The sequence below is a fragment of the Paenibacillus brevis genome (genome assembly GCF_018919145.1).
Lineage (GTDB): Bacteria > Bacillota > Bacilli > Paenibacillales > Paenibacillaceae > Fontibacillus > Fontibacillus brevis.
In genome coordinates this window covers 56658-167998 of record NZ_JAHLQJ010000013.1, presented here as the reverse complement: position 1 = coordinate 167998, position 111341 = coordinate 56658, and the positions used below count along the sequence as shown (strand labels likewise).

Annotated in this window: 125 protein-coding genes, 1 pseudogene, 1 CRISPR repeat array and 1 other annotated feature (1 of these 128 only partly in view); of the genes and pseudogenes, 17 read left to right on the top strand and 109 right to left on the bottom strand. The window is 48.6% G+C overall.

The features are described 5' to 3' along the window. Positions 1–226 precede the first annotated feature (226 nt). A complete protein-coding gene (gene trpS / locus KQJ23_RS16010) occupies positions 227–1210 on the bottom strand; it encodes a tryptophan--tRNA ligase (protein ID WP_216479897.1) in 984 nt (327 codons plus the stop codon). A 64-nt stretch (positions 1211–1274) separates the two neighbouring features. Next, positions 1275–1528 (bottom strand) — a binding site (T-box leader). 139 nt (positions 1529–1667) lie between these two features. Between trpS and KQJ23_RS16005 the strand changes: the two genes are divergently transcribed. Both KQJ23_RS16005 and KQJ23_RS16000 read left to right on the top strand, forming a co-directional pair. Next, the gene (locus KQJ23_RS16005; RefSeq protein ID WP_216479894.1) at positions 1668–2645 is read left to right on the top strand and encodes an aldose 1-epimerase; all 978 of its coding nucleotides are present in this window, start codon (positions 1668–1670) and stop codon (positions 2643–2645) included. 234 nt (positions 2646–2879) lie between these two features. After that, positions 2880–3101 (top strand): alpha/beta-type small acid-soluble spore protein, encoded by a 222-nt coding sequence (locus KQJ23_RS16000; RefSeq protein WP_044481923.1) that lies wholly within the window; start codon positions 2880–2882, stop codon positions 3099–3101. Positions 3102–3170: 69 nt separating this feature from the next. On the opposite strand, the gene KQJ23_RS15995 is transcribed toward KQJ23_RS16000, so the two are convergent. Both KQJ23_RS15995 and KQJ23_RS15990 read right to left on the bottom strand, forming a co-directional pair. Continuing rightward, a complete protein-coding gene (locus tag KQJ23_RS15995) occupies positions 3171–3587 on the bottom strand; it encodes an O-methyltransferase (protein ID WP_216479892.1) in 417 nt (138 codons plus the stop codon). 472 nt (positions 3588–4059) lie between these two features. Beyond that, positions 4060–5865 carry a M3 family oligoendopeptidase gene (locus tag KQJ23_RS15990; RefSeq protein ID WP_216479890.1) on the bottom strand — a complete coding sequence of 602 codons (1806 nt, stop codon included), beginning with the start codon at positions 5863–5865 and terminating at the stop codon, positions 4060–4062. 104 nt (positions 5866–5969) lie between these two features. Between KQJ23_RS15990 and KQJ23_RS15985 the strand changes: the two genes are divergently transcribed. Beyond that, positions 5970–6143: a YycC family protein gene (locus KQJ23_RS15985; protein WP_216479888.1), complete on the top strand. Its 174-nt coding sequence runs from the start codon at positions 5970–5972 to the stop codon at positions 6141–6143. Beyond that, a complete protein-coding gene (locus KQJ23_RS15980; protein ID WP_216479886.1) occupies positions 6140–6370 on the top strand; it encodes a hypothetical protein in 231 nt (76 codons plus the stop codon). The genes KQJ23_RS15985 and KQJ23_RS15980 overlap by 4 nt, the downstream gene beginning before the upstream one ends. Before the next feature lie 51 nt (positions 6371–6421). Here the strand turns inward: KQJ23_RS15980 and KQJ23_RS15975 are convergent, their stop codons facing one another. Both KQJ23_RS15975 and KQJ23_RS15970 read right to left on the bottom strand, forming a co-directional pair. Beyond that, entirely contained in the window at positions 6422–7120 is a 699-nt protein-coding gene (locus KQJ23_RS15975; RefSeq protein WP_216479884.1) for a DUF2225 domain-containing protein, read from the bottom strand. A 39-nt stretch (positions 7121–7159) separates the two neighbouring features. Next, positions 7160–7543, bottom strand: a complete 384-nt coding sequence (locus tag KQJ23_RS15970; protein WP_216479883.1) for a globin domain-containing protein — start codon at positions 7541–7543, stop codon at positions 7160–7162. 477 nt (positions 7544–8020) lie between these two features. Between KQJ23_RS15970 and ylbJ the strand changes: the two genes are divergently transcribed. From ylbJ to KQJ23_RS15955, 3 genes are all read left to right on the top strand, one after another. Beyond that, positions 8021–9205, top strand: a complete 1185-nt coding sequence (gene ylbJ / locus KQJ23_RS15965) for a sporulation integral membrane protein YlbJ (protein ID WP_249529823.1) — start codon at positions 8021–8023, stop codon at positions 9203–9205. An 87-nt stretch (positions 9206–9292) separates the two neighbouring features. Continuing rightward, positions 9293–10096, top strand: coding sequence for an NAD kinase (locus tag KQJ23_RS15960; RefSeq protein WP_216479879.1), 804 nt, complete (start codon positions 9293–9295; stop codon positions 10094–10096). A 23-nt stretch (positions 10097–10119) separates the two neighbouring features. After that, positions 10120–11589, top strand: coding sequence for a S41 family peptidase (locus tag KQJ23_RS15955; protein ID WP_249529811.1), 1470 nt, complete (start codon positions 10120–10122; stop codon positions 11587–11589). A 73-nt stretch (positions 11590–11662) separates the two neighbouring features. On the opposite strand, the gene nrdG is transcribed toward KQJ23_RS15955, so the two are convergent. From nrdG to KQJ23_RS15930, 5 genes are all read right to left on the bottom strand, one after another. Then, positions 11663–12166, bottom strand: a complete 504-nt coding sequence (gene nrdG / locus KQJ23_RS15950) for an anaerobic ribonucleoside-triphosphate reductase activating protein (RefSeq protein WP_216479876.1) — start codon at positions 12164–12166, stop codon at positions 11663–11665. Positions 12167–12171: 5 nt separating this feature from the next. Then, positions 12172–14352, bottom strand: coding sequence for an anaerobic ribonucleoside-triphosphate reductase (gene nrdD, locus KQJ23_RS15945; RefSeq protein WP_216479874.1), 2181 nt, complete (start codon positions 14350–14352; stop codon positions 12172–12174). Positions 14353–14667: 315 nt separating this feature from the next. Further along, positions 14668–15399 (bottom strand): class I SAM-dependent methyltransferase, encoded by a 732-nt coding sequence (locus KQJ23_RS15940; protein ID WP_216479873.1) that lies wholly within the window; start codon positions 15397–15399, stop codon positions 14668–14670. Between the two features lie 171 nt (positions 15400–15570). After that, entirely contained in the window at positions 15571–16077 is a 507-nt protein-coding gene (locus KQJ23_RS23800; protein WP_249529810.1) for a YutD family protein, read from the bottom strand. Further along, positions 16074–16220 (bottom strand): hypothetical protein, encoded by a 147-nt coding sequence (locus tag KQJ23_RS15930; protein ID WP_216479910.1) that lies wholly within the window; start codon positions 16218–16220, stop codon positions 16074–16076. Before KQJ23_RS15930 ends, KQJ23_RS23800 begins: the two co-directional genes overlap by 4 nt. Before the next feature lie 222 nt (positions 16221–16442). Here KQJ23_RS15930 and KQJ23_RS15925 point away from each other — a divergent pair, with 222 nt between their 5' ends. Then, on the top strand, positions 16443–17468 hold the full coding sequence (locus tag KQJ23_RS15925) for a M23 family metallopeptidase (RefSeq protein WP_216479906.1): 1026 nt from the start codon (positions 16443–16445) through the stop codon (positions 17466–17468). A gap of 174 nt (positions 17469–17642) precedes the next feature. Here the strand turns inward: KQJ23_RS15925 and yunB are convergent, their stop codons facing one another. The 11 genes from yunB to KQJ23_RS15870 form a co-directional block, all read right to left on the bottom strand. Next, positions 17643–18653: a sporulation protein YunB gene (yunB, locus tag KQJ23_RS15920; RefSeq protein WP_346779412.1), complete on the bottom strand. Its 1011-nt coding sequence runs from the start codon at positions 18651–18653 to the stop codon at positions 17643–17645. Between the two features lie 115 nt (positions 18654–18768). Then, positions 18769–19587, bottom strand: coding sequence for an NAD(+) synthase (nadE, locus tag KQJ23_RS15915; RefSeq protein ID WP_216479871.1), 819 nt, complete (start codon positions 19585–19587; stop codon positions 18769–18771). A gap of 2 nt (positions 19588–19589) precedes the next feature. Then, entirely contained in the window at positions 19590–20171 is a 582-nt protein-coding gene (locus tag KQJ23_RS15910) for a cysteine hydrolase family protein (protein WP_216479867.1), read from the bottom strand. Beyond that, complete coding sequence (locus tag KQJ23_RS15905) at positions 20140–20319, bottom strand: hypothetical protein (protein ID WP_216479866.1); 180 nt, start codon at positions 20317–20319, stop codon at positions 20140–20142. Before KQJ23_RS15905 ends, KQJ23_RS15910 begins: the two co-directional genes overlap by 32 nt. 16 nt (positions 20320–20335) lie before the next feature. Further along, positions 20336–21436: a GerAB/ArcD/ProY family transporter gene (locus KQJ23_RS15900; protein WP_212940496.1), complete on the bottom strand. Its 1101-nt coding sequence runs from the start codon at positions 21434–21436 to the stop codon at positions 20336–20338. A gap of 2 nt (positions 21437–21438) precedes the next feature. Next, a complete protein-coding gene (locus tag KQJ23_RS15895; protein WP_212940497.1) occupies positions 21439–22632 on the bottom strand; it encodes a Ger(x)C family spore germination protein in 1194 nt (397 codons plus the stop codon). A gap of 21 nt (positions 22633–22653) precedes the next feature. Beyond that, positions 22654–24213 carry a spore germination protein gene (locus tag KQJ23_RS15890; protein WP_212940498.1) on the bottom strand — a complete coding sequence of 520 codons (1560 nt, stop codon included), beginning with the start codon at positions 24211–24213 and terminating at the stop codon, positions 22654–22656. Positions 24214–24386: 173 nt separating this feature from the next. Beyond that, positions 24387–26198 (bottom strand): FAD-dependent oxidoreductase, encoded by a 1812-nt coding sequence (locus KQJ23_RS15885; RefSeq protein WP_216479864.1) that lies wholly within the window; start codon positions 26196–26198, stop codon positions 24387–24389. 151 nt (positions 26199–26349) lie between these two features. Beyond that, entirely contained in the window at positions 26350–27714 is a 1365-nt protein-coding gene (locus KQJ23_RS15880) for a MerR family transcriptional regulator (protein WP_216479863.1), read from the bottom strand. A gap of 147 nt (positions 27715–27861) precedes the next feature. Then, positions 27862–28662 carry a TrmH family RNA methyltransferase gene (locus KQJ23_RS15875; RefSeq protein WP_216479862.1) on the bottom strand — a complete coding sequence of 267 codons (801 nt, stop codon included), beginning with the start codon at positions 28660–28662 and terminating at the stop codon, positions 27862–27864. A 29-nt stretch (positions 28663–28691) separates the two neighbouring features. Continuing rightward, positions 28692–29366 carry a potassium channel family protein gene (locus tag KQJ23_RS15870; protein WP_216479861.1) on the bottom strand — a complete coding sequence of 225 codons (675 nt, stop codon included), beginning with the start codon at positions 29364–29366 and terminating at the stop codon, positions 28692–28694. Between the two features lie 168 nt (positions 29367–29534). On the opposite strand from KQJ23_RS15870, the gene sspI reads away from it, so the two are divergent. Beyond that, the gene (sspI, locus tag KQJ23_RS15865; protein ID WP_216479860.1) at positions 29535–29768 is read left to right on the top strand and encodes a small acid-soluble spore protein SspI; all 234 of its coding nucleotides are present in this window, start codon (positions 29535–29537) and stop codon (positions 29766–29768) included. Between the two features lie 165 nt (positions 29769–29933). Here sspI and KQJ23_RS15860 read toward each other — a convergent pair whose 3' ends face one another. Both KQJ23_RS15860 and msrA read right to left on the bottom strand, forming a co-directional pair. Further along, positions 29934–31514, bottom strand: coding sequence for a peptide chain release factor 3 (locus tag KQJ23_RS15860; RefSeq protein WP_216479859.1), 1581 nt, complete (start codon positions 31512–31514; stop codon positions 29934–29936). A 78-nt stretch (positions 31515–31592) separates the two neighbouring features. Further along, the gene (gene msrA, locus KQJ23_RS15855; RefSeq protein WP_216479904.1) at positions 31593–32108 is read right to left on the bottom strand and encodes a peptide-methionine (S)-S-oxide reductase MsrA; all 516 of its coding nucleotides are present in this window, start codon (positions 32106–32108) and stop codon (positions 31593–31595) included. 251 nt (positions 32109–32359) lie between these two features. On the opposite strand from msrA, the gene KQJ23_RS15850 reads away from it, so the two are divergent. From KQJ23_RS15850 to KQJ23_RS15835, 4 genes are all read left to right on the top strand, one after another. Beyond that, positions 32360–32980, top strand: a complete 621-nt coding sequence (locus KQJ23_RS15850) for a deoxynucleoside kinase (protein WP_216479858.1) — start codon at positions 32360–32362, stop codon at positions 32978–32980. A gap of 3 nt (positions 32981–32983) precedes the next feature. Beyond that, complete coding sequence (locus KQJ23_RS15845; protein ID WP_216479857.1) at positions 32984–33646, top strand: deoxynucleoside kinase; 663 nt, start codon at positions 32984–32986, stop codon at positions 33644–33646. Positions 33647–33852: 206 nt separating this feature from the next. After that, complete coding sequence (locus KQJ23_RS15840) at positions 33853–34416, top strand: RNA polymerase sigma factor (protein ID WP_249529820.1); 564 nt, start codon at positions 33853–33855, stop codon at positions 34414–34416. Further along, a complete protein-coding gene (locus KQJ23_RS15835) occupies positions 34388–35764 on the top strand; it encodes a DUF4179 domain-containing protein (RefSeq protein ID WP_216479854.1) in 1377 nt (458 codons plus the stop codon). The genes KQJ23_RS15840 and KQJ23_RS15835 overlap by 29 nt, the downstream gene beginning before the upstream one ends. A gap of 107 nt (positions 35765–35871) precedes the next feature. Here KQJ23_RS15835 and KQJ23_RS15830 read toward each other — a convergent pair whose 3' ends face one another. From KQJ23_RS15830 to KQJ23_RS15750, 17 genes and pseudogenes are all read right to left on the bottom strand, one after another. Continuing rightward, entirely contained in the window at positions 35872–42768 is a 6897-nt protein-coding gene (locus KQJ23_RS15830; RefSeq protein WP_216479852.1) for an Ig-like domain-containing protein, read from the bottom strand. A gap of 1087 nt (positions 42769–43855) precedes the next feature. Beyond that, entirely contained in the window at positions 43856–44146 is a 291-nt protein-coding gene (gene cas2, locus KQJ23_RS15825) for a CRISPR-associated endonuclease Cas2 (protein ID WP_071784238.1), read from the bottom strand. Between the two features lie 11 nt (positions 44147–44157). Beyond that, positions 44158–44938, bottom strand: a pseudogene (gene cas1, locus KQJ23_RS15820) (CRISPR-associated endonuclease Cas1); the annotation flags it as partial. Then, positions 44939–46239: a CRISPR direct-repeat array (repeat unit 32 nt; unit sequence ATTTCAATCCACACTCCCGTACGGGGAGTGAC). Between the two features lie 185 nt (positions 46240–46424). Beyond that, a complete protein-coding gene (cas2, locus tag KQJ23_RS15815) occupies positions 46425–46715 on the bottom strand; it encodes a CRISPR-associated endonuclease Cas2 (RefSeq protein ID WP_216479850.1) in 291 nt (96 codons plus the stop codon). Between the two features lie 21 nt (positions 46716–46736). After that, entirely contained in the window at positions 46737–47765 is a 1029-nt protein-coding gene (gene cas1c / locus KQJ23_RS15810; RefSeq protein ID WP_216479849.1) for a type I-C CRISPR-associated endonuclease Cas1c, read from the bottom strand. Further along, entirely contained in the window at positions 47762–48448 is a 687-nt protein-coding gene (gene cas4 / locus KQJ23_RS15805; RefSeq protein ID WP_346779411.1) for a CRISPR-associated protein Cas4, read from the bottom strand. Before cas4 ends, cas1c begins: the two co-directional genes overlap by 4 nt. Continuing rightward, a complete protein-coding gene (gene cas7c / locus KQJ23_RS15800) occupies positions 48445–49314 on the bottom strand; it encodes a type I-C CRISPR-associated protein Cas7/Csd2 (protein ID WP_216479845.1) in 870 nt (289 codons plus the stop codon). The genes cas4 and cas7c overlap by 4 nt, the downstream gene beginning before the upstream one ends. Further along, complete coding sequence (gene cas8c / locus KQJ23_RS15795) at positions 49298–51220, bottom strand: type I-C CRISPR-associated protein Cas8c/Csd1 (protein ID WP_216479839.1); 1923 nt, start codon at positions 51218–51220, stop codon at positions 49298–49300. Before cas8c ends, cas7c begins: the two co-directional genes overlap by 17 nt. Continuing rightward, a complete protein-coding gene (gene cas5c, locus KQJ23_RS15790) occupies positions 51217–51876 on the bottom strand; it encodes a type I-C CRISPR-associated protein Cas5c (protein WP_346779410.1) in 660 nt (219 codons plus the stop codon). The genes cas8c and cas5c overlap by 4 nt, the downstream gene beginning before the upstream one ends. 31 nt (positions 51877–51907) lie before the next feature. Further along, complete coding sequence (gene cas3 / locus KQJ23_RS15785) at positions 51908–54184, bottom strand: CRISPR-associated helicase Cas3' (RefSeq protein WP_216479836.1); 2277 nt, start codon at positions 54182–54184, stop codon at positions 51908–51910. Positions 54185–54708: 524 nt separating this feature from the next. Continuing rightward, the gene (locus KQJ23_RS15780) at positions 54709–55374 is read right to left on the bottom strand and encodes a hypothetical protein (protein ID WP_249529808.1); all 666 of its coding nucleotides are present in this window, start codon (positions 55372–55374) and stop codon (positions 54709–54711) included. Positions 55375–55447: 73 nt separating this feature from the next. Next, a complete protein-coding gene (locus KQJ23_RS15775) occupies positions 55448–56509 on the bottom strand; it encodes an ABC transporter ATP-binding protein (RefSeq protein ID WP_216479834.1) in 1062 nt (353 codons plus the stop codon). 274 nt (positions 56510–56783) lie between these two features. Further along, positions 56784–57626 carry a DUF6544 family protein gene (locus tag KQJ23_RS15770; protein ID WP_216479832.1) on the bottom strand — a complete coding sequence of 281 codons (843 nt, stop codon included), beginning with the start codon at positions 57624–57626 and terminating at the stop codon, positions 56784–56786. 204 nt (positions 57627–57830) lie between these two features. Next, a complete protein-coding gene (gene zwf, locus KQJ23_RS15765; protein WP_044481956.1) occupies positions 57831–59381 on the bottom strand; it encodes a glucose-6-phosphate dehydrogenase in 1551 nt (516 codons plus the stop codon). 198 nt (positions 59382–59579) lie between these two features. Beyond that, positions 59580–60374 carry a YwmB family TATA-box binding protein gene (locus KQJ23_RS15760; RefSeq protein WP_216479830.1) on the bottom strand — a complete coding sequence of 265 codons (795 nt, stop codon included), beginning with the start codon at positions 60372–60374 and terminating at the stop codon, positions 59580–59582. 265 nt (positions 60375–60639) lie between these two features. After that, entirely contained in the window at positions 60640–60831 is a 192-nt protein-coding gene (locus KQJ23_RS15755; RefSeq protein ID WP_216479829.1) for a hypothetical protein, read from the bottom strand. Between the two features lie 82 nt (positions 60832–60913). Further along, complete coding sequence (locus KQJ23_RS15750) at positions 60914–61318, bottom strand: YhjD family protein (RefSeq protein WP_488175240.1); 405 nt, start codon at positions 61316–61318, stop codon at positions 60914–60916. A 170-nt stretch (positions 61319–61488) separates the two neighbouring features. On the opposite strand from KQJ23_RS15750, the gene KQJ23_RS15745 reads away from it, so the two are divergent. Next, the gene (locus KQJ23_RS15745) at positions 61489–62301 is read left to right on the top strand and encodes a hypothetical protein (protein ID WP_216479825.1); all 813 of its coding nucleotides are present in this window, start codon (positions 61489–61491) and stop codon (positions 62299–62301) included. A gap of 298 nt (positions 62302–62599) precedes the next feature. Here the strand turns inward: KQJ23_RS15745 and KQJ23_RS15740 are convergent, their stop codons facing one another. The 8 genes from KQJ23_RS15740 to KQJ23_RS15705 form a co-directional block, all read right to left on the bottom strand. After that, a complete protein-coding gene (locus KQJ23_RS15740; RefSeq protein WP_216479823.1) occupies positions 62600–62905 on the bottom strand; it encodes an STAS-like domain-containing protein in 306 nt (101 codons plus the stop codon). After that, positions 62899–63792 (bottom strand): ATP-binding protein, encoded by an 894-nt coding sequence (locus KQJ23_RS15735; protein ID WP_216479822.1) that lies wholly within the window; start codon positions 63790–63792, stop codon positions 62899–62901. The genes KQJ23_RS15740 and KQJ23_RS15735 overlap by 7 nt, the downstream gene beginning before the upstream one ends. A 162-nt stretch (positions 63793–63954) precedes the next feature. Continuing rightward, the gene (locus tag KQJ23_RS15730; RefSeq protein WP_216479902.1) at positions 63955–64215 is read right to left on the bottom strand and encodes a holin; all 261 of its coding nucleotides are present in this window, start codon (positions 64213–64215) and stop codon (positions 63955–63957) included. Between the two features lie 33 nt (positions 64216–64248). Next, positions 64249–65175 carry a peptidoglycan recognition protein family protein gene (locus tag KQJ23_RS15725; RefSeq protein WP_249529807.1) on the bottom strand — a complete coding sequence of 309 codons (927 nt, stop codon included), beginning with the start codon at positions 65173–65175 and terminating at the stop codon, positions 64249–64251. Then, positions 65162–65545 (bottom strand): hypothetical protein, encoded by a 384-nt coding sequence (locus tag KQJ23_RS15720; protein ID WP_216479818.1) that lies wholly within the window; start codon positions 65543–65545, stop codon positions 65162–65164. The genes KQJ23_RS15725 and KQJ23_RS15720 overlap by 14 nt, the downstream gene beginning before the upstream one ends. Continuing rightward, on the bottom strand, positions 65532–65729 hold the full coding sequence (locus KQJ23_RS15715) for a hypothetical protein (protein WP_216479817.1): 198 nt from the start codon (positions 65727–65729) through the stop codon (positions 65532–65534). Before KQJ23_RS15715 ends, KQJ23_RS15720 begins: the two co-directional genes overlap by 14 nt. 2 nt (positions 65730–65731) lie before the next feature. Continuing rightward, a complete protein-coding gene (locus tag KQJ23_RS15710; protein ID WP_216479815.1) occupies positions 65732–66007 on the bottom strand; it encodes a hypothetical protein in 276 nt (91 codons plus the stop codon). A gap of 18 nt (positions 66008–66025) precedes the next feature. Continuing rightward, a complete protein-coding gene (locus KQJ23_RS15705) occupies positions 66026–66256 on the bottom strand; it encodes a hypothetical protein (protein WP_216479814.1) in 231 nt (76 codons plus the stop codon). A gap of 132 nt (positions 66257–66388) precedes the next feature. Between KQJ23_RS15705 and KQJ23_RS15700 the strand changes: the two genes are divergently transcribed. Continuing rightward, on the top strand, positions 66389–66778 hold the full coding sequence (locus tag KQJ23_RS15700; protein ID WP_216479812.1) for a DUF2513 domain-containing protein: 390 nt from the start codon (positions 66389–66391) through the stop codon (positions 66776–66778). On the opposite strand, the gene KQJ23_RS15695 is transcribed toward KQJ23_RS15700, so the two are convergent. The 31 genes from KQJ23_RS15695 to KQJ23_RS15545 form a co-directional block, all read right to left on the bottom strand. Then, the gene (locus KQJ23_RS15695) at positions 66771–67106 is read right to left on the bottom strand and encodes a DUF2513 domain-containing protein (RefSeq protein ID WP_216479810.1); all 336 of its coding nucleotides are present in this window, start codon (positions 67104–67106) and stop codon (positions 66771–66773) included. The genes KQJ23_RS15700 and KQJ23_RS15695 overlap by 8 nt on opposite strands. A gap of 55 nt (positions 67107–67161) precedes the next feature. Further along, positions 67162–67743 (bottom strand): copper amine oxidase N-terminal domain-containing protein, encoded by a 582-nt coding sequence (locus KQJ23_RS15690; protein WP_216479809.1) that lies wholly within the window; start codon positions 67741–67743, stop codon positions 67162–67164. A gap of 40 nt (positions 67744–67783) precedes the next feature. Continuing rightward, positions 67784–69946 (bottom strand): phage tail protein, encoded by a 2163-nt coding sequence (locus KQJ23_RS15685; RefSeq protein ID WP_216479808.1) that lies wholly within the window; start codon positions 69944–69946, stop codon positions 67784–67786. Positions 69947–69957: 11 nt separating this feature from the next. Continuing rightward, on the bottom strand, positions 69958–70491 hold the full coding sequence (locus KQJ23_RS15680) for a phage distal tail protein (RefSeq protein WP_216479807.1): 534 nt from the start codon (positions 70489–70491) through the stop codon (positions 69958–69960). A 41-nt stretch (positions 70492–70532) separates the two neighbouring features. Further along, complete coding sequence (locus tag KQJ23_RS15675; protein WP_216479806.1) at positions 70533–70676, bottom strand: XkdX family protein; 144 nt, start codon at positions 70674–70676, stop codon at positions 70533–70535. Beyond that, positions 70669–71382 (bottom strand): hypothetical protein, encoded by a 714-nt coding sequence (locus KQJ23_RS15670; protein WP_216479805.1) that lies wholly within the window; start codon positions 71380–71382, stop codon positions 70669–70671. The genes KQJ23_RS15675 and KQJ23_RS15670 overlap by 8 nt, the downstream gene beginning before the upstream one ends. A gap of 14 nt (positions 71383–71396) precedes the next feature. Further along, positions 71397–73649, bottom strand: a complete 2253-nt coding sequence (locus KQJ23_RS15665) for a hypothetical protein (protein ID WP_216479804.1) — start codon at positions 73647–73649, stop codon at positions 71397–71399. Positions 73650–73655: 6 nt separating this feature from the next. Further along, entirely contained in the window at positions 73656–74069 is a 414-nt protein-coding gene (locus tag KQJ23_RS15660; protein ID WP_216479803.1) for a phage tail fiber protein, read from the bottom strand. Positions 74070–74080: 11 nt separating this feature from the next. Continuing rightward, complete coding sequence (locus KQJ23_RS15655; RefSeq protein WP_216479802.1) at positions 74081–74626, bottom strand: phage tail domain-containing protein; 546 nt, start codon at positions 74624–74626, stop codon at positions 74081–74083. After that, positions 74626–78897 carry a hypothetical protein gene (locus tag KQJ23_RS15650; RefSeq protein WP_216479801.1) on the bottom strand — a complete coding sequence of 1424 codons (4272 nt, stop codon included), beginning with the start codon at positions 78895–78897 and terminating at the stop codon, positions 74626–74628. The genes KQJ23_RS15655 and KQJ23_RS15650 overlap by 1 nt, the downstream gene beginning before the upstream one ends. Before the next feature lie 4 nt (positions 78898–78901). Next, the gene (locus KQJ23_RS15645) at positions 78902–79165 is read right to left on the bottom strand and encodes a hypothetical protein (RefSeq protein WP_216479800.1); all 264 of its coding nucleotides are present in this window, start codon (positions 79163–79165) and stop codon (positions 78902–78904) included. A 32-nt stretch (positions 79166–79197) separates the two neighbouring features. Next, positions 79198–79605 carry a hypothetical protein gene (locus tag KQJ23_RS15640; protein ID WP_216479799.1) on the bottom strand — a complete coding sequence of 136 codons (408 nt, stop codon included), beginning with the start codon at positions 79603–79605 and terminating at the stop codon, positions 79198–79200. A 73-nt stretch (positions 79606–79678) separates the two neighbouring features. Beyond that, positions 79679–80230: a hypothetical protein gene (locus KQJ23_RS15635; protein WP_216479798.1), complete on the bottom strand. Its 552-nt coding sequence runs from the start codon at positions 80228–80230 to the stop codon at positions 79679–79681. Further along, on the bottom strand, positions 80227–80637 hold the full coding sequence (locus KQJ23_RS15630; protein ID WP_216479797.1) for a minor capsid protein: 411 nt from the start codon (positions 80635–80637) through the stop codon (positions 80227–80229). Before KQJ23_RS15630 ends, KQJ23_RS15635 begins: the two co-directional genes overlap by 4 nt. Before the next feature lie 3 nt (positions 80638–80640). Further along, positions 80641–81090 carry an HK97-gp10 family putative phage morphogenesis protein gene (locus KQJ23_RS15625; protein WP_216479796.1) on the bottom strand — a complete coding sequence of 150 codons (450 nt, stop codon included), beginning with the start codon at positions 81088–81090 and terminating at the stop codon, positions 80641–80643. After that, a complete protein-coding gene (locus tag KQJ23_RS15620) occupies positions 81068–81400 on the bottom strand; it encodes a hypothetical protein (RefSeq protein ID WP_216479795.1) in 333 nt (110 codons plus the stop codon). Before KQJ23_RS15620 ends, KQJ23_RS15625 begins: the two co-directional genes overlap by 23 nt. Beyond that, positions 81397–81789 carry a hypothetical protein gene (locus KQJ23_RS15615; protein ID WP_216479794.1) on the bottom strand — a complete coding sequence of 131 codons (393 nt, stop codon included), beginning with the start codon at positions 81787–81789 and terminating at the stop codon, positions 81397–81399. Before KQJ23_RS15615 ends, KQJ23_RS15620 begins: the two co-directional genes overlap by 4 nt. Before the next feature lie 9 nt (positions 81790–81798). Beyond that, positions 81799–82149 carry a DUF7210 family protein gene (locus KQJ23_RS15610; RefSeq protein ID WP_216479793.1) on the bottom strand — a complete coding sequence of 117 codons (351 nt, stop codon included), beginning with the start codon at positions 82147–82149 and terminating at the stop codon, positions 81799–81801. 60 nt (positions 82150–82209) lie between these two features. Further along, positions 82210–83349: a major capsid protein gene (locus KQJ23_RS15605; protein WP_216479792.1), complete on the bottom strand. Its 1140-nt coding sequence runs from the start codon at positions 83347–83349 to the stop codon at positions 82210–82212. Positions 83350–83384: 35 nt separating this feature from the next. Beyond that, entirely contained in the window at positions 83385–83759 is a 375-nt protein-coding gene (locus tag KQJ23_RS15600) for a head decoration protein (RefSeq protein ID WP_216479791.1), read from the bottom strand. Between the two features lie 15 nt (positions 83760–83774). After that, complete coding sequence (locus KQJ23_RS15595) at positions 83775–84470, bottom strand: scaffolding protein (protein WP_216479790.1); 696 nt, start codon at positions 84468–84470, stop codon at positions 83775–83777. A gap of 124 nt (positions 84471–84594) precedes the next feature. Next, a complete protein-coding gene (locus tag KQJ23_RS15590) occupies positions 84595–84825 on the bottom strand; it encodes a hypothetical protein (RefSeq protein WP_216479908.1) in 231 nt (76 codons plus the stop codon). Between the two features lie 13 nt (positions 84826–84838). After that, on the bottom strand, positions 84839–85066 hold the full coding sequence (locus tag KQJ23_RS15585) for a hypothetical protein (RefSeq protein WP_216479789.1): 228 nt from the start codon (positions 85064–85066) through the stop codon (positions 84839–84841). A gap of 50 nt (positions 85067–85116) precedes the next feature. Then, positions 85117–85290 (bottom strand): hypothetical protein, encoded by a 174-nt coding sequence (locus KQJ23_RS15580; protein ID WP_216479788.1) that lies wholly within the window; start codon positions 85288–85290, stop codon positions 85117–85119. Beyond that, complete coding sequence (locus KQJ23_RS15575; protein WP_216479787.1) at positions 85277–86680, bottom strand: phage minor capsid protein; 1404 nt, start codon at positions 86678–86680, stop codon at positions 85277–85279. The genes KQJ23_RS15580 and KQJ23_RS15575 overlap by 14 nt, the downstream gene beginning before the upstream one ends. Beyond that, positions 86680–88122, bottom strand: coding sequence for a phage portal protein (locus KQJ23_RS15570; RefSeq protein ID WP_249529806.1), 1443 nt, complete (start codon positions 88120–88122; stop codon positions 86680–86682). Before KQJ23_RS15570 ends, KQJ23_RS15575 begins: the two co-directional genes overlap by 1 nt. Positions 88123–88241: 119 nt before the next feature. Beyond that, positions 88242–88655, bottom strand: a complete 414-nt coding sequence (locus KQJ23_RS15565; protein ID WP_216479785.1) for a hypothetical protein — start codon at positions 88653–88655, stop codon at positions 88242–88244. A gap of 32 nt (positions 88656–88687) precedes the next feature. Further along, entirely contained in the window at positions 88688–90115 is a 1428-nt protein-coding gene (locus tag KQJ23_RS15560; protein ID WP_216479784.1) for an AAA family ATPase, read from the bottom strand. Then, on the bottom strand, positions 90108–91001 hold the full coding sequence (terS, locus tag KQJ23_RS15555; RefSeq protein WP_346779409.1) for a phage terminase small subunit: 894 nt from the start codon (positions 90999–91001) through the stop codon (positions 90108–90110). Before terS ends, KQJ23_RS15560 begins: the two co-directional genes overlap by 8 nt. 227 nt (positions 91002–91228) lie before the next feature. After that, positions 91229–91351, bottom strand: coding sequence for a ParB N-terminal domain-containing protein (locus KQJ23_RS23985; RefSeq protein ID WP_283571194.1), 123 nt, complete (start codon positions 91349–91351; stop codon positions 91229–91231). 28 nt (positions 91352–91379) lie between these two features. Next, positions 91380–92057: a hypothetical protein gene (locus tag KQJ23_RS15545; protein WP_216479783.1), complete on the bottom strand. Its 678-nt coding sequence runs from the start codon at positions 92055–92057 to the stop codon at positions 91380–91382. Positions 92058–92450: 393 nt separating this feature from the next. Between KQJ23_RS15545 and KQJ23_RS23980 the strand changes: the two genes are divergently transcribed. Next, complete coding sequence (locus tag KQJ23_RS23980) at positions 92451–92576, top strand: hypothetical protein (protein ID WP_283571193.1); 126 nt, start codon at positions 92451–92453, stop codon at positions 92574–92576. 120 nt (positions 92577–92696) lie between these two features. Here KQJ23_RS23980 and KQJ23_RS15540 read toward each other — a convergent pair whose 3' ends face one another. The 3 genes from KQJ23_RS15540 to KQJ23_RS15530 all read right to left on the bottom strand — a co-directional run bounded on the left by KQJ23_RS15540 (position 92697) and on the right by KQJ23_RS15530 (position 94705). Beyond that, positions 92697–93251 (bottom strand): hypothetical protein, encoded by a 555-nt coding sequence (locus KQJ23_RS15540; protein ID WP_216479782.1) that lies wholly within the window; start codon positions 93249–93251, stop codon positions 92697–92699. A 478-nt stretch (positions 93252–93729) separates the two neighbouring features. Then, entirely contained in the window at positions 93730–94002 is a 273-nt protein-coding gene (locus KQJ23_RS15535) for a hypothetical protein (protein WP_216479781.1), read from the bottom strand. A gap of 208 nt (positions 94003–94210) precedes the next feature. After that, positions 94211–94705, bottom strand: coding sequence for a hypothetical protein (locus tag KQJ23_RS15530; RefSeq protein ID WP_249529805.1), 495 nt, complete (start codon positions 94703–94705; stop codon positions 94211–94213). A gap of 678 nt (positions 94706–95383) precedes the next feature. Between KQJ23_RS15530 and KQJ23_RS15525 the strand changes: the two genes are divergently transcribed. Beyond that, positions 95384–95545: a glycine zipper domain-containing protein gene (locus tag KQJ23_RS15525; protein WP_216479779.1), complete on the top strand. Its 162-nt coding sequence runs from the start codon at positions 95384–95386 to the stop codon at positions 95543–95545. Positions 95546–95562: 17 nt separating this feature from the next. Here the strand turns inward: KQJ23_RS15525 and KQJ23_RS15520 are convergent, their stop codons facing one another. The 27 genes from KQJ23_RS15520 to KQJ23_RS15390 form a co-directional block, all read right to left on the bottom strand. Continuing rightward, positions 95563–96033, bottom strand: coding sequence for an ASCH domain-containing protein (locus KQJ23_RS15520; RefSeq protein WP_216479778.1), 471 nt, complete (start codon positions 96031–96033; stop codon positions 95563–95565). After that, positions 96030–96395 (bottom strand): LexA family protein, encoded by a 366-nt coding sequence (locus KQJ23_RS15515; protein WP_216479777.1) that lies wholly within the window; start codon positions 96393–96395, stop codon positions 96030–96032. Before KQJ23_RS15515 ends, KQJ23_RS15520 begins: the two co-directional genes overlap by 4 nt. A 10-nt stretch (positions 96396–96405) precedes the next feature. Then, positions 96406–96657 (bottom strand): hypothetical protein, encoded by a 252-nt coding sequence (locus tag KQJ23_RS15510; protein ID WP_216479776.1) that lies wholly within the window; start codon positions 96655–96657, stop codon positions 96406–96408. Then, positions 96654–96836 carry a hypothetical protein gene (locus KQJ23_RS15505; protein WP_216479775.1) on the bottom strand — a complete coding sequence of 61 codons (183 nt, stop codon included), beginning with the start codon at positions 96834–96836 and terminating at the stop codon, positions 96654–96656. The genes KQJ23_RS15510 and KQJ23_RS15505 overlap by 4 nt, the downstream gene beginning before the upstream one ends. Positions 96837–96850: 14 nt before the next feature. After that, the gene (locus KQJ23_RS15500) at positions 96851–97861 is read right to left on the bottom strand and encodes a hypothetical protein (RefSeq protein WP_216479774.1); all 1011 of its coding nucleotides are present in this window, start codon (positions 97859–97861) and stop codon (positions 96851–96853) included. A gap of 31 nt (positions 97862–97892) precedes the next feature. Continuing rightward, on the bottom strand, positions 97893–98204 hold the full coding sequence (locus KQJ23_RS15495; RefSeq protein ID WP_216479773.1) for a hypothetical protein: 312 nt from the start codon (positions 98202–98204) through the stop codon (positions 97893–97895). Positions 98205–98271: 67 nt separating this feature from the next. After that, positions 98272–99057: a hypothetical protein gene (locus KQJ23_RS15490; RefSeq protein WP_216479772.1), complete on the bottom strand. Its 786-nt coding sequence runs from the start codon at positions 99055–99057 to the stop codon at positions 98272–98274. A gap of 3 nt (positions 99058–99060) precedes the next feature. Further along, the gene (locus KQJ23_RS15485; protein ID WP_216479771.1) at positions 99061–99594 is read right to left on the bottom strand and encodes a crossover junction endodeoxyribonuclease RuvC; all 534 of its coding nucleotides are present in this window, start codon (positions 99592–99594) and stop codon (positions 99061–99063) included. Between the two features lie 129 nt (positions 99595–99723). Further along, positions 99724–101154: a replicative DNA helicase gene (gene dnaB, locus KQJ23_RS15480; RefSeq protein WP_216479770.1), complete on the bottom strand. Its 1431-nt coding sequence runs from the start codon at positions 101152–101154 to the stop codon at positions 99724–99726. Further along, entirely contained in the window at positions 101132–101467 is a 336-nt protein-coding gene (locus tag KQJ23_RS15475; protein WP_216479769.1) for a replicative helicase loader/inhibitor, read from the bottom strand. The genes dnaB and KQJ23_RS15475 overlap by 23 nt, the downstream gene beginning before the upstream one ends. After that, positions 101445–102386: a hypothetical protein gene (locus tag KQJ23_RS15470; RefSeq protein ID WP_216479768.1), complete on the bottom strand. Its 942-nt coding sequence runs from the start codon at positions 102384–102386 to the stop codon at positions 101445–101447. Before KQJ23_RS15470 ends, KQJ23_RS15475 begins: the two co-directional genes overlap by 23 nt. A gap of 16 nt (positions 102387–102402) precedes the next feature. Further along, positions 102403–102681, bottom strand: coding sequence for a hypothetical protein (locus KQJ23_RS15465; RefSeq protein ID WP_216479767.1), 279 nt, complete (start codon positions 102679–102681; stop codon positions 102403–102405). Then, positions 102678–102878 (bottom strand): hypothetical protein, encoded by a 201-nt coding sequence (locus tag KQJ23_RS15460; protein WP_216479766.1) that lies wholly within the window; start codon positions 102876–102878, stop codon positions 102678–102680. Before KQJ23_RS15460 ends, KQJ23_RS15465 begins: the two co-directional genes overlap by 4 nt. 187 nt (positions 102879–103065) lie before the next feature. After that, positions 103066–105600, bottom strand: coding sequence for an AAA family ATPase (locus KQJ23_RS15455; protein WP_216479765.1), 2535 nt, complete (start codon positions 105598–105600; stop codon positions 103066–103068). Then, positions 105597–105836: a hypothetical protein gene (locus KQJ23_RS15450; protein ID WP_216479764.1), complete on the bottom strand. Its 240-nt coding sequence runs from the start codon at positions 105834–105836 to the stop codon at positions 105597–105599. Before KQJ23_RS15450 ends, KQJ23_RS15455 begins: the two co-directional genes overlap by 4 nt. Next, positions 105833–107002, bottom strand: coding sequence for a metallophosphoesterase family protein (locus tag KQJ23_RS15445; RefSeq protein WP_216479763.1), 1170 nt, complete (start codon positions 107000–107002; stop codon positions 105833–105835). Before KQJ23_RS15445 ends, KQJ23_RS15450 begins: the two co-directional genes overlap by 4 nt. Then, positions 106999–108036: a hypothetical protein gene (locus KQJ23_RS15440; protein ID WP_216479762.1), complete on the bottom strand. Its 1038-nt coding sequence runs from the start codon at positions 108034–108036 to the stop codon at positions 106999–107001. The genes KQJ23_RS15445 and KQJ23_RS15440 overlap by 4 nt, the downstream gene beginning before the upstream one ends. Continuing rightward, positions 108037–108366: a hypothetical protein gene (locus KQJ23_RS15435; RefSeq protein WP_216479761.1), complete on the bottom strand. Its 330-nt coding sequence runs from the start codon at positions 108364–108366 to the stop codon at positions 108037–108039. It abuts the gene before it with no gap. 209 nt (positions 108367–108575) lie between these two features. Then, on the bottom strand, positions 108576–108758 hold the full coding sequence (locus KQJ23_RS15430; protein ID WP_216479760.1) for a hypothetical protein: 183 nt from the start codon (positions 108756–108758) through the stop codon (positions 108576–108578). Then, positions 108728–108988, bottom strand: coding sequence for a hypothetical protein (locus tag KQJ23_RS15425; RefSeq protein WP_216479759.1), 261 nt, complete (start codon positions 108986–108988; stop codon positions 108728–108730). The genes KQJ23_RS15430 and KQJ23_RS15425 overlap by 31 nt, the downstream gene beginning before the upstream one ends. Positions 108989–109349: 361 nt before the next feature. Beyond that, positions 109350–109610, bottom strand: coding sequence for a hypothetical protein (locus KQJ23_RS15420; RefSeq protein ID WP_216479758.1), 261 nt, complete (start codon positions 109608–109610; stop codon positions 109350–109352). A 31-nt stretch (positions 109611–109641) separates the two neighbouring features. Then, positions 109642–110073 (bottom strand): hypothetical protein, encoded by a 432-nt coding sequence (locus KQJ23_RS15415; RefSeq protein WP_216479757.1) that lies wholly within the window; start codon positions 110071–110073, stop codon positions 109642–109644. Next, positions 110066–110365, bottom strand: coding sequence for a hypothetical protein (locus KQJ23_RS15410; RefSeq protein WP_216479756.1), 300 nt, complete (start codon positions 110363–110365; stop codon positions 110066–110068). Before KQJ23_RS15410 ends, KQJ23_RS15415 begins: the two co-directional genes overlap by 8 nt. Then, positions 110365–110640 (bottom strand): hypothetical protein, encoded by a 276-nt coding sequence (locus tag KQJ23_RS15405; RefSeq protein ID WP_216479755.1) that lies wholly within the window; start codon positions 110638–110640, stop codon positions 110365–110367. Before KQJ23_RS15405 ends, KQJ23_RS15410 begins: the two co-directional genes overlap by 1 nt. Before the next feature lie 5 nt (positions 110641–110645). Further along, positions 110646–110894 (bottom strand): helix-turn-helix domain-containing protein, encoded by a 249-nt coding sequence (locus KQJ23_RS15400; RefSeq protein ID WP_216479754.1) that lies wholly within the window; start codon positions 110892–110894, stop codon positions 110646–110648. Positions 110895–110983: 89 nt separating this feature from the next. Next, positions 110984–111232, bottom strand: coding sequence for a hypothetical protein (locus KQJ23_RS15395; protein ID WP_216479753.1), 249 nt, complete (start codon positions 111230–111232; stop codon positions 110984–110986). Then, positions 111229–111341 carry the final stretch of a DNA-binding protein gene (locus KQJ23_RS15390; RefSeq protein ID WP_216479752.1) on the bottom strand. It continues 211 nt past the right edge of the window, so the window shows 113 of its 324 coding nt (coding positions 212–324); the start codon falls outside the window, past its right edge; it ends in the stop codon at positions 111229–111231. The genes KQJ23_RS15395 and KQJ23_RS15390 overlap by 4 nt, the downstream gene beginning before the upstream one ends.

Sequence of the window (111341 nt, the reverse complement as noted above, 5' to 3'; positions counted from 1 at the left end):
CCGCGAACAACAGCGATCGTAGCAACCCTTCACACGTTGCCCCTCTGACGCGCCTTCTTATGTTTTGCACATTTTCCTGCAAACTTGCAACATCATTGGGTAGATGCCCGAATCTCATTAAGCCTTCGTCTGCCAGGAAATTCACTGCCGTACCAGCCACTTATCAAAAAAGGGGCCTCCCGCCAGATCTAATCTGTTCGGAAAGCCCCTGTGTGAGTCCTTACATTCAATAAGGAAGAAAACCCATAAGCTGCTGTACATCCGTCAGCGTCTTCTCAGCCATTTCAGAGGCTTTCTCAGCGCCTTGACGCAAGATGCTGCGGATCTCTCCAGACTCCCGGATATCGTGATAACGCTGTTGCAGCGGCTCAAGTTGGCTTACGACCACTTCGGCCAGATCCTTTTTGAACGGTCCATACATTTGTCCATCATACCGCGCTTCGACCTCGGCAACAGACAACCCGGAGCATTGGCTGTAAATGGTGATCAGATTGCTTACCTCCGGCTTATTCGCAGGATCGAACTTCACTTCCCGTCCGGAATCCGTCGTTGCACGGCTGATCTTCTTCCGAATCTCATCCGGAGAGTCCAGCAAGGCAATCCTACTGCCTGGATTCGGATTGCTCTTGCTCATCTTCTTAGAGGCATCGTCCAAGGACATAATTCTTGCCCCAACCTTCGGAATATAGGGCTCAGGCATTTTGAAATAGTCACCATAGCGGCTGTTGAACCGCCCGGCAAGATCCCGCGTCAGCTCCAAATGCTGCTTCTGATCCTCGCCTACCGGTACCAGATCAGCATTATAGATCAGAATATCAGCGGCCATCAATGCAGGATAGACGAACAGCCCGGCTCCTACGGATTCTTTACCGGCAGACTTATCTTTGAACTGAGTCATGCGTTCCAATTCGCCCATTGAAGTTAGAGTCGTAAGCATCCATCCCAACTGAGCGTGCTGACGAACATGGGACTGCATATAAACATTGGCTTTGGCAGGGTCGATTCCAGCTGCCACGAACAGGGCTGCCACAGACTCGGACTGTTCTCTCAAATCAGCAGGATTCTGCGGAACCGTAATGGCATGAAGATCAACAACCATGAAGTTGCAGACATGATCATGCTGAAGCGTAACGAAGTTTTTTAGAGCACCAATATAATTGCCAAGCGTCAACTTTCCGCTAGGCTGGATGCCGGACAATACTCTTTTCATAACCTATTCCTCCATTTCATATACCGGGCTGCACTCAAAAGTAAATACAAAAAAACCCACATCCGCAAGGGACGTGAGACCGTGGTGCCACCCTATTTTACCGAGCATCTGAATCTGACAATACCTGCTTCAAGCTGCCCAGCCTTTGGAACTCCGTAACGCGGAGTCAAGCGGCCGACATAATGAGAAGCGGTTCATCTTCCGTTCTGTACGGCACTCAAGGGTCCATTCGGCCAGAGGCTTCCACCGGTTCACAGCAACCACCGGCTTTCTGAAGGAGAGGCTTCCATGCTTACTTATCCCTGTCAACGTATTTACAATATTCACTGATTTGTCTATGATCATCATAAATGGCCTAAATAGTCATGTCAAATCCATTTTTCGTCCCGCGCAAAAAGTGTTATTATAGTTTAAAGCTTATAGAAACCGATTATGATGTGGGAAAAGGAGCAAAGATATGAAGAAAGTGACCAAAGGGCGATGGAATGGGTACGATACGTACATCCTGCATAGCCGCGAACTTGAAGTCACACTGCTACCCCGTCTTGGCAACAACGTCATTCGTATTTGGGACCATGTTCATGAGCGCGATATCCTTCGTCATCCGGAGGAGCAAGAACTGGATTTCTACCTACAGAAGCCGTATCATTTCGGGATCCCGGTGCTGATTCCGCCCGGGCGGATCCGCCGCGGACAATTCACTTATGCCGGCCAGTCCTATCAATTTGACCGCAATACCGCTAATGACAATCATATTCATGGCTTACACCGGACTCAGGCCTGGTGTGTAAGCGACATCGACGAGGACGAGGACGGATGTGCGATCACGACCGAATTCCTGACCTCTGATGATCCAAATTGGATACGCCAATATCCGGAACCTTTAAAGCTGGAGATGACGATTCGGCTTCAAGGAACATCCCTGACGCAAACCTACAGAGTTAGCCATCTAGGCTCTTCCCCTGCTCCCTTTGGATTGGGACTTCACACCTGGTTCCTGATCGACGGCGCTCCGGAAGCCTGGACACTGAAGGTTCCCGTATCCGGAATTTACTTGTCTGATGAAGAGATCATTACGACAGGCCAGACAGTCCCGCTGGGAGAGCTGGAAGCGCTCAATGAAGGATTGAATTTGAAAGGTACAAATTTTGACACGATGTTGAAAATTGGCGATCTTCCTGTCAAAGCAGAGCTTTTACGTGACGATGGCTACGGGTTGATCTACTCTGCGGATCCTGCCTACTTTAAGCATTGGGTATTATACTCCAAGGGAGAGGCTGATCAATTCATATGCGTGGAGCCTTATACCTGGCTGCCGGATGCTCCTAACTTGGGTCTTCCAAATGAGGAGACCGGACTGATCGATCTCCAACCAGGCCAGAAATTAGATCTGACGGTGAAGCTGGATATCATTCATCCTAATGGAGGAGCTTAGCCTTAGAAACAAGTTTACGTCTACATTTCTATTGTCCATTAAATATTGCTTTTGTCAGGGCCGCTCGTCCAGCAATTCTGCTGTGCGGGCGGCTTTTTGGTATGCCCGCTAATATGATTACGCTCTACTCTTCAAAGATGCAATAATTACCACTACTTTTGTATGACAGAGAACCGAATATTTTGCTCTCGAAAAACCATACTAACATCACAAAGGACGAAGGAGGTGACAAACATGGCAGGACAAAGCCGCTCCAACAACCTTGTAGTTCCTCAAGCAACTGCTGCATTGCAACAGTTGAAAATGGAAGCAGCACAGGAACTTGGTGTAACCATCCCACAAGATGGATACTATGGGAACTATACTTCCCGCGAAACCGGATCCCTCGGGGGTTACATCACAAAACGTCTGGTACAATTGGCAGAACAGCAATTGTCGGGTCGTTCGAACCTGTAATCGGAATTTCCCTAAGTATTAAAATAGGAGGAAAGGCGCTCTGCAGTGAATGCAGGTCGCCTTTCTTTCTTATGCACTGGATGATTCCTTGTATGTATGTACGGAAGAACGGTTAGGATAGCGCTGAATCAGTAGGTTAGCCATGTTATAATTCGATTCCAGCGTGGCATCCATCATCAACTTGTCTTTCTTTACTGTAAAATCAAAGCTAATCTCGCCGTGCGTCCAATATCTTTTGAATCTCAACGATTCCAACGCCATGGTCCGCAGGGTGTCCAGCTGTTCAGAATCCAGTCCATCGCCTTCTTCCTTCAAGCAGCCGTCACGCCCCGCAATGGGATTGTGCCGAACGCCAAACTTGCCGATAACGTTATTGCGGATTTGTACGAATACAGTCCCGGAGTTCATCGAGCCAAGCTCAACCTCCAGTTCTTTAAATACAATATCCATTTGTCTTGCCAGAGAGAGATTGTCCGTGTTTATCATCATCATACCTCCTTCCTCAAAATTTTCCCTTTTAAGGGTTCATCATCCATTATAGAGCAATAAATTACATCTTTCAACAATAATAAACATATTTTAGGAGGTTTAAATGACAAATATAGAGACATCTCAAAAGCTAATCTTGGCACGAAGCCTCAGGATCTTCAGGAATTCCAGAACTTGAGAAACTTCAATAACTTCATGCTAAGATCGCACTTTAGCTGATGGAGAGAAGTGTTTTTATGCGGCTTTTCGTAAAGTTCCCCTACCTAAAACACCTCTGTGCGATTTTAGTGCTTTTTTGCACTTATTTTGTAGCGTTTATATTTGTAGCGTTTATATATTTTCAAACGAAAAGGACTCCCCCTTTAAGGAAACGAATTTCCTTTTGGGACAGCCCCTTAAAGTCTGGAACTCAAATTTGTTACTTTGTCTTGTTACTCTGTCTTAATTTCTGCTTATTACCCCAATTTGGTTACTCTGCTGTCAATTCAAGGAATTGCTTCACATCGTCTACCACCAGAGCCATAGCTCCTTCCCAGAAATCCGGCTGGGTCAGATCAACGCTCAGATGCTTGGACGCAAGCTCCTCTACTGTCATCTTTCCGGTATCCTGAAGCAGCGCATCATATTTATCCGCAAAGCCTTGTCCTTCCTTGACGGCCAGCGCATAAATCCCTGTGCTGAACATGTAGCCGAAGGTATAAGGGAAGTTGTAGAACGGATACCCTGTGATATAAAAATGCAGCTTCGAGGCCCAGAAGTGCGGGTGGTACACATCCAGCGCCCCACAGAATGCTTCTTCCTGAGCTTCCTTCATTAAATTACACAATTGCTCCGCATCCAGCATGCCCGACTTCCGCTGTTCGTAGAACCGGGTCTCAAACAGGAATCTGGCATGAATGTTCATAAAGAAGGCTACGCCGCGTTGAATCTTATCTGCCAATAGCGCAATCTTCTCTTCTTTAGAGGAAGCATTCTGCATTAAGGCATCCGATACAATCATCTCTGCAAAGGTAGAGGCCGTTTCCGCCACATTCATGCCATAGTTTTGATTGAAGATCTCTTCATCATTCATCACATGCTGATGATAGGCGTGGCCAAGCTCATGCGCCAAGGTGGACAGATTGGAGATCGTTCCTCCATAGGTCATGAAAATCCGGGTCTGCTTGCTGCCTTGCAGCGAGGTGCAGAATCCGCCGGGACGCTTGCCGGGACGGTCCTCAGCTTCGATCCAACGCTTATTAAATGCATCAGCAGCAAAATCGGCCATTTTCGGATTAAACTTATGGAATTGCTTCACAATTTCTTTCGCAGCATCCTCATAAGCGACTTTACCGGTAGCTTCACCAATTGGAGCATCCACATCAGCCCAGGTCAATTTCTCTACTCCGAGCAGCTTAGCCTTGCGCTCCAGGTACTGCACAAATAACGGCTTATGCTTGATAATCACTTCCCACATCATGTCGAGCGTAGCCTGGGACATCCGGTTAATTGCCAGAGGCTCCTTCAGCACATCCTCCCAGCCGCGCTTTTCATACAGCTTCAGCCGGAATCCTGCCAAGCGATTCAGCGTATCCGCCGCATAATCCGCTACCTCACCCCAAGCACGCTCCCACTTTGGAAAGAGTTCCTCGCGAAGCTCTCTGTCCGGATCATCCAGCTTATTTGCCGCCTGCCCAACGGAAAGCTCCTTGGTCTCCCCATCCTTCTCTGTGAAAGGAACCGTCACCTTAGCCACAATGGTATCGTAATGCTGGCTCCAGCCATGATATCCATCCACCGCAAGATCAGCCGCGAGACTCTCAAGCTCCGGAGCAAGACGTTCCTTGGCTTCCTGACGCTTCTCATTCAATACAAAAGCGATGCTTGCGACTGCTTCTCTCTTCAGCCATTTTTCCCAGACCTGATCATCGGTCAGGCGCAGAATGCTCTGGAAGCGAGTCGTCAAGTTCTCATACTTCGCATTCATTCCATGAAGCTTGCTCTCCAGTTGAATCGCTTTTTTATCATGTTGATTTTGGGCCGTCAGACATTCTACAAAGGCTCCCGATTCCGAGAGACGGGCTGCCATGCTCTGCAAGCTCACGATCACCTCGTCATAAGCGGCTGTCTCTTCAACGGTGGCTGGAGCCGCCGCGTCCACAAGCTGGCTGTCCAAAGCCGCAATGTCCTGCTCCAATTGAGCGATGTAGGTCTTTAGTTGCTCCGAGGAAGATCCTCCCGGGAAAATGGATTCCAGATCCCATACCGTTGACACCGGAGTTTGAAGTTGTTCCATTTGATTCATCCTCTCTTTCTCTTCTCAAAGGTTGAAGTTAAATAGCAGAAAAGTGTATAACTATAATTGCACAACCATCCCTATACTAACAGGAGGTGCTCCTAATGAAGCCATTGCAAATTTCGCCGGAAACAGCGATCAAGCTTGCCGCCGAATTAAAGGTGCCTATCGAACACTTAATGCATATGCCGCAGCATATTCTGCTGCAAAAATTGGCCGATCTGGCGAAAAAAGAATCGGCTGCTCCATCTTCAGAGAAACCGGATTCATCATCATGATTCCTTTTGAGAAGACTCTCCCCTACGATATCCTTATGGGGGATGTTTATGTACAAGAATGCCCTTTTTGCAAAAAAGAGCACATTTTGCTGCCGCTGAAGCCCCGCGATATTGTGCTTGTGCACGAAGGAAAGAAGAAGCTGCTTGTCTTCCCCTGCTGTCATAACAAAGTCACGATTCTGGACAGCGACCAGGATTACTTGCTGACGGACACGGTCATCCGGTAGAAGCACCGGCAGGCCATATCTGCCAATCCGCGGCGTCTGCGGGGCATGGATTCAGCCCCGCATCTCCTCGGGCAGCTCTTGCCCTTGGTTCATCATTTCTTCCCGCAATGCGGCCCATTGCTCGCGGCAAGCCCGAATCATCGCGGCATCCATAATCCGTTTATCATTAATTACCCTCGAGAACCATTTCACCGCTTCATTATATTCTCCTATTCTCCGATGCAGTTCACCGATCAAATACATCAGCCGGGCATCACTGCCATGAATGTCCTCAGTCTCGAAGACACGGATATAAGACTCCAGCGCATACTTCAGGAAGCGCTGCTCTTGCTCTTGATTGTTCTTATAGCGATAGAGCCAGGCAATATGGTGCAGCAGGCTGGCTACAATCCGTTCCTTCTCACCGATCGTCTGGGCGCACAATAATCCCAGCTTGTACGACTCAAGGGCCGTTTCCCAATCTCGGTGCCCGCCATAATTCCGCTTGATGAACCGATCTCCGATATCCTGCTTGAACTTGGTACGCTGTACCTCGCTAAGTTTGGCATTGAAATTTTCAGTAGAAGCAAACCCGCAGGAAGGACATATTCTCACTACATAGTAATCCGGATTCTCCGCATTATAATAACCGCAAAAATCGGTGTCGGTACGCGTGGCCCGCTTGAAGCTGGGACGCACCCGTGAAGTTGAAAATGTATTCTCGCATTGGAGACAGGTAACCTTGATCTGATACAGCGGTTCTAATTCCACAAACTGACTTCCTTTCTCATCCGAAATATGGCTGCATATTCACTCTTGCGCTGTGTTCACAAAATGAAAGGCAGGTCCGGACAATCGATGCAGCACGACCTCACGAAGAGGAGCCGGCACTTCAAGTTCTTCCAGCGCTTCACGCATACAACCAAGCCAAGCCTCCGCCCGCTGCGGGGTCACCGGAAACGGAAGATGGCGGGCACGCATCATCGGATGGCCATGAGCCTCCGAATACAGCATCGGTCCGCCAAAAAATTGTGTCAAAAACATGTATTGCTTCTCCATCACCGGATAAATGTCCTCGGGAAAGAGAGGCCCCAGAAGAGGATTAGCCTGCACCTTTGGATAAAATGCCTCCACCAGATTCCGGATTGTCTCTGCTCCCCCCAGCTGTTCATACAGGCTATCTCCAGAGTTCACTATACTCCCTCCATTCCTTTTTTCAATTTTATTATCTGATACTAAACCTTATTATACCAAACAATGGTCAAAAAAATAAAAGCCCCGGTAGGAGCTTTCAAGAAAAACATATACCCTCTTCAACGATTTGGTGACTTAATAGGTACGCCAGTCCTCTTCATTTGAATGGACAAGAGAGGCGCGAATAACATACACAAAGGCGCATACAAGGATACCTGCGACAATACTCATATTCAACACTCTCCATCCGTATGACGATTTATAGGTCTATTTTATCATATTCAAATGAAAAATAAACCCCTAATTGTAACCGCTTTCTCTCTGAAATTTGTGCTGTTTGTCCTACTAAAAACATAGACTTGTCTTGAATCTGTTATTCACTATTGCAGAATGTGCAGCTGGAGGGATCGGTTCGTGAAAACAAAGCCTTGGCATGCCCCCCTTCTAGGCGGGACAGCTCTTATTTTGGCTGCTTTAATGGTTGCTTATCCGAAAGCCTCATGGGACGCAAGTGTCCGGGGACTCGCAATCTGGTGGGATGTGCTATTCCCTTCCTTATTTCCTTTTTTTGTCTTGTCCGAAATACTGCTGGGCTTTGGCATCGTTCATTTTCTGGGTAAGCTGCTCGATCCGCTGATGAAGCCGCTGTTTCGGATTCCCGGCAATGGAGGCTTTGTTCTGGCAATGGGCTTTGCCGCCGGCTATCCGGTTAGCGCCAAGCTGACCACCAAGTTGCGGGAGCAGGGCTTAATCAGCCGAATTGAGGGAGAAAGACTGGTGGCCTTCACTACGACCTCGGACCCTATCTTTCTAATCGGTGCGGTATCCATCGGCTTTTTCGGCAACCCCCAACTCGCAGGAGCATTGGCAGCGGTGCATTATGGAAGTGCGATTATGCTCGGATTGCTAATGCGATTTTATGGAACCCGGCAGGAATTATCTCAAAATATAGCAGCAGGTATACCGACAGCCCCTGCTTCTTCTGCTCCCAGCTTCAGCTTGCGCCGTGCCGTTCGTGCCATGCATGAAGCCCGTATTCAGGATGGCCGCAGTCTGGGGGAGCTTCTCCGTCATGCGGTTGTCTCATCACTCCAGCTAATGACCATCGTTGGCGGACTGGTCGTCTTCTTCTCTGTGGTACTAGAAGTGCTTACAGCATCACAGGTCATGAATACCCTGTATGAAGCGCTTCGTATGCTGCTTCCGTTGTTGTCTCTGCCAGACGGCCTTGCGGAGCCGCTTGTCGGCGGCTTATTCGAGGTAACGCTGGGCTCCAAGGCTTCTGCGGCCCCCGCAGAAATTCCGCTGTATTTCAAAGCCGCATCCGCTGCCTTCATCCTCTCATGGAGCGGATTATCGGTCCATGCCCAGGTGGCAAGCATTCTGAATGGTACTGATCTGAGGTACCTTCCTTTTCTGGCGGCACGGGCTATTCACGGCGTACTGTCTGCCGCATTACTTCTGATTTTTTGGAAGCCCCTTATGGCAACGGATTCTGTCTTCAGCCGTCTGGACAGTAGTCTGCCGGGAACTGTCCCTCCCTCCTGGAGCTTGGCAGTTGAGCTGCTCAGATTCAGCTGCACGATGGTCGCAGGCATGCTGTTGCTTTCCTTTTTCATCTCCATCCTCTCCCGTTTATCATCTCCTTTGCGTCGAAAATGAACCGAAAATGAAACATTGTGTTATCATATATAATTGATTATGATCATTATGACTTTACACTAGGAATGAAAAAAGGAGCCTGTCACCTTGAGATATTATGTTCTGGACCGCGGCGATCAGCTATCCCTTGAGCTTGCCGAGTCCTTCCATAAACTTGCTGCCGATCAGGGGCTTATACTGGATGCCGAATCTCCCGATATCGTCGTATCTATCGGAGGAGACGGCACGATGCTTCATGCGTTTCACAGCTTCATGGACCGCATCGCTTCCACTGCTTTTGTCGGTGTACACACCGGGCATCTGGGCTTTTATGCCGATTGGAAGGCAGATGAGATTCCCGAGCTTGTTCAGATGATGGCGGGCGATCGGGAGGATTCGCTCCTGAAGCCGCGGATTGTCCAATATCCGCTAGTCGATTTGGAGATCGTCAAGCATTCGGGCGTAGTGAAGCATGTTTGCCTGAATGAATTCACGCTGAAAAGCGTGGATGGAACAGTCGTCCTTCAGGTCGATATCAATGACCATATGTTCGAGATGTTCCGCGGAGACGGAATCTGTGTATCCACTCCTTCCGGAAGCACCGCCTATAACAAAAGCCTTGGCGGGGCCATGATTCACCCCTCGATCGAAGCCTTTCAGATCTCGGAAATTGCTTCAATTAATAATCGCGTATTCCGGACCATGGGCTCGTCCCTGGTGATGCCGAATCACCACCATTGCGATATTTACTCGCGGAAGGAGCAGAATCTGCTGCTGACCGTAGATCATATCAACCTGCGGGTTCCTGATTTGATATCTGTCCGCTGCAAGGTGGCAGAGCAGAAGATCAGCTTTGTCCGTTACCGTCCGTTCCCGTTCTGGACCCGGGTTCGCAACGCTTTTTTGGACTAATCTATATGCAAAGGAGTACCCTCATGAAATTGAAAAAGTTAACCACTGCCTTGCTCGCTCCAATGCTCATTATTCCGATGATGCTGTCGCCGATCACAGCTCATGGCGCCGGGATAACGATCAAGCTCAGCGAAGCCGACAGTGTTCAGGAATCATCAGAGCTTGATACCCTGCTGGAGGTATTGGATTATCTTGAGGCTTACAATATTGAAGGCGTAGACCGGGAGATGTTTCTGGAAAATGCGATTCGCGGCATGGTTTATACCCTGGATGATCCGTACAGTGATTATTACAGCGCAGAAGAGCTTGAGGAATTTGAAGGCAGCTTGAACCAGGAGTATGTAGGGATTGGCGTAACGCTCCGTTTCACTAATGATCAGTTGGTTGTAACTCAGCCGTTGCCGGGCTCTCCCGCTTTGGCCGCCGGAATCCAGCAAGGGGACATTATCTCCAAAGTAGATGGTGTCAAGGTGACCAGCATGGAGGATATTTATCGTATCCAGGGCATCGAAGGAACCAACGTTGTTCTGGAAGTCCTGCGGGGATCCAAGCCGATGACGTTCACCATAACACGCGGGCATTTCACTGTTCCTGCCGTTACCGGAAAATACTTCCCTGACTCCAAAGTCGGATATATCTCGTTATCCTCCTTTACCGAACAATCGGACAAGCAATTTGCCGCAGAACTGGGAATGCTTCGCAAAGCAGGCATGGAATCGCTTGTTCTGGATCTGCGCGATAACACCGGCGGCTACGTGAACGCAGCGATTAATATCGCCAAGAACTTTATTAAAAATGGAACGGTCATGTATACGTCAGGGCAGAGCGGAAAGCTGGAGCCTATCAATATTGTTGACGGCGAAAGTCTTGACATCCCCGTCATCATACTCACCAATGAAATGACGGCAAGTGCATCCGAGATTTTAACCGGGGCTCTGAGGGATAATAATATTGCCACCGTAGTTGGGACTACCACTTATGGAAAGGCCAGAATCCAGAATCTGTTCTCTTTATCCAACGGCAGTTCGCTCAAGCTTACCGTCCAGAAATATCTGACGCCAAGCCGCAAGGATTTCAATCATGTAGGTTTAACGCCCGATTTCGAGGTTAAGAATAATGCAGTTGCCCAATTGATCCTAGCTCTGCAGCTTGCAGGGATGCAATCGCTTGAGGTTAAAGGCAACTCTTCCTCTTTGACAGTCAATGGCGTCTCGGTTAACGGCTATATTGATGTGGTCCAAAGCGGGGACAAGCTGTATGTACCATCGAGAGTTCTGAACGCTCTGGTCGATGGGGAAGTAGTCTGGAGCTCCAGTCTGCAAAAGATAACCATAACAACCAAGCTCGGAGAAACGGCTGGTTTCACCGTCTCGAGTAATGCCGCAAAGGTCATCAACAATGAGACCTATGTAGAAATTCATCAGTTCCAAAACAAGTTTCCTGGCTTAAAATGGAGCTACCAACAAAGGACTATTACACTTTCTTATAAATAACAGCTCGAGCAGCGCAAAGCTAACAGCCCTCGCCTTGAACTTCAAGACGAGGGCTGTTTTGTATTTTTTCCATTTATAGGGGCATCAGTACAGCCTGCTTGGATCGCAAGCTTTCACGCACATCGATCACGCGCTGATTGTCGGAGCCCCTCCACTTCAACTTCAGATTGCGCTGTTCCAGAACAAATTTTCCGTCGATCAGAACGTCGCAGTAGGTTAACAGCTCCCGCCTGCTTTCGTCCGCAACAATCTCTTCGAACGTATAACCGGACCAGACCCAGATATTCTTGCCGCTGCATTCGTTGCGCACCCTGGAGACAAGGCGCAGCAGTCCGTCGACATTCTGAAACGGCTCTCCGCCTAATATGGACAAGCCGGCAATGTGAACATCCGGCATATTCAAATCACAAATGATCTGCTCTTCCAGCTCTTCCGTATAAGGCTTTCCGTAATTAAAGTTCCATGTGGCTGCATTAAAGCAGCCTTTGCAGTGATGCGTACAACCCGATGTAAATATCGAATGCCGAAGTCCTCTTCCATTGATGACGTCAAATCTTTTATAATCCGCGATGTACATAAGCGTCACATATGCTTCACGCGGGAGAGCACTTCTTTTTGCTTGCCCGCATTGAACGGCCGTTGGCTCGGTTCCGACAGATAACCGCAGCAGCGCCGGATGACGGAAGAGGTTTTCGGATTAGAATTGCCGCAGTTTGGACATTTGAACCCGGTGTTGGTTGCTTCAAACTCCCCTTCAAACCCGCACTCCAGGCATTTGTCGGTCGGCGTGTTCGTGCCGAAGTAAGGCACCCGTTCATAAGCGTAATCCCATACCGCTTCCAGCGCCTCCGGATTATTGACGAGCGAATCAAATTCGCAATACGTAATAAATCCGCCATTGGCATACTGAGGATAGTCCTTCTCGAATTCGATCTTTTCAAAAGGAGTTACTTTCTTGTTCACGTCGAGATGGAATGAGTTCGTATAATAACCCTTATCCGTCACTCCTTCCATCTGGCCGAACTTCTCCTCATCCAGCTTGCAGAACCGGTAGCATAGCGATTCCGCCGGTGTGGAGTACAAGCTGAAGCCATACCCGGTCTCCTCTTTCCATTGCTCAGCTTTTTGGCTTAAGTGCTGCACGATTTGCAACCCTTTTTTCCGTAATTCCTGATCATCGAAAAGACAGGTACCGTACAAGGCCATCATCGTTTCATGAATCCCGATATAGCCTAAAGAAATGCTGGCTCTGCCGTTCTTAAGCAGATGATCGATCGTGTCCTCCGATTGAAGGCGGCTGCCCGCCGCTCCCTCCATGTACAAAATAGGAGCCACTTTTGCTTTGACGCCTTTTAGGCGCTCGATACGGTACATCAGCCCTTCCTTGCACACTTCCAGCAGCTCGTCCAAGAGTCGGTAGAAGGCTGCTTCGGAGCCGTTCGCTTTGACCGCGATCCGCGGCAAATTGGCCGTTACTACCCCCATGTTAAACCGCCCGTCATGCAGCTCCTCCCCGTTTTCTTCATATCTGCCCAGAAATGAGCGGCAACCCATCGGAAACTTGAAAGAACCGGTAATTTCTTTTACTTTCGGAACGGAAATAATGTCGGGATACATCCGTAATGTGCTGCATTTTAAGGCCAGCTGTTTGATATCGTAATTAGGATCCCCGGGTTTTAAATTGACGCCCTCTTCCAAGCCGAAGATCAGCTTAGGGAAAATGGCGGTTTTCCCGTCTCTCCCCAGCCCGCGGATCCGGTTTTGCAAAATAGCGATCTGGATTTGCCGCTCCGCCCAAGACAGCCCGCGCCCGAAGCCGAATGTACTGAATGGCGTTTGTCCGTTGGCGCTTACCAGCGTATTGATTTCATATTCAAGGGATTGAAATGCATCATAGGTTTCCTTTTCAGTCAATTTCTTCGCATATTCAAGACAACGCGGGTACTTCTTATGTAGATCAGCGTTTTCCCAGGAAACATCGATGGCTTCGATTTCTTCATCTTCAAGCATGTACAGCCATTCCAGGCCTTTGCGGTAGTGCTTTTTAAAAGATTCAAATACATACGGGGCCAAAATGACATCAATTTCATTAATCGTATTGCCGCCATAGATGTGACTCGCCACTTGCGCAATAATCTGGGCCGTAATGGCTGTGGCCGTTGTAATCGACTTGGGAGTTTCGATTTGGGCGTTGCCCAGCTTGAACCCGTTCTCAAGCATTCCCTTCAGGTCGATCAGCATGCAATTATAAATCGGAAAATAGGGACTGTAATCCTGATCGTGAAAATGAAGGTCTCCGCTGTTATGAGCTTCGACGACCCGCTTAGGGATCATGTAGGTCTGCGCGAAGTCCTTGGCCATAATACCTGCAAGCAGATCACGCTGAGTAGGTATCGTCGCCCCATCCTTATTGGAGTTCTCCTTCAATACCTCTTCATTCGTGAGCTCCAGCAGCCCGAGCACCTTCTTATCCAGGCTGCTGCGTTCGCGCCGTTTCAAAGTTCTAACCTCGCGATAGCCGATGTAGGCCTCAGCGGCGTCTTTCCTTCTGCTATTCATCAGAGCGGATTGAACTTCATCCTGAATATGTTCGATATCCACCTTCTCTAGCTTGGAAATTTTCCGCGTCACTTTGTCGGCTATCTTTTGTGCCAAATCGGAATCGCCTTTTTTCTTCGTACTATTCATGGCTGCGACAATCGCATCGATGATTTTCTGTTGATTGAAAGCTACCTCTGAACCGTCTCGTTTAATAACTATCATTAAATTCATCCTTCGTTGTGATTTTAAAATCAGGTATTCCACTAAGGAAAAGTCTGGGCTTTTTGTACTGCTTGTTCAGAAAGTATACCTCATTAAAAATCAACTTACAGTGATTATGAACACTGCACAAGGCGAAATACTACTATATATAGTGTTGATGTTAAAGAGATCAGAATTTTTTCACTCTAAGACCGATTCATAGGACCGACTTGTTCGGCAAGGCTTTCTCCTAAAACAAAAAAAGCCCTCAAGGATTTCAACCCATGAAAGCTTCACGGCGATACTCTATCCTAAAGCGCCGTCCTGCGTCCTTCCTTATTTATCAGCGGCAATCAACAAAAAGATAGGCCTACGGTGTGCATTCTTCCATTCCGGATCCCGCTCAACCAGTTGTTTCTCCGGCTTAAGTTCGGACATCTCCCGAATTCGGAATCCCGAATTAATAAGCCCATTCACCTGTGTCGCGATGCTTCGGTGGTACTTGACGACATCATGATCAAGAAATCTGGCAGTTCGCGGCCCTTCTTCATGATAACGATCAACCGGCCAATGCAACTTCTCTCCCTGCACACCGTAAACCCAGTCTTGTTCCGGAAGCGCAGTATATACCGGATGCTCAACCGAATATACGAAAGTACCGCCGGGTGCGAGAGAGTGATAAACTTTTCGGCAAATGCTATCAAAGTCTTCGACATAATGGAGTGCGAGGGAACTGAGCACCACGTCAAACTCCCCCTCGGAATAATTGATATCTTCAATTGCACTCCGTTGATACTGAATTTGCTCATCCTGGGTCATGGCTCTGGCGCGCTCCAGCATTTTTTCAGAGAGATCAACGCCTACGACGGAACTGGCATGTTGCTCTCGCACATATCTGCTGTGCCACCCATACCCGCAACCGAGATCAAGCACCTTTTTGTCCCTTAGCTCCGGCAGCATCGCCCGAAAAACGGACCACTCCCCGGCAGCATCAAGTCCTCCAATTGAACGGGGCATCTGGCTGTATTTCGCAAAGAAGCCCGGATTGTCATAGCTATTTTGTTTCATGGCAATCCCCCTCCTTATTATTAAAATCTATGGTTTACAATTTCATTATTCAAATCCGTGTTTATTTCTGACGTAATATCGCCATTGCCAACCCCCTAAAAAAGGAGCTGCCTCAAAATCCGGATGAATTTAGAAGCAGCCCCTTTATTCATTTAATCCTAATTTTTCAGACTATCTCACTTGTTCTTTTTCTTTAGTTTGTTCTTTGGTCTGTTCCTTTGCATGCGTCTTCACATGTCCCTTGCCATGCTCCCTGGGCTGGTGGTGATCCTTCCCGTGGGATTCCCTTGCTTGGTGTTCCTTTGCTTGAGGTTCCTTTACATGAGGTTCCTTAGCATGCGAATCCTTACCTGGCTCTTTATTAGATTCTTGAGCGTGTTCCTTGCTTTGTTCCTTGGCCCCGGAATCCTTGGCTTTCTGCAGAACAAAGTATTTGCAGCCAAAATTGCAGTATTCATTAATATAATCCGTAATGCCTGAGTAAGCCGTGTCGCGGTTGGCCTTCGGATGGTTATCGCGCAGAAAACCCTTCAGTCTCAGCTTCTCATAGCCCCAGTCTCCGATAATGTAATCATACCGGTCCAGCACTTCGCTGTATCTTTGTTTGAACGCCTCAGCATCCCAGGCATCCTTGTAATTCTGAATCAACTCATATGTTTTACCGCCGATTTGAATCATTGTTCTACCTCCAGTCCCGCCTGCACAGTAACGGGCATTCCTTCTTTATGGCTCTTCGCCGATTGGCCCAACACGCGTATATGTCCGGACAACGAGCCTCTTCGCATACCGTATGTAAGGTTTTCGAGCGTATCATCCATCATCGTCTTGAAGAACCCTTCTTCCCGCAGTATAAGCTTACAATGCCATTAATTATATCATGAATCTATTGGAAATAACTATATATCATCATTCCCGGAATGTACTCCGCTTATGAAAACAACACTATTAATGGAATAAAAACGCAACAATTACATCAAGCTAAAGGGACAGCATTTATCCAAAGGAGGAGATCTTCCTTGAGATCGCATCCCAGAACCTGCGGCATGCTTGCAAGATATCTGATCTGCCTGGTCCTGCCTGCCTTGTTATGCTCTACTCCGGAGCTAGGCACCGCACGGGCTGCAGCCAACGAAGCCGGCAGCACCGGAGCCGAACCGAGCATCTATGAGCTTAGGCATTCCTTGTACAAGGAGATTGGCATGCTAACCAACGTCCCGTGGCACTGGCTAGCAGCCGTCGATCAATACGAGCGATCGATCACACCGCGAAAGCAAGCCGAAGGAGACAGCAAGCGCCTCATCGGCATCCGGTTCAAGGATTCATTCTGGACTGGAAAGCTGAATCCCGATCCAGAGGATAAAAATCCGGCAACGATTGGTTTATTCGGAGGGGCCGGTAAGGACGCGACCGCCGATGGGCTGGCCGATCCCGGCAACGATCGGGATGCCTTGTACACATTGGCCTCTTATTTGTGCAATAACGGGTATGAGGAAGAAGATTTCCGCATTGCCTTATGGCGGTACTATCAGAGCGATTCTGCCGTGACCCGAATTCGGCAGTTCGCTAAAATATTCAATACCTACGGGCCGGTCAATTTCCTCAAAGGCGCCTTTCCCCTCCCAGTGAGGAGCACCTATACGTATAAGGATACCTGGGGAGACCGGCGCGGTTGGGGCGGATTAAGAACCCATGAAGGTACGGATTTATTTGCCCCGTACGGTGTGCCGGTCCGCAGCGTCTGCTATGGAATTATTGAGACGAAAGGCTGGAATCCCTATGGCGGATGGCGAATCGGGATCCGCGATCTACAAAATCGGTACCACTATTTCGCCCATCTTCAGGGATATGAAAAAGGGATCGAGGTTGGAGATACGATCGAGCCCGGAAAGACCATAGGATGGGTAGGAAGCAGCGGATACGGGCCGCCCGGAACGCAAGGGCGCTTTCCTCCCCATCTTCACTATGGCATTTACCGGGATACCGGGACAACCGAGTGGGCCTTCAATCCCTATCCGCTCTTGAAGCAATGGGAGCGAACGGATCGTCAGAAGAAAAAAGGCTCTTCCTGAATCCGGGATGTTCGCCGATTGAAGCAGTAAAGATAAAAAAACAGGGGCAGTCCAGCAGTCAGATCCCACTGACTTGCTGGACTGCCCCTATTGTATGGCATAGCTGCGTGAAATAACACGACCATTCGCATCAGTATTTTACTTCGTTTATAGGATCTCATCTATTAAAAAAAGTCAATGGTTCGCCGAATCGTTCGTCTCCGATGCTCCTTCCTCTTCTGCTGGCGATTCTGCCTGCGTATCGTCTGATTCTGATGATTGCCCTGACGAGCTCGGGGTTCCCCCGCTCACCGGCGGGAGCGCGATGCTCGGAGCCCCGGCCTGGTCGCCTACAGGATTGCCTTTGCCATCATAATAATACATAGGCACATCGCCTACTACGAGGAGATAAGACACCGGAATTTCCGTCTCCACCGTTTGGGCCTCCATATCGAAGGGGACGACCACTGCAAGCTCAGTTCGCACACGCAAATAAACCTCCACCAGAATGTTATTGATACCGGCGTCCTGTCTTCGGGTGTTCAAGTCTACTTTCACATCGCCCTTGGGCTCGATCTTGATGGGAATGCCCGGCCCAAAGGAAGCAAGAATGGGGCTGCCGAGCGCCTGACCTAGCGGAATATGTTCGGAGAGACGGGATACCTCATCCAAGGTACTCCGGACCGTCTGGATCGTATCCGAAGTAATTCGCATGTGGGCGGAATAATTCAGCATAAACCCGGATACTTTCCCCGAATCGTCAGTCCTCCAATCGATCAGGTTATCGACCTGCTGTTCATTGGCAACCTGAGCGGTAATCGCTTCGTTTATCGATTCCGTGGCTATTTGCTTGACGCGGATTTTTGCCAGGTGAATGATAGGCCCCCTCATATGCTGTTCAACATACACAAAAAATTGAACAAACAGTGCCATCACGATCAAGAAAACGATCAAAACAACCTTGCGACGTTTCATCGGCGGTCTCCTGCGGCGGCTCTGCCAGCTCTTTTTTCCACTCTGCCAGCCTTTCCCTCCACCCTGCCTGACCACACCCTCGCTCTGGCTGATGGACTTGCGTCTCTGCCAGCCAGAGCTGCCGCTCCGCTTCCAGCCCCGGCTTCTTCTCCAGCCGCTAACTGGCTTGAAAGCCGTGCTTCTGAACCATATCAGCCTCCTGCGGCTTCTCCAACCCCTTCTGAACAGCATCTCTATCCCCCCTGTCCGGTCTGTGGGCAAGCTACTATACAAGGTATGCAGGACGGGCGGGAAAAAGAAGACTCTGCCTATTGCTTCAGGCAGAGTCTTCTTGAATAAAAGATTCTTACTTCCACCAATCATCCGACGGAGTAACGGGCAGCTCCCGCTTATGGCGCGACAGCACATAACGCCGCTCGATGCTTTCCTTGTCTTGAGGATCTACCTCTTGACCGGTCAAGTAGCGATCAAGCACCTCATAAGCTAATCCCAATTCCGTCTCATCCGCTTGCTGCGGCTTCATGTCCAGGAGATCGGCCGTCGGAACTTTTAGATACAACCGCTCATGCGCCCCCAGGTGCTGAAGGAGCTGACGGCCCTGGCCTTTGGTCAGGCCCGAAATCGGAAGCAAGTCAGCGCCGCCGTCACCGAACTTCGTATAAAACCCGGTGACCGCTTCAGCGGCGTGATCGGTCCCGATGACCAGGCATCCGGTCTCTCCGGCGACGGCATACTGCGCGATCATGCGCATTCTGGCCTTCACGTTTCCTTTGTTAAAGTCGGACATTGCTCCTCCGAAGGCCGTCCCGAACTGTTCCGAAAAGGCGCTTACGGGCTCCTGGATATTGAAGATCACCGAACGGTCCGGTGCTATAAAATCCAGCGCCGCTTGCGCGTCTTCCTCGTCCTGCTGGGCGCCGTAGGGAAGACGGATCGCGATAAAGACGGCATCCTGCCCCTCAGCACGCAGCTCCTCAGCCGCCAGTTGGGATAGCCGCCCGGCCAGCGTGGAGTCTTGCCCGCCGCTGATCCCCAGTACAAACCCTCTAGCATGCGACTTAACGCAATAAGCTTTCAGAAAATCTATTCTCGAACGAATCTCCGCCTCAACATCGATCACGGGCTTCACCTGAAGCGTATGAATAATCTCCTGCTGCAAACTCATTTCTAATGTCCTCCTGTCGCTTGCTCTACCTTGCGGATATCGGCCCCCAGGGAGCCCTTAAAATGACGCAATGCCCAAGCATGCCCTTCCGGATCGAAGCTGCCTGCCGCATCTTCGTAAATGACCAGCTCAAAGCCCTTGTTATAGGCGTCAACTGCCGTATGAAGCACGCAGATATCCGTGCAGACGCCGACCAAGTGAAGCTCTGTGATCCCCCGGGAACGAAGCCGCAATTCCAGATCCGTTCCGGCAAACGCGCTGTATCTCGTCTTATCCATCCAATGCACGTGTTCATCCTGCTTATGTGCCTGATATAATGCCTCCAGCGCCCCGTATAGCTCTCGTCCGGGAGTGCCTTCAATGTTATGGGGCGGGAACAGCTTCGTCTCAGGATGGAATTCATCTTCCCGCTCATGACGGTCGATTGCAAAGACAACAAAATCGCCTTGGGAGATAAAATTCGAAGTCAGTGCAACAATCGCCTGCTCGATCCTCTGTCCGGGTTCTCCGCAAGTAAGCGCCCCGCCATCGGCGACAAAATCCCAAGTATAGTCAATATTGATTAATGCCCGCTTCTTCTCCATGCCTGTTGAACTCCTCTCCTTTTTGCTCTGAACTAGGGCAGTCTGCTATTTTTTTCTTACCCATGTAATCACTGAACCAAGCAATGCCCCGATAAGCAGCACCAATTGAAAATGCCATGGCGAAACCAGCAGATGATGGGATTCCCATGGAAAGAAATAGATGCTCATAACTTCCTCCCCGCAATCCAGTTTCTGAGAGGAAGAACCGCTAGAACTATCATAGGCAATACCAGATACAACGGCAACCATAAATGATACGGAACGGCAACCATCGCCACCTGAAGATGCTCCGTAAAGCTGACGACCATGGTCAGTGAGAGAAGCAGGGCCAACGCAGCTACGACAAAAATAACCGGCCGGATCTTCTTGGCTGCAGTCAATTGCTGAATGCAGAGCGAAGCCGCATAGAGATGCATCGACAGCTTGATGAAAGCGTTGATTACCAGGTACACGATTCCCAGAGCATCGAGATTATCTATAAATCGTATTTTGGATAATTTTAGCAAAGCAAAAGCCGGATACATCATTTGTTGGAAGACGGCTTCCCCCATACCGGCAATGGTGAGCAGGCCCAGCAGCGCAATGAAGAAGCCCGCAAACAGGGTAGCAAAGCTCGCCGTGGCGGCTAGCCCCTTTTTCTGGCTGACATAGCCCCAGATCAATGCAAACTCGATACTCTCACCATAGGTCTGCATAATGCCGAGCGGCCATACGGTCTCCCAAATTCTCCCCCAGCCTTCGCCGACGATCGGCAGCAAATTCACGTAATGAAGACTGCGCGATGCTCCAAGCAAAATCATCTCCAACACAATCGCAAGCAACAGAAAAGGAAGCGTAAACGCTGCAATCCTGGCCAGCACCTCGATTCCTCCCGACATGGCGTATACGACTACGGCGAGAAAGGTTATCCCGATCACCCAGTCGGGTGTACGATTCATGATCGTCACCGGGAGCAGAAAACGGATATCACTGATAATTCGAGCCCCATTATAAATAAAGACCAGCGGATAGAGCCAGGACAGGGGCGCTCCCAGCCATTTTCCAAATGCATAGGTGAACCACTCCGCAAGTGTCCTGTCTCCCCCCAAACGATAAATCAGCACATACAGCAAGATCAGCAAGGTTCCAATCCCTGTGCTGATCAACGAAGCGATCCAGGCGTCACGGCCCGCATTTGCACCGAAACCGAAGATGATGGTTGTCCCCCACTGGAATAAAATAATCAGGGAAAACAACTCATATTTGGAGATTTGTACCCGGTTCATGTTCAAGGGTTCACCTCGCTCAGCTTAATCGTCTTGTTCGTAAGCCCGTTTCGCAGCACCCGAACTTCCACCTCCACTATAGGCTCGACCTCCGGAAATACCGCCTCCCACCGTTCCCTGTACTGGCTTTTCCAGACCGATGGGCGAACTCGATACATAGTCTGGCCAAAACCGAATATATCGCTGTTAAAATTGCTTTGGACATATTTGATTGTGCGCTCAATCCGCGCCTTGATATCCTGCTTCAGGTCATGGATGGTTAACTGGGTATTCTCGGGAATCTCCAGATCCATGCTGGACGTATTCTCATAAATATTTGCGGCAACTTTTACCTTTAGCTTCAGCTTCACACGGCCGCCGCTTACTTCAATTTTTCTTTTCACATCCACCTTTTCCAGCTCGGCACTGATCTTCCCCTTTCGCTGGGCATGTTCAACATCAATTGTAATTACGCCCTCCTTCAACGAATCCAGAACCCAAAGCAGGTCTCTGGACAGGCTGCTGTTTAGCTTGCCGATCATCCGATCTTCCTTGAAGACCGCAGTACCGGAAACCGACAAATTCGTTCCCTTATTCTTCGGTTGTCCTTTCCCGGAAGATACAATCTCCAGCATGGGCACCGCCGGCTCGACTCCCTGAGATTGCAAGATATTCAGGAAATCGACCAACCGGACCGATAGCAGAACTTGTTGATCGAATTCATCGACCAGCACCTCGGATGCCAGTTTCTCGAATTTCGGCTGGAATTGCATCAGTTCGAGAGCGGTCGTCTCCGAGATGGCCAGGAAATTTTTCATTTGGGACTGCCGATAGCGCTGAAAGAAATCAAGGGCTTGCACCATCCCTTGGGCGGCCAACTGCTTTCCGATAATAATGACACGGTTATGGGAAAAAAATATTTTTCTTGGGAGCTTTTGCTGCAGATTGCGATAAGCATCCATTACTGTATCCCCATCCTCTGCAACCAGCCAGCCGGCGGAAGCCGCTAATTCCGTCGTTCCCGTTCCTTGCGACGTTGCGGTACCAATCAGCAGCGGTACCGCAAGGAGCAAGCTGAGGCGGAATTTCCCCTCTTTTGTCAGATCCAGACCGGTGGCCGTAACGATCGCAATATCGTTGACCTCCCGGTTACTCCAGCAGCCTGTCAGATTCAATACCATACACAATATTAAAATCGATACCGCTGACTTTCGCATGACGCACTCCTTTCGGAAAACCTACCCCTTCGGCGTAGCGGGGGGATGCGGGCGCATATGATCCTTAATTCGCTTCCGGTTGCTCTTGGCAGTCTCTATCGGCCGGTTCTTCGCCGCCCACTTGGGCAGCCGAAGCACCGAAATTAAGGTTCCCTCCGGATGGAAGGGCATAATGGGGGCAAAATACGGGACCCCGAAGGAGCGAAGCTTCATTAAATGGATCAGGAGCATAAGCAGGCCCAGGAAAATCCCGTACAGGCCTAGCACTGCAGCCAGGAACATCATAGGGAAGCGAAGCAGGCGAAAAGCCAGCCCCTGGCTGTAAATCGGGAAAATAAACGAAGCGATTCCGGTAAATGACACGATGATCACCAGTGTAGCCGACACAATGCCTGCTTGTACCGCCGCTTGTCCAATCACGAGAGCTCCAACAATGCTCACCGCTTGTCCCACCGGTTTGGGAAGCCTGATCCCGGCCTCGCGCAGCCCTTCAAACGTAACCTCCATCAGGAGCGCCTCTACCAGTGCAGGGAAGGGAACTGCCTCACGCGATGCAGCAATGCCCAGCAGCAGATCGGACGGCATCATTTCCTGATGGAATGTAATAAGGGAAATATATACCGAGGGGAGCAGCAAAGCGCATAAAGACAAAAAGAAGCGGAGCAGGCGGGCAAACGATGCAAAAAGATAATTTTGATAATCGTCCTCCGCAGCGTGAAGACTGTCAGAAAAGGTGCTCGGCGCGATAAGGACGAACGGGGTGTTATTCACCACAATCGCCAATCTCCCTTCCAGAAGGGCCGTCACAACCCGATCGGGGCGCTCCGTATTGATTAGCTGCGGAAACACGCTGAACGCATTGTCGCAAATTAATTCTTCAAGGCATCCGCTCTCGACGATCGCGTCGATATCGATCCGCGAAATTCTTTGTCTTGCCTCTTCCTTTAAACCAGGCATGATAATGGACTCAAGATAGACGAGCTTTATATCCGTCTTGGATACCCTCCCGGTTTGGAGGGCTTCGACCTTCAAATCAGGGGTTGCCAATCTTCGCCGAATCAGGGTCATATTGGTCTGCATACTCTCCGTAAATCCGTCCCTTGCCCCTCGAATCGTCGGTTCAGCAGCGGGCTCCTCAATCGACCGCTGCTCCCATTTATGCAGAGCCACCATCAAAGGCCGCGCACATCCGTCCAGCAGCACGACCGTCTCCCCTTTACAGAGGCCGGTCAAGCTCTCCTCCACACTGTTCATCAGACGAAGCTGTTTTGATTGAGAAAGAGACTTGAACAGATCCTCGGAGCTTCCGCTTTTTCCGTTGGAATTTTGCTCATTCCATCCTTTCAGCTGATCCGGGTCCATCCGGTTCAAAGGCTCGAGAATATCCGATTGGAGCCGAAGCTCGTCCGTCATTCCCTCGATAAGAATCAAATAGCCCTGTCTGCCGCTTTGAAGCGTGAACGGATTATATTGAACATCAGCTCCCGGCTCCAACTGCTTGCGGTACAGCTGAACGTCATCTTCCAGCACGCCGGTCAGCTTGGTATTTCCGGTTATCTTACCGGAATCCGGAACGTTCATCTTCCTCTGCTCCTCTCTCGTCCAATTTCTTCTATTTGAGTATGATGAATTTTCCAGAAAACTATTCTGGATACCTCAGATTTCCGGCGTTTACGCAAAGAGAGCACCTAGCCGGAGACTTTGTCCGATAGGTGCCCTCTTTTATTCTTGATAAGTATAATCGTCTGTACTCTTTATTTTCCTTCCTTGATTGCATTCGCAGCATGCGCACCGCTCAGTCGACCGCTCGTCAGCGCGTATTGCACCGCACTGCCGGACATATAAACCTGATTATAAATGAAGCGGTTCGCTGATTCGCCGCCTGCATATAGATTCGGAATAACCGACCCGTCCTCCTTCAATACGCGGAACGCTTCGTCAACCTTTACGCCTCCGAAGGTACCCATCGTTTTAGGATAAAATTTGAAAGCATAGAATGGGCCTTTATCAACTGCTATAAGCGTCCCTTTCTCCTTGTTGAAGGCATCCTTACCCGAAACAACTCCGCTGTTGAAGGTATTTATAGTCCCCGCCAGTGCATCCGCCGGTACCTCCATGGCATTGGCCAGCTCCTGCAGTGTGCCGCCAGTGGCAATCTCATCGTTAGGCAACTTCCCTTGAATCGATTCGATGGTCTTCGCATTTGCTTCACTCGAATCGATCACCATCCATACCTGCTCATGGTTCACGACCTGGTTAGTCACAATAGCGTAATGGCTGTTCTCGTTAAAGAAGCGTTCGCCCTTTTCATTGACCAGAATCTTCGTCGTATCCCAGCTAAGTCCGCCCAATTCCTGAATGCGGCTGCCCATGCCCAGGCCAATAACCCACGGGTCTTCATACAGGGCTGCACCGACTTTCTCCGCCATCAAAATACCATCCCCGGTACTTCCTGCAGCTGCCGCACTGATATCCATATCTTCCGCGAACTGAGGCAAGAAACGCTTCAGCATTTCCTCGTTTTTGGCAAAACCGCCTGCGGCGATAATGACTTTCTTGGCATGAACGGTCAGCGTGCCTTCCGCATTCTCCGCCTTGACGCCAACAACGGCGCCTTGCCCATCCGTCAGAAGCTCAGTTGCTTTGGTCTCCAGCAAAATGTCGATTCCTTTCTCCCGAACGGTCTTCTCCAGATTGGAGATTAGCTCTGCTCCGCCCTTCTCCGGGAAGTGAAGACGCGCCACAGGATCCAGACCATAGCCCTCTACGCGGGCATATTTATGATTCATGTAATCCACCAGCCAATGAGTCGTATCTACAGCATCATCCATAAATTGCGTTACCCGGTCATAGTCAGGATACTGGCTGTCCGGATTGCTGGTGCTTTGGCGCTCTTTCCACAGCTTCATCCAGTCCTCAGGCGTATCCTTCACGCCGATCTCTTCCTGGAAGCGGGTGCCAGTCGCTGCAATTCCTCCGCCTGACAGCGCGGTGGATCCGCCGACATTGCCTTGCTTCTCCAGAACGATTACCTTGGCACCCTGTTCAAAAGCCGAACCGGCTGCTGCAAGCCCGGTGCCGCCTGCACCAATAATGACTACATCCGTAGACATTTCGCTATCCGTCTTGTCTCCTTCATTGACCGCAGCGGCTACTTTTAATGCATTGATGTCGCCGCCGGCCTGCTTCACGCAATCCTCAACCGCCGCCAAAATGGCATTAGAGGTATTGGTAGCTCCTGAGACAACATCCACCGCAAGCGTCTGACCTGTCACAATACCCTGCGGTATCTTTTCGATGGCCGGATCACTAATCCCTTGGGTTTCTTTATGATCCTTCACGGTAACCGATACAATCGCATCGGCATCAAATACAACCTCAACCGTAACGTCTCCGTTATTTCCCTTGGCGACTGCTGTATACGTTCCCGCTTTGTATACGCTGCTGCCGGATACTTCGTTGGCTGCCCTATTGCCTTCATCCCCCGAATTTCCGCAGGCTGCCAAGCTGAATACCAGCAGAGCGCCCATCATCACTATTAATGTTTTTTTCCAAATCCTGCTCATGATTGTTCTCCCCCTATTGCTGTGCTCAAGTTATAAGTTAAGTCTACAAAGTGGGGTGTTCACCAAGTCAATCTCGATTTGTGAAAAAAATAACTTAATAAAGCTGCCTTGATGTCCAAAACATGGGGTTGACCCTATGTTTTGAAAAGAACTATGAAATTCTATGTCTGGGCGGCCATATTTCCCGAGCGGCATTTATGAGGGCAGCTTCATAACTGCTGTTACTGTTCTTGATTCCGGCATAAAGCGTTAAATACTGATCCTTATCCTTCAAGGCCAAATATGGACTGCTATCTTTAACCGGTCCGAAGTCCTCCATATTTATCGAAGAAAAGTTCAGTTCTTCCATACTCCTGATGATCTCGTTCCGGCACAGATAATCCCTCGCCTCCATCGGACTATGGATTCCGCTTCCGCTGCGGACGCCTAGATGCCAAAATGCCCCGGCGAACAAGCCCTTAGGCTTCAGAAGCGGTGAAGCTACAGCAGGAAGGAACTTCTTCTCGGATAAAACATATCGGGTGTTCATGCCATGATTGACGATGATATCAACGGAACCCGAAGCAAGAGGAATCTGCTTCAATTCGCTGCACAAGAAGATAAAACGTTTCTCTCCATAATGCAGCTGCAGATTTTGCTTGAGCTCCCTCAGGCGGTCCAGATCCGTACTGAGCAGGATATAGGTGCACCCCTCGGGAATTTGTTCGATGTACTGCATTAGAAAGCGTCCTACGCAATGATCCAGCTCAAGGATATAATCCGAATGTCCGGCGTGCGCATGGATATAATTCATTAGAGTCGTAGTTCCGTTATACATAAAATTAATGTAATGCGGCGAGGTCGATTCCAGAAACTCCTGTTTCGACGGCATGTTCCGCTTCTTTACTGCATGGCGATCAATAAATATCCCGTCCTCGACGACCGCCTCATAACCGCATTCACAAAAGACGTCGGCTACGAGCAGCATGTGATTCTCGATGGTGCCTCCCGCGATATGCAGCTGGTTCTTGCAGGAGGGGCAGCACAGAATGGGGAGCGAGGCCAGAGGGAAGCCCATCACCTTTGGCTTTTCTACTTCCTCCCTGCTCAATTCCTGAATTTTATGCTTCAAAATGTTTTCAATCTCATTGAACTTCTGCAGCTTCTGATTCACCCGCGCTCTGTTCCGCTCCAGCAATGACAACAGAAACCGGCGGAAATCGTTCGAACGCTCCCCTTCCAGCCGGTTAAAGCATAGGATGGTCTGGATTTCACCTAACGTGAAGTCAAGCTCCTTCAGCATCATAATCTTTTGCAGATCACAGCAGTTATCTTCAGTAAAATAGTAATGGGAGCCTTGCTTCTCTACGACCAGCAATCCCAGATCGATATAATGGCGGATCGCATCCTGCGTAATATTGTTCCTTTTGGAGAACTCGCCGATTCTCAAGTCCATCCCTCCTTCGAATTGGATCAGTCCCGATGCATCTTCAACCGGAATGAAACCATTTGTGAAAAAAATCACTTTATAAAGCATGCTAATTCCTTTTTCTGACGCCGATCCCCTAACATCTTTTCTTCATCGTATCCGAACCTTTCGAGAGGTGCAATAGAATCTTTACACAGAAACCGAAGAAAGCAGCCGCAAAACCGGCTGCTTTCGAGGGGTATGGATTAAGGCATTTCAATTATTGCCTGGATAATGCCGCTGCCGCAACGCCTCATAGAGCAGCACGGACGCGGCCATCGCGACATTGAGCGATTCAGCCTGGCCTCGCATCGGAATGATGAGGCCGTCGTCCATAAGGGCGCGGACCGCGGGACTCAGGCCCGCGCCCTCGCTGCCGAACAGCAGCCAGGTCGGTCCGGTGAAATCATAAGCGAAGCAATTCACCGCGGCCTGCAGGCTGGTGCCGGCCAGGCGAATGCCGCGGCCCTTGGCCTGCGGCAGCAGCTCCTCCAGCTTGCCATGGATTACCGGCAAGTGGAACAGCGAGCCCATGGTGGCGCGCAGCACCTTGGGCCCGTAAATGTCGGCGCAGCCTGCGCCGACGATGACCCCATCCGCACCGACCGCGTCGGCGGTGCGGATGATGGTGCCGACGTTGCCAGGGTCCTGGACACCGTCGAGCACCACAACCAGGCCCGCAGCCGCCTCCAGCAGCGGCTGCGCGGAGCCCGCGTGTTTGCGCACGACCGCAAACACCGGCTGCGGCGTCTTCGTATCGCTGCACTTCGCGATAATCGCCGCCGAGACGCCGATCCAGTCCACATCGAGGCGTGCCGAAGCCGCGGCTGCAAGCTCTGCCGGGATTCCCGCCTCGAGCTCATAGCAGACGCATTCCACATCTGCGTCCGCTTCCAGCGCTTCCTTCACGAGGTGAATCCCCTCGAGAATATATTTGCCCAGCTTGTCCCGCTGCTTCTTCTCCAGCAGGGAGGACCATTCCTTGACCCTGGCATTTTGGGAAGACAAAATCTGCATCTCTTTATTCCATCCTTTATTCGAACAGGTTAGCTTTCCGAGTAAGCCAGCTCCAGTTTCTTCAGATCATTCTTTTCGCCGACGATAACCAGAATATCTCCATCCACAAGCCGGTCACTGGCGGACGGCGAAATATTCATTTTCGAGCCTTGCTTAATCGCCATGACGTTGCAGCCGAACTTGGCCCGGATGTTCAACTCTTTCAGATTCTGCCCAAGCATGGTTCTCGTCGCTCTCAGCTCGACAATGCTGTACTCCTCGGACAGCTCAATATAATCGAGAATATTCGGCGAGGTCAAATGATGAGCTACCCGCAGTCCCATATCCCGCTCCGGAAAGATCACCTTGTCTGCGCCGATTTTGTTCAGCACCTTGCCGTGCAGCTCATTTTGCGCTTTTACGACAATCAGCGGGCCCCCGATATCCTTCAGAATCAGGGTAGTCAAAATACTTGATTGTATATCCTCGCCAATGGCGACAACGACCACATCAAAATTGCGGATGCCAAGCGTGCGAAGGGCTTCCTCTTCTGTCGAATCGGCAGTCACCGCATGAGTTACCACATTGGATACCTCCTGCGTGCGCTGCTCGTTCGAATCCACGGCAAGCACGTCAAAGCCCATTCCGCTAAGCGCCGTAGCCACACTCAAGCCGAATCGTCCCATGCCGATTACAGCGTATTGTTTTTTTGCTGCACGTGCCATCTATTTACACCACCTGAACGACTTCATAATTGGAAAAAGGTTGTTCAAAAAACCGACTTTTTGAACTCGTTTGTTAAGTATATCATACCATGGTGCAAACTTGAATTTCCCGGGCAATTGCAGGGCACGCTATATAGCGGGCAACTACGATTTCAAGGAGGGTAACCGATGCCAATCATTATGGATTTGCGACAAGCCGTTATGCACAAAATGCACGGACAGGACGAGGCCGGACTTCATGAGATGATTGAGGGCTCGATCGGCGCTCAGGAAGCTGCTCTTCCCGGACTTGGCGTCGTCTTTGAGATGATGTGGAGAAACATCGATCCAGCCAAACAGGATGAGATTGTCTCTCTGGTGCATCACCAGCTCGAACAGTCGAATCTCCAGCCATTGAAATAAAGGTTTCGCCCGACCCCCGCAAAGCGGTACAGCGCATGTCCTCTTTGCGGGGCCCTTCTTGCATATCCATAAAAAACGCCTTCGAGCTGTGATATCGGCAGACGAAGGCGTTTATTATAAGTTTGGATATACATTTGGTTTAGCTGCTCCTTTGAAGAGAGCTCCTTACGGCGCAGTCTCCAGGAACTTCGCGTCCGGATTCTTCTCCATGGCCGTACGCATCGCGTACTCATTCTCGAACAAGACAACATAATTGCCCTTTTTGTCCTTCACCAATGTTGAATTAATCCGGAACTTGGACGGATCGACCTTATCGGCAACAATCCAGCGGGCGAATTGGAACGGCATGCGCTGAAGCTGAACATCCACGCCGTATTCTCCCTTCATCCGGTATTCGAACACCTCGAATTGGAGCTGTCCGACAACGCCCAGCAGCGTATCTTCGAAGCCCACCGTCGTGAACACCTGAATGGTCCCTTCCTCGGTCAACTGGTCGATTCCCTTTTGATACTGCTTATGCTTGAGCGCGTTCTTGACCGTAACCTTGGCGAATATCTCCGGCGAGAACGTCGGCAATTCATCGAATACGACCTCGCTGCTCTGGCTCAAGGAGTCGCCGATCCGGAAAATTCCCGGATCGAACAGACCGATAATATCTCCAGGATAAGCCTCCGACACGATATCCCGATCCTGGGCGAGGAATTGCTGCGGCTGAGACAGCTTGATCTCCTTGCCGGCCCGCACATGCTTCACGCTCATGCCGCGTTCGAACTTCCCGGATACAATACGCAGAAAGGCAATCCGGTCCCGGTGAGCCGGGTTCATATTAGCCTGAATCTTGAAGACGTAACCCGAGAACTTCTCGTTCGTCGGTTCCACGAGTCCCGAGGTACTGCGGCGGGGTTCCGGCTTAGGCGCAAGCTGCAGGAAATTCTCGAGGAAGGTCTGCACTCCGAAATTATTAACTGCACTGCCGAAGAAGACCGGGGTCAGCTCGCCGCGCTTTACCTTTTCAAGGTCAAACGGGTCTCCGGCCACATCGAGCAGCTCCAGATCCTGACACAATTGATCGTGCAAATATTCGCCGGCCATCTCGCGGATTTTGGGATCATTATAGTCTTCCACCTTGCGAACCTCGATCTTGGAGTGATCCTCTCCCTGGAACAGCTCCACCTGGTTCTTCATCCGGTCATAGACACCGCAAAGCTCCCGGCCCATCCCGATTGGCCAGTTCATCGGCACCGAACGGATGCCGAGCACCTGCTCGATTTCCTCCATCAACTCAAATGGACTCCGTCCTTCACGGTCCAGCTTGTTAATGAAGGTGAAAATTGGTATGCCCCGTTTCGCACAGACTTGAAACAGCTTGATCGTCTGTACTTCGACACCCTTCGCCACGTCGATCAGCATCACCGCGCTATCCGCAGCCGTCAACGTCCGGTAAGTATCCTCACTGAAGTCCTGGTGCCCCGGCGTGTCCAAAATATTAATCCGATGTCCGTTATAATCAAATTGCATTACAGAAGAGGTAACCGAGATTCCCCGCTGCTTCTCAATCTCCATCCAGTCGCTGGTCGCGTGCTTGCTTGCCTTGCGCGCCTTGACCGAGCCGGCCAAGCGAATCGCTCCGCCGAACAAGAGCAGCTTCTCCGTCAACGTCGTCTTCCCGGCGTCCGGGTGGGAAATAATCGCGAAGGTTCTTCGTTTATCTACTTCCTGCTGCAAATTATCCAATCCAGTGCTCATTCTCACTTTCCTCTCGCTTCACAAAGTCACAGCTTCTATTGTAACATATTTTCACTCCGCTTACGCAGAGACAATCGCTTATTTCCAGTTGGCTTGAATGAACTCATCCCGTCCGGACTGCTCGCGGTCCTCCTTATAATGCTTCGGGTTCTTCTTATGGTAATCCTGGTGGTAATCCTCAGCCGGATAGAAGGTCTTCGCCGGTATAATTTCAGTTACAATCGGCTTGTCGAAACGCCCGCTTTGTTCCAGCGCCAGCTTCGATTGCAGAGCTGCTTCCCGCTGCTGTTCATTATGGCAGAAGATTGCCGTTCTGTATTGCGGGCCCCGATCCTGAAACTGACCGTGCGGATCCGTCGGATCCACTTGAGGCCAATACAATTCAAGTAATCGCTCATAGGGAAAAATCGCCGGATCATACGTAATTTGTACAACCTCATAGTGTCCCGTCGTGCCTGTTTTTACTTCTTCATAAGTAGGATTTTCTTTGGTGCCACCCATATATCCCGATACAATGCCGCCGATACCCGGCAATTCCTCAAACGGCGTTACCATGCACCAAAAGCATCCGCCCGCAAAAGTCGCTAATTGCACTTCATTCACGTTCCTCTCTATGCGTTGCTCTTCTCCGCGGCAGCATCCGGTATTCATCCGGATCCGACCTGAGCAAGCTATTCTATGGACAGCATTTTACTCCAATTCAGGTGTGACAACAACCTGAGCATCAAAATGAAATTCGCAAAATATCCTCTATCTTGTCCAGGAAGCCATCACGGATAATAAAATCTATGTTACAATATTTTAGCCTGTTTGCAGGCAAGTGAGGATTGGAGGACCATCAAGAGATGAAACAAAATCCATACATAGCCGTGGAGGGTGCGATCGGAGCAGGAAAAACAACGCTCAGCACGATGCTTGCCCAACGGTTTGATTTTACATTAATGAAGGAAATCGTAGAAGAGAACCCTTTCCTGGACAAATTCTATCAAAACATCGAGGAATGGGCCTTTCAGCTGGAAATGTTCTTTTTATGCAACCGTTACAAGCAGTTGGGCGATACCCTGCTTAATCCGTCGCACGCCTACCAACCGATTGTCTCGGATTATCATATCTACAAGAACATGATTTTCGCCGAGCGCACGCTCTCCGGCGTTCAACTGGATAAATACCGGCAGATTTATCATTTGTTGACGGATGACCTGCCGAAGCCTAACCTGATCGTATACATCAAGGCTGATCTTGATACCCTGCTGCACAGAATTCAGAAGCGCGGCCGCGACTTTGAACAAAACTTCGATGCGGGATATCTGTCCCAACTGGTAGAGGACTACGAGACAGCCATCTCACATATTCGGGCACAAGAGCCGGATACGGTCATTATTACGATTGATGGCGATAAGCTGGACTTTGTTGAACGTCCGGAGGATTTCGAGCAGATCGTTGCCAAGATAAAGGAGCACTTATAGACGATGAGCCATGAATTTAACATTCCCAAAGATGCATTAATCACGGTAGCAGGTACTGTCGGGGTTGGAAAATCCACGCTGACCAATGCCTTGGCCGCCCGCCTCGGCTTCCGTACTTCAATGGAAAAGGTCGATACAAATCCTTATCTGGAGAAGTTTTATCATGATTTTGAACGCTGGAGCTTCCATCTGCAAATTTACTTCCTGGCCGAGCGCTTTAAGGAGCAGAAAGCTATCGTGGAGGCAGGCGGCGGCTTCGTGCAGGATCGTTCCATCTACGAGGACACCGGCATCTTCGCCAAAATGCACGCCGATCAAGGCACGATGTCCCTTACCGATTATGAGACCTACAACAGCCTGTTTGAGGCCATGGTCATGACGCCCTATTTCCCGCACCCGGACGTATTGATCTACCTGGAGGGCGAACTTCCATCCATCTTGAATCGTATCCGTCTGCGCGGCCGGGAAATGGAAATCCAAACGGACATTTCGTATTGGGAGCACATGCATCAGCGGTACGCCAAATGGATCAGTGAGTTCCATGCCTGCCCGGTACTGCGGCTGAATATCGATGAATACGATGCTACCGATGAAGCTGCACTGGACGAAATCATCCGCCAAGTCGCGAAGATCATTCAGGACTCAAGAGCGTTGCGGGCAATATAGCGAGAGGACGTCAATCGCGCGAGCTAGTATTTTTTACCCCGGTACCCCAGGTACTGGGGTTTTCGTTGTTATATAGAGCGAACATCGTAAGCTAGATGATCCGAAGAAACAGATAATAAATTAAGGACAAGATGTCCCAAAATCAGGAGCAGGATTGTTACATAAGCAAATCAAGTCAACGAGAAAGGAGGCAGAACGTGGACCGGATGGAAGCGGAGCAAATTGTAAAGGCCGTTAAGCTGGGAGACAAGGAAGGCTACGGACGGCTGGTTGAAGCTTATCAGCAGCGGATCTTTCGCTATTGTTTTCATATGCTGGGACAGCTTCAGGAGGCGGAGGATGTAACGCAGGATGTGTTCATCAAAGGATTCGAACGGCTTGATCAGTACCAGGAGGGGACTTATTTCGGAGCGTGGTTATACAAAATCGCTTATCGCGAATGCCTGAACAAACTGAAGCGGGCAAAAACCTATGAGCGTCTAATCCGTCTTTTCGCGGGGACGGTCCCTGGGGCGGAACCGGATCAGGAACCTGAAGCAGAATACAACGCTGAGCTTCGTCAGACGATGCTGCGTCTGAAGCCGGAGGACAGGCATATTATTTTGCTGCGGATTGTGGAGGAGAATCGATTCGAGGATATCGCGGAACAGCTCAATATGAGCTATGCTGCAGTCCGTAAAAGATATGAGCGTGCGAAGCGAAAACTTAAAAACGGTATTTCTGAAAGGGAGGGCGAGACCGATGAACAAAGCCGAAGTCTTTCCTGCTGAAGAGCGGGAACTGCAACGGATATTCAACGAGACCAGATTGCCTCAAATTCAGTTAAAGGCTCGGGTATTGAAAGAATTAGATACGACAAAAAGGGTTTTCCCCGCGAGGGCTAACGGATTTCGTTCCAGACGGCTTCTCACCTCGATCAGTATGATCGTATTTGTAATTGCCTTGATCGGTCTTTTGTCCATTTTCCCGGCTTCGGCGGAGCAATTGCGAAAAATTCCGGTCATCGGCAAGGTGTTTGAGGGGAATATATTTGATTTTGCGGGAGATAGCGGAATCGTAATAGGGGAAGAATCTGGGCTTACTTCAGATGTAAATGAGGAAGCCAAAGATCAGGGAGTCACGATTAAGCTGCAAAATGTTCTGTATGACGGCGCAAGATTGTCTATAGGTTATGAGGTGGTTTCAGAGCAGGCGGCGAATTTGATGTTCTTGGAGAATGTCAAGGTCAGCGTCAACGGTATATTTCGTCCCGATGCCAGGCTAAGTGCGAAACCGCATCTTATTGATGACAAACATGCGGCCGGAATTATAACGATCGATTTGGATGAACCTCAGAAGGAGGATCGCTTCGAGCTAGAGCTTCTTATCGGCGGCGTGAGCGGCATGAAAGCAGGAAATCCATCGGAAGTCAGCGGCGAATGGAGCTTTAAGGTAAACGTCGAAAATCGCGTTGCGGACAGCGAGTATATTTTGCTTGCAGACGGTTATTCAGCGAGTTGGCATGGGGATCGGCTCCGGTTAACCGGATATTTGGCTACTCCGGCAACAACGAAGCTGGACTTTTTCTATACCGGCAATACCGACTGGCTGGGCTTCCAGCTTAAAGATGACAGAGGAATGCTGATTGAAATGTTGGACATATCGCTGACCGTTGACAAAAAAGGAATGGCGAAAGGGACCGTGCGTTTTGCCCCGCTTGCTCCCGGTACGACAAGGGCAGAGATTACGCCCTTTAACTGGTTGGTAGGAAATAAAGATGCAGAGAAAGTTACCACCAAGCTAACACACGATTATCCGATTGTCTTGTCACAGGGAGAGGCTGGAGAAATTGTTGTGCAGAACGTCGAGTTTATGCAAGATAAAACACTAATCTACTACGAAGTGAAGGGCAAGAGCCCTTATATGCAATATGCCTCACTGTGGCTAGAGACACCGGACGGTCAACTGCTTATCTCGGATAACGGGAAGCGTACCCGGGTAAGCGATACTGCCTACGAATATATATTGGAGTATCCGCCGCTGGATGCATCGCAGCCTTACTTCCTCAGCACAATGCCCCAGACGGATCTCGAGCTGCAAGACGAGCTTGCGGTAAGCTTTGCGATTCATAATAAATAGGCGAGCAGAGCTCCATTAAAATCCACCCCCTAGAAATCATCGGATAACCTAAGCGGTTTCCAATATCTATTCTAGGGGGTGGGCTTAAGAAAACAGGTCCTTTGAAATTATATTCCCAAGGCAGCCAACAATTTGTAGACCATTGCAGCAGCTTCGCCTCTCGTCGTTGCTTGGTCCCCGCGGAAAGCGCCGTCCGCGTAACCGCTCAGGATGCCGGCGGACAATGCCTGATCAATTGACGGCTTTGCCCAGCTTGGAATGTCCGAAGCGTCTCTCAGTTCAGGAACATTGCCCGTCACGATGTCGGCGTCCACTCCAGAGAGCTGCAATGCTCTTGCCGTCATAACGGCTGCTTCCGCTCGCGTCACTGTGCGCATCCCCATGAAGCTTGTCGTCCCGGCTTCCTCATATCCTAGAATCAGGCCCGCTTCAACGGCAGCTGCGACGTGCGGCTGCGCCCATGACGGGATATCTCCGTTATCTGAGAAGTTTGTGTTGCCGGAGGCAGCTTCAAGACCTAAAGCCGAAGTCAGCAATTTCGCAAATTCAAGCCTTGTTACAGTCTGTTCCGGACGGAAGCTTCCGTCCGGGTAACCAGCTACGACATTCATCCCCTCAAGGCGATGGACATAGCTTGCTGCCCAATGATTATTCATATCCTTCATCCCTGCCGGTTCATAGGCAAAGACGGCAAACTTCGCAGAGCGTCCAATCTCCGTGCGAATCGTTCCTTCTTCATGAACGGTACCGCCGATGAAGATCCAACGCTTCTGGCTCTCATGGTAATAGTACACAGCCGGTTGGCTTCCCGGCTTCAATTGCTTGGCATCATAGATGAGAGAAAGCTCGAGCGGCTTAAGAAACCGGCCGCCTGTCGTATTGGACAGTTCGAAGATGCGGCTGATAGCTTGCATTCCGCCATTCGCAGGAACTTGTTCCGGTTCAATAACCTCGATCCGAACGATCCCCGCCTCCGACACGGCGCCCGCAGGAATCTGAATTCTCACTTCGCCTTCCAGCTCCAACAATGTGCTTTCTCCCGGATTCACGTCCGTTTGCTGTTCCCTGCTCCCGGATGCCGGATCGGTATCTTCTACGACCGGTGTTCCGCCCGTTTGACCGACTTGACCGGCAGAACCTCCGGTTTCGGAAGAACCCCCCTTCCCTGCAACCATCACCCGGCGCACCGCTTCTGAAGCCGCATTGCCCGCCTGGTCGGAGACATGGTAGCGCAGCGTATACGTGCCGACCTTATTGGTGTCGACGTCGCCCGTCACCATGATCTCGCCTACAGGACCGATATTATCAGTTGCCGTTGCGCCTGGCTCGCTATAAGTACCGCCGAGCGGTACAGTAACGTTGGGAGATCCTTTTAATGTTATGATTGGCTGCGTCTTGTCGATGCTTACGGTCAATGCTGCCGTATCCGTTGGATGTCCGGCATCGTCGATAGCATAATAGCGGAGGGAATTGCGTCCCTCGGCGGAAATCGCAATCGGGCTGCTATACTCATGCCATGTATCGCCTTCATCCAGGCTGTAGAATACATTGGCTTCATCCTGCCCTTCGCCTTGCAGACGCAGAGTGACAAGCACGTCTGACACGTACCAGCCATTGCTGCCGGCTTGGCCGGATACTTCAGCCTTTACCGTCATAGCAGTATCGCCCTCCATCAGCATCCCTGATACATCAAATCCAGTCAAGGCATTGTAGGTCGCCTGAATTCCATCCGTATAAAGCCCCGTCTGAGCCGGTGTGTTCACGAAAGGATCCTCGGCGTTGAAAATCAGATTGTTGTTCACCCAAACATAGATTTTCCCCTTCGACCGAACGACCTTATAGAAGTTCTGCGCACTGATCTCTTCATGGAGAACGAAGGAGAACGGACGGTTCAACTCCGAAGGAACGCTGAGTCGAAGTTGGTCAGTCTTTACATGATCCTGAAAATCAGCGATATGGTAATCGCCTTTTCCCTTATCCTGATACGTGAACGGTACGTCGCTCCACCCGCCCATCCAGCTGCCAAACCCGAAGTCCGGAGAGTTCGATTCAGGAAGCTCAAAGGACTTCTCTACATACTGGAACGGACCATGGGTCCACAGAATCTTGGCCGACGAAACCTCCGCTTCTCCGCGCAGATCGTACACATACTCGCGCTGGCCGTCCTCCTCATAATTGCTATGTCCATAAATCGTATCCCTGGCTGCTGAAGCAACGGCCATGAGCTCTTCTTGCCCGTCTACAACCTTGCGAAGCTCGAATTGCTTTGTAGCGTAATTCGTACTTGCTGTTACATAGTTCTGCTCATCAATATACTCGAGAATCACGCCCGCTTTGCCCGATGACGGCAAAGCACCCGTATTCACGTTGACCGAAAATTCATGTTCAAGCATCCGATCGCCTTTGGCCGTGAGTGCTTCCCTGGCCGCCGGTGATTGCAAGCCCTGGTCAGACACCTGCCATGCAGCATCCCAGCCATCCATATAAGTTCCATATTCGCTCAAGCCGGTCGTCAGGGTCACGTTATCCACCCGGACCTTCGCTTTGTTACTGATCAGGCCAACCTGACCTGAACCAGCCATTGCCTCATGCTCAAATACCGGACGATCGTCATTAAGCATATAGTGATCGAGCTCCGCAAACAATTTGAACCCGTTCTTATATACCTTAAGCGAGTGGTAGGATTCCGCAAAGTCCGCAGCACGCGGGTCATCCTGCAGGAATGCAAACGTCGAAGGCAAATCAGCTTCGGAAATGTCTGCAGCTCCGTTGATGCGCGACACGATAACAAGCTTCCGGTCATCGCGGTCGATCAACAGATTCACGTAGTTGTCCTCATCCTGATGCCATACCACCATGCCGGCCTGACCCTCTTCTCCGAAATCATTCTCGTCGAATCGAAGATTAGCCTCCATAAAGAAGTTCTCCGCTGCGTATCCGTTCAGCAGCACCCGCTTTGATTCGCCAGGCGCATTGAAATACAACGCCCCGTCATCGATAGATACATCCGCTTCCGGGATATCATAATGCTGCAAGCTTGACACCGAATCGAACCGGTCCTGGAACGTCGGCGTCCAGGCATCCGGATGGAGGCCTTCGGAATCGAAGGAGGTTGGACCATCAACGACCATTTCCTGATCCCAGAAATAGACGCGATCTTTACCTTGTCCTTCATTACTGTTCCAGAATGCCTTATAAGTAACCCAGGTCTCGAACCCGTTCGGCCCCTTAATAACATTCGGTTGAGACGGTCCGACAATGTCCGATTCGACCGGATGTCCGTTCGTATCGTACAGACCGAAATCCAGATGGTAAAAATTCAATGCAGGTCCGCCGTTCGTACTGATCTCCACGGAGATCACATTCTCCCCTGCCTGCAACAGGTTAGCGGGAACCTCAATCATTTTGTAAGCCCGCTGCTGACCGTTGAATGCGAAAAATTCCTCGCCGTTCACATACAGCTTCCCGTAGCCTTGCAGACGGTAGCGCAGGACGGTCGTCTCCGGTACCGTATCAAGCTCGAAAGAACGCTTGGCCCAAATAGAGGCAGGTCCGTTCGGATGAGACCAAATCTCGGCTGCTGTCTTTTTTCCGTCGTTATAAATGCTCGGAATCTTCGACCGGTTCTCTTCCGGCCAGCCGAAGCCGCCTTCTCCGGACACCCAGCCGTTCTCGTCAGATCCGGTGTTGTTCCACCCTTCCTGAGGCTCATCGAAGGTGTATTGATACGGCTGACTTCCGTGCTCCGACGTCGGCAGAAGCACGCGGTATTTGAGGATTAACTCCTCGACATTGCGGGCCAGCAGCTTGCCCGGATATTTGGTATCATTCGTGAATGTATCGTATTGGCCGGCTTGCGCCACTCCTGTCTCATAAAGACCTGTTTCCGGGAACATCTGATTCGCCGCATATAGCATATAATACTGTCCGTTATGGTAGTAAAGCTCCCCTCCTTCAAAGTTGAAGAAGTTCAAATTACCCCAGTGGCCCTTCTGCGTAGTCAGCGTCTCGACCGCCTGGCTGCGGCCAGGATTTCCATGCTCGTTGAAGAAGGATTCCACCTTCCAGACCCATAGGCCGGCACGTCCCGGCTTTGCCGCACCCGTATTCGGATCTACTTCGTCCGGATTGACCTTGCGCTGGAAGACCAAGTCTCCGTTATGCGCGACGAATAACTGAGGATCAATTCCCGAGTCATATTTTTTATCCCAAAAACTATTCCGGAAATCGGGCGTTGTGTTCAGTGTGTTCGGATCCCCGTGCAGCAAAGAGGTGCCGTTGAAAGTATAGAACATAGCCCCGTTATGATAGAGCAAATCGGATGCCCCTAATTCCTTGTAGTCAGCCGGATTTACCAGCGGAGGAGCATTGCTCGGATCATTCGAAATCATCATGTAAGGACTTTCCCAATGAATCATATCCTTGGAACGATACACATTTCCCAATGTACCGGTTCCCATTGCATAGTAGTAGCCGTTATACTTCTCGATCGTTCCGTCGTAGAGGGTGGCCTTCTTGCCTATCTCCGATCCTGAATCGACACGGAACATGTTATCTATTTCGTTAATAGCGAATGCATTTACCGTAACCTCGCTGTTAGCCGTCAAGCCTCCATCCTCGGTTACGGCCGAGATGGTCGCGGTACCCGTTCCGACGGCTGTCACTCTGCCGCTCGCATCGGCAACGGCCACGGAAGAGTCGGAAGACGACCAGGCGATGTTAAGATTCGATGCGTTCTTCGGCAAAATTTCAGCCGACAACAGATGTGTTCCGCCCACCGCTAATGTAATCCTGGGGTGGTTCAGAGAGATTTTCTCGGCCTGTATGCCCTTGACGGTGACATTCACAGAATCGCTACGCCCCCCATCCTCTGTGGTTACAGTGATCGTTGCGGTTCCCGGCAGAAGCGCCGTAACGACGCCCGATTCGTCAACCGAAGCTATGGACGGACTATCGGAAGACCATCTGACATGCTGATTCGTTGCATTTTCCGGTGTGAACGTCAGCGTCAGTGCCTGCGTTGTACCCACCACGATTTCCGCATCGGCAGGCGCAAGTTTTACCCCTTCAACCGGAATGCTCGCAACGGTGACATTAATCCTAGCCTCATGTCCGCCATCGACAGTCTTGATGGTGATTTCTGCCGTTCCCTCCGAAATTCCTTGCACGGCTGCCTTCAGGGTGCCGTTCGGCGTGACCGTCACAACGGATTCATCGCTCGAGGTCCAGATGACATTCTGATTCGTCGCATGCCCCGGTAGAATCAGTGCTGCAAGCTCCTGCGTGAGGCCCTTTCCAATCGTCATCTCCGTACGGTCCAAGGTTACGCTGGTCGCAGATACGGCTCCAACGATAGGCTCGGTGGCAATATGATAGAATCGCACATCATCCATGACCCCATTGAAGTAGCCCCCGCCATCTCCTCCAAAAGCATCGATACTGAATCTCGCACCGATCGCTCCTTCATTGGCCGCAGCGGCGACTTTGGAGTAGGACGTCTGCGTCTCCCCAGCCAATTGTCCGTCTAGGAAAAGCTTGAACGTGCCGTTATCGAAAGTAACTGCGGCATGATGCCATAACCCTGCATCAGTCAGAGCTTCGGAAAGAGTAAACGCTTTGCCCCCGCTCACAATTGCAGTCTCGAGCTTCCCTTCATTGATTTGAATCGCCATTCCTGCCGCGGTTCCTCCGCGTTCGAACAGCACTTGCCTGGTGGTCAGGTCATTTGGCTTGAACCACATTGCGGCAGTAAATTCAGAGAACTCATCCCTCAAATAAGGATCATTTGTCGTATTGAGTTGAATGATGTCCGACCATCCGTTGAAAGAAAAGCCGCCCCCATCAATCCCTCCGTTCGGCAGCCAGGTCCCGATAGCGCTTACAGAATGATGGTCATTACCGGAGGAGTCCTCCGCAACAGTTCTGCCGTTGTGATTGAAAGGTGTATCAAGCTTGTACCTGGCTTCCAGTCCATCAAAGGGAATAGTAACCCACTCCGGAAGAACGGTAATTTCGCTCGCAGCCATGTAGCTCCCGTCCTCGGTCAACACCGTAACCGTCGCACTGCCTGCATTTTTCGGTTCCACAACCGCCTGTGCCGGGCCGTAAACGGAGACCGTCACTACAGTCTCATCGCTCGAACTCCAAGTAACATTGCGATTCGTTGCGAACGTTGGTTGAGGAGACGCAGTAAGGTACACAGCCTCGCTGACCGTTGTAGTCATCTGGGTCTTGTCCAGGCTGACCCCGCTCACATGGATCGATGGTAAAATTGCGGTCTCATAGAATCGCACGTCATCCATCATCCCGCTGAACCAAGCCCCGCCATTTCCCCCATTGAACGCATCGACCCCTAATCTTGCACCGAGGCCCCCTTCGTTAAGTGCCGTGTTCACTTTAGTAAACGGAGCAGTTGCTGTATCAGCGACTTCTCCATCCAGATAAAGCTTGAATACCCCGTTGTTGAACGTAAGCAGGACGTGATGCCAAGAGGCTGTATCCGTAAATGGGGTCGATACGATCTCCCTCACATCGGCGCTTGCAACCGCGGCTTCCAGTCTGTTCGCATTCAACTGAATCGCTAAACCGGACGTATTCCCTCCGCGCTCGAACAACACCTGCTGGGTTCTCGTATCATTAGCTTTAAACCAAAAGGATACGGAATGCTCCGTGAATGCGTCCTTCAGGTATGATCCGGCCGCAGCAGAGCCTAAATTCAGCTGGACCAAATCGGTGACTCCGTTGAACGACAGAGCCCCGCCATAAACCCCGCCTTCCGGAACCCACGTACCAACCGCGCTGATCGAATGATGTGCATTGCCTGAGGAATCCTCTGCAACCTGCTTATTGTCATAGTCGAATGGCGCATCCAGCTTGTACCAGGCCATCAATCCTGGTTCTGCAGCGCTTGTCTCCAAAGCATAACTCTTTCCTCCCGGAATAGCGCTGCTTACAAGCGCCGCAATGAGAACGAACACGAAAAACTGTCGAAAGCTCTTGCCCAATTTGCATCTCCCCTTCGTTTTATTTCTGTAAACCAGATACATCTGCCAATCACTTCATAAATGCCGGACTAGCTCTCTCAAGCCCATTTTCGTATCTTTTCGTACCTCCTCTCGCTCAAAATACCTCTATAAAAGTAAGCGCTTCCAAATTAACATTATAAGCTGTTACTTTCTCTTGGCCGCTCCAATAATATGACCTATAACTCTAAATATTTGACTGAATGGAACCGCACAGAATCCCGGCGGACTTTTGTTCTGATCTGAAAAAAGACAGCGACAGCCTCAGACGAAAGATAGACGTCCCGGACTGCCGCTGTTTGATTAAGTTAATATTGGGAGCAGACGCGCCCGCGTAGGGTGCGACCAAAGCGGCTCCACCGGGATTCTAATCGATGCCGGATTTCAATCCACGCACCGCGTAGAGTGCGACACAGATACCTTTACTACATTGTTCGCGAGTTCCACTTCAATCCACGCACCCGCGTAGGGTGCGACCCGACTGTCTGCCATTGACCCACTGTACCATATTCCATTTCAATCCACGCACCCGCGTAGGGTGCGACTCGGATGTGGCACCGTTACATGGAGATCTTAGTATTTCAATCCACGCACCCGCGTAGGGTGCGACAAATAAATACAGCTGGGATTTGGTATCCTGGTAATTTCAATCCACGCACCCGCGTAGGGTGCGACGCTAGTTGATCCGATTCCCTATATATCCAGCGTCGAATTTCAATCCACGCACCCGCGTAGGGTGCGACCTGAGCTTGAGTCAGACCAGCTGCTTCTCGGCAGATTTCAATCCACGCACCCGCGTAGGGTGCGACCATATATAAGCCCTAAAGATTGCCCCCATGCGTTATTTCAATCCACGCACCCGCGTAGGGTGCGACTCCGATTTTTAACAGAATAAGGGTGTTATCCGGCTTAATCGGCCTTCTTGAGCCCTTATACCATCAAAAATCGTTCAGATAATTGTATATTTTTACATATAATCAAATGAAAGTAACTTATTTTGGTGCGAATCCCCTAAGGAAATCATGTTCGCTTCACATTCGCACCAGCCTATTTTATGCTATTTTGGCCGTTAGAGAATCAGTGGGCCCTCCAGATCAAGAGATGATTTCGTACCAACATGCTCTATCTTGTTCTTGTACTGGTTACCCAATTGGTAGAAGCGGATACTATCCTGCTCCGGGTCAATGAGTTCTAGCAGACGTAGTCTCAAGGATGTCCATTCGGCGGCATCCACGATGCATTCAAACACAGAGTTTTGCACCCTTTGCCCGCAGTTCAGGCAAGTCTTGGCCACCTGTCGCAATCTGCGCTGCCCTGCCGAATCCGTTGTGCTTACATCATAAGTGATAAGTACCAGTATGATTCATACACCTACTTCCAAAGAAATGGCGGGTATTCATCCAGATCACCGCGCAAATACCTGGCGAGCAACAAAGCCTGTACATGTGGCAGCAACCCCCAGGAAATGTTTTCACCGAGATAGGGATGCTTGATCTTCTCTTGCTTGCGATTCTGCCAAGCGGACAGAAAGGTTTTGCGGCCTTCGTCCGTCAGCAGCACCGCCCCATTCTCTTTATGAACGAAGTCATCGGCACTAACAAGCCTTTTATTGATGAGTGACAACACAAATCGATCCGCATAAATGCCCCGTAGCTCCTCCATAACATCAAGCGCTAACGAGGCACGTCCAGGACGGTCACGATGCAGGAACCCCACGTAAGCATCCAGCCCAACCCCTTCCAATGCTGAAGCCATATCATGAGCCAGCAAGGTATAAGCCAGAGATAACATGGCATTCACCTTATCGAGCGGAGGGCGGCGAGAGCGAGTATGAAATTGAAAGTCCTCTTTCTGCTGCAAAATCATATGATCCCACAGCTTATTATAGCTAAGTGCCGCTTGTCCCTCTAGCCCACGCAAGCGTTCTAGATCATCGCATTCCCAAATGGCGTCCATGGTGCCAGATAACTGGGCTGAAGCCTCTTTGAACTGGTCCACATCAACACGTAGCGGGTAATCCCGTGTCATCCGTTCCAGCATCCATTTGTGGTTATATATTTATTTCCTTTACTCGCACCGATCACTCTGGCAGAAATCTTCCATTCATCGTCATAAAGGCAATGGCTATATTCCGCTCCGCACAATATCCTATATTTCAATCCACACCCCCGTACGGGGAGTGACAAGGCTACACTTCATTCCAAATTCATCGGTTAATTATTTCAATCCACACTCCCGTACGGGGAGTGACAATTGTTGAGATTTACTTTGGGGATGGCCGAGTAATTTCAATCCACACTCCCGTACGGGGAGTGACACCTATAAGGACATTAATAAGTCCGGGTGGTACATATTTCAATCCACACTCCCGTACGGGGAGTGACCATGGACCCGGAAAATGTATGGAACATCGAGTTTATTTCAATCCACACTCCCGTACGGGGAGTGACGTAGAGCGCACGGACTTAAGATGCATGATGCTGCGATTTCAATCCACACTCCCGTACGGGGAGTGACCCGCAGCATGTCTGAGTCGTGATTAGCCTCAATGATATTTCAATCCACACTCCCGTACGGGGAGTGACACGTCGGCCTACCGAATAAGGCGATGCTCGCCGGATTTCAATCCACACTCCCGTACGGGGAGTGACCCCAAGATGGAAGGAAGGCTTTCCAGTGCTACGTTCATTTCAATCCACACTCCCGTACGGGGAGTGACTTGTAACTGCTGGTACATCAGCAGCTTACTACACATTTCAATCCACACTCCCGTACGGGGAGTGACATCGACAATCAGGAGATACCCCCGATCGGTGTTATTTCAATCCACACTCCCGTACGGGGAGTGACTCCGGCCAGATCTTCAGGTTATGGGCGTACATCATATTTCAATCCACACTCCCGTACGGGGAGTGACGAAAATATGGATTTCATACTCGACGCTTTGAGCGATTTCAATCCACACTCCCGTACGGGGAGTGACCGGTCTACGCCTTCAATATTGTAAGCCTCAAGATAATTTCAATCCACACTCCCGTACGGGGAGTGACCGAGCGTAGCGGTATGACTGTTGAATCTGCTGCGATTTCAATCCACACTCCCGTACGGGGAGTGACGATACCTACCTTCGTCCAAGCCGCTTCACCCTATGAATTTCAATCCACACTCCCGTACGGGGAGTGACCGAGATCCGGAGAACATGTATACGGAGGAAGAATATATTTCAATCCACACTCCCGTACGGGGAGTGACAATAATCATGTATTTAAAATCTGTCAAAAATACAGATTTCAATCCACACTCCCGTACGGGGAGTGACCAGTTGGACATGCTGAACCATTCTCTTTATGTCGCATTTCAATCCACACTCCCGTACGGGGAGTGACCGTTCGGGCGCAGTTTGCAAATGGATCCTCTGGAGATTTCAATCCACACTCCCGTACGGGGAGTGACTGGCCCCAGAAAAAGGCTTATCCCAAAAGGGCTCCGAGGCTTAAAAGTGCGAACCTCAATAACTGACCGTTTTTCTTGGGTTAATAATTGTAGGAAAAGCCCGAAAAGCCACCTGTAGCAACGGGTGCGAACCTCCTAGGGAATTCATGTGAGCTTGGGGTTCGCACTTTTTTTACCTAGGCTTGCTAAAGTAACAATACCCCTTCCGGATCGTATCCTTCTTTAGCTCCGACATGTTCTACTCGCTTCTTCCAGTTTGCTCCGAGAAGATAGTATCGCAGACTGTCCTTCGCAGGGTCCATTTCTGTTTCAAGCTTCTGTTTTAACTGCTTAAATTGCGTAGGATCAACTAAACATTCAAATACGGAGTTTTGGACTCGTTGGCCGTAATTTAGGCAGTGTTTAGCTATTCGGCGCAATCGTCTTCTGCCCTCCGGTGTAGCTGTTTCAACATCATACGTAATTAACACCATCATTTGCTTCTCCTCCTACATCGCTCATTTCCATAAATAGGGAGGATAATCCTCAATATCTCCCCGAATAAATCGGGCTAATAGTAAGGCCTGTGCATACGGAATTAATCCTACTTCAATCGTTTCGTCAAGAAACGGATGCCTGATTTCTTCTTTTTTCCTTTGCTGCCAAGAGCTTAATACGATATTCCTTCCTTCATCGGACAACAATACCGCTCCATTTTCCTTAATAATAAACGATTTTGGCGATATTTGCTTTCTATTTATTAGTGTCAGCGCCAGGCGATCGGCTAGGTAAGGTCGAAGCTCCTCCATTAAATCAAGCGCCAGACTGGCTCGACCGGGCCTATCTCGATGTAGAAATCCAACGGCAGGATCAAGCCCAACTGTCTCCAGAGCAGCTTGTACATCTAAGCGCAACATAGTGTATAGGAATGACAGCAAGGCATTTATTCGATCCTTAGGCGGACGCCGATTTCTAGTCGTCATCATAAAAGCCTTTTTCTCTGTGAGAATCAGTTCGTTCATACCGCTAAAATAATGCTTAGCCGCCTCTCCTTCTACTCCTCGAAGAGTATCCAGATTATCCACATGGATAACCATGTGGGAAAGCCGCTTTAACTCCACTGCAATGGGTTGGAGTTGACTGCTCTTATCCTGCTCACCGTAATCACGAATAGCACGGTTAATTACGGTTCTAGAGTTAATTACTTTTGCCTGAATCATTCGCTTCGCGATCTGTAGAGCCTCCGGGCCATCTGAGAATTTGTACTGCTTGCGTCGTAACAATACATTTCCAGAGGTTTTTCCCTGAATTCGCGCTCGGAAGCCCCCATGCTCATTCAGAAAAGTCAGCGCTACTCCTCTCTCTGCACATAAATGCATAAGTCCAGGGCTGGCTCCCGTGTAACCAAATGTAATAATAGCTTCCAGATTGTGAATAGGAATACGGAATTTTTCCGCTTGCTCCGCCAAAATCACCACATTCTCGCCGTCACGAGATAGATAATTATCAGTGGAAGTGACGTATAATGTATTCAACAATTTTCTCATAATTCTTCTCCCAAATAACTTTCCAAGTACTGTTCTACCGAACATGTGCTTAGTTTCGGCAAGCACAGATCGATTAGCGAACAGGATTTGCAAGCCTTAGAATACGTTCCGCCCGGAGTAGTGCCGCTATTAAGGAGCTTTCTCATCTCCAGTAAATAACTTTCTACACTCTCCCTAAGTTGGCTTGTAAATGCAACCATATAACGTCGTTCTTGTTGCCCGTAAAATAAACTGCCCATCTCGATTTTTACATTCAGCATTTCCTCCAGACACATGGCCTGAGCACATAACTGGACTTCATCACAGTCCCCGCCTTTTGGCTTTCCTCGCTTGTACTCAACCGGAAAGGGCTTCCAAAGCCCTTTCCGCCCGGTTAGTCTAGTCACATATTCAGGTAAATCCTCTTGCTCAGCAGAGTGAAATTCTACAACATCTGCTGTCCCAGTTATACCAAGACTGCTTGATATTAAAGGCATTGCACGCGAAATAATTACTTTGCCGCGCGTTTCCCTGATCGAGGGATTGTCCACCTTACGATGTAACAAGTCTCCTTCATACGTTCTGACATTGTCCGACCATTGCTGTTCGAGATGAATTAATGCCCACTGGCGTTTACAAAAGGCAAAGTGCTGAAGTCCCGACAGCAGCAGCAGGTTATCCTCTTCATACGATTTGCCGCTCACCATTTCTCGATAATTGTTACGCCTTCAGGCACATCATTATAATCTACCGTAATATGATAATCTCCGATGCTTCTGGCCGGATTATGATCACCTGAAGTTTCAACCCCTACACGTTCAAATAACCGATGGGCCGGCGTCTTTCCGAGAAGTGAATCATGCTGAAATATAATTAGCTTTCGTAATGACATCTGTCCTCTTGATGCCGAACGATCATGCTCAAACATATTAATGATAGCCTCCCAGAGTAGCTCCAAATCTTCCGTAGTGAAAGAGGTTTGTCCCGCTAGATGGCCAGATATATATCCATCCATCCGATAAAGTGCGTAAGGAATAATATGCTTTCTGCCCATCTCCCGTTCTTTCTCTGCTCCTTCTTGTGTAACAGCCTGCCGCGTAATGGTCGTTTCCTGAGAGAGTATTGGGTCTACACTCCGAGCAAATGTGAACTGTACAGGCCCACGAACTTGTCCACAGTTCACCTTGGTTGTCATCACTGCACCAAATGTACGTACATCAAAGAAATTGTGGCACATCCATTTAGTCAGTAGCGCGGCTTCACTCTTATCCTTAGGCTTTAATTCTTTGGCCTGTTCTATATCTCCATCACGCAGTGCACGATATGCCTTGCGATGTTGCTCATTTAGAGCTGCACTCTCACCCACGTAAATTTGATAACCTTCGGTGTCATTTTTTACAATATCTACATAATTGCGAATTTTTCTCTTCAGGCACACATCTGTAACCAGACCATGCCCCGTTTCTGCATCAATACGTGGCATATTGCCCATGTCAGGGTCGCCGTTAGGATTTCCGTTCGTTACATCAAAGAAAATGGTAAACTCATGTCGATTAATCGTTGTGCTCATTCATATCCACTCCTTCGTTATTTTTATCATTTACAACTGGGGTGCCCTCACTAGATTTAGATGTATACAAATCTTGCATCTGCTGAAAATATCCGAGCATAAAAACACCCTGTTCTTCTAAATTGAGTCGCTTGGGTATGCCACCACCATGCTGATCTATCCTAATTTCACCCATAATTTCTCTGATGAGTTTATTCCACCAAATCTCAATATTTGGGCTGAGTTTACTCAAATGAGAGTTTGAGAGCTTGAGTAGACGAGGAAATACCGTTCCAGGCGTTGCCGCTGCAGATGCAAAGAAGCTTTTCTTAATTGTCACGTTCAACCGACCATTTGCTGAATCGCTTTGAATTTTCTCAAGCACCGCAAACAATCTACCCAATCGATAAGATACTTGGGGAGCATCCTTATTTACGGACATACCAAGCGCCTCCTTATATTTATCCTGTTTACGAATTCGTTCATTTCGCGTTAAGTAGCCTTTAATGACAGAAGCTCTTATCCACGCACTTCTGCCATTTTCTCCAAACGGATGAATTATGCCATCTGTCCTGATTCGATTTACAATCGAAGCATACACGGTATAAGGAAACCCTCTCCCTTCGACCATTGACCGAAACCATTGGCTTTCCATGCTTGACGAAACACTCTTCTTCATAGCCGTGAAGTCAGTCACTTTACGTACGGTTTCCAGCATAATGCGGAATATCCCCGGAATTTGTTCAGGTTGATTGCCCACTCTTTGCAGATACAGATCTTCCTGATACTGATTCAAGTTAACAAGCAAATCCCCAAAACTCCCTTGCCAAAAATAGCGAACCGAAATTCGCGCATTGTTGCCCGATAAGCCTAATATATAAAAATTTGATTCATTTGGTAGGGATTGGGATATCGCTTTTCCGCCTTGAACACGTTTCAGCAAGTCACGGATTTGAGCGGTAGTTTTAGTTTCTTCCTCTTTGCCCTCATCCTGTGACTGAAACCCCTCTCCTTCTACCCAATGACTGAAAATTCCCTCTTGCAATCTCCATGCATCGGAATCTGGTTGACGTTCTGCCCAATAGGTCACGGTCATTTCACCAAAGTGCCGCAAAGTATTGTCCTGAGAGGACAACAGATCATTTAGTGCCTTAGTATATGCACTTACAGCAGCCTGACTAACCGGAGCATTGTAGCTTTGCGTCTTTCCGTAGGATTCCGTCGCATCAAAGTTAAAAGAAACCAGGCTTGCTCCTGCCGAGTTGGTGTTTTGAACCCCTTTGATTTTAATATCATGAACACGCGCTATAGGCACAGAGGTCTCTCCAGTTACTAAACAACTTCCCAATATTACAGATTCTTCATCTTGGGACTGATCTTGTTGCTCCCATGGCTCTAGCAATTCCCCGGATTTATGCATAAGATCATATCCTTCAAGTTGAAATGCAAGATTGTTATCCGTAGTCCCGAGAATCATATCAAGCTCTGCTTTTAGACTGGAATTTTCAAGCTGAGTTTCTGGATTCCAGTTCATGTAGAAATTTTTAAGCGCGGTTGCTTCCGGGCCATTCTTGTCTTTCAGCAGCATTAGATGCAATTGTCGGCTGCTCTGGAAACGCTTCGATACCATTAAGGTTCCATCCTTTTGTTTCACCAAGCCCAATACATACTCTGCCTTGTCGGACAGATAGTACGGCTTGGAGCCTGTTCCCGAACGCGCAGTATGTTCAGGTACCGTCAGAATGGCCGGACGCAGCTTCTTCTTGGCATCCTCATACCGAATACTTTCCACTCTGACGATCTCACCAGCCGTGTTCAGTACAAGGATAAAGGAAACCTTATCTCTACTATAGTGAGGTGGTGCCATGTCGGAATCTGGATCTGCCACGAGCATATGATACCGTTTAACCAATGCCTGCAAAATCATACAGCCCCTCCCTCCCCCAGCATATCCGGCACCTCAATCACGCCATTCTCCATCACCGCCCGGAAGAACTTCGGTGTCATCCCATTGGTATAATCTAAGTCCCATAGCATCCATTGCAGGTCAATTAGAGGCTTGTCTTTATAAAATGATTTATCCGGATAAAAATCGCCTTCAATTAGCCGGAAATTCGCCGGGAACTCCTTGCACCCGAAATATGGTTGCTGAAAGCATTGTCCATTTCTGGCTCGGCGGAGAAAAATATTGTAATGCTTCTCTACGGTATCACTATCACCTTTGTGTGCGGTCAGCTCAAAATGTGCTTCAATAATGTAAGCAGGCTGTGACAACATCACTGTCATACGCTGCTCCCGCTCTTCTGAGGTATTTTGCCTCAGCACGGCATCCTTCCCATTCATTGCTGACTTCACTGCCCCAGCAGAAATTTTGGTACGAATTTCATTTCGTTTCAGGGAGGAGAACTTGATTTCATTTATTACATGAATTCGATTCACAACCCATCGTATAGCCGGCTTCCAATGTATAGATTCCAGAATCCCTCTTGCTGCCGAGGGGGTAATGACATCATAACTGACTCGCTCCGCCTTCATTTCAGGCCTTGTAAAACAAGCCAAGTCTCCCCAAACGAAAATTTTCACGCCATATCCCAAATGATTTCCCCTCCTTCAGTCAAATGTTCAGAATTTCCTGAAGTGCAATATCCCTTGAGTAAGGAACTAACCCTGAACTTTTGTCGTACCATTGTATTGGCCTCCTAAGTATAAAGATATCGGTTCGGACCTCATCCAGCTCACCTCCATCCAATAATGCATTGAATTCATGCGGATAAACTTGAACGGTGTACGGCTGAAGCTTACGATATAATTCTCTCCCAACTAAAGGAGAATTTTGAAGCTTATTAAGCAGTTCATTCCATTGCTTCTGACTTTCCAAATCATCTTCAACGATATAAGGAATCACAATAGGTCGCATTTTATCGTCAATAAGCTTGAACTTCTGGCTTACCTCAGCAAAGGGGAAACTAAAGCCTCTCCATTCCTTATTTAGCAAGGACAGTATCCCTTCTTTATCATGAGCCTCTGAATCAGCAGTATCTCCCTGACTCTTATAGAAATAGAGATGCTGATAATAAGCATCTATAACCTCCTGAGATAACGGATTCAGATTGTGGACCTTACAACGAAGAAGTTGAGCTTTGGCAGCCGATATATCGTTGTAGAGCCAATCATTCTTTCTATATTCCTGCTCCGGTTCAAACACGAAGACATCTCCATGGACTTTTAATCCTCCCTTCTCTCGCAAACCGTTACGATTACAACGCCCTGCAGCCTGCGCTATTGAGTCAAGACCAGCAATTTCTCTAAATACAACAGGGAAATCAACATCTACACCTGCCTCAATTAACTGTGTGCTGATCAGAATGCATGGCAGATGGTCAAGGAGCCTTTGTCTTACAATAGACAAAATGTAGCTGCGATGCTTCGGTGTCATACGAGCGCTTAAATGGTAAAGCTCGTCTGGTTTGTAGCTCTTTTTTAGGCTGGAATATAAATTCAAAGCATTCCCTCGGGTGTTTACTATGCATAGGCTCTGAGGCTCTCCCTCCACGATCCGTGTCGCAATGTCCTTCCATGAACATTTTCCGATAAAATTCAGGTTCACTCGCTCAAATTGTTTGTACCGTTTCGTCGGGTCTGCAACAATTTCTTTAATTGCAGTCTTATCTAGGATGGAAGAGATCGGAGGCTGAGTGGCAGTACATATCATAACCGAGCATCCATAATTTCGTACTAGTTCATCCAGTACATAAAGACATGGTTTAAAAAATCCCCCCATCATTAATTGAGCTTCGTCCAAAATAATCATGCTATTCGCAATATTATGCAATTTCCGTGCGCGGGAGCGTTTGGAGGAGAACAGTGACTCAAAGAACTGCACATTGGTGGTCACCACCACCGGCATATCCCAATTCTCTTCAGCCAGCTTTAAAGCATCAATGTCCTTCTCCGTTAGCTTCTCGCGTGCCTTCTCATGTTGGTAGTTAGAGTGATGCTCTAGTACATATTCGCTGCCTAGGATATCTCTAAACTCACCAGAATTTTGTTCTATTATGGAAACGAATGGTATTACGTAGATTAGCCTTTCAAACTTAGCCCGCTTAGCATGCTCTAGTCCAAAACCAAAGGAGATTAAAGTCTTACCTGCTCCCGTCGGCAGACTTAGTTTGAATATTCCTCTTATTTCCGTGGCCTGGCTTAAACATTCCTGATAAAGCTCTTCTCGAAGAAGATTAATTTCTGTAGTTCTATCAACGTTTGCAAATTTGAGTTCTCGGTGATGTTGAAATTTCGCCCAGAATAGATCATGTTCAAAAAGCTTGCCTCGAAGCTTGCTTCTCACTGGATCGCAGAAACCTTCAGTGTTTAGAGAGTCTGCATCAACCAGACAGGAAAAAATCATTCGGACGAATAAAGAAATTTGAAGACCCGTATGTAATCCTGATACTAATGGAAATTTCATAGGTACGTCAGGAATCGTTATCTCTGCGAACGCGGCATCATAAGGGGCTGGTTCACGCTCCAGCCTGTGAACCAGAGCAGAATCTTTATCAGATTGATAGTCTGCCAAGCCGGCATGGTGTCCAGCAATAATATATGCTAGCAACCGTGCCTGTGGCCCTGTCTTATCATCTGTATTCCTCTTTAATAATTCCAAGGCGCCTGCCAGAGCATGCTCTACTGGAATTGACGAGCCATCCAACCGTTTTTGAAATTGGAGGGAATACTTCCCTAAATCATGAAGTAGTCCTGCCACCCAGCCCCATTCCCAAGCTTTAAACTTCTTAGCAAATTCCCCAGCCTCCTCGGCGACCTGTTTTAGGTGGGTTAGTAACAGTTGCCAATCTGATTTGTCCTTCCGATTCGTCGAATGTGCGTAAAACAACATAACTTGTCCCCTCTCATAAGAAATTAAAAAAGCTAGACTTATTAAGCTGTTCTCAAGATTGCAGTGGAAACAAAGGTGAAATTACAGAGAGTTATGTAAAGATAGGTGCGCGGTTAGGAGAAAAAGATGTGTGCGGATACTAGGAGTTATGAATCTTTAATGCAAAGTGAGTAGTAAACAATGAAGTATTTTATTGCCAACCATAATAAGGATAATATGATTGATTACAGGATAGTCCTTATATTACTGATTGTCAATGAACTAACAAATATTTATTGAAGCATTAATAAATATTTATTGAATATATTATGATTACTAAGTCCTAGATATATTTTTGTTTGTGTTTATTATAATTTTCTGGTTATATTTAAGTACTAGTCACACCTAACGGTGTGTGGATTGAAATAATAATTATTTGGTGCACGTAGATTAAGAAAGAGCGATATCAGGGATATCCTGAATCGCTCTTTCTTGTATAAATGGACTATAACTACTCTCCCGGAGATATCCAATTAATCAACTATTCAAACGATATATTCTTCCCGCGCTTCTCTCTCCCAAGTATCCACCAGCAGACTCATATAATCCGTCGATTTAGACAGGCTAAGCGATTCTCCAGCGAAGGAATAGCGGCGCCCCTCCAGTAAAGCATAGACCTCGATCTCTCCGGGGGGCCGGCCGAAGGCATTATGCCAGAACACATTAACCATGTGAACAAAAGCATCCGTCATTTCCTCATCATCCTCAACGAGAAATTTCTGTACCTTCATTTGCAACGGATTGCCGCGTTCCTGCCACACCGCCTGAACAATGAGAGATAATCGTATATCAAGTTTAGTTGCTTCAGTTGTCCAATTCTCATATAGGGCCACCGGATAATCATAGACCATCATTCCTGTAACGAGCGTTAAATTCTCTACGATCCGGTTATACACTTCCCAGTAATGCGCAAGATCAGAAAAGCCACTTAGCTCGCGAGGCCAGCGCCGATTCAGTAGAACCTGAATCGGCGTCTGGAGACGAACTGCCGGAGGCAAAGTAAAATAGTCATTGACGGCATGACCGACCGCGTACTGAACACGCTGCTGCCAGGTCATTCTATGGCCGCATCCCCGACCATTTTCCGCCGTCAGCTTGTACGAGCGAATCCAGCCCTCCAGTTCATAATCCGTTACTTGCTTCATCGTCATATGCGTGAGATCACCTCCGGATGGAGGCAAGCTTGTACAAATTTCACTCGACTCTCCAGCCTCCTATCTACTACTACCCTTGCACCAATACAGGCTGCTCATATACACCGGCAAGCTTGCGCCGCTTGCTCAGCACCACCTCGGGCGGCGTCACAGCCGGGGCATAGGGATGCAACAGCCAGGATCTGACGGTATGTGTATCGGAAACCCGATATAAAGGCGGTTCTTGCTCAAAATCAACTTTCATTGAATAAGAGCTACGCAGCGCAAAGGCATCTCCCTGCGGCGGATGAATGAGGTCAGGAGGAGTCCCCGGGATAGCCGCGAGCTTCGTCCCTCCTTGCTGGCTGAGACTCGGCATCGAGGCTAGCAAGCCCCAGGTATACGGGTGACGCGGATCATAGAAAATCTCCTCCGCAGTTCCCGATTCGACAATTTGTCCCGCATACATCACCGCCACACGGTTAGCCATCTTCGCTACTACGCCCAGGTCATGGGTAATAAAAATAATAGCCGTACCAATCTTCTGTTGAAGCTCCTTCATCAAGTCGAGAATCTGCGCTTGTATGGTCACGTCGAGCGCGGTTGTCGGCTCATCGGCAATCAGAAGCTTCGGATTTGCAGCCAGTGCAATGGCAATGACAACACGCTGCCGCATTCCGCCGCTAAATTCATGAGGATACTGATGGAAGCGGCGCTCCGGAGCTGGAATTCCAACCAATCCCAATAACTCAACCGCCCGGTCATAGGCTTGCTTCTTATTCATCCCTTCATGCAGGTGCAGCACCTCGGTAATTTGCTTGCCCACTTTAATGGTAGGATTCAGCGAGGTCATCGGGTCCTGAAAGATCATGCCAATTTCCTTGCCACGAATCTTCTGCATCTGCTTCTCCGTCTTACTGGTCAATTCCTGACCATTAAACCAGATTTCTCCCCGTTTATAGATAGCCTGCGGCTTCGGAAGGAGCTGCATTACAGCCTGAGAACTCACACTCTTACCCGAACCCGACTCCCCCACAATCGCCAGAGTTTCCCCCTTATTGACATGGAAGCTGACGCCTCGAACTGCTTGTACCTCACCCTCCCGGGTATTGAATGAGATCGCAAGATCCTTTACTTCCAATAAATGCTCCATCTCTATCTATTCCTCGCTTTCTTCTATTTCCATATAGAACTATATAAGATATGCTAAATCTTAAAAGTCTCTTTATTTAGTGATAATGATTATCATTATTAATTATAGCACAAGCTGCTTCCGATACTCAATCAGGAATCAATAAATACTTAATACTCAGCAAATAAAGAAGCTGGATTCCTTATAGTAGAAATTATTAAATCCAAAAAAACTCGCCTGTCGTTCGGCGAGTTTGGATGAGTATCAATTTTTTTGCTATAGTAAGGCGAGATTTTTAACCTATTCGGTTCACTTCATTTACTGAATATTGAACCTCAATATGGTCACTAACAAAATATGTATTGATGGCCTCCGGGAGCTTCCAATTTACACTTACGCTCCCCGGCTGAAAGTAACCATTTTGTGCTTTGTAATCAGAATAGGTTACATACCACGGCACCAGCGAGCTGCCCTTCCCGTTATTGTCCATATATCGGTCATTCGTATCAAAGCGTATAATGCTGCCGTCATCATCAAAGGTAAATCTTCCCTTGGCGGAGATCCCCTTCCATGAAATTTGTCCTTCAATCGTATGATCGTCAACAACAGTCCAGGATACATACTTCTGCAGGAACAGAGAAGGCATAAACACTGCGTCTGCCAATGCCGTGATCAACTGGCCTTGATCCATTTCTGCCCCGGTAGAACGAAAAAGCTGAACCGTCTTGGCAAGCATGCCGGTCATAGAGCCGAAACCATCCAGTATACTATCTTTAGCCTGCAAGGGAATTCCCGCAATACGTGCTGTTAAGAAAGCGTGCCGGTCTGGTCTAAATACAAAATTGACCTGCATAAAGCTAATCTTGATTGGCTCCTTGTCTACCCCCATACGAAACTTTGTATTGCGAAAACGTATTAGCATATTATCCATAACAGACTTTCCCATATACCCCCCATTGATAATATGCTGACGGAGTAGTACCGGCAGTTCAGCAATATACTCTTCCGTAAAGACAGCTTGTTCGGGGGCGCTTCTTTGGTTCTTGCCTTCGGTCATAGAACATTTTATATCCTTCAGATATTGCCTCCAGAGCTTCCCTCCCGGAAATGCCAGATAAATCACAATGATTGCCAGCATAATTAAACCTATCACAATCCAAACCATATTCCACCTCATTTCTCAGAATACTAAAACATCCGCATTTTCTGTACAGCATATCTCTCAGCATAACTATCTCAGGTAAATTATAGCACTTTGAATCACCACCCCTGTGCCATTCCGTAAATCTCCACAAAAAAACCGCCCCAGCACATAGCTTGAGGCGGTTCTATTTCAAATATATTATCCTCTGCTAATCCAGATGACGTTGTCCTCTTCCTGCCCATTTACAGGCCACCAGTGGAAGCCATCCTTGGCAAGCAGCTCAGCCGCTTCCTCAGGTCCCCAAGAACCGGCAGAATACGTGCTGATATCGCCAGGGTTCTGAGCCCAGGCCGCAGCGATGCGGTCGACGAACGCCCAAGCGGTAGCAACCTCGTCCCAACGGGTGAAATAGGTGGAGTCCCCGTTTGCAGCATCGTAAATAAGACGTTCGTAAGCTTCAGGCGAATTGATTCCAACCTGACAGCTTTGACAGAATTCCATAGCAAGGGGTTCAATGGCTGACTCCGAGCCTGGTTTCTTCGCATTAATCTTAATGTAGATGCCTTCCATCGGGTTGACCCGAATCACAAGCAGGTTTGGCTCCAGCGTATGCTTTTGGCCCAGGTAGACATTTGTCGGCATTTGCTTGAATTCAACGACGACCTCTGTTGTCTTCACAGGCAGGCGTTTACCTGTCCGGATATAGAACGGGACTCCCGCCCAACGGAAATTATCGACGAATACCTTGGCCGCAAAATAAGTCTCTGTATTCGAATTCGGATCTACTTTATCCTCTTGACGATAGCCCGGCAGATGCTTGCCCATGCTCTCGCCCTCTGTATATTGACCGCGTACCACGTTCTCCTTCACTTCAAGCGGAGTAGCATAAGGCCGCAGCGAACGAAGCACCTTCACCTTCTCATCCCGGATATCTTCCGGGTACAGACGGCTTGGCGGCTCCATTGCAATCATCGTCAGCATTTGAAGCATATGGTTCTGTCCCATGTCGCGAAGCGCACCGGAGTGGTCGTAATAGCCGCCCCGTTCTTCTACACCGACCGTCTCACTGAGCGTGATCTGAATATTGGAAATGTGCTTATTATTCCACAGCGGTTCAAAGAAAGCATTCGCAAAACGAATAACTTCAATGTTTTGAACCATTTCTTTACCCAGATAATGGTCGATCCGGTAGATCTCTTCTTCTTTAAATACCTGGTTCAGCTCTTCATTCAGCTTCTGGGCTGACAGAAGATCATACCCGAACGGCTTCTCGATCACTAGCCGATGCCATCCGCCGCTGCTCAGCATTCCGCCCTTCTGAAGGTTGAACGAGACGCTTCCGAACAGTTCAGGGGCAAGCGCCAGATAGAACATCCGGTTGCCGGGAATTCCAAATCGGGATTCTACCGATTCTGTCAGCTCCCGCAGTTCAACGTAGCCGTCGATATTGTTGATATCCAACGACTTGTAAGAGAAATGCTCGGCAAACCGCGTCCAATGAGCGGTGTCCTCAACCTTGTAACGACAGAACTCTTGAATGGAACGGTGTACATCGTCCCTGAATTCCTCAGGTGTGCGCGGACGGCGTGCCACGCCGATAACCGCAAAATCCTCAGCAAGCTTCCCTTCGCGATATAACGAATATATAGCGGGGAAGAGCTTGCGGCGTGCCAAATCCCCGGTTGCTCCAAAGATAAAAAATACAGCTCCTGGTGTCTGCAATGATTCCAGATTTTGAATATCAGCCATGGCTCCTCATTTCTTTCTATGTAATATAGTGAATATTTATTCATATCCAAGCAATGCCATAAGTTTACAGATACATCACTGGATGTGATGTAATTTTAGCATATTTGCAGGAGTCTTGCCATCAAATTCATATCAGAATATGTTAGGATTTATATAAATTCATCTAATATTTATCTAATTTTTAATTTAAACTCATAATTAATATTCAATCGTCAGCAACGGCGAGCCCAATGAGACCTCCTGCTCCCCTGTGACAGAGTGAATATGCAATGCGGCTTGAAGCCCTACTTTCTGGCCTCCGCTGTCCACCGAAATCGGCAGATAGGCTGAATAATAAGTGCGGCTGATAGTATCTTGATCTTCGTATTGCTCCACCAGGGTCAGATCCAACTTTTTAGGAAATTGCTTCTCCACCCCATCCAAAGCTTCCTTCAATGAGCCCCTTTCGAGCTCATCCGGCTGCTTTCGCATTCCTTGCACAGCCGCATTCCATTCGGCCGTAATTCCTTCATCCAGCAAAGACTGTCCCAGCAATGCCTGCTGCTCTGACAATGAACTCATTGCCTGCCGCCCTTCTCCTTCCAGGCGCAGCACAACATAATATTCCGAGGAGGAGATCCGCGTAACATTCAGATGAAGCGCAAACTCATCGCGGCTGCCTGAGGATGAATAGACCGTATGGTTTTGCAGCATCCCTTGTTCCGCCGCCGGCAGACCAAGACGTGTAGTCAGTACATTCGCCGCTTCTTCGGGATCCAGCAGAGTACCCCAGCTCCCCTGCCATTTTACCGTTCCGGAAATCTTATCGCCGATAATCTGTTCCCCCAGCTCAAGCAGTTCCCGCCACTGGGATTCCGCGCTCATGACCTCATCCTCAGAGACAATCGGAGACGCTTGCCGGGAAGCGGATAATTGATACAGGACAACCAGCAGCAGAATGAATGCCGCAATAACGGCTAACTTATGTTTCCCTTTTCCATCCCGGCTATGCATCATTATCCCTCCTCGTTCTACCTACTAATCTATCATAGCTATAACACAGGTATAACCGTGGATAGCCGCACACGATCATTACTATTGATTTTCCATCCTTTTTTACTTTTTCGATATAAGAATTAGACGCTTATAATCGTCTATGTTCGCCGAATTTGTGATTTTTTACGTGATTTTTTTATTTGAGAATCTGAATTGAATCGAACGCCTTTTTCTTATCTCATTCTGAGATAAACATATACAATTTATGAGCTGCTCGCAATAATTAATACTCCGTCCAGTACCTTGTATCGTTCGTCTTTGCCCTAGGTGTAACCTTGAGAGTCGCCGGCGCTTCCCTGTCCCAAGCCTCCTTAATCCGGATCGTGTCAAGATATGGCGGTTGCCACTCTAAATATCCTTTTTGCTGCAGCCCAGATAACCCGAGATTAATCACCGGCATTTTACGGCCCATCATCCTCTTTAAGTCTCTTTCGATGGGCATGGATCGATGGGTGTGGGAGTAATTACTAAGGACACGGAGTAGCTTGCGCTCCAGATCATCGAGCATGCCGCTGCGGATCCTTTATCATCCTACCAAGATCAGCGATGTAGTTGCCCAATCGAACACTGATCTCCGACCTGAGCACATCCCTCGTCACTCCAAAGCGCTCCTCGCGTCCCCGGCAGATAAAGTAATAGTAAATAACCAGGTCTTGTTGCTCCTCACGATATACCTTGATGTCCCGATCCTTAAGAGCTAACCTATTGGCCTTACCGTCAGCGACAGCCATATCCTCAATTATTCGTTGCGACATTGCGTAGGCCTTATATAGCAATGTGCCCATGATCTTAAGCTCAGCCCCGCTTTTTTGCAGCATCACGAGTAGATTTTGTAAGACTACACTGTCCCTCACCAACTGTCTATCCACATTATCTATTATGCCTGTTACCTTTTCGCTCATTTCTGCACCTCATATTTTACGAACGTTTGTTTGTATTATATGTGAAATGATGTTTCTTATTCAAGAGTTATAATGCAATCACCTGATTCCAGAATCTGCTTGATTTCATTTATGTCACGATTGATAATTAGTGTAGAGGGGTAAATTACGACCAAGAAAGAGGGATTCCGATGGATGATAACAACGAAATATTTGCAAGAATAAAAATGAATCTAAGAGAAAATGCTTATGATTTCTTACATAGATCTCTCTATCACTATCACTTAGCTACATACGATGAATACCCAACTGATTATAAAAGATTCTGGAAATTCGCAATTGCAGATATTATTCAAGCAATGGAACTTTTATTCAAAGAAACTCTTAGAGTTGAACACGAATTGTTGGTCTACGAAAATGTTGATAAGCGAAAAAATACTGTTTCGATTTCTGCTGCATTCGATAGATTAAAAAGTATCGGAAAAATTGATATTACTAAAGACGATGAAAATATTATTAACAGAGCAATACAGATAAGAAATCTGGTCATGCATTATGAATTAGACCTCAACACTCAAGAACTCGCTAATATTTACGCCATTCTATTCGAGTTTCTTCATAATTACCACTTCAAATGCTTAGGTGAAGAGATGCATAAGTTCATTCATCCTCAATATTGGGAAGAAGAAGGCGAATTGATGGAAAAGTTTAGAAGTGAGTTTGTTATGTATGATGGAGAGGAAGTACATAGAAATCATCCTGTTATAATTGCCGAGTCACAATTGTTTCCGTTCTTCGCAGTTCAAGGGATAGAATACAAAAGAATTAAATATGGAGATGAACCTAACAATTGGGGAAAGCATGATCGTTGCCCCGACTGCGCTGTAAGAAAAGGCCTGTATCACGCCCTAAACTGCGATTGGGAGCTTTGTCCAAAATGCGGTGGACAGGCTATTTCATGTAACTGTAATCTATATAACGATTTATATGATGAAAATGAATAAAATCTATCCTTAGATTCATTGAAGACAGCATCATTCATATAATCAAATAAACAATGAGGTGAATTATGTATACATACATAAACAAAGCAATACAAGCCTGTAGACCTTTATCATTACTCTTAGATGATGGATCTGAGTTAGAAGGGATGCCTAGCTGGGGAATGGATCGGAGTTGGCTGAAGCTCAATATCAGCGAGTTGAAAGCGACTCTTTGGATTTCACTTGATGATATTAAACGCGTAACTATTTAAACGAAAAAAACCACCAGAACAATTATGAGCTGGTGGTTTTTTAATAATCAAACTTCAATTAAATCCTTTTTTTTACTAACCTCGAATGAAAATCTTCTTCTAATAGCATCATTTATTGCCTTCGAGGAATCTTTAAAACCTAAGTTAGACTTTATAAAATCAAATGAATAATGATCCAACAGATCAATCAATGCGGAGTTCAAAAATGACGATGATACACTGTCGATCTCAGCGAATGAAAGCAGCACCTGTTGACCGGTATTAAGCTCTTTTAAAATTAGGTCTTTTATGACATCACCGTCAGCATTCGTATAACCATGATTGACATGATCAATGATTCTAATCGTCACCATTCGAATTCCTCCTCATTTATTTCAATATTCTCAATTGTGTCTGTTCGCAAAATGACCTCAATTAGAGTCCCAGGATAAAATACAGGCGTTAGCTCACTTTCCAAAGTAATTGAGTTGTTTTCAGTCGGTTTACATTTTAATATACCATAATTCGAGTGAATGTAAACATAACCTTGGTTATTTTTTACAACATTATAAATTAAAGTATCCAGTCCTGCTCCTCGATTCCTCGGAGAACTTTTCGTGGAGAATCCTTGTTCAATAGACTTTTCAAGCGCTAAAGCATCGTTCAAAAAAGGATATACCCCTTGGATATTAAATGGAATCCCCACTCCAAAATCGGATATTGCGATTGATACCCTATTCTTATTGGGATAATGTTGAATAAATGCACTACCAATACTTTGAGTCGAATGGTCATTGATGTTATTAAAAACTTCCTGCAAGCACATCTTAATATTCGCCAGTGACTCCACTGTCACACTTATTCTCCCTGCTAACCAATACATCACTTTATCAAACCATTGATAACTTGCGCGAATCGAAACCAGTTCCAAAGGAATAGTCGTCCCCCGAATAGAGGCATAGGGCCTAACTGCGACCCCCGTATATTGCTTAAAATACTGCGAATCATCAAGAAAGCACAATGCCTGCTTCTTACTAAAAATATCAATCGGGGGATATGTATAAGTAACTCGAACATTTTTGTTGGCCAGTAGATTTGTAATATTACTTAGGACAGTTACTCCGACAGGTTCTATGAAAAACAAATCATGGAACAAAAAATTAATATTTCCGGACCGAGGCTCCTTATCTGTATCCAAAACACTGTTTATAAGATCATACATCGTAGTCCGATTAAGCATCGATGGTAGTAAAACATCCACTTCTATAACTCCTCTTTTCTAGTGTTATAAAGTGGATTATACCAGCATATGTATTTTTTTCAACAATAAAGTAGGCTGATATACCTATGTGATACTATAGATAAGCACAATAAGTCCCGCCAGCGCATGGGCTAACGGGGCTTATCATTTAATTGCAGCCAATTATTCCTTCGTGCCACCCTCGCGCTTGTTCCCCAATTCAAACAGACCTGTAGCTGACAATCCTGCCAAGCCACCTGCCCACAGACGCAGGGACAAATCCAATTCAGTGAACGGAGTTGCAGCAGCCCCAACCATTACACCAATTACCACTCCAACTAGCGGGATAATATTTTTCGGCAGATTCACCGTAGTCTTAACTAACTGCACCAACGCCAGCACAAACACAGCCAACACCGAAGCGAAGGCCAGTACATTATTCAATACTTCCATGATTATCATTTCTCCCCTCATATTCTATTCCACCGGAATTCCTGCAGCTCGCCGCAGGTGATTTGCATATGCATTAAATTGATTAGCCAGCGCTGTATTACCGTCAGCCCTTGCTTTAAACCAGCCCGGTGAGAGCCAGTTGAAGATGATCTCCTGGGCGTTGCTCTTGTGCAGTTTGGTGATCGGTGCAGCTGGATGGCCAGGGATCAAAGGGATGCCGGCTGCCATCCGAAGGTTGTTGGCCAAGTTGTGATAGTGCTTCTTGCCGATCTCGTCGCCTGCTTGCTGTGACGCAAACCATGCCGGAGAAATGTACGTATCGATAAGGTACTGAGCAACTACTGTCGGCAGCTGAACGAAATCTGGAACATTGATCGGTGTGGCCATCTCAGCAGCAACATCTGTGATCAAGTTTTTCAGCGTCTTGCCGCCAGAGGCCAGAGCCTGCTCACAATCGTTCTTCCGGCCGGGATCCAATTGCTTGTGTGAAGCAATATGAGTGGAAGGGTTTTTGTTCCACTTTTCGCAGCAGTAAGCCAGGTACCACACGAACCTTTTGTAGGCCTCCGAAAAACTGATCGTCCGACCGGCACGACTTGTCCCGTAGCAGAGTTCCACTCCTAGTGCTGCATAATTAGCATCGTAGCCAAAACGTTCATTGTCTGTCGTAACATTACGGATGACATGGTGAGCTCTTTCTGCTGGGTGCGTGCCGGTGCCAGTTGGAATGATCTCCAGAATGCGCTGATCATCAATAAACACCTGGGCTGACGCATCCCTATCAGTCTGACGGTTGAAGTACTTATAATGAGCCTCTGCATCCGCTCCGGGATTACCCGTATCATGGGCAACAAAAAAGGCCGGGCTCCCGGTTTTAAGCCGGTCACCTGGCCTCACGTTCGGACGCTTATTGATGTAGCGCCGATCGATACTATATTTAGTCTTGTTCAACCTTGTCCTCTCCCCTCTTGTCGACCCTCCGCAAAAACAGGAACAAGTCATAACGCTTTCGCCAAGTCAACCAAGCCAATGAGATTAGGCCGGCTGTCGTACCGATCTGTGCCGCCGTCCAGCCATACAGTAGCCAATGACTCAACTCCTGCGAGGCGAAGTCGAAGACTACTGCCGACCGCATCAAGAGCACGATCAACATCTTGAACGTGTATGAAGCCAAAAAAAAGAGCATCGCCAGCATAAAAACGCTGACCACGCCCACCTTGAACCTCTCCTGATAATAAGACCTGTGCGAATGGATAATAAATACCGAGCATCCGATCGCCACAATGTACAGCAGTAGCAGTAACATATCAATGACTCCCATGGCCATCCCCCTTATCATAAAGCAAGTACCGCGCGAAACGGTTCCTCTCTATTTCTCTTTGCAACTCCAGTGAAGCATGTTGGTATTGACTGATGGAAAGTGACACGCTGCTGGAGGCACGGCTGAGTTCCATCTGCTTCTCGCGGTGCTGGGGAAATAGGCGTTGAATCAGTTTAGTCAACATGTTCATCCTCCCCTATCCTCATCCTTCTTTAAATTCTTAACCATTTCCAGCAACGGTGCCATAAATCCTTCACGTTCTTTATCCAAGATCGCCTGCAAGCGATCCCGGTCTTCTTCCGCTCTATCCAACAGGCTTCTCGGCACCAAGTCCCCCTTGATGATCATCTTGACTAGAACCGCTAGAATAACCAGAAGAATAAACGTTAGCACCACGGCCAGACCATACTTTTCAGCGAGCGGCAATAATTCCTTGACCCCATTAATCTCTTCTTGCCCCATCCCCTCGCTCCCCTCTCTCTATAATTCAGGACTTGCCTCGCTGTTTGAGGTTTCTGCTCCTGTGCTTTCCGCTTCTAACTTCGCCTTCTCTAGTTTTGCCAACGCGGATCCGACTTCCTCGTCAATTTGCTGCAGTATCTCGATCTCGCGCCCGGGATACATACCAAGGAGCAGTGTGATGACATCAGCAACTTCTTGGGCTGGCTGTGTAACGTCTAATGATACGTCGAATTTCGTAATAACTGCCAAGTGGTTACACCTCCTTTCGGGCAAAATGAAGTATGAAATTAACCGAACCTGCGTTCCCGAGGGAAACACTTTCTTATTGTCGAAGAAATAGATACGGAATTTTCCGTGATAATTAATAAGGAAGTGATTCAATTGAAATTAAACCACGACTGCGTGCGTGATCTCTTGCTGACGATCGAGGAGACCCTGCCGCTTGACGCAATGGCGTTGACCACGGGACTACATCAGCATGAAAATTTAAGCAAATATGAATACGCCGAGATAGTATACTGTGTCTCAAAATTAAGAGAAGCAGGGTATATAGAAACAATCGGTCAAGACTTGATTTCTCCAGTTGGGCGAGTCATCAAAGTTCGTGGATTGACCTATACTGGACACTTGTTTCTCGACAACATCCGTGACAACAAGGTATGGCGAACAGTGAAAAGACAAGCGGCTACTCTAGCGAGCGTCTCTATGAACATGCTCACTTCGTTAGCAGAATCAACTGTCAAGCAGATGTTAGGGTTAGGGATTAATTAAGATTCAGAAGAGTTCTAATATATCCTTCTGCAACATGATTAGCATCCCTTAAACCATTTGAGTTTGAGATAACATACTCCCATACCTTTTCACTACGACAGTTATCCAGAAACATATGTCCGTTCCAGGTAATGTCTAACACAGATGTTACATCACCGTCGTAATTCAAATAGCCGATCTCTGCCAATTTAAAAATTGCCTGTTCAATATCCTGTGAATCATATTTTTGCAAAGACGATATTTGAGAAACAGTTTCTAAAGACATTGGAACATCCAATAAAAGCTCGCTTTCCAGAGCCAGTAGAGTATCTCTTATCACATTCAACATTTTACCCTCCAAATTGAAAAGAGCCCCGAAGGGCTCTTTCATCGTCTATGTGCTGTTACTTACCCAGCGCCTCCAATGCCTCATTCACCAATCGCAGCTCTTCTTCCGCATTCTTGATGATCTCGTCGTATTCGGCGAGCTGCTTGTTGATCTTTGTTAAATCGGGATTGTCCCAGATTTTCTTGATGGTCTCGATTTCAGCTAATATCTGGTTTCGTCCTTCAATAGTTGGTTTAAGTGTATTATTTTCAATACTTTCCTTTAATTCAAGTAAAGTTTTCTCCGAAATACCAAAATACTTATTAGTTGTAGTTGAACCGCTACTGCTATTCTGGTTGCTGTTAGTATTTTCATTCGATACAGATGGAACAGTTTCATTCGTAGTGATGTTAATCACCTTACCTTCTAATTGAAGATCCGCCCCCAAAGCATCCGATATAGCTCTAACAGGAGCGTTTGTCACTCCGTTGATAACAGGAGCTTTATTTGGTAACTCTTTTCCGTTGACAACCACAGTTAACTCAGCGGAAACCTTCTGGCCGATCAAACTTTTAATTTGAGCGGCCGCCGCGCTACCTGATGTAGCAACGACCGCGCCGATCAATATCCCACTCACTAGATAAGTCCATTTCTTCATAGTCAAAGCCCTCCATTGGTAGATTTACCCTTATGATAACCTATGGAGTAGATGTTTGGTAGGTTCCACCGCCGGTATTAGGAGCATTATTAGGGTTGCCATGGTTATGGTGTGCTGTTGTAACTGTGTGCGTATGCCCACTGAAATTTAATTGCAATGACCTTATCTGTGACTGCAGGCTTTCAAGTTGAGCTTGTAATCCAAAAACCTGGCTAATCCCGATATTCAAACCACTAACACTAGCCCCTGGGCTAAATGCTACATTGCCCTGAATCTGCACATCCCCCCCAAGTGCCCCCAAGAACAATGTCCCGAAGGATGTAATGAGCAGCCCAAGGTAAGAGCCGTCAATCATTCCAGCTCCAGAACCTCCCGGTTTTGCAAAATGAATCGAACCCATTCCGGAATCATTACCCATTGCAATACTAATTCGTTCAACACCACTGGAGTCATAGGTGCGTAAGCCCGTGCTATTGATTTCAACGCGTGCCCCGCTTGCTGCTGTCCTGAATAACGCCCCGGTAATCGTTCCGCCGGAGAACAATCCGCCTTCGGCATAAACATAACCAGCTCTGCTCACCGTGAACTTCCCATTACCGACGTTGATGGTAGCTCCAATGATATCTCCATCAGAAAAATTGGAGCTCTTGATTTGTGCGTAGTTAGCCGTCAACTTATTAGCTATTAGGTTGCCCTTCATGTCGACACGGAACGGAGCACTGTTAAAGTCAGCGTGGCCGGCGGCGATGCCCTTAGTATTGATCTGCGTCACGTCGTTCCCGCTGCCGATAAGCATAGAAACGAAGGAACCGAGTTGGCCAACAATGGCCGGGGCTGCTATGCCCTCGTGATTGATAGCCACCGTAGCCGTATCGCCTCCATCACTTGTAAACATAATGCCATCGGATGTCAAAACTACCTGTCCTAATGGATTTGGTCTACTCTGGAGTATAATACCCCTGGTGTCGTACTTGATCTCCGTCTTGCTGTTGTTAATGTCAACCACGGCCTGCCGAGCGAAGGATTCAAATACTTCCGTCCGGATCCGTCCGCCGGAAAGCAGGTTGTCCATCACCTTCCTGGAACGCTCAAGATCCGCTATCAGATCGATGTCGTCCTTCAGCGCAAAGTTGGCCAGCGTTACCTTGGAATGCTGATCGATAGAGTACGGATACTCCGTCAGCTCCACGATTCGAAGCTCGATACGATTTATTTCCATATCCGGATCATAAGCCGTCGCCGCATCACCCAGATCCGGCGGACGCTCATCACGATCGATCTTATGCAGGTCCGCTGAAGTAATCGCTAATTCAATTGCCGGCATTTCCTTCTTCCTCAGCTCATCCCGAGTGGACTTGAGCAGCTCAATTGGATCCTCAATATCCTGCTGAACGTTCTCCCCATCAAAGTACGGTACCGAATCGCTGCCCCAATAATTCACATAAGGGGAAAGAAGATAGTTGACCCTGATCTCCCCGTTCACGATTGCCCCCGGGACTGACTGCAGCAGGCTCCGTTCTTCCGCCGTCAGAATATCTGTCGACATTCCAATCCAGTTACGACCATCCTTCATTTGGGCGTACATCCGGGTTACAAGGCCATTACCGTCGTCTTTGAACGAGTCAGAAATAATATTCTTCTTTGTCCTGTACTCGAACCGGTCTGACTGATCGCCGATTTTCTTATGAATATGAATTACAAAATTGTCCGGACGAATCTCAGCTCCGAACAGGTTAACCACCTGGTTGAGAGCAGCCAGCGCGGTTGTCCGGCCAAAGTCTTTGATATCCCACAAGTCGAACGTGTCGTGTACCTGGAATGTGAAGCGTCCTCCAGTCCATACGCTAATCTTGTCCAGCAGTGTGGTGATATGCACACCGTATGCCTCCGCGACGTAATCATCGTAGGGCACTTTGTAGTCGTTCATCTTGAACATGACATGCGTGGCGGTGATCAAAGCCGTAAGCTTCTTCTTCGAGCGGTCCCGCTTCCGGCTGTTAATCACGTAAAACTGACCACGTTCGTCCCGCACGTGTCCCTTCATCTGGATCTTCTCGATGTAATCATCCGAGGTCATGGGCACAAAAAAAGACAACTCATAATCGGAGTTGAGTCGTCTTCGTCGTTCGATTTCATAGGCATCGATCAAGGTACCGGTGCGCTTGAAGTTTTTATCAAATACATCCATAGTCGGGTTTGGCAAAATATCACCCCCTAATACAAAAACTTGTCCCGATGAGTAATCCGGAAGAGAATCGTCCGCCCGGTCGCAGGATCAGTCCAGGTCAAATTGTTGGTTCCGAGGTTCAGATCAAAGAAGCCCCCTTCGTATAGATGGGAGACGTTGATACCATTTCTAGTGATCTTGAACTTGCCTGAGTCAATGATGATTACATCGCCTGGCTTAAAGGCATCCGTAAATTCAATATAGTCAACGTGAAACTTCGTCGCCTCAGCTCTTAGACGACCTTCACCCGATAGGTGGGCTGCATACCTAATCTCTCGGATATACTCTGCCGATAAGCGCCCCTCTCCTGACATCCGTTCAGGCTCCAAGGAGTACTCCCGGATATATTCGGCAGATAGCCTACCCTCGCCGGATAAGTGAGCTGTCGCCGCCATCTCCATCGTAAATTTATCGACCGTCACCCGCCCCTCACCGGACAAACGAGCCTCCATGTCCACGATGTTTACTGCATCCTCAGTAGGCGAGTTAAAAGCCAGGTCGTTAAAACTGCCTCCGAACATCCTCTCCCTCCTTTCCGGTCAGGAAAATTATCCTTACCACTTTAAGCCTTATAATCCTTGCCAGTGATCACTTTATACTGCGCTGGAGTGATGGTCCCAAATTGGACATAGAGTTTGAGTTGAACATCAGAAACCCACTTCTTTTCGTAAAAGTAGGACAACCGTTCGAAATCACTGTTAAACATTTGCATCGCCTCCTGTTTCCTTAGCTAAAAGTTTTAATTCCAGGGCAGCCAGCATTTGCCCAAGGACCTGATTCTGCATCTGCAAATCGAGAATCGATATATCCTTTTTGACCAGTTCTGCACCAAGTACACCGTTTTGCTGTTTCAAATCCAATGTCGTCAAGTCTTGCTTCACCTGCTCGGAACCGAGCGTGTCGACAAGCTGCTGTTGATTCGAGATGTTTTCCTTGGCATTCGCCAGTTCTTCATCTGTATCATTAATTTTCTCCTGCTGCTCCTCGGTTGTCTGACGAATTTCCTCCAAGCCCGTACGAAGCAATTCTAATTCGGTTGGCTCCGCTGGAGGATGCAGCGCCTCGATTTGTTCCGGCGTCAGCCCTTCGCCCCACAGTTCCTCCGGCAGCGAAAGCCACTCCGAATAGGCATCCTGATATTCCTCGTTGGCTGCGGCCATAGCCTCCTGATACTCTTTCCACCCCTCCAAATCAAAACGCGGCAAGTACAAACCGGGCGGCACCGGTACGCCGACGATATACCCGGCAATTTCCGGTTCCTGTTCTTCTGGCTGCTCGTCTTCCGGATCGTTATCTGTATCAGGCGGTAGTATCGGATCGGCATAAAAAGGGACGACACCAGTAAAGGCATTGTCCGTAAGTGTGTCCTCCAAGTAGAGGCCGTCTGTATTTACTTTAGGTGTAGCCTTCAATATTAAGACCTCCTTTATTGTTCGGCGAGAAATGATACGTCAATTTCGACCCATATTGGTGTATTTTGATACGTTATCTCCATCTCACCCGTAGGTGTTATTACAAGGATTGCACTTTCTATCCCACCAGCAAGAGCTACCGGAACGCTCTTCCGTGTGTACTTACTTGGCCTGTACGTTCGCGGTAACCTTGCAACGGTGGCATTGTTAACCCCGCCAGTAATCATCCCGCGAAGATGTACCACTCCAGCGCCGTCTTTCGTGTAGCCAACCTGCGTATATGATGTATCGGCATTAGTCCACCCATTAAGCAGTGTCGGCGAGAGCCACCCAGGCGCATCCTTCTCCGCTTTCTTCTGCTCGACCACACTTACCCGCTGTAATGCCTCGGCCACGCCCACTGTCAGGTCGCTAATCTGCGCCTTTTCGTTCGCGGCTAGGCTGCCGGATATCGGCTGTATCGGTGATTTGTCGAGTTTGGTATAGGTGACACTGTAGGATGCAGCTTGGTCATAGTTCCACGTATCCGCATAGGCTTGCACTAGATTTGCTCCGCCCCCGGGAGTGGCGTCTACGTGCCATGTCGCATCATCCGTACTGTCCTTATATACGGCTATTATGCTGCTGGATTTAAAATTCAGCAAAGACGTTCCAAAGTTTAAATTGTTGATATAGTAACGGTTTTGCGAAGCATGATAGTATGGATTCGCCCGCTCCCGCAACACAATCCCCGTACCTACTTCTACCATATTGTCACCTTCGGACAGCAGCAAGGAACCTTCAGTTACTACGGGTTCGATGGTTTCTTTTGCTAGACGATATAGGAGTTGGTATGGCGCGTATCCGTCTTTATTGGGCGCTTGATCTGTGGGTAATGTTGTTCGATTGTATTGGACATCATAGGCATCTGCTATACGAGTGACAGGATACCAATTTTTAGTTCCTATACCGTTGTATGGATTGGCTTTTGTTGCTCCGTCCCACATTTTCCAGCCCATAAAATATGCCTTAATCTCGTATTGTGTAGGTGTGTAGGCGTCTCCCCATCCGCTGTCGGTATTGGATATAGTTAGTAGAAACTCTCCGTTCGAAGCAAGATTAAACTCCTCTGCGTCTCCCCATGGAGTGACAAAACGAGGCACAGTAGTGCCGTTGTATTTCATTAATGTCTGGGATGTATTGGCCGCTCCATAAAAAAATGCACTAACTCGTTTGTATCCTGGATATGACGCACCGCTATAGAGCCATCCATGTGACCCATCCAATACAACTTTCTTCCACTTCGCCAGCTTTTTGTACTCGCCATTCTGCTCGAACAGGATATCTGGCTCAGTGCCATCCGATGGGTTAGCGTGTAACTCCGTGTCAAAGGCAAGCATAGATTTGTGTTGTGGCATAAACGGCTGCGGCTCGGTGCCGATAATGAGAATTGGATTTTTAAAGGAAAACGTACCTGTAGTAGCTGCTAAGTTAGAAAAATAGACCCTTAGATAAGCTACATTGGCATCAGCTTGTACTGTAACACTACTGGTCTGCTGGTATCCAGATGACGATATCTCCCCGTCGTTATGGTCAAAAATAGATAATGCTATATTGCCGTTATGCTCGGCTGATAATGTATAAACCTCTCCAGGTGCAATGGGCACTTTAAACGACATCACACGATTAGCTACGGTTGGAGACATAACCGCTTCGTAGGGTTCAATCAAAACGGTTTCCGTCAGATTTCCCCACTCATAAAACGGCGGCAGCAGATTACCCGCCGTATTGATTACGTAAGGATTCTCCACGCCTATCAGCCCGATACGTCCCTCGTAGTTAATCTCCGTTTTGCCTGTGATTTGGCCCAACTTAAACCGCGTATCCTTGGCCGCATTAATCACCTGTAACCCCGGCTGTAAGACAACATCGTCTGTGTCAGCGGTGTTAAGGCGATCCTCGAGAGCGACGATCGATGCATCATGCTGCTCGATGTTTGCCTTAAAGGTGTCGTGGTCGTAGGCAGTGAAATTACGAGCCAAACGTGTGCCTGCTCCCCAAGGCTTAGCCGTGCCCTGAAATCCACGGATACAGCCCTTGAGGATGTTTCCATCTACTTCGGTGTATTGGATCGTTTCTGCCCCTTCGCCGTTACCAATGACGGCCAGTCCTTCAGGTTGGAGCAATACGGATACATCCGCTACTTCGATTTCAGTATTAGAATCAGTGATTGCCCCCACCAATTCCGTCTTCGGGGAATTTACAACTGCTGGATACATTTTCTGCATGATCAATCACCCCTCATCAATTACAAGTTGCCCGGCTAAAAAGCGGATCAAGTCATTCTCAAGAATCGCCCGCGGCTTCTTGACCGCCCCGTGATAGATCAGATTGCCGCCCGTGGCCGCATCCCTGATACCCACAAATGCAGCTATACCCTGGTCCCCGGAAGCGATAGGGAATGCTACATCAGCCGTATTATTGGTTACTGCTCTGCGGCTAACAATAGTAGGTGCCGTAAAGATCACCTCAGTTCTGCTGTACCCGCCTCCTGTAATCTCTTGACCGGTATCTGCATCGGTTGGATCGGATATATACAGGGCAATATACAACTTGTCTGGCGGCGTAAATGGGATGCCTCTGAGTGCTGCATTTATGCATGCTGTCTTCCAGTAATTCGATTTCGATAACAAAATTTCATCAGCCATGATTCATCCTCCTATTCGACTTTGTATTCATTTTTAATCGTGAAGCCATTTAGAGTAGTGGTTCCGGTATTGGTCAGCACGATCACCGGACTAGCACGTTCGTCGCCGACTGATTCGATGGAAATCACCTGAGGTGACTGAGTGATCGTTAGCTCTGTAATCTTTTCATCACTCTCTGGGAACGAATCGTACATTTTGAGCGGTATGTCAATCACCCGGTTCCCGGTCGATTCGTCCCAGCTCATCGTTCCGCGGTACTGAGCGAAATAATGTTTTCTTGGTCGATCAGAAAAGACGATATCAAGTACACCGCGCCGGATATTAAATTTCCGCATCAGCAGGGAAACGGTGGTATCGTAATCACCAACAACAAAAAAGCCCAGGCCAACTGGCCGGGCTCCATAGGTACTACCGAAATCAAGTTCTCCGTCTCGTTCGGCGATCTCCACTTTGTTTTCCCGAGCCTCGGGAAGACCAGGGATGGTGCGTCTTACAAGCAGAGCTCCTGTCGTCTCGGAGATCCATTCACCATTAACCGACACATCAAAGTCTTCCATTACTTCCCCTCTCCCGTTGTCATTAGTCGGCGCGCTGCCCGCTCTCGTTCTGTGTACATGATTTCAGCATCCGGTTGATCTTCGATAGTGACAGAGCCTACCGACATGTCAAAGGTGTTATGAATGATTTGCTGCGGCTGGACCGGCGCTTGACCAGCGCCAGAAGTTGTTTTTGGCGAATCTAACATTCTGAAAAGATTTGTCTGCTGCTCTGGATTTAAATAAATTTCTCCCCCATGAGCAACGATCGGCACGGGAACACCAATTGGCCCTGGAATAACACCACCAACGTCATAGCTCGGCAGGTTATCCAATTTTCCGGTGTCCTTCTCAATTCCATACTTCCTCCGGATCTCATCGTTCCGGGCTGTCAGTTTGGCCATCGCTTCTTTGTCTCCACGCGCCTTCGCCTCATCCCACGCATCCTTGTTGCTATTGTATTCCTGCAGGTCGTTCGCCTGCTGAGATGGGCCAGATGCACTTGTGAGGGAAGCAAGCTTGCTGTTATACGCCGAAACAAAGCTATCAAGATCAGCGAGTATCTGGGTATTGGCCGTTTGATTGGCGCCAACCCGATAATCCTGCAGCCCTACCTCCATCAGCTTCACATCATCCTGGTAATTCTCCAGTGCATCTGTGAGAGCGTTGTAATGCTTCTCTACATCTTCCTTTTCCTTATCAAATGCCCGCTCACGTTCGCTCTTTTCGTCTTGCAGGGCCTCCTTCTGGTCTTCGAGGTTCTGCTTGCGAATATCACGGCTGTGCTCCAACTCCATACGTTCGATTTCTTTTGTGATATCCGCGTATTCTTTACGACCTTCAGGACTGACTGCATTCTCTAACAAAGCCTGACGAGCCTTCTTCTCGGCTAGTTGAGATGCATAATCCTGCTCAGAATTTAGCCGCTCCTCCGCTTTAATAAGCCGATCAATGGCGGCGATTCTCTCATCGATGTCGTCCGTGTATGCCTTCTTACGTTCAGCAATAGCGTCCAGTTCGAGCTTTTTTGCATCGTTAATAGACTGCTTCTCTACCTTACGGGCAGCCTCATTATCCTTTTGGATCTGAGAGACCAGATTCTTTTTGGCCTGGTAGACTTGTTCGTCAGCTTGCTTGTAATACTCACTATCCTCAGCGTAAGAATCCCGAATGCGAGTCCAAAGCGCTAGTTTCATTTGAGCTATTTCGGCTTCGCTGGCACCGGCCTCTTCCAGTCTGCGTTCCTCATATTTGAGAAAGTCAGAAGTCGAAGAGTATAACTCCTTCATTGCTTTTTCAGTGGCCGAAATTAATTCTTTGCGATATTGGTACAGCTTATCGTCAGCGTCCTTGTAAAATTCTGAATCCTCGGCATAACGATCTCGCACCCGAGTCCAGGCATCGATCTTCATCTGGGCAATTTCGATCTCTGTATTTCCGGATTCCTCCATACGGCGATCTTCTCGATCAATCCATTCAGCAGAAAAATCATACCGAGATCTGACGCTATCCTCTTGCAGACGCTTGATCTGGAGATTCATTTGCCGTTCGTCTTCGAGTGATTCCTTAAGATGCTTCTGGTGCTGCTTCCGGACCTTCTCATAGGACTTGATCTGCTCGTCAGCCGTCCAATCATACATTTCAGCCTGATATTGCACTGTGGCAATAGCTGCGTCGTAGGCATCTTTTCGGAGTTCTGCAGCAGTCTTGCTTTTTTGCCCCTTCTTCTTCTCCGCGTCACTGCCCCCTCCGTAATCCGGAGCCTGATACTTGAAGGAGTCGATTCCCCCTGACTCAAGACGGGCTAATGCTCGCTTTGCTTCCAACTCTGCCGCCGCAAATTTATTCTGATCTTCATAGGCTTGGGAAAGTTTTTGTTCCGTTTCAGCCCCTTTATTTCTTGCCCAATTAACAACCCCTGGATTAATTTGTTCCAACCAACTCTTATCTCCTGCTTCCATAGGATTAGAGCTGGACTGCGCCGCTGCCGCTGCTTTTGCAGCTTGGATAAGTGCCTGATAGTTCTTAATTTGGGCCTCGACGCTAACCTTCTGTACCCTGGCCGTCTCCTGAAGATTAAGAATCTGAACCTTTGCCGTATTGATGGAAGAGTCTAATAATTGTCGCTCAACGCTAATCTGATCTTCAATGGTGCCGATATTCTCAATTCGGATTCTTCCCTCATCGTCCATCAGGGCGTGAAGATCGGGGTACTGCTCTTTCAATGCGTTTGTTACCTGTACCAACTCTTGCTTTTGTGCCTCGTCCAACTTCTGAACAGCTGCAAGTTCGTTGTATCGATCAACCGATTTTTCAAGTGCAATAATCTTGTCATTCTTCGTGGCCAGATCACGCAACTCTGCTTTCTGCATTTCCAAGAGTGCCGGCACTGATTTGTCGATTTCTTCCCTCATGCGGTTGAGTGCCGCGGTTGCCTCATCGACGTTTTTGAAATCCATATCTTTCAGCTTTTTATCCAATTCTCCGATGGACCGCTGTAGATTGTGCAATTCTGGACCTCCGTCAAAATTGGAACGCATCTTCTTGTATAATTCATCAAGCTTTTCTTGTAATCCGGCTCGCTCTTCTAATATCGTGTTAATAGCCTCGCTGTCTTCCTTCATCTGTTTGAGTTCGTTCACGTTACGGTTAGCAGGCGACTCGTTAAGCTTTTTGTTCAGTTCTTCCTGGCTTGAGGCCAGTTGGAGAACTTCTTTTGATGCTGCAGAAGCAGCTGCTGTATATGCCGTTACCCCTACGGTAACGGCGCTAAAAGCAGCAATAGCCCAGCCGATCGGTCCCATTGAGATATTAAGCGCAGTGAAAGCCGCCCTCAAGGCTGCCACAACGGTGATTAGGGATGTAACCACGGTGATCAAGCCGCCTAATGTTACTGTGGCTGCAGCTACCCCAGCAACTACATCTTTATTTTCTGTCGACCAAGCAGTGAATTCCTTTACCATTGGTACGATTTCTTCCATTACTTCCTGAAGAACAGGAAGAAAAGCTTCACCCAATTCCACTCTGGCCATCTCAAGCGTCTGATTAAATGTCGCCTGTGTGCCGGTGTAACCAGTCATAGCCGAGTCAGCGTTCCCAGCAAACACGGAAGCTTCTTGCATCATGCCATTATAGGCTGCTTGTACCTTCTGTGCTTCAGTGAGCTTTGCAGCGGTTGTTCCGATCGACTTGGCATATCGATCCTGCATAACCGACAAATTGGTGGTGACCCCGGCTGCATCCGTCAGATTGGAGTTACCCGCCTTAATCCCTTCCGCAACCTGCTTGATAGCTTGATCCCAAGATAAATGAGCCTGGCGGCCATAAGCGGCAGCGTCTGCCGTGGCCGTAATGATTTTCTCAGTTTCCTCGAGCGAGAAATTGAGCGTCGTATACGTCTTAACCGTATCGGCAATTACGCCCTTGTTAAGTCCCCAACGATCCGCTAGCTTCTCGGCCAACTCAACCGATTCTTGGGAATCAACATTGAATTTCTCAGAAACGGAAGAAAGACCACGATAGGAGTTGGCCAACTGATTGGTCTCATTCGCCAACGATTTCATGACATTGGTAAGTTTGGCTGTGACAGCCCCCGCTCCCAGAGAAGCCAGACCCGAAGCGATTCCGCTTATGCCTTGTTTCGTCTTCTGAGCCTCTTGCTCGGATTCACGAAGTTCATTAGTGATCTTCTCAATTTGTTTACTATCCACTCCAAGACCTTTTAGAGCAGAACTCAATTCATCCAACTGGCGATCAAGCTTCGTTGGATCCGCTTCGTCCAGATTCTTCTTAATGGTTTTGATTTGATCTGCACTAAGTCCAATTCCCTTAAGGGCGTCATCCAAAGTATTGAGTTGAGTCGCTACTTGCTGCCCTCCGACTCCGGCCTGGTCCAAGCTATCCTCCAAAGCCCAAATTTTTTGAGCAGTTTGATCCGACGTCTGGGTGAGCCGGATCAACACGCCTTCGGTATTTACGATTTGCTCCTGGAGCTTACCTTTCTTGGCGTTGTCAAAGGTAGAGTCATAAGCTTGTTTCAATTCAGCAAGCTTTTTCCGCTGAATCTCGATTTTAGCATTCACGTTTTCTAAAACGGATGTGAGACGGTTGATTTGATCTTTGTTTTCCCCTACACGGCCCAGAGCGGTATTCAATGTGCCAATATCACCGGCGGTCTTCTTGCCTTGTTCTCCTAGATCTGCGAAACCTTGTTTCGTCGCTCTTATTTCAGCCTTTATTTCCTGCGCCTCAGCGGTTAACCTCGCTCGAAGTTCTCCGATTTCTGTTGGCATGTCCTCACCGTCCTTTTAGCCGCAATTTCAAGGCTTCATATTGCTCTTGAGCCGACTTCGGTGGTTCTGCTGGCGGCTTGGGCAGAACTGAAATATACCGATTAACGATCGCTGTTCGGGCTTCTTTGTCTGAATTGTGCGGGAAGGAGACAATATCAATCTGCTCCAGCAGCTCCGATGCTCTGATCTGATCCTTCAGCATGAGCAATTCGGGTAAGTCGACGAAAAAATATTCTGTCTCGACCTCATGCTGCGTCTTCCCGAGCACAGCACAGCACCGGAGTACAAATTCATCATGAGTTACTTTCCGGCCCGATCCATCCGGCTGACGATACTCTGAACGAACTGCTGCGCCACTGGAGGAATCAGGCCGCCTAAGTTTTTTAGGGCTTCATTCATGTCGTTCTTTTCCCAGGTCAACTTCAAAAACTCTGTGCACTCCGAAAAGGCTACATGATCATCCAGATATTCGATAGGCAAGTCGCTCAGGAGCGAAGTTAATTCGTAAATTTCATCTATGGAAACGTCCGCGGCCGCCACAATGAACACCGCACGATCTTTTTCTGGAGTTAGGAACAGCTTAACGAGATAATCACCGATCGATCCGATGTGATCGGTCAGTTTCTTTAACCGGCTCCGGGTGAGCTTGGGAACACGAACCCGCTTATTACCGAGCATTACAACGTCTTTTCTGCCAAGGTTGAACATCTTTATCATCCCTTCTTAGTTAAATGCAAAAAAAGGAGAAGGCACACGCCCTCCCCTTAATCGGAAATCAATATTATGCTGTTGCTGTGATGTCGCCCCAGGTATAGAGCAGACCCTTCGGTGTTGCCGAAAGCGACGGATACGCCATGGCCGAAATGGTCAACCGGCGGTTATTGTCGAGTACATACGCTGCATTCATGTCAAATTTGATGCCTACGGACTCAATGTAAATAAATTGATCTGGGTCAGAAACTCCCTGCGGCATAATAACTGCTCTCTTCTTCGGGAGTTTTTTTCCCGCCAAACCAGTAATTTGATATTTTGCTTTGGTCGGATCAGTTGCATCAACCACCTTCAAAGCATTCGGGTTGTACTTAGTGACCTTCTCGAAATCCATATCCGGAGTTTCGAAATTGATTGCCCCGGTAGTTCCAGTAGATATAGAATCAACGGGGGCAGTCCCGGTCTGATCAGTCGTTGGCTCGTAATACGTCGTTGTCGTTGTAAACGTAATGCCGCCTTGGGTCAGATCGATCGTGATGGCGTCGGCTTCTTCATCGCCTTTTTCATCAATACCCCAAACAAAAATACCAGGGCCGGCATAGATTTTTTCCACGTCACTCATGGATTTTCATCCTCCTTCGTATAAAACAAAAAATTGGTTGAATACATGGGCCTGTCCTTGTCATCCAAGCCGAGCGGAATCGGATGTTGCATGGCTTTGCTCGAAAATATGTGAGTCTGGCCAATCAAGTAGTTCGCTTTTCGGTGGAGCAACTCGACCAACTGCTTAGCTAGCTCTTCCGCGGCAGCCATATTTGCTGGCAGCGCTTTATAGGACTTTCCCTTTACGATCACTTGAAAGGTCGGACGTTCGGTAGGTACATAATCATGTGGAGCATAGCCGCCGGTACCAAAAACAAATAGACAAGGTAACTTCACTTCCGGTAGATCGGCCGGGATAAAGTTAGGATCTGGATAAACGGTGAAACCAGACCCGGTCAGGTATGTGATTAAATCATTCGCTAGCATGCATCACCCCTCCAATACCTTTGAGAGTTCCTCAAGGATATGCTGCTCGTTCATCTTTAAGGCATTCTCAAGGAACTTTTTTCCTGGCATGTAGCCGTTATACGCCCCTTTACTCTCCGTTTTTATACCCGGCTCCAGCGGAACAAGCTTGCCGCCCTTCGTCTTACGGAAGCCCTCATGCTGCACGACAGCATAATCATCTACCTCTGGGCTCGTTCCCATGTCGATGTACATACCGACGATAGTCCGCTTGACCTCAGTGATGACAAGTGCGCCCTCCAGCCAACCACCAAGATTTGGGGCAAGTCGTTTAGCATCATGTATAACATCTGCTGCTAACTTGGTAAGCGTCTCTTCCAAACGGCGATCCAGATCATTCTCCAACTGATCCAAGCGATCGATGATTGCTTCGATTCCTTCCAAGCTGAAGCTAAATATTTTGTGGTCGGCCATAGACGATCACCTTTTTCACGTCATCGGTTCCGAGGAATTTGCGTACTTCGAAATGAGCAACATCACAACGGATCTCAAGCCCAAGAGCGTTGGTGTAAAGAAAGTAGTCATCGAATCCGATTGGGATGGCACCTTCTACATGGATCTCATATGCGACTTGTATGTCTTCTCCCTTGGCGTTCTTGATCAACTTCTGCTCCTCGACAACTTTGGCATCTCGCTCTGTTGCCTCCGGCGGAAGCGGCCGCCCCCATTCATCCACGTCGGAGTGAAAGTGTACAACGGTCGCTGGGTACCCGAACAAGCTCATATCAAAGCACCACCATACTGCCGCTGCGCTTCTTCTGCTGCTTCTTCCTCAGCTAACTCTTCTGCAGTAGGTCCGAGCAGTTCTCGAACCTCAGGAGCAACGACAGACCGCTCTTCTTTATCCTTGTACGAGATAGTTTCGCCGTTATCGCCAAGCGACTTGACTGCATGCCGCTGATACTTAAGCACAGGATCAACGCCGTACAGTTCCCATACCGCCTGAAAGGCAACGATAGAAACGGCCATGGGAACGATATCCGGATACCAACGGGTAAGGTTACGTTCCGCTTGTGCGACAGCGACCGCCTGCTTCTGAACAGAAGCACGGTCCCAGGGATCCGAATCAAGGAGATTACTCTCGATCCAATCGGCAACTTCTTGCCTATCCATTCCAAACACCTACTTTTGTTCTGCAGCAGCAATCTCCGCAGTCAGAGTTTCGGCGTTCTTCTCGCCGGCACCTTCGATACCGAGGTCAGCAGCCTTCTTCCGGAGAGTCTTAAGTTGCTTGTCGGCTTCCTTCTTCGCCTTTTCCTCGGCTGACTTCCGCTCCTCTGCTTCGGCTTCAGCCTTTGCTTTAGCCGCCGCTGCTCCTTCTGCAGTTAATTGCTCAACGGACTTCTCAATTTCGAATCCTGCGCCAATTTTAATGATGCGCTCACCCTCGGATTGCTCGACGCTCTCGATCACATCGTTAGGACCATACCATTTCCCACCGTACTTGACGGTGCCGGTTACTTTGATATCCACTTCACTCATCTCCTTAATAAAATGATTGGAATAAGAAAAAGGAGTTCCCGAAAGAACTCCTTAAATGACTGTAGCCGACATTACTGAATCGGCATAAGGGAAAACAGGGAACGCAAGGTTCACACCGACCGTACGCAGCCGCAACGGATGTTTGCTAACCAGATCACGGAACACATAGATGCCCATATCTCCAGTCAATTCAGCTTCAATACCATCCACCATAGATTCGGTAGTTTCAGCCCACAGGTAATTGCCAAGTGGACCACCTGGGAGCATGACAAACTTATCTTGCGGTGCCATGCGAACCGTCGTAAGTGCCAGTTTACCGCCAGTAAGTGCATCATTCTCAGTATCCGCCCGTGTATCATAAGCAACAATACGTGGCAGTCCTAGAGAATCGGTAACCGAATCAAGTTGTGCCTTTGTGAGTTGTGGTGGATTGGCGTTGCCCGATGGATCTCCATGATAAGCAATCCGAGCAGATTTGTTCTGCAACAGAAGGGAAACGATCTTCTGAGTGGTAAAGGCTCGTTCCAGTGTAACACCCCGATCGGCCTGGTACTGGAACCACGTCTGCATGTCTTCAAGAGGACGAGAGTTCTCTAGATCAAGCCAGCGATCTGTGCCAGTCAACACAGGCTTTTGATCACTCACATAACCATAGTCTACGCTGATTTTAACATCTCCCTCAGCATAGCTAATTGCACCCAGGCTGACAGCCTGCATGGCAATCCATTCACGGCGAGCTCTGATCGCATCAACCGCATACTTACCGTCATTCAACTGTTCGCGTACAATGCGGGCAACCTCTTGACGCCGCAGCCCCCCTCCCCCTCGATTTGCTTGCAGCAAAATCCGAATCAACTTCTCATCCATCCAACGGCCACGCTGAATTTTTGGAATTTCTACTTGAGTCCCTGTCAAACCTTCGCGAGATCCGTAACGAGTTTCCGTACCTAACTCGGCAATTTGAGCCATAACCGGCAGGCGCGATGATGCCTTAATGACATCGACCGTAAGCTCATCTGTCTGCTCAGGTGGGAACAATACTGACTGCCAGTAATTATTCGGTATGGTGATGTTGCTGGTATATGTTAAGAGTTCTTCGCCAGACAAAGCATCTTCAAGCATGCTAATTTCATTGTCACCATCAGCAAATGTTTGAAGGTCCAACTTATAACGAAATTTATTTGATTTCATATTGAGCGTTCATCCTTTCAGAATAGATTGAAAATTTATGCAAAGGTAATGCCAGGCATTTTTTCCCGCAACGTATCGTCTACAGTTACCGGGATCCGAGCAGCAATGACCTTCGCCACCTCAAAGCCACCTACAACGTGGTCCCCGTCCTTAACGTTAACCGTGCGCTTCAAGATTACTGTCGGGTTCTCACTACCATCCGTACCGGCTGAATCATAAGGAACGAATTTTCCTGAAGCCAGTTTGGATAATGGCATGCCCTTTTTGATGATCTTGTCGCCATTTGCATCTGCTGTGATAGCAGTAGCATCAATCGTGATACCATTGGTTACTTCCCGTACCACTTCGAGTGATGCCAGGATTTCATAATCACCCTCAACATCAAAGCGATCTCTCGGTTGTAATCTCATTTGAATTCACTCTCCTTATCGTTTCCATGGATCGTTGGCCGCCGGCGCTGATGTTCCTGCACCCTGAGCCAACTTCTTCATTTGCTCAAGACGTTCTTTCTTAGCTGTGGAAGTATTGCCACCGATGTCAGCACCGAACCGACCTCCACTCTGCTTCACTTTCAGCAGATGCGGTTTTTTTTGGGCCAACTCCTCGAGCGCTTCCTTCACGCCTTCGAGTTCTCCCTTGTCGTTGCGCTTGACCTTGGAAAAATCGGCTAACGCCAACGCATCCTCAAAGTCAGCGAAGCCCAGTTCCGAGGCAAGCACCTTTACATCAGCTCGCAGTTCCCGCTGGAACAATTTCTTTTCTTGCTCCTCCTCCCGCTCCTTCAGACGCTCATCCAGTAACTTCTCTACATCCTCCGGAGCGATAGCAGCTCCGTTAGCATCCTCATCCTTCTTTTTGGACTTGGCCGCAGCAGCTGCAGCATCCTCATCAGCTTTTTTCTTGAGCGCGATGGCAGCTCGCACTTCCTTCAGGTCCATGTCCGCAAGATCGCCAAATCTATCTTTAATTGCTTTGGCCGCAGCAGCAGAAGCGGCTGCTTTCTCGCGTTCTTTGACCTGTTCCTCGGTAAATGTTTGCGGATCACCGGTCCCGCCTCCGCCATCCCCGTCTGCGAACAATTGCAAATCTATGGGAAGACGAAAATTGAGTTTATTCTCCATTGGAAACTTCACTTTAATCATCCTTTCTCTGCTGTAGGCCGCAGGTAGCCATATGTCTCATCGGCAGTTTTAAGTCATGACGATGGATGGACAAAAGAAAAAGCCGCTCCGGGAAGGAACGACTTCATTCACACATCTCACATATAACATGGTTCTTGCCGCACTCAAGCAAACCAAGCAATTCCGTATGCTGCGTTTTGCTCCAGCCTGAGTGAATAATTCCGTCTGGAGATCTGGCTACAAAAATAACCGTCTCTACTCCACCGGCCTCAATAGCCTGCATCAGATGTTCAATACAGGCTTTAGGTGTAACTTTTCCTTCACGCTTTGCGCGGCGTTCAAGAACCTCGTTCAAGCAGAACACCTCCTCACAAAACCAATTTTACCGCCGATATGGGCACGGCCATGTTTGTACCCTGCTTTAATATCAGAGCAGGTTCATCAGATATCAAGCATCTTCCGTTGCTATCCCTTATTCTCGCTCTTACTACACTTTGGATCGTATGTCGCTCGCCAATCTCATAAATTTCTGGTTCTTCCCCGAGGATGTGTCTTCCACATCGATGAACAATTTCAACAACGTCTCCTTCTTTCATGCCCTGCTCCTTTCGGCAAAACAAAAACACCCCCGAGATCCGAGAGTGTTTTATTCCTTAGTTACCTTTTCGATTTCGTTTCTCTTGACGGTAATCGTCTCCCAATCCTCTGGGGATGATCCAACATCAATCTCAAAGACATCCTGATCGCCGAAAACTTCAACCGCGCAACCGGTTCGCCCATCTTTCAGCAGAACAGTATCATATTGTTCAATCTTCTCCATCAGTACGAACCTCCTTAATGTACGCCGTCGTTAATTTCGTTCCGTCCATTACACGCCATCCAACTACGACATTTGCTGGCCGACCATTCCGCCCATAGATAACCTGCTTCTGCTCCCACTTCTCGCCGTATTGATCGGTGAGCTTATGGGTTGCAGGATATAAGGGAGCTCTCTGCAAGATCTGCTGCTGTAGTTCCTCCCAGTTATTCGCATTATACCCTAAACGGCTGGTAAACGCAGTACCTTTTGCATATCCAGTTGGATTGTCGGGATTGAACAAATACTTGGTGAATTTAGCATTAGCAGCAGTTGCTTTTTCAGCATTGGGAAGCGACAACTCCGGATGATCAATAAGCCTCTTCTGACGACGATAATCCAGCTGAGTAAAGTGCCATCGCTCTGAATCGCTATTCTTCATCCGCCGAAACCCAGAAAAGGTCTTAGGCGTCTCAGGAACAATCTTCCTATATCGGTCGAACTGCTTACGGTCAGCGTTGAGTTGTGCCTTCTTAGCCTGCATTTCTTTGTAGCGCCGAATGTGCTGTTCTGATCGAGTTTCTTCACCGATTCGGTTAGAGATGTCCAGTAGTCTAGCAACCTCCTCCGGCGACTGATACTCCTCGATCCAGACACTCATGCTGTGTACGCAGTATGAGTGGTAAGGCGGTTTAAACTCATCTGTCATATGAGGCCAGCGCTTATCGTTTCCACTAAGAGAGTACACACGGCCTTGCTTTCGGGCGCAATGCTCACAGGTGATGCCCACGTAGTTCACGTATACGAGATCATAACCGTTTTGTACGGCCGTATTCTCAGTACCAGTAACGTGTGCTTTACGGAGATTGTAATGGACTACGCCGTTCATGTACTTGTCCGCCGGGATCCGTACACCATTGCTGGTTACGATGCCAGTGATTCCCTGCTCAGTCATTCGGGCAACGGCTTCCTTCGTCGCCTGTCGGCGACTGATCCCTTCGGTAAGCATCCGCTCCGTCGCCGTCCGAACGACTTCCTCAATTCGCCTCTTGGCATCTTGGGACATGTTGTCCGTCGTTTCAAGGATCCGGAAAAAGCTATCGTCCATAATGGCTTGAACTGCCTGCTGATGAATAAGCGGCTCCAGTACGGTATTGATCTGTTCCTCTGGAATCCCCTGTGCCCGTATACTGTCAGCCGCTTCACTAACACCTTCTTTATAGGACTGAGCCAGCAATTGAGACATGCTTTGCGCCGCCCCGTCGGTAAGGCTCGCCAGTATCTCGTCGACTTCCTTAAAAAGCCTTTCCTTGCGTCGGCGGCTGAAGCTTCCTTCCTCCAACGATCGGATCAATTTCAGCAACTGCTCTCCCGCCCGAGTGTACAGGGCAATTAGTTTCTCAGCGTCCGCCATTAGCTACCACCCAGATCAACCCGAGGCGGTTGGGTATATTGAGGATTTGACCGCCCTGCTGACGCTTGATCTTCCTGAATCTTTATGATTTCTTCCCCAATTGCCTTCTCCGACCAGTCCGGATGTATCCGGCGTACCGTAGCCTCAAGCGACTGAACACCGCCAGCATACTTCTCGATTTCCTCCGTGTCCTTCTCGCTGTCCGCCTTTGGCAGCATGTCGTCCCATTCGATCACTGGATTCGCCACCTTGAGGCTACCGGATCCGAGTGCGTTTTCCAAAAGCATGCATTTCCGGACCGCATCCTTTATGCCGGCATCGAATTTGTCCTTGATTGCCTCAGCCTTGATGACCGACTGAATCCATAGATAAAGAAGCGCCACGCCGGAATCGCCCTTCCCTTCCTCCAACCCGGCCGCCTGCGGTGAGGTCTTGCTGATCGCCAGCATATACTTGATCAACCGGGTTACGTGTTCGAAGCTCTGTTGTATCTTCGCGTCCCAGGTAATGTACATCGGTACGGCCCCATTGTTCTCGTTGTAGCTGACCACTTCGAGATCAGCATTACGAACGAAACGACCACCATAATTCTTAAGGTTGTCATTGGCAACGGTATCCCATAGCCCCTTTGGAATTGCGAGTTTTGGTTTCCCATGCTTTTCAAACACAATACTATCCCGCGTTATGGTCCAGTTGATTTCCTCCTGCAGACCGTCAATATTTCGAAGAGCTGACCGTCCGCGTGGATGAAGTAAAGTTTCATCATTGGTGATCGCTCCGCAAAGCAGTTCATTTACTCCGGATAATTCCTCATCTTCCGGAATATCCAGCTTGTACTTGCTGGCGTATTCATCTATGTCTAATTCATCAATAACATTGTCGCCCTCCATCTTGAATACCAACTGTTGAATGGCTACCCCATCCCGTTCAATCCGCTGACGCTCTACCCGGAGGAATCGGTCTTTTCGGTCATTCTCGCCCCACTCTTCAACCCAGGCGATATCAGCCCCGCGTCCGTCTTCGTGCGGCAGATACTTATCAGCTAGCACCCACTCAAACCAAACACCACCTGATTCATCCCGGCGCGTTCGATAAGCAACCAAACCATCAACCTGATGCTGCGTGACCGCTGCCCAGATCTTCTCTTTTGGCTTACTGTCCGTCACGACGGAAGAAATAAATTCAAGCTCTGGCCCCTCCTCCACGTCTGCGGAGATATTGCCAAGTGACCGGTTCAGGAGATCCGCCGGAACTTCGGCGACTAGGCTGCTGAAGTTAGCGACGATATACTGGTTATCAGCGCTGAACACCTTCTCGACCTGACGCCATGACCGCACGCCAACGCGCCTCCGGACCAACCGTTGCTCCTTCGCAACCGACCGAGCCCGCGGAAATATCTCGGCGTGCTCCCCATCGTAAAGGAGCCGGTAATACTGCATCATGCTAATCTCCTGGTCAAAGGGCGGTGGTGGGAAACTGCGTCCTGTATACACGATTGTCAGGTTCATCACCTTCTTTCAAAGCAAATAAAAAAGCCGCTCATTTGAGCGACCAAGTTACTTTATAATATTTTTTTGATCATTGCCCAAAGCGCATCAGAGAACTCTTGATGTCCCCTGCCGGTATATAGCGTTTCGCTTCGGTGGGATAAAGATCCGGATATAACATCGACAAAATACGTACTCAATAGCTGGCCGTTATCTTGTTTGTTCCACGACCCAAGACGCCCACCATAATGACTTTCGATAATTTCAATCATCTGCCCGATACTGAGAAGCGGCAAATCAATTTTTTCGGGCTCAAACAATTCCACACCTGAATCATCATGATACATTACGCCACCATAAAAGTTAATCTCACCATCAGTAGAACGATAGAACCAATCGCCTTCCTTTGGAGAGTACAGTTCTCTGAGTTTTTCTTGTTGCAGACCGGTCAATTCCTTGAGTTGTTCGACGGCTATTCTTTGCTTCACGTTCACACCTCCATGACCACTAGTATACCAGATTACCAGCCTGCAGGGCGTTGATTACTGTATACCATTTCCGGTTCGGTCACGAACGATAGAATGACAGCGTCGGCGCGGTCCGGCGAGTCAAGCCCGCGCTTCTTCATATCTTCCTTTCGCTCCAGCGCAAGCTTCCCTTTGCTGGTCATCCGGTATTTTCGCTGTGTCAGTTGCGTCACCAACCGATCATCCTGCGGAAGCTCAATGCTGACCGGTTCACCCTGCAGATGCTTCGAAAAAGCTTCTTGCAGCAGATCTCTCATGATAGCCCAAGCTTCGGTGCCACGATTCTCGTAGTGCTCCTCGCCATCGTCCGTCGCCCGACTTCCGTTGTTGACGGGAATCACTCGCCATCCGGTCAGGCCTTCCTCAACTATGACCTCATTTAGACGATCCGTTACACCGCCACCAACGCCGCTGTCATCGACTTTTATCTCAACAAAGCGAAGGTTAGGATTATCTGCCTGCATTTCCTTGCCCGCTGCCACCACACGACCTACCGTGGCCATTGTGTCCTGTTTGTTGTATGTGAGCAACGGGAATACCTTCATGCCCACGCGAGGGGCAATGACGGTTTCGTCGTCACCAAAGCGTGCAACGTCGACACCAAGATGCAGCCTATCACCACGGGGTTGAACCGTTGCACTGGCCGCCAGTTCTGCCAACTCTAACGCGATAAATGCATCAGCCTCAGCTTTTGGGAATTCTCCATACACTCGGACGCGTACCACATCGCTATCCACGCCATACTTGTCGATGAGCACTTGGATGTTTGCTTTGGAGGTCCGCTTACTATTTCGGCTGTCGACTCGGTGTGTCCGGAATCGACTGCGGTCACGGTTATGGGAATCATAAAAAACCCCACTCGTTCGAGTCGGGTTCCCGCACATTAACAATTTATTTTCTTCGCCTGATAGCGTACCGAGAATAGCCTCCATAATCGGATCAGCGACACCTGAGGCTTCATCCACGACGAACAGCATGTGGTCTTCGTGAAAGCCCTGCATGTTCTCTGGCTTGTTTGCCGTCCTGGCGGTAGCGAACCAGCGCTCCTCATGACCGATCATATAGACCTTTGTCTTTGTCCATTTGAGCAGATTCTTCACCATACTACTCTCCAACCACTTGGCAACCTCAGCCCACAATACGTCATTGAGCTGCTGCTTTGTCGGTGCTGTGCAAACGACGCGAGGATTTGGGCGACAGCATAGGAACCAAATAACCAGCGCGGCCTCAACCCCCGTTTTACCGACCCCTTGTCCAGAACGTACGCTGGTAAGCGGATATTGTGCCACATCCATCATAACTTCTCTTTGCCATTCGTCCGGATCCAATCCAAGCATATCCTCAGCAAAAGCGATGGGATCATCCCAGTACAGATCAAGCAGAATTTCCAGAGTCGAAACTGTATTATACGGCTTAGCCATCGGATTTCACCTCAGCAGCGGCACGTTTCACTTTACGCCGCTCTGCAATTTCCTTGAGCGCATCGGTCCAACTTTGCGTTGCACCCGCGCCCCCTTGAAGCTGCTGGAGTTCAATTTGTAAGATGGCCGTCCGAACTTGCTTCTCTTCATCGATGGCGATGAGCTTGTTTTTCAACTCGATCGCCTTCAGTTTCTTGTCCTGGACACGTGTCAGCGCCTCTTCCAGCTTTATGATATCGTCGATGGCCCGGTACTCGGTTTCTTCAATCTGAGACTCGACCAGTTCGGTACGGGTGACAGGAATCGACTTTGTAACGCCGGATTTCTCATCGTGAACAATCATGACATCCTTCAGTGCCTTGAGTTCGCTAAGGACACGCTTCTGCTTTTCAGTCAATCCGCTCATAAGCTTAGATATCCGCTGCAGCATGCGCCGCTCCCGGATCGTCAGCAGTTTGATAGCCTCATCGGCCTGCTGAACCGGATCCGTATCAATCTGGTCGACCAGTTCCTGTTCATCTTCTTCCAGGGCATCCATCCAGATAGTTTCATACTCGCCGGTAGTGACAGCCTTCTTGTTTCCTGGCGGACCGCCAGAACCGCCACGATTACCCTTGGCGTTCTGGTTGCCCGGGGGAGCGCCCCCTTTATTACCGACAGCATTTTTATTCCCTTTGGGAGCGCCACGATGTGGAGCGCTCCCTTTCTCTTCAAGTGGAGCGCTCCCATTGAGAATGACGTCCCAATTGTCCAATGCCTTCCACTTCCGGACCCTACTATCAGGAACAGAAAGAGCAGCGGCGATGTCCTTAAGCTTCATCTCCCCGCTGCTCTCTAACCACATTTGCTTTGCTTTGTCCCGCTCTGGGCTTCTCTCTCTAGCCACTACATATCACCACCTCCAGCAACAGTCATTAACGGATAACATTAGAGTATATTAAAATGTAACAAAAAAATTAAATAAGGATGGTGGACCACATGAAGTTGACCTACATCTCATTTTGTTTTTTAGGAATGGGTGTAACAATCATGTTGGTCAGACCTTAATGTCTGGCCGGCTAGAAGGGGGTGATAAGCCTTCTTCTGGCCGGGTGCGTGGATTGAAATGATTACCTAACCAAAGGATTCGATGCTGCGCTTCAGCTTTTCATACTCCGGATCGTCTGGCTGAAGGTCAACGCGTGGGTTGTAGGCTGCTGCATTGATTTGGTCGACGGGGATTGCTTTGATGTTCATGATGCACCTCCAATAAAAAAAGCACCGGCTAGGGTGCAGTTGTTCTAACTACAGGTGGGTGAGTTCTTTTGACTCGCAATTTATACCCGTCTATTTCTGATACTTTCTCAGTAGAAAATTCAATCTTTTGGTCAACGATATTTCCTAACATATCACTATACGAAATATTCATTTCAAACTTCTGTGTATCATGCAGAAAGGTAGATAGTTCAAAATCAGATTCATCTTTTACTAATAAGGCTGAATTTCTAGATGAGAAGTTATACATATACGTATCTACATTAAAGTGAATATCAATCGCAGTGCCCAGACCTATGTTAGCTAGCTTAAATTGTCCTCTTCCAAAATTATTAGCCAACTCAGGTGAAATATAATCATCTGAGGGAGTTGCAGGTGAAAAAATTATCTGTTCAACGTTGTTTGAATAACCTCTTATTGTTTCTGCACGGAGATATGGCCTAATTTGAAACATTTTATTTTCTCTGCTTTCCTTACTTTGAGCATTCAACTGCATTACTACAGTCGTATACACAACAACAACTCCAATAATGGCTCCTAAATAACCACCTAAGAAATCCATCCAGTCTCCGTTTACTCCAGGTGCTCTCCAAGAGAATATGAAGTAATTTAATATTATTGGAAATATTATTACTAGCGCCATACTGCCTAAAACTAACCTCTTGTTTCTTTTAAACCAGTCCCACATCTAAATCCTCCCTTAACTTTAGTTAATGATTCCAGTATCAGACAAATGATTTTACTGGTCAAGGAAGAAACTGGAGTAGAATTAACCCTCGCCGCTTACTCTTTCCAATCCGCCGGAAACCCGCTGACAAAAAACAAAATCCCGGATTCGAACTCCGGACCTTCAATTGATCAACGTATGTGATTATGCCATCAGGCGGCGGCTGGCCCCATTCAGTAATGGTTGCTGCCACCGCGGCTCGGATCATTTCGCTGCTGAGGTAAGACGATTCATTCCGAAAAATGGTACACTCCCAAGCCTGTAGTCCGTCGTCCCGAATACCTGACCAGGTGACCCAAACTGCGTCGCCGGTTGCTGTTCTCAACACAAGATTACATCCTGGGCGGCAGAATTGTGGACTCCCTACAGTCTGGCGTGAATAGTGCCGATCAGCAAGAAGCCGACAAGATCGGTCACCCTTATGCGTCACTAACCACGGTCCGTAGTCGGGTAATTCAAGCATCGGTTGCTGCACCGTAATTGCCTCCCTTGTGTTGAGTTGGTTTTGCGTACACGGGCGCGACAAATAGGGCCGTACAGCAACGCTGCGGCCCCGTCTTGTCCTTCTATATACTGCAGCATGCGTTTAAGTTAAACACCTTAATCAGCTTCTAATTCGCCTTCTGTACCTTGGAATGGAAATATATGCACAAGTTTCTCTAACCTCTCCTCAACAATTCGTGCCTTCTCTCCGTCAGAAAATACAGATATAAAAAAGTTGTCGATACCGGAGAAAAATGCCCTTATAAATCCATCGATAGATAACATAACTAAATTCTCGTTTATTTGCGGCTTATAGACTACATCAGTTTCGTTTTTATCCATGTATCCAATTTGTCGGCATCCATTTCTCGCAAGAAAATCTGACTCGCTGGTGTACGAATGGACCATGCCACAGCGAGCCGCATAAAATTCAGTTCCAGTTATTAAATGGTCCCCGTTAAACCGAATGTACCTGTCGCACCACTCAATGTAATCTCTACGAGTTGCCTTTTCTTGACCATTCGGCATATTCAGACCAGCCATATAATCTATGCCTGTAAGGATAAGAACCAATGCACCTCGAAGAGCTCCACTCTGTTGACAAATCCTTATATCATTTTTTATACCGTTCTCAATGCAATTGATTAATGGATCTCTCTCAAAACTATTCATTTACCATCACCTTTTTGCATGCGTGCTGCACCTCCTTATACCGTGGTTCGACATCAGGAAGGATTTCCCTGCTTCACACACCGCTGCTTCGAACAAAACTGCTTCGTCCCCGTCCAAGCTCCCCACATGCAGTTCTTGCACTTCGCCGGCTGCTGAGGAGGATCTTTAAATCGCTGCTGCTTTTTCTGTTTCATTGCTATCACCTCTCAGAAAAATAGAAAAGGCCGCTCCAGTGAGGGAACGACCTGAGTTTATATATTGAGTTCTTACGTGCAATGAGCTTGGCCAGAGCATTGCGACCGTGCCGGCCGCCGCAAAAACGCTGCGCTCTTTGCTTAAAAGAATACGTACTTAGTAACTTGAGAGGAATGACAAGACCATTTTAACGAACTTATGAAAACAGAGTCAATCTTCCAAATCAATTAAATCCGTGCCTAAGTTGACTTAATAACGATAAATCTCTTGTTACCTCATTATTTCAACTATTTAACAAAGGGAATAGCGCGAATAGCTGTGCGATTCCCTGAAGAAGAAAACCGGCCATCAGGAACTTGAGTCCTCGCATCGAATTAACTCTTCTGTTCATCATATCCCTATATAATTTTTCATATTGGTCAGGAAAAATAACGGAATTATCGGTAGAAGAACCGAACCCTAATGAATCAAGCGGTGTTCCCTTGAACAATATGTATGTCCCGAAAGCCGAAATACCAATACCGAGAAGATTGATAACCCATATAACAATACCCATAATATCCCTCCTTGCCTACTATCTTAAATGATAAACTGACAAGAAGGAACAGAAAAAGGCGAGAAGAGTTACGCCCCGGTTCAATGCCGCATTCATGCAGCCGTGCGTGTCATTCCCGCCTTTTTCTACATTACCAATATAACAGGGATAAATGGTCAAGTGGTCTTCAAAATCTCCCAAAACACACCACATTGTCATCACTTTGTCCTCAAAATTTTTCTTTGATGAAATCATAGAACCCCGTCAGCTTCAATGAGTTGGCCACCGATTCTATCCCTGCATCGATGCGCCGATCCACGGTACTGGCCGCATCACCTCTTCGCATAAACAAAATCGTTTCCTTCCTTGAATATCCTTCGATGAATCTGAACCGAATCGCTTCCTTTGCTTCCGGATCAAGAATCTGGTTATAGGCCTTGAACAAAAGCTTCGTGAAGACACTGTACTGCGAGTATACCCATTTTTGCTTCTGTCTCAAAATAGCCGCATTAGCGGTTTTGTCTGCATGCAGGTCCTCCTGATCGATACGACGTGCTACCTCTCCATCAATCGCTACTTGTGCCATTTCCTCTTCTTCCGTTTCAAAGTCCTTCATGAATACGCACATCATTCTATATTTTCCGAGGTAGAATTCTGCTTGCTGGATCTCCTCTTTAGATGCTTTTGCAAAAAGCTCACATTGTTCCCATGGTCCCCATGCCATCGCCATTCTCCTCATTCCCCTTTAGCATGTTATAATGTCAAGAGGAATGATTTGCCTGCATTGACCCCCGCCCCGGCCAAGGTTATGGGGGTCTTTGCCTCTATTGCTCGCGAAAAAATGATCCTTTCTCTCGTCCACACTTGGTACAAACGATATAAATCCTATCTCCACGCAAATTTTGAAACCTACTTGATTTGGTAAAGTTCTGATAGTCATGTTTGCAAAAAAACCGTTTCATCCATTTGATCATCAAACATCCACCACACTATTCCACTATTTTTTCGGAATGTGCATTACTCAAAAATGTCACCACGAATGATTCTACCCTTATCGTCATATTCGATTTCAAATTCTTGTCGGCACGAAGGGCATTCCAATCGCTCGTATGGGCCACCACCTTCGTTGTGCTTAGAAAACGGTTTCTTGTATTTTCTACCGTTTCTACCGACGTTATATTTCAATGTGAACGTGGGTTGTGACCACCAAATTAAATTCTCTCCGCAGTCACATTGCGGCTTTACGTAAGACACTTTTATCTACCTCTCCTTCACTCTTTGGGTCTTGTGCGGCGCTCCAGCCGCGGAATGTGCATTAAAACATTGACCGTAACTCATTTTCCTCGATTATGTGAAACTGATATTGTTTAAATTCGTAATATTATGGTAAGGAGGTGTTGAATTGAACAATAAATCTCTTGTAACTGGCGTCTCTTTAGGTTTGTGTTTTAGCGTTGTATTTGGTGCAGCTCTCAAAAGTATCCCTCTTGGCATTACTTTTGGAATTATCTTCGGAGTTGTCTTCTTCTTGGCGGAAAAATCAAAATCCCCAAAAGAAGAATAAGCTTATCCTAAGAGGGGCTATAACTGCCCCTTACTTTCCCAATTCCAGAGCCCCTGCTGCCCCTTGGCTAGTATCGGCTCCGGTAGCATCCGGACGTTGTCCAACTCCCAGGCGTAGCGACCTTCTTCGAAAAAACCAAAATCGCTTTCCGGCTTGCGGATAAATTCAGCCTTATCAAAGTCATATTGGTCATTCGGGCATCTGACAATGTGTATACCGTTATCGATAGTGTCATAAATGCGATAGCACCCAACAAGATCAGCAATTGCTACTACTGCTCCTGCAGGGAAGTCTTCAGGCAATAATAATCCATGTTTTCTGATTGCATCATAGATAGGTGGTTCAATCCAGGCTTCCTTGTTAAAGTGTCTCCCCGCATGAATGGCGATCGGCCCTCTGTACCTTGTTGACCATCCCCGCGTCTCAAACCGTTTCTCACCGACTGCGATCAATGTTGCCCAGGGCTGATGAATCGTAATAGCTTTCATAGCGCCTTACCTCCAATCGGCTCCAAAGCCCTGCATGCAATACTCTTCATCGAGATTGCCGAGCTGCCGATGATCTCCATTCCAGCTATTCGTTCCAGGGCTTCCCGCAGGCGAGCGATCTCCGCATCCTTGTCCGCCATTGTTTCAGCCCCCATGATCTGCAGCTCACGAGGATTACTCCCCTTCTTGACATACCCCTTAAGCGCAAGCTGCTCCAAAATGCAATAAGCTGTGGATGAAGACTGTAGATTCAATCCCCCCGCTAGCTCCCTCACGGAAGGTGGATAGCCCTTTCTGACCACAAAAGATTTTATGAAGTCCAGCGCCTCTACCTGACGCCGGGTTAATGGTTTATTAGTCATCGTTCTCCCCCTAAAATAATTCCAGTTGTACCGGATCTGGCTCCCGTGGTTTGGCCAGGCGATCCCATTCTTCTTCCGGCCATTCTCCGGCATAGTTTTCTCCTCGAAAGAGAACTTTTTTATGCCCGGAGGGAAGGATCACACGCCGTTCAAATCGAGCCAAGCCTTCCGGAATATTATGAGTCCAGTTGCCGGGAGGGGAATAAAGAATCTCCCGGCTCAAATCAACGCAGTCTTGCCATGTGATGTTTGAAATGCTCAAGATATCACGTCTCCAACTACACACTTTTCAGGATTTTTCCGCTTGGACAGTCTTCGCTTTGCCGTGGGAGTAGTGAGCCATCGAATATATTCCGGCCTCACCTTTAAAGCATCGGCGCATTCTTCCGCTGTTCCTATCACCAGCAACTCTTCACCTTTGTAAACCGCATATTCTCTCATCCGGATCCCTCCACTCACACTGCCTCTTGGCGCTGCTCATACGCCTGCCGGTTATGCTCCTGGAAGAACCGCTGAACATGCTCCGTGACATCTTGGCCAGGAAGTAGCTCCGCCAGATCCGTCGCAACGAAGCCGACAACCGTCTGCAGGAGTTCGAACAACTCTCGCATGATCCGTTCCCGATCAAGGCCGGCTGATTCAAATGTTCCGCCAAGGGAATCCAGCCCGTGGTACACATTCAGCCGCTCCTGGATAGGATCAGTGCCCTGAACAATCGGCACATACAGTGAAACCCCCGTACCAAACACCGGAGCCACAACCTTGCTGGCTTGTCCGGAATTCGAAAGCTGTTGCTTCAACTGGGCATTCTCTTCCTCCAGCTCCGAAAGGCGAGCTCCTGCTTGATTAGCAATGACGGTAGCTCCAGACATAGCATAATTCAATCGGGAAATCTCTGCAGCTTGCTCCTGCGTTACGCTCCTGAACTGGTTCTGCAAGCTCTCAGCCTCTTCCCGCGCCTTAGTCAGCTCGCCCTCCAAATCAGCAATGTACTCGGCCTTGCGCGTAGCTTGATTCTTCCAAAGCGCCAAGGCCGCCTGAAGTTCGGCCAATTCTTGTTCACGTTTATTCGGCGTGTCTGCCCTGGACAACTGAGCAGGCGCCTGCTCGGGAACACTGGATACTTCCTTTACTGGCGCCAGTAGCTCCATCTCCCGCTCTTCAGCATCAGGCTCCTTGATTCCCCACTCCTTGAGCAGCTTGTAAAAGGCTGCTGTCCCACAACCCAAGTCCTTCATGATCTGAGTTCTGCCCTTCCCACTGATCCGCTGTTGCAAGTACTCTTGCTTGGTCATGCTGATTTCCACTTTTTCCCCTCTAGCCATATCCTCCGAACCTCCCCTGTATTTCTCCAGTTCTTCCGGAGATAAAGTGTACTTAATAACCGGACCGCTCCCCCTTGAAAGTTCCTCGACATCCCGGCGTGGAACCGGAATGACATTCCGCTCACTCGTCCTGGCAGCCATTTCCTACACCACCAAAAGGTTTGTCTCCTGGTTAATCACTTAATTTTTGCTTATATCGATTTTGGTAATATTCCACTAAGCCACGGTTCTTCAAGGTAGAATATTTTACCCGGCAAACATGTTCAGTTTTGCCTAGAGCGAAAGCCATCGTTCTTGCATCATCGATTTCGTAAAACATGCAGAGATACTCTAAATCGTCGTCAGAGAAAGGTTGACCGTGCGAAAAATGAAATTGCGGATGATACTTCATTCTGTAGTGCCGGTCATATTCGATTCCATCTGCAGCATCCGATTCTGGATGTGGCCTTAAATCACCGTTCATGGCAACCTCCATTAAGATCATACGTTCGGTCAGAGGACCGCAAGTGGTCCTCCCCGATTCTGATTACCTCGATATCACAGGAAACGGATTAAGCTGCTCCCCCGTCTCTCATAAGCTTCTCGACGCGCTTTTTGTACGCGGAATACTTCGAACTGATCTGCGAACTCGGTACGCCTGCTTCCTTAGCAATCTGCATCCAAGTCTTGCTTTCTTCCTTGCGTTGCTTAAGCAGGGCTGGAAAGTCGAAAGGAATATCCTCGAAGGTTGGCGCCTGGCTAATAATGTACTCTTCGAGCGCTTCCTTGCTGATTTCAGCCACAGATTCGCCCAAAATTTCTCGTTCGTAGTCAGTCAATTCATCTTCGGGATCATCCGGATCTTGCTGGCCGCCATCATCAGTGAAGTCCATTTCCCCGCCACCGTCACCATCCGTCATCCAATCCGGAACCTCCTCATCGATGCCAGAGCCAGCTTGATCCGGATCGGGATCACCCTCACCTTCAGGTGTCTCTCCCTCAGTCTCGCTGAATGAGGAATCGCCTTCCAGTTCGGATCCCTGATCGAACAGGTCCGGCTGATTCTCATCATCCTGGCCGCCCAGATTCTCAACCTTGGTCACGACACCCGAGCTATCCGTGGTCACATAGCGACCGGTGAATTTTTGGTACATAGCGTCTTCGTCGTCGCCAAAGTCAAGAGCCGCCTGCGGATCTCCCAAGAAAACATTGATTTTCTCTCCTTGGTTCGTGCTGAGGAACATGAAATTCTCCTGAACTGCTTTTAAAGGAACCAGCAATTTCACCTCAACATCCGTATCACCTACGTTCAAACCCTTTTTAATCGTCGCCGTGAATTTCGCAAAATTTTTAAGCATTGATTATGCCACTCCCTTGATAAATTTTTGATGATAAGTCCAGCAAAGTGCAATTGCATCGGAAGGGTCAAAGAGTCTCTCCTTCACGTCCCCAACCTTGTATTTCCCTTTCGGATCATCCTTTTTGTACAAGACCGGAACGGCAATTTCGTCATAATCCAGGTCGAAGAGCATTTGCATTTCCATGGCGACCGTTTCTTTATCAGCATTTCCCTTGCCAGTCTGCATTTTCAGTTCGGATGGTCTGATTTCACGAATTTTAATCCCGAGATGTAACGCCGCCAAGGTTACCATTGAATAAGCACCTACCAATGCCAAAACTATCCCTGCCCCTCTAAAATGTACTGGCCGCTCCAGCACGATAATGTCAGGTTGTTGGTTCCTAATAAGTTGAATTGAGTCCTGATAAATCGCATCCAAAACATCAGGCATTTTTATCGCGGTATAATCACGAAGTCCGAAATCTAGTGGTTTCCCACGCTCCATCGTTGCCCATCCTGCGTAATTTGTACCGTGGTCTATGGCCATAATTTTCATATCTCGGTAATCCCTCCTTCCGCGCTGCCCCCAGCAACACATAAACCTCTCCGATTTGCTGGCCATCGTCGTCATAAATCAAATCCCAAGGGACATCTTGAAAGTATGGGTCAACTCGCTCCCGCCGCTTCATGACGCCCAATTCCCCCTATGCATATCCGGAATACGCTTTGCCTGCGGTGGAGGCTGTGGACCCGGGTCCACATGATGACGATCGTAGTTAAGAAATTTATTAATGTTCTTCTGGAAGACCAGCTCGACCGTTCCGACCGGGCCATTCCGCTGCTTGGCAATGATGATTTCGATAAGGTTCTTCTTCTCGCTCTCCTGGTTGTAATAGTCGTCGCGGTACAAGAAAGCTACGATATCGGCGTCCTGCTCGATTGAACCGGATTCCCGCAAATCAGACATCATCGGACGCTTATCCTGCCGCTGCTCGACGTTCCGGCTTAGCTGAGACAACGCAATAATTGGAACATCTAACTCCCGGGCAAGGTGCTTCAGCATCCGCGATATCTCGGAAACTTCCTGTTGTCGGTTCTCTTCCCTACGACCGCGGCCAGAGCTGGCGATCAGCTGCAGGTAATCGATAACGATCAACCCGAGCCCCTCCTGCTTCTTGAGTCGCCGGCACTTGGCTCGAATATCATGCACCGTGATGCCGGGAGAATCATCGATGAGAATGTTCGTGCTACCCAGCACGCCGGCAGCGTTAGCCAACTTCATCCAATCGTCTTCATCCATGTCTCCAACCCGCAGACGGCTGGCCTCAATGTTGCCTTCAGCACTAATCATTCTCGTTACAAGCTGAGGCGCTGACATCTCCAGGCTGAAAATTGCAACCGGATCCGTATTCAACACGGCCACATTCTGCGCAACATTCAGCGCGAAAGCTGTCTTGCCGACGGAAGGGCGCGCGGCCACGATGATTAAGTCACTCTTTTGCAATCCGGCAGTAATCCCGTCCAAATCACGAAAGCCGGTGCGAAGCCCGGTCACCCTGCCAATTTTGAATGCTTCGAACTTCGTCTCCGTTGTCTCGACCACCTCGACGGCCACATCCTTGACTCGCTTAAAATCCTCCGGCGGCGCTGCTCGGTCAGCAAGTGTTGTCGCAACCAGCTGTGCGGATGCAATAAGCCCTTGTACATCTTCCCCCGCCGCGGCCGCTTGAACCACAAGTGAGCTGGATCGGATAAACTCTCGCAGCATCCATTTGCTATGCACCGACTTGACATATGACTCCATATTGTCCGTCGTCGGTACGGCATGAGCCAGTTTAGACAGATAGCTGACACCACCAATGTCCTCAAGCTCTCCACGCCCCTGCAACTCCCCGGTCAATGTGACAAGGTCGATCGGCGTGCCCGCAGCATCCAGCTCCAACACTCTTCGAAAAATGATCTGATGCCCCACATGGTAAAAGGCTTCAGGAGCCAGTGACTCCGCAAATTCAAACGTCTCAGGCTTGATTAAGATAGATCCGAGTACAGAGCACTCAGCAGCCAAGTCATTCGGCAACTCAGACAGCATGCTTTCAAGATTTACCGAGCTTTGCATAGATGGCCTCCTTCCAGCCTGGTGGTGGTGGACAGGCATGTTTTGCTGCTTCGGCCCGTTCGGCAAAGTATTCAGCAGTGGCCGCTTTCATCCGGTCCCGCTCGATCTGCTCACCGACGCTGCCGCGGATCTCTGCGATGTTCGGATGATATTTACTCGTCCGAATATGCTCATCCAAGTTTTGAATGGCCTTGTCAAACGGGAAGTCATGCAGGTACTTAAAATGCCGTTCGACATTTTCGTCACTAACATCAAAATTCGGGTAATTCTCCTTGATCGCAATGAGCAAATCAAATACTTCTGCTTTCTCCACGTTGCCTTGCCTCCTTCGCACGTCTGCGCAAGTCCTCCAACTCACGCTGCTGCTTGGTCATTCGTTTCTTCGGCTCTGACTCTCCCTGGGCGACTCCAGCCATCGGCGGACTGGCAGTTTGGGAATTAAGCCAGGCTTCTTCAATCCCGTCCACGTAGTACAAAAAACTGGTCGGGTACTTGAAGCTTTCTCCTTCTCGTTCGCGCTTTGCCTGCAACAGGCCCTCCATAGTTCGGATGGTAAAGGGTACCGGCATCCCCCCGGCGACCATCTTACCCATGGCTTCGCGCTCTTTCGGTCGAACATGGAAATCGAACTTCTGGTTTAAACGGCAGTAAGCATTTAAGATTTCAATCATTCCATCTGTCTGAGGGTCAGGTTCATCCTGTTCGAGCCAATCCTCAGCAGTAGTGGTAGTAGTAGTAAGTTCTTTAATATCTTTTAGAACAGACATTTTTGTCCGATCACTGTCTGATTTTTGCTCATGATCAGACAAATTTGTCTTATCACTGCATGACTGATCGGACATTTTTGTCTGATCAGTTTCAGAGAGATCGGACATATCTGTCTTATCACTTTTGAGTGATCGGACATTTTTGTCTGGGTGTTTCTTAGAATTTCTCACCCAAAGAATCAAACCTCTCGCGGCCCTGGTCACTCGTATGTAGTGATGATCTTCTAAGGTGTCCAACCATCGGCTCACGGTTTTATCATTAACTCCGAATCTTACGGAAATTTCAGATAGCTTCATTGGCTTGTTCCCAAGGACGATGCCCCAGACCGTTCCCTCCTCCTCAATCTCCGCCGTCGTGGAGCTCACGCACCAGAGGAAAAGCCATATCGCTGTGCCTATTTTCTTGTAGTGTTCTGGCTCCAGTAATCCGGAGTAAATCGGAAAAGGGTAGCTGCCTTCGGGCATTTGATCATCCCCCTAGCTAATCGCGCACTACTTTGATGAAGGTAGTGTCAACCTTTACACCCTTGAATTTAGCCGCTGACTGAATGCCTTCTATGATCGACTCCAGCACCGACTCAAGCATCGGACCGTAGCCTGCTGGCTCAAGATCAAATGCAATCAATGAGCCGAGCGTATGTGCAGTAGCCATAGTAAATCTGGCATGCTGCTCGATCCCAGCCTTTTTAGCCTCCTCATTTTTATTGTGCAGGAATTCAATAAGTTCCCTTGTGGCCTGTTTATTAGCCGTTTTAGTCATATTGCTCTCTCCCTCATAGTTTTATCTTTCCAAACCTTATCTCCCAGGCAGCGCCCCGGCGTAACTTCAAAATGCCGCCGACCGAGTACGAAGGAGACAAATTTGCCTGAAGATCGTTCGTAGTACATTCCATTCAGCAACGGTTGTGCCGGTTGCACGCTAATATCAAACAAATCAAGCTGTACAGGCTCCGTCATACGCTACGCCCCCTATCATCCCGTAAATAAACAATTGGGTACTTTACACGGATAACCTTCCAGCCGGGGTAGCCCCGGGCAAAGTAGGCTTCTGTCTCACGGATAAATGCTTTGCGATCAACTCGCATGAGCTTCCAGATTCGGTTGCCCATCATGCTTTTAAGCAACGGTTGGCCAAACTCATCGTTCACGCCACTTGTACTCCCACGCCGCCATCGGCATTTTCGAACCGGATGACTTGATCGAATGCCGCTTGTGCATCTTCAATGTGGGTAATGACCAGAACCCTCTTAAAGCGGCTAGATACTGATTTGATAGATTCTAGAACAAGCGCACGGTGCTCGGCATCCTGGGAGCCCAGGCCCTCATCGATGGTCAACCATTCCACCTTGCTGCCGGCTCGCTGTGCAAGCAGTTCAGCCAGGGCAAACCGAATGGCGTAATCAATCCGGAGTTGCTCACCGCCGGAGAAAGTCTCATAAGGACGTTCAGCCGTCCAGTCGCCGATCATAATGTCCAGCGTTTCAGCAACACCATCCCGTGACTTGAGCTCGCGTTGTGTCTCGAAGCGGATATAATGCTTGCCCTTCGACATCTGGCCAAGAATCTCATTTGCAATCCGCTCGAGCTGAGGAACGGCATTTTCAATGATCAATGCCGGGATGCCGTCACGGCCAAACGCCTTAATCAGTGTTTGGTACCGGGTCCAACGCAGTGCCTTTGGCTCAAGGTCAGCGGACAGCCGGTCCCGCTCCAACTGATCGACCTCGAGAGCGGCCAGCACCGCCTTGATGCCGCCGATCTGCTCCGCCAGTGCGGCGAGTTGAGAACGCCGATCTTGTAATACTGCTTGCAATTGATCCAGATCACGATGCAGCCTATCATAATCAAGCGTGTCAATGATCAGGTTGTTCTTCTCGTTCTCCAATTCTTCCTTGCGGACGTTCTTGCCGGCGATCTCCCGATCAATGGCGGCGATCCGCTCCTTGGCGTTTGCGGTAGCCTCCCGAGCAGCGCTGATCTCGTCTTTAAGCTTCGCCCATCGTTGGAGATCAGCAGCGCGCGTCGTCAGCTCTGACAACGGTGCCAACTCTGCCTCAAGGTCTGCCGTCTGCTGCTGCAGATCATCCCGCCGCGCCGTCGTGCTCTCTTGGCGCGCTAGCTTCTCAGCGCATTGTTGCTCCAACTGCTGCAGCAACTCGTCCTTGCCGGCAAGCTGAGCGAATGCCGTTGCCGATGCTTGCAGCTCGGCCACTCTGTTTCTGCAGGCTCGATGGGCGTCTGGATCATATCCGATATCCTTTTGCTCGATTTGCTTTTGAGCAATCGATAGCGTAAGGGCCGCAATCTGGGACCGATCAAGATCGGCCAGGCGGCGCCGTAATTCGGGAAGCTCCGCGACTGCTGCGGCGGCCGCCTGCTGAAACTTGCAAGTTGGAAGACAACCGCTGTCGTGGATGTGTATCTCCTGCTCCTCAAGGGTGGATATCTTGTCGACAAGGGCGCGATTCTCCGTTTCAATGCGAAACGTCTCCCGATCCAGTTGCGTATCCAGCGTTCTTAATTCTGCCGCGAGTAGGTTCCAGCGCTCAGCTTTTTCTTCAAATTCCCGCAGCCGCACAGTCTCCTGCTCATGGTCTGCGGCTTGCTTCTGGAGTGCATCCCTCCCGGAAAGCTGCTGTGTTACCGCCAGCACCCGATCATTCAGGCGGGTCAGTTCGTCGGCCAACTGCTTGAGGTCCGTTTCGGTGGCAGCCAGGTCGCGCCGCAGCCGCTCAACCTCCGGCTGCCGTGCCTCCAGCGCAGCAATCTGCTGCTTGACCTCTTCCAGCTCGACAGCCTTGGCCAAGATGCCGGCCTCGTTTGCAAGGATCTTCTCGGAGCGTTCTAGGCGACCCTGATGGTCGGAACGTTCCTTTTGGAGCGAAGCAATTTCGTCATCGATCGTCGCAGTATCGCGATCAATCTGTAAAATGCGGGACCGCTTAACCTCGAGCACGGCAAGTTGCGATTCGTTTTCCCGAACCGCCCGCTCATCCTCGGCCACATTTGTTTGAGTAAATTCGTGCCGGATTTCTACTATACGCAGCTCTTCCTCTTTCGCCGGGCGGGCAGCCAGTCGTTCATCCAACGTCAAAAGCTTGTCTTTGGCCTTCTCGATCTCGGTGTCCAACAAGCCAGCCCGTTGCCGGGCACGATCCTGTAGTTGCTCATAGACATTCAGGCCAAGAATCTGAGACAGGATCTCCTTCCGCTTACCGGCCGTCGCGCCAGTGAAAGCATTAGCCTGCCCCTGAAGAATCATGCTGCTGGCGGTAAACGTCTCATCGTCCAGATTGAGTAAGGAGCGAATGACTGCCTCCGTGTCGGTAATCTTCTCAGCAGACCTGCTCTCCCACTGACCATTGACCTGCTCTTGCAACTCGAGGGTGGACTTGCCCTTTCCTTTAGTCGAGCGCGTCCGGATAGCTCGAAATACACTGCCCTGGTGCTCAAATTGAAACTCCACTGACATCTCTTGTACTCCCCGACGAACCAGGTCGTCCAAGCTAATCCCTTTGATGACGTCTCCGAAAAGCGCAAACCGCGGGGCAAGAGTAAAGGCTGATGACTTACCGGCTCCGTTACGGCCGGCAATGGCTGCCAATGTCACAGCCGACAAATCAATGTCGGCATGTTCTATGGCTCTGAAGTTATGAATGATTAAGCGTAATGGAATCATCCTGCAGCATCCTCCTTATTGAATTGCTTCCATTCCTCCGGCCAAACATATTGACCGTCGATCATTTGAACTACAATATGATCGCCGCTGTCCGTTACACGAACCTCACGAAACATCCCAGTCTTGCCGTGTAGTTGTGTGTAACGAAAGACTTCTTCAGGGGAGCTTAGTGTTACGGATGGCGTATGCCAGCCATCAGGTTCGGGGAAGCAATAACCGTAGAATTGCTCACTCATATGCTCATCTCCATCAGTTCCGTCGTCATTGCCTGTAGCTCGACAATTTCCGGTTCCTTAATCTCTTGATTGCTGCCCCAAGCGGCTAATGCTGTCAATGGATTCAGACCCTCAGTCACCTCGGCATCGCGGATCCGTTCCGAACGTTCAACCTCCGCGCGGATCTCCGCAACGAAGAATGCGCCGGCGTCATATAGTGCCTTTTCTAGAGATCGCCGATCGAACCGCTTCTGCAGTTCCTCGCTGCAGGCGTACCGGACCCGGACGATCGCCTCTTTAATAGAAGAAAATTCGTCCACCTGACCATCCAACCAGGCCTCAATGTCCATGTCGCACCAGTCGATTGTACGGAAGCGACGAGCCGGTGTGGGAATAAATTCAGAACTGGCAAACAATGTAGTGAAGGTATCTGTATCATGAATCCAGAATCCCGGCTCAGTATGTTCATCACCAAAGTTATGCCGTTCCGTAGCGCCGGAATAAAAAACGTTGGTTCCGGCGCGCTGCGGCCGGTGGATGTGGCCTAAGCAAACAAGATCGAACAAACGGGCCGCTTCGTCCGTCAGGATAGGCTCATTTTGCAACAGCGCATCCTCAAAGCCGGTGTCGGCCAGGTCATATGTCAAGTGAGACATGAGGATAACCGGTCCGGCCAATCCTGCGCGAAGCTCTCGGCAAGTGTCCGTAATCCAGTCGGTCATCTTTGAATGAAATTCGTGGGGTGGTAGACCAACAAACTCGTCCTGAAGAGCAAATGAGGAACGATTCATCCCAGGTAGGCAAGCGATCGACGGGCCGTTTTCATTTGAAGCAATTTCTGGCTCAGTGAACACTTGAACACCTGGAATCTGCATCTCCCGAATCAGGTGGTAAGCACTGATAGCGTCATGCGATGGTGTACCGCTGATCACGATTACCTCAATCTCCGCGTCCGAGAGTCGACGGAGCCAGGACGTGAAAGCCTTAATCTCTGCCGTGGCCCGGTCAATATATACCCTGGCATCCTTAAAGGCATCACCAGCGAACAAGACCAGTTCACAACCCTCTGCGATAATCCGATCAGCTGCCCAATCCATGGATCGGGTAATATCTTCAAAACGAGCTGCCGGATTGGGGCCCGGATACCCGAACCCCCAGTGTGCATCAGCAATATGAGCTATCTTCATTGCATGTCCTCCGGCAGATCACTAAAGTCGATTTCTCCCTGATCTCCATTTCCACCAATTCCGTACTGTTCAAGGTAATCCGCGACCTGCTTCCACTCAGCGTCTGCTACGTCCTGTACTACCTTTGCAATCGGACGACCTAACGCTTCAACAGCACGGTCAGTTAGCCATTTCCAATCCATATTTCCACCATTGAGTCGTTTGGCAAGATCAAATGCGCGGTTCTTGTCTGAAAATGTACCACCTGTTTTAGAACCGCTTGTTGGCCGCCCAGTGGATGTATTTCTAGTTGTTTTAGTAGTCTGTGAGGACTTTCTAGTAGTTGTATGTCCTTCCTCGTCCCCCGCTTCAGGATCCTCCCCGTTCAGATAAGCATTTAACTCCTCTTCCGTCTGAGAGAAGATACCGCTCGATCGAGTAGCGGAAAGGACAGCATCAACAAGTGCACGCTTCTTAGCCATCTTCAGCACCGTGTTCCAAATCGAATGCATATCGTCGTTTTCCATCCGGTACATCGTGTAGGTATTACCAGTCTTGCGACCATTCTTCCATTCATCCCGCTCTTCCTTATAGAGCGAAGCTTTATCAACACCTTTAGGCAGCTTATACTCTGAATACCAGCGCCAACGATAACGACTCTCGTAAGTATTTGCATGTCCAACGCCTTCGGCAATGATAGAGCCCGTCCCGCGATGAATTAACCTGATAGTAATATCAATGGCATAATAACCGGTCTCGTGATTCTTATCTTCGACCTTGCCCGCCACCGTCGGTGCCAAATTGTAAAATTCACATAGCCCTTCAGCCCCTGGCTTATATAGCGTCGGCTTGTCGGTTCCTGGGATAGTCCCGTAATCAACGCCTTCTTGCATGACTTCGCGGAAAAACTCTCTCGTGAGGTTCAGTTTTTGTTTCATCGCATCCAGCTTCTTTCGGAGATCTGCAGCACTACCAAATTCAAGATCAACAATCGCCCCTCCCCCGGCACTACCGCCGGAGGACTGAGGCAAGACAGTCAAATTTCCTTCGCTCAATTACGCCACCCCCTGAAGCAAGTTGGCCACAGCTTGGAGTGCACGGAACTCATCGCGCAGCTTACCAAGTCTGGCCACATCATTCTTCAGGTGAAGTTCCGCGTTGGAAAGATTCAAGCGCTCATGCTCCGTATGCTGCCGCATCTGAGCTGAACGGATCTCGGCGTTCTTCCCGTCGATCATGTTTCCAAGCAGCAAGTCATCTTCCTTTTGCTGCAGGATGTCCTTGGCGCTAATAACCTGCCGATGTGATTCAATGACAGTATCCTCGGCCTTTGCGATTTCGGATGGCAAAGCCAGCAACCGTTCAAAAATCTCTTGTTTAGTCATTTGATAAATCCTCCCGCTTGATGGATAGTCCCCAATCTGCTACGATAGGGGCGAAAAGTATAGAAATGCTGATGACCCTCTGCAAAGGGTCATTTTTCGTTTTCACAGTCCTCGCAAGATCGAGGATAACCAGGTTCTTCACCGTCGATCAGTTCCCCGCACGTCTGGCACAACAAGCCTTCCAGCACCATTTCAGCAGCGTCTCCCATTCATTCAGCCCTCCTTTCAAGCAAATCTTCGTACCTCTTTACAGCCTCGGAAGCGAAAAAAGCATCATCGTCTTCCCTGATCTGTCCCGCCATTCTGCGAACAAGGCTTTCGACCTTGTGTGCTGGCAGACCCTCTTGCTCGGCTGCTACGATCATATGGCCGATGGCAATGTCTCTTTGCATGCTAATTCCTCCTCGTCATGCACTGCGATTGCCTTCCAGTCCAGAATGACCGGAGCATTTTCGACACTGGCGATAAGAAAGCCCTTTTCATCTAGAACATGAAACTCTGAAAAATCTTCGAAGCCAACCTGCTTGATCTCAATAACCTCCCGGCCATCGATCTCTGTGCCGACCTCAAAAATGCGGGTTGGGTTGCTGACCACGGTCAGCCGCTGAATAACTGGATACATGGTTTGTCCTCCTTTCAATTTGATCAAGGTGGGCGAGGATTCGCACCTCGCATAGCATTCCGTCCTCTTAGCGACAGCATCTCGCAGACTCTCTGTCCTTTACGCACTATCGAACACAGTAACCTTTGATGTGCGCCAACGATCGGGGGTATACCCGCTGTGTTCATTTCGGAACCAAATGAATGCCTATGTCACTCCGACAGACTTTAGCGTCTACCTACTCCGCCACCACCTTGGATGCGTCAGCCGCATCTTCTGGCCCCTTGGAGTCAACCACCCGAAGGCTAGGCCTCGCTTTCACCCGAGACTCCCCCAAGGCGCCCGAAGACAGGGCCGAAGCCTGTCCTATCCAACTACCTCGTCAGGCAGGTGTTGGTGTGTCAAAAAACTTCCACCTGATAACCGATGCTTGCCTTTTCTCCGTTCCGGTATCAAGGATGGGCGCTGTTACCGATCTACCACGCCGCAAGCTCGTTTTGTCGAAGGCGTACTTTCCTTCAAATGCCTTTAGCGTTATGACATCCCCCGAATCATGTGCTTTGGAATATTTGTCCTTGTCAACGTAATAGGTTGCTTCTTCCCTCTCCGACCAGATCACATGAAGCATTTTTTGTTTTTGCATCTTAATTTCCCCTTTCTGCGGTTCAAACGATCTATCCAACTACCTGATATCCAAGAGCATCATAGGCAGCGTTAAAGACCAGCCGGATCTCTTTAGGTATGATGTCGAGCATTTCGCTATAGAACCTGTACTGTGCAAACGCCTCAGCTTCACGCAACGCATTTTCTGGAGTCTGATCATTAATGCAAGCGATCTTCGCAGCAAGATCAGCATCAACAATCTGCTTGTACCGCACGGCCAGAGCCTCGGCGAACTGCTTAATGTCTTGTTCCGTCATTCCGGAAACCGAAGCCTTTACTGTCTCCCCGCCTTCCTTCGCGCCATTCCAGTAAGCTGCCTTTATCAGGGCAACGAATGATTCCCGGGCCTCCCGGTCCCAACCGTTGATCCATGCGATGTGCCGCTGTTCTTGCTCCGTGAGAGGACGACCAACCAAAGTGCGAATTCCCTTCATATCAATCATGAAACGCCCTCCTGTATTCGTAACGAATGTGAAGCGCCTCGAAGGCCACTTGCTTGTGATGGTGGTCCAGATAGTCCATATCTGAAAGGTTCATTTTGTTGGACTCGTTGTATAAGTGCAACGCCAAGGCCAGCATGAACTTCTCCGATTGTGACCAGCCCTTTGAAGCTGCGCGAAGCTTTGTGATGTGAACGATCCCTTGCTTCGGGTCCATATATCTTGTAGTCAGGAGCGGCTGAAGCCTTGGAGTGTTCTGAAAGATATGAAGGAATGAGCGCCAATATCTATCCATCAAGCCGTTCCCTCCTTGCGTTTCCGGTTATCATCCGCTAAAATAGACACCACAAGAGACTTTAGACGAGTTCTCAAACCAAGCGTCCGGCCTGCCCGCCGGGCGTTTTTCTTTTCTTCTTCTGCAAACCGTATCATCGTGTTCAGATAAGTAATTCCATCCACCAGCTTCTCCGGGCTGTTCATCCGCTCCGGCTCCCGTGCAATTAACTGCAGATTATGCCCCGCTGCTTGTCCCGCTTCACGAGCCTGCTTTACCAACTCTGCTCTATTCACAAAAATCATCCTCCTATTAAAGTCATAAGATTTTGCATTACATTAAGACCGTCCATTCCATACAGGAAGGCTATTAAGACCTCTTTGGCTCCAGTAGCCTCCACCCAACTCATCATCGTCGGCATATCTGGCACCTTATGGTCATTTTCATATTTGCTGATACAAGCCTGGGTACGATGAAGCCGAACTGCCATCTGTTCTTGCGTAAGCCCTGCCCGCTCTCGGCAAGCCTGCATAATGGCACCGAATTTCATAATTTCGAGTCACCTCCTAATATTCCGAATTGGAATAGTGAGGAAGGGTATAGCGTAGTAATATGTAGTTAAGAGTTCACCCCTCCTCTTTATCCCCTCATCCGCCGGCGGCCGGTACCGTCCCGGCGGGTTTCTTCTATCCTTTTGAACTCCAACTTCGAATCCCGAAGCAGCCTCTTAAATTCCAACTGTGAAATAGCCCCTGGATTAATCGAATAATGTGGAAGCGACAGTTCCAACGCCGCCTCTACGGATACTCCCTGCAATATCACCCGAGTAACTGTGGCAGAGATAACAGCAGCCCGGGAAGATTGGCGCATCCATCGGAATCTCTTCATGCTGCCCCCCATTTCAACTTCCTATTGTCTCCAGCATTATCTCGGACCCACTCGGTATGCTCTTCAATCCAGACCATTAACAAATGCGTCAGCACCCTTGGATGCCCGA

Excerpts from the sequence above, each read along its gene's own strand:
- KQJ23_RS15615 (WP_216479794.1), bottom strand. The coding sequence starts at position 81,789 with ATGGATAGGCAAGAAGTTGCCGATTGGATCGAGAGTAATCTCCTTGAT.
- KQJ23_RS16005 (WP_216479894.1), top strand. The coding sequence starts at position 1,668 with ATGAAGAAAGTGACCAAAGGGCGATGGAATGGGTACGATACGTACATC.
- KQJ23_RS15635 (WP_216479798.1), bottom strand. The coding sequence starts at position 80,230 with ATGAGTGACGTGGAAAAAATCTATGCCGGCCCTGGTATTTTTGTTTGG.
- KQJ23_RS15775 (WP_216479834.1), bottom strand. The coding sequence starts at position 56,509 with ATGGAGCATTTATTGGAAGTAAAGGATCTTGCGATCTCATTCAATACC.
- KQJ23_RS15845 (WP_216479857.1), top strand. The coding sequence starts at position 32,984 with ATGAGCCATGAATTTAACATTCCCAAAGATGCATTAATCACGGTAGCA.
- KQJ23_RS15675 (WP_216479806.1), bottom strand. The coding sequence starts at position 70,676 with ATGTTTAACAGTGATTTCGAACGGTTGTCCTACTTTTACGAAAAGAAG.
- KQJ23_RS15430 (WP_216479760.1), bottom strand. The coding sequence starts at position 108,758 with ATGCAAAGAGACATTGCCATCGGCCATATGATCGTAGCAGCCGAGCAA.
- KQJ23_RS15880 (WP_216479863.1), bottom strand. The coding sequence starts at position 27,714 with ATGCTTTATAAAGTGATTTTTTTCACAAATGGTTTCATTCCGGTTGAA.
- KQJ23_RS15875 (WP_216479862.1), bottom strand. The coding sequence starts at position 28,662 with ATGCAGATTTTGTCTTCCCAAAATGCCAGGGTCAAGGAATGGTCCTCC.
- KQJ23_RS15625 (WP_216479796.1), bottom strand. The coding sequence starts at position 81,090 with ATGGCCGACCACAAAATATTTAGCTTCAGCTTGGAAGGAATCGAAGCA.
- sspI (WP_216479860.1), top strand. The coding sequence starts at position 29,535 with ATGCCAATCATTATGGATTTGCGACAAGCCGTTATGCACAAAATGCAC.
- KQJ23_RS15985 (WP_216479888.1), top strand. The coding sequence starts at position 5,970 with ATGAAGCCATTGCAAATTTCGCCGGAAACAGCGATCAAGCTTGCCGCC.
- KQJ23_RS15680 (WP_216479807.1), bottom strand. The coding sequence starts at position 70,491 with ATGTTCGGAGGCAGTTTTAACGACCTGGCTTTTAACTCGCCTACTGAG.
- KQJ23_RS15535 (WP_216479781.1), bottom strand. The coding sequence starts at position 94,002 with ATGGGTATTGTTATATGGGTTATCAATCTTCTCGGTATTGGTATTTCG.
- KQJ23_RS15990 (WP_216479890.1), bottom strand. The coding sequence starts at position 5,865 with ATGGAACAACTTCAAACTCCGGTGTCAACGGTATGGGATCTGGAATCC.
- KQJ23_RS15940 (WP_216479873.1), bottom strand. The coding sequence starts at position 15,399 with ATGAAACAAAATAGCTATGACAATCCGGGCTTCTTTGCGAAATACAGC.
- KQJ23_RS15955 (WP_249529811.1), top strand. The coding sequence starts at position 10,120 with ATGAAATTGAAAAAGTTAACCACTGCCTTGCTCGCTCCAATGCTCATT.
- KQJ23_RS15755 (WP_216479829.1), bottom strand. The coding sequence starts at position 60,831 with ATGATGGGCCGTAAAATGCCGGTGATTAATCTCGGGTTATCTGGGCTG.
- dnaB (WP_216479770.1), bottom strand. The coding sequence starts at position 101,154 with ATGCAAAGCTCGGTAAATCTTGAAAGCATGCTGTCTGAGTTGCCGAAT.
- KQJ23_RS15485 (WP_216479771.1), bottom strand. The coding sequence starts at position 99,594 with ATGAAAATTATGGCCATAGACCACGGTACAAATTACGCAGGATGGGCA.
- KQJ23_RS15650 (WP_216479801.1), bottom strand. The coding sequence starts at position 78,897 with ATGCCAACAGAAATCGGAGAACTTCGAGCGAGGTTAACCGCTGAGGCG.
- KQJ23_RS15620 (WP_216479795.1), bottom strand. The coding sequence starts at position 81,400 with ATGAGCTTGTTCGGGTACCCAGCGACCGTTGTACACTTTCACTCCGAC.
- KQJ23_RS15575 (WP_216479787.1), bottom strand. The coding sequence starts at position 86,680 with ATGGCGGACGCTGAGAAACTAATTGCCCTGTACACTCGGGCGGGAGAG.
- KQJ23_RS15560 (WP_216479784.1), bottom strand. The coding sequence starts at position 90,115 with ATGGCTAAGCCGTATAATACAGTTTCGACTCTGGAAATTCTGCTTGAT.
- KQJ23_RS15520 (WP_216479778.1), bottom strand. The coding sequence starts at position 96,033 with ATGAAAGCTATTACGATTCATCAGCCCTGGGCAACATTGATCGCAGTC.
- KQJ23_RS15415 (WP_216479757.1), bottom strand. The coding sequence starts at position 110,073 with ATGATTGATATGAAGGGAATTCGCACTTTGGTTGGTCGTCCTCTCACG.
- cas7c (WP_216479845.1), bottom strand. The coding sequence starts at position 49,314 with ATGAGCACAACGATTAATCGACATGAGTTTACCATTTTCTTTGATGTA.
- KQJ23_RS15760 (WP_216479830.1), bottom strand. The coding sequence starts at position 60,374 with ATGCATAGCCGGGATGGAAAAGGGAAACATAAGTTAGCCGTTATTGCG.
- cas3 (WP_216479836.1), bottom strand. The coding sequence starts at position 54,184 with ATGTTGTTTTACGCACATTCGACGAATCGGAAGGACAAATCAGATTGG.
- KQJ23_RS15710 (WP_216479815.1), bottom strand. The coding sequence starts at position 66,007 with ATGGGGCAAGAAGAGATTAATGGGGTCAAGGAATTATTGCCGCTCGCT.
- KQJ23_RS15435 (WP_216479761.1), bottom strand. The coding sequence starts at position 108,366 with ATGACTAAACAAGAGATTTTTGAACGGTTGCTGGCTTTGCCATCCGAA.
- KQJ23_RS15910 (WP_216479867.1), bottom strand. The coding sequence starts at position 20,171 with ATGGAGAAGAAGCGGGCATTAATCAATATTGACTATACTTGGGATTTT.
- nadE (WP_216479871.1), bottom strand. The coding sequence starts at position 19,587 with ATGAGTTTGCAGCAGGAGATTATTCATACGCTTCAGGTGAAGCCCGTG.
- KQJ23_RS15745 (WP_216479825.1), top strand. The coding sequence starts at position 61,489 with ATGGATGATAACAACGAAATATTTGCAAGAATAAAAATGAATCTAAGA.
- KQJ23_RS15580 (WP_216479788.1), bottom strand. The coding sequence starts at position 85,290 with ATGGAGAAGATTGAACAATATGATACTGTTCTGCTGAAAGATGGGCGA.
- KQJ23_RS15395 (WP_216479753.1), bottom strand. The coding sequence starts at position 111,232 with ATGAAGAGATTCCGATGGATGCGCCAATCTTCCCGGGCTGCTGTTATC.
- KQJ23_RS15425 (WP_216479759.1), bottom strand. The coding sequence starts at position 108,988 with ATGTATCCAGTTATTCAGCGGCTGACCGTGGTCAGCAACCCAACCCGC.
- KQJ23_RS15470 (WP_216479768.1), bottom strand. The coding sequence starts at position 102,386 with ATGCCCGAAGGCAGCTACCCTTTTCCGATTTACTCCGGATTACTGGAG.
- KQJ23_RS15630 (WP_216479797.1), bottom strand. The coding sequence starts at position 80,637 with ATGCTAGCGAATGATTTAATCACATACCTGACCGGGTCTGGTTTCACC.
- KQJ23_RS15750 (WP_488175240.1), bottom strand. The coding sequence starts at position 61,318 with ATGAGCGAAAAGGTAACAGGCATAATAGATAATGTGGATAGACAGTTG.
- trpS (WP_216479897.1), bottom strand. The coding sequence starts at position 1,210 with ATGAAAAGAGTATTGTCCGGCATCCAGCCTAGCGGAAAGTTGACGCTT.
- KQJ23_RS15420 (WP_216479758.1), bottom strand. The coding sequence starts at position 109,610 with ATGCAAAAACAAAAAATGCTTCATGTGATCTGGTCGGAGAGGGAAGAA.
- KQJ23_RS15740 (WP_216479823.1), bottom strand. The coding sequence starts at position 62,905 with ATGGTGACGATTAGAATCATTGATCATGTCAATCATGGTTATACGAAT.
- KQJ23_RS15905 (WP_216479866.1), bottom strand. The coding sequence starts at position 20,319 with ATGGGAATCCCATCATCTGCTGGTTTCGCCATGGCATTTTCAATTGGT.
- KQJ23_RS15660 (WP_216479803.1), bottom strand. The coding sequence starts at position 74,069 with ATGGCTGATGAAATTTTGTTATCGAAATCGAATTACTGGAAGACAGCA.
- KQJ23_RS15595 (WP_216479790.1), bottom strand. The coding sequence starts at position 84,470 with ATGGAGAATAAACTCAATTTTCGTCTTCCCATAGATTTGCAATTGTTC.
- KQJ23_RS15585 (WP_216479789.1), bottom strand. The coding sequence starts at position 85,066 with ATGAAAGAAGGAGACGTTGTTGAAATTGTTCATCGATGTGGAAGACAC.
- KQJ23_RS15890 (WP_212940498.1), bottom strand. The coding sequence starts at position 24,213 with ATGAACGTTCCGGATTCCGGTAAGATAACCGGAAATACCAAGCTGACC.
- KQJ23_RS15835 (WP_216479854.1), top strand. The coding sequence starts at position 34,388 with ATGAACAAAGCCGAAGTCTTTCCTGCTGAAGAGCGGGAACTGCAACGG.
- KQJ23_RS15540 (WP_216479782.1), bottom strand. The coding sequence starts at position 93,251 with ATGAATAGTTTTGAGAGAGATCCATTAATCAATTGCATTGAGAACGGT.
- KQJ23_RS15655 (WP_216479802.1), bottom strand. The coding sequence starts at position 74,626 with ATGGAAGACTTTGATGTGTCGGTTAATGGTGAATGGATCTCCGAGACG.
- KQJ23_RS15455 (WP_216479765.1), bottom strand. The coding sequence starts at position 105,600 with ATGATTCCATTACGCTTAATCATTCATAACTTCAGAGCCATAGAACAT.
- KQJ23_RS15850 (WP_216479858.1), top strand. The coding sequence starts at position 32,360 with ATGAAACAAAATCCATACATAGCCGTGGAGGGTGCGATCGGAGCAGGA.
- KQJ23_RS15500 (WP_216479774.1), bottom strand. The coding sequence starts at position 97,861 with ATGGCTGCCAGGACGAGTGAGCGGAATGTCATTCCGGTTCCACGCCGG.
- KQJ23_RS15460 (WP_216479766.1), bottom strand. The coding sequence starts at position 102,878 with ATGACGGAGCCTGTACAGCTTGATTTGTTTGATATTAGCGTGCAACCG.
- KQJ23_RS15695 (WP_216479810.1), bottom strand. The coding sequence starts at position 67,106 with ATGTTGAATGTGATAAGAGATACTCTACTGGCTCTGGAAAGCGAGCTT.
- nrdD (WP_216479874.1), bottom strand. The coding sequence starts at position 14,352 with ATGATAGTTATTAAACGAGACGGTTCAGAGGTAGCTTTCAATCAACAG.
- KQJ23_RS15410 (WP_216479756.1), bottom strand. The coding sequence starts at position 110,365 with ATGGATAGATATTGGCGCTCATTCCTTCATATCTTTCAGAACACTCCA.
- KQJ23_RS15530 (WP_249529805.1), bottom strand. The coding sequence starts at position 94,705 with ATGGCATGGGGACCATGGGAACAATGTGAGCTTTTTGCAAAAGCATCT.
- KQJ23_RS15980 (WP_216479886.1), top strand. The coding sequence starts at position 6,140 with ATGATTCCTTTTGAGAAGACTCTCCCCTACGATATCCTTATGGGGGAT.
- KQJ23_RS15490 (WP_216479772.1), bottom strand. The coding sequence starts at position 99,057 with ATGCTTAAAAATTTTGCGAAATTCACGGCGACGATTAAAAAGGGTTTG.
- KQJ23_RS16000 (WP_044481923.1), top strand. The coding sequence starts at position 2,880 with ATGGCAGGACAAAGCCGCTCCAACAACCTTGTAGTTCCTCAAGCAACT.
- KQJ23_RS15400 (WP_216479754.1), bottom strand. The coding sequence starts at position 110,894 with ATGAAATTCGGTGCCATTATGCAGGCTTGCCGAGAGCGGGCAGGGCTT.
- KQJ23_RS15515 (WP_216479777.1), bottom strand. The coding sequence starts at position 96,395 with ATGACTAATAAACCATTAACCCGGCGTCAGGTAGAGGCGCTGGACTTC.
- KQJ23_RS15770 (WP_216479832.1), bottom strand. The coding sequence starts at position 57,626 with ATGCTGGCAATCATTGTGATTTATCTGGCATTTCCGGGAGGGAAGCTC.
- KQJ23_RS15925 (WP_216479906.1), top strand. The coding sequence starts at position 16,443 with ATGCTTGCAAGATATCTGATCTGCCTGGTCCTGCCTGCCTTGTTATGC.
- KQJ23_RS15450 (WP_216479764.1), bottom strand. The coding sequence starts at position 105,836 with ATGAGTGAGCAATTCTACGGTTATTGCTTCCCCGAACCTGATGGCTGG.
- cas8c (WP_216479839.1), bottom strand. The coding sequence starts at position 51,220 with ATGATTTTGCAGGCATTGGTTAAACGGTATCATATGCTCGTGGCAGAT.
- KQJ23_RS15465 (WP_216479767.1), bottom strand. The coding sequence starts at position 102,681 with ATGACTAAAACGGCTAATAAACAGGCCACAAGGGAACTTATTGAATTC.
- KQJ23_RS15870 (WP_216479861.1), bottom strand. The coding sequence starts at position 29,366 with ATGGCACGTGCAGCAAAAAAACAATACGCTGTAATCGGCATGGGACGA.
- KQJ23_RS15570 (WP_249529806.1), bottom strand. The coding sequence starts at position 88,122 with ATGATGCAGTATTACCGGCTCCTTTACGATGGGGAGCACGCCGAGATA.
- KQJ23_RS15495 (WP_216479773.1), bottom strand. The coding sequence starts at position 98,204 with ATGATCTTAATGGAGGTTGCCATGAACGGTGATTTAAGGCCACATCCA.
- KQJ23_RS15445 (WP_216479763.1), bottom strand. The coding sequence starts at position 107,002 with ATGAAGATAGCTCATATTGCTGATGCACACTGGGGGTTCGGGTATCCG.
- KQJ23_RS15930 (WP_216479910.1), bottom strand. The coding sequence starts at position 16,220 with ATGATGGATGATACGCTCGAAAACCTTACATACGGTATGCGAAGAGGC.
- KQJ23_RS15505 (WP_216479775.1), bottom strand. The coding sequence starts at position 96,836 with ATGAGAGAATATGCGGTTTACAAAGGTGAAGAGTTGCTGGTGATAGGA.
- KQJ23_RS15720 (WP_216479818.1), bottom strand. The coding sequence starts at position 65,545 with ATGGGAGTCATTGATATGTTACTGCTACTGCTGTACATTGTGGCGATC.
- KQJ23_RS23985 (WP_283571194.1), bottom strand. The coding sequence starts at position 91,351 with ATGAACATCAAAGCAATCCCCGTCGACCAAATCAATGCAGCAGCCTAC.
- ylbJ (WP_249529823.1), top strand. The coding sequence starts at position 8,021 with ATGGTTGCTTATCCGAAAGCCTCATGGGACGCAAGTGTCCGGGGACTC.
- KQJ23_RS15895 (WP_212940497.1), bottom strand. The coding sequence starts at position 22,632 with ATGCGAAAGTCAGCGGTATCGATTTTAATATTGTGTATGGTATTGAAT.
- KQJ23_RS23800 (WP_249529810.1), bottom strand. The coding sequence starts at position 16,077 with ATGATTCAAATCGGCGGTAAAACATATGAGTTGATTCAGAATTACAAG.
- KQJ23_RS15605 (WP_216479792.1), bottom strand. The coding sequence starts at position 83,349 with ATGAAATCAAATAAATTTCGTTATAAGTTGGACCTTCAAACATTTGCT.
- cas1c (WP_216479849.1), bottom strand. The coding sequence starts at position 47,765 with ATGAGAAAATTGTTGAATACATTATACGTCACTTCCACTGATAATTAT.
- KQJ23_RS15545 (WP_216479783.1), bottom strand. The coding sequence starts at position 92,057 with ATGTGGGACTGGTTTAAAAGAAACAAGAGGTTAGTTTTAGGCAGTATG.
- KQJ23_RS15715 (WP_216479817.1), bottom strand. The coding sequence starts at position 65,729 with ATGTTGACTAAACTGATTCAACGCCTATTTCCCCAGCACCGCGAGAAG.
- yunB (WP_346779412.1), bottom strand. The coding sequence starts at position 18,653 with ATGCTGTTCAGAAGGGGTTGGAGAAGCCGCAGGAGGCTGATATGGTTC.
- zwf (WP_044481956.1), bottom strand. The coding sequence starts at position 59,381 with ATGGCTGATATTCAAAATCTGGAATCATTGCAGACACCAGGAGCTGTA.
- KQJ23_RS15780 (WP_249529808.1), bottom strand. The coding sequence starts at position 55,374 with ATGACGATGAAGCAAGTAACGGATTATGAACTGGAGGGCTGGATTCGC.
- KQJ23_RS15995 (WP_216479892.1), bottom strand. The coding sequence starts at position 3,587 with ATGATAAACACGGACAATCTCTCTCTGGCAAGACAAATGGATATTGTA.
- KQJ23_RS15885 (WP_216479864.1), bottom strand. The coding sequence starts at position 26,198 with ATGAGCAGGATTTGGAAAAAAACATTAATAGTGATGATGGGCGCTCTG.
- KQJ23_RS15665 (WP_216479804.1), bottom strand. The coding sequence starts at position 73,649 with ATGCAGAAAATGTATCCAGCAGTTGTAAATTCCCCGAAGACGGAATTG.
- KQJ23_RS15840 (WP_249529820.1), top strand. The coding sequence starts at position 33,853 with ATGGAAGCGGAGCAAATTGTAAAGGCCGTTAAGCTGGGAGACAAGGAA.
- nrdG (WP_216479876.1), bottom strand. The coding sequence starts at position 12,166 with ATGTACATCGCGGATTATAAAAGATTTGACGTCATCAATGGAAGAGGA.
- KQJ23_RS15600 (WP_216479791.1), bottom strand. The coding sequence starts at position 83,759 with ATGAGATTACAACCGAGAGATCGCTTTGATGTTGAGGGTGATTATGAA.
- cas2 (WP_216479850.1), bottom strand. The coding sequence starts at position 46,715 with ATGATGGTGTTAATTACGTATGATGTTGAAACAGCTACACCGGAGGGC.
- KQJ23_RS15900 (WP_212940496.1), bottom strand. The coding sequence starts at position 21,436 with ATGAACCGGGTACAAATCTCCAAATATGAGTTGTTTTCCCTGATTATT.
- KQJ23_RS15640 (WP_216479799.1), bottom strand. The coding sequence starts at position 79,605 with ATGTTCAACCTTGGCAGAAAAGACGTTGTAATGCTCGGTAATAAGCGG.
- KQJ23_RS15860 (WP_216479859.1), bottom strand. The coding sequence starts at position 31,514 with ATGAGCACTGGATTGGATAATTTGCAGCAGGAAGTAGATAAACGAAGA.
- KQJ23_RS15690 (WP_216479809.1), bottom strand. The coding sequence starts at position 67,743 with ATGAAGAAATGGACTTATCTAGTGAGTGGGATATTGATCGGCGCGGTC.